This window comes from Streptomyces sp. NPDC090798, assembly GCF_044768965.1.
Taxonomy (GTDB): Bacteria; Actinomycetota; Actinomycetes; order Streptomycetales; family Streptomycetaceae; genus Streptomyces.
In genome coordinates this window covers 1-89,195 of record NZ_JBIVXA010000035.1, presented here as the reverse complement: position 1 = coordinate 89,195, position 89,195 = coordinate 1, and the positions used below count along the sequence as shown (strand labels likewise).

Genomic DNA, 89,195 nt, shown 5'->3' with positions numbered 1-89,195 from the left:
TTCGAGTTCCGCATCAACGGCGAAGACCCGGGACGCAACTTCCTGCCCGCCCCCGGCACGGTGACGTTGTTCGCCCCGCCGTCGGGTCCGGGCGTCCGCCTGGACGCGGGCGTCGAGTCCGGCAGTGTCATCGGCCCGGCCTGGGACTCCCTGCTCGCCAAGCTGATCGTCACCGGCGCCACCCGCGAGCAGGCGCTCCAGCGCGCCGCCCGCGCCCTCGAGGAGTTCGAGATCGGCGGGATGGCCACCGCGCTGCCCTTCCACCGCGCGGTCGTCAAGGACCTGGCCTTCGCCCCCGAACTGACCGGTTCCACCGACCCGTTCACGGTCCACACCCGCTGGATCGAGACCGAGTTCGTCAATGGCATTCCGCCCTTCACCAACCCCGCCGCGGTGGCGGAGGCGGAGGACGAGCCGGGCCGCGAGTCCGTCGTCGTCGAGGTCGGCGGCAGGCGCCTGGAGGTCTCGCTGCCGTCCTCGCTGGGCATGTCCCTGGCCCGCACCGGCCTCGCCGCCGGCGCCAAGCCGAAGCGCCGCGCGGCCAAGAAGTCCGGCCCCGTCGCCTCCGGCGACACGCTCGCCTCGCCCATGCAGGGCACGATCGTCAAGGTCGCGGTCGAGGAGGGCCAGGAGGTCAAGGAGGGCGACCTCGTCGTCGTCCTGGAGGCCATGAAGATGGAACAGCCCCTCAACGCCCACCGCTCCGGCACCATCAAGGGCCTCACCGCCGAAGTGGGCGCGTCCGTCGCCTCGGGCGCCGTCATGTGCGAAATCACCAGCTGAATCACCCGGCACTGCCTGGCATTTCCCGGCATTCTTCAGCGCAATTCTGAACCGGTCTGACAATTCCCTGACACAGGGAATATTGAAACCGCTCGTACCGCCCAAGATACTGAATATGAGCTTTCGTCAACTGTTGTGTGGTGGGCCCCGAGGAGAGGGAAACGTATGTACAGCACGCTGATTGTGGCTCGGATGGATCCCGGGTCGAGCGTCGACGTCGCGAAGGTTTTCGGTGATTTCGACGACACGGAAATGCCGCACCGCATGGGCACACGCCGGCGCCAGCTCTTCCAGTACCGGGGTCTGTACTTCCACCTCCAGGACTTCGACGCGGACAACGGCGGCGAGCTGATCCAGCACGCCCGGCACGACCCCCGCTTCATACGGATCAGCGAGGACCTGAAGCCGTTCATCGAGGCGTACGACCCGGCCACCTGGCGCTCCCCGGCCGACGCGATGGCCACACGCTTCTACAACTGGGAGGCGTCCGCGTGACCGGCCGACGAGTTGTCATCACCGGTATCGAGGTGCTCGCCCCCGGTGGTGTCGGGGCGAAGAACTTCTGGAACCTGCTGAGCGAGGGCCGTACGGCCACCCGCCGCATCACGTTCTTCGACCCCAGCCCGTTCCGTTCCCGGGTCGCCGCCGAGATCGACTTCGATCCGGCGGAGCACGGACTGCGCCCGCAGGAGATACGCCGGATGGACCGCGCCGCGCAGTTCGCGGTGGTCGCGGCCCGTGGCGCGGTCGCCGACAGCGGTATCGACATCGAGGCCTACGACCCCTACCGCGTCGGCGTCACCATCGGCAGCGCGGTCGGCGCGACCATGGGTCTGGACGAGGAGTACAACGTCGTCAGCGACGGCGGCAGGCTCCACCTGGTCGACCACGCCTACACGGCCCCGCACCTGTACAACTACCTGGTCCCCAGCTCCTTCGCGGCCGAGGTCGCGTGGGCCGTGGGCGCGCAGGGCCCCAACACGGTGGTCTCCACGGGCTGTACGTCCGGCATCGACTCGGTCGGGCACGCCGTGGAGCTGCTCCGCGAGGGCTCGGCGGACGTCATGATCACGGGTTCGTCCGACGCCCCGATCTCGCCGATCACGATGGCGTGCTTCGACGCGATCAAGGCGACGACGCCCCGGGACGACGTACCCGAGCGCGCCTCGCGCCCCTTCGACGGGACCCGCAACGGGTTCGTCCTCGGGGAGGGTGCCGCGGTGTTCGTCCTGGAGGAGCTGGAGAGCGCCAAGCGGCGCGGCGCGCACATCTACGCCGAGATCGCGGGCTATGCGACGCGCTCGAACGCGTACCACATGACGGGCCTGCGTCCGGATGGGGCGGAGATGGCCGAGGCCATCACGGTCGCGCTCGACGAGGCCAGGATGAACCCGACCGAGATCGACTACATCAACGCGCACGGCTCGGGCACCAAGCAGAACGACCGCCACGAGACCGAGGCGTTCAAGCGGAGCCTGGGCGACCACGCCTACCGGACCCCGGTCAGCTCGATCAAGTCGATGGTCGGGCACTCGCTCGGCGCGATCGGCTCCATCGAGATCGCCGCGTCCGCGCTGGCGATGGAGAACCACGTCGTGCCGCCCACGGCCAACCTCACCACCCCCGACCCCAAGTGCGACCTCGACTACGTGCCGCTGGTCGCCCGCGAGCAGCTCACCGACGCGGTGCTCACGGTCGGCAGCGGCTTCGGGGGATTCCAGAGCGCCATGGTGCTGGCGCGTCCCGAGAGGAGCGTGGCATGACCACCACGGTGGTAGTGACCGGTCTGGGCATCGCCGCCCCCAACGGACTGGGCACACAGGACTACTGGGCCGCCACCCGGACCGGCAAGAACGGCATCGGGCGGGTCACCCGCTTCGACCCGTCCTCCTACCCGTCGACCCTGGCGGGCGAGGTGCCCGGTTTCGTCGCCGCGGACGTGCTGCCGAGCCGGCTGCTGCCGCAGACCGACCACATGACCCGGATGGCGCTGGTCGCCGCCGAGTGGGCGCTCGCGGACGCGGGCATCGACCCCGAGGAACTGCCCGAGTACGACATGGGCGTCGTCACGGCCAGTTCCTCGGGCGGCTTCGAGTTCGGCCAGGGCGAGCTGGAGAAGCTGTGGAGCCAGGGCAGCCAGTACGTGTCCGCGTACCAGTCCTTCGCCTGGTTCTACGCCGTCAACAGCGGCCAGATATCCATCCGCAACGGGCTCAAGGGCCCCAGCGGCGTCATCGTCAGTGACGAGGCCGGCGGTCTCGACGCGGTGGCGCACGGCCGGCGGCTCATCCGCAAGGGCACCCCGATGATCGTGTCCGGGGGCGTCGACGCGTCGATCTGCCCCTGGGGCTGGGTGGCGCAGATGGCCGGCGACCGGCTGAGCACCAGCGACGAGCCGACCCGTGCCTATCTGCCCTTCGACGCCGACGCGGCCGGTTACGTACCGGGCGAGGGCGGCGCCATCCTGATCATGGAGTCGGCCGAGTCGGCCTGCGAACGCGGCGCCAGGATCTACGGCGAGATCGCGGGCTACGGCTCGACGTTCGACCCGCGGCCCGGCAGCGACCGCGAGCCCGCCCTGCGCAAGGCGATCGAACTCGCCCTCGCCGACGCGGGCACCGCTCCCGAGGACGTCGACGTGGTCTTCGCGGACGCGGCGGGCGTGCCGGAGCTGGACCGTGTCGAGGCCGACGCGATCTCGGCGGTCTTCGGGGTCCGGGGTGTCCCGGTCACCGCGCCCAAGACGATGACGGGCCGGTTGTACTCCGGCGCGGCCCCGCTCGACGTCGCCACCGCGCTGCTGGCCATCGAGGAGGGCCTCATCCCTCCGACGGTCCACATCAACCCCGACGAGGAGTACGGCCTCGACCTCGTCCTCAACCAGTCGCGCACCGCCCAGGTGCGCACCGCCCTGGTCCTGGCCCGCGGTTACGGCGGCTTCAACTCGGCCGTCGTGGTCCGCGCCGTCGACTGACCGGCACCCCCCGCCCCCAACGCCCCCGAGACCCCCAACGCTCCCGAGACCCCCGACTGAACGATCCATTTCGACCTGGGAAGGAACCCACGTGTCCACTTCGGAATTCACCCTGGACGACCTGCGCCGCATCCTCCAGGAGGGCGCCGGTGTCGACGAGGGCGTCGACCTCGACGGCGACATCCTCGACGAGCCGTTCGAGGTCCTCGGCTACGAGTCGCTGGCGCTCCTGGAGACCGGCAGCCGTATCGAGCGCGAGTACGGAATCGTCCTCGACGAGGACCTGCTGACCGACGCCGACACCCCGCGCGCCCTCATCGAGGCCGTGAACCAGCAGTTCGGCGCCGACGAGCCCGCCGCCGCCTGACGCCCGACGGCGTTCCCGGACCGGGCGAAACCTTTCACCTGACCTCGTGACCTCGTCCGGTCCGGCTCCGCCGCAGCCCCGCAGAAGCAAGCGCCATCCCGCAGCACAAGAGGGAGAGGAAGCACATGTCAACGCTGGAAAAGCGGGTTGCTCTCATATCGGGGGCCACCAGCGGCATCGGCCTCGCGTCCGCGCGGGCGCTGGCCGCGGGCGGCCACCGCGTGTTCATCGGCGCCCGCAGCGCGGACAACGTCGCCGAGACCGTCAAGATCCTCCAGGAGGAGGGCATCGACGCCGACGGCACGGTCCTCGACGTCCGCGACCCCGCCTCGGTCGGCGCCTTCGTGCAGGCCGCGGTCGACCGCTTCGGCACCGTCGACGTCCTGGTCAACAACGCCGGCCGGTCCGGTGGCGGCGTCACCGCCGACATCGAGGACGAGCTGTGGACCGATGTCATCGACACCAACCTCAACAGCGTGTTCCGGCTGACGCGGGAGGTGCTCAACACCGGCGGCATGCGCCACAAGAGCCGTGGCCGCATCATCAACATCGCCTCCACGGCCGGCAAGCAGGGCGTGGTCCTGGGCGCCCCCTACTCCGCCTCGAAGCACGGCGTGGTCGGTTTCACCAAGGCCCTCGGCAATGAGCTGGCCCCCACCGGCATCACCGTGAACGCCGTCTGCCCCGGCTATGTCGAGACGCCGATGGCCCAGCGCGTGCGCGCCGGATACGCGGCGGCCTACGACACCTCCGAGGACGCCATCCTCGAGAAGTTCCAGGCCAAGATCCCGCTCGGCCGCTACTCCACCCCCGAGGAGGTCGCCGGCATGGTCGCCTACCTCGCCTCCGACACGGCCGCCTCGGTCACCGCGCAGGCCATCAACGTCTGCGGCGGACTCGGCAACTTCTGAGCACCCCCACCGACCGGCAGCCCGTACCCAGCCATGGAGAAGAAAGCGTCATGACGACCCGTGAGGTAGAGCACGAGATCACGATCGCCGCGCCCGCACCGGCCGTGTACCGGCTGCTGGCGGAGGTCACCAACTGGCCCCGGATCTTCCCGCCCACCATCCACGTGGACCGGGTGGAGCACGACGGCTCCCAGGAGCGGATACGGATCTGGGCCACCGCCAACGGCGAGGCCAAGAACTGGACCTCGCGCCGCGAACTGGACCCCGAGGCCCTGCGCATCACCTTCCGCCAGGAGGTGACCGCCCCGCCGGTCGCCGCGATGGGCGGCACCTGGATCATCGAGCCGCTCGGCGCGAACGAGTCCCGGGTACGGCTGCTGCACGACTACCGCGCCGTCGACGACGACCCGCACGACCTCCTGTGGATCGACCGGGCCGTCGACAAGAACAGCCGCTCCGAGCTGGCCGCGCTGAAGAAGAACGTCGAGTTCGCGCACGCGGCGGAGGAGGTGACGTTCTCGTTCGAGGACACCGTCTACGTCGACGGTTCGGCGAAGGACGTGTACGCCTTCATCAACGAGGCGAACCTGTGGTCGGAGCGTCTGCCGCACGTCGCCACGGTCCGTCTGGAAGAGGACACCGTGGGGCTCCAGACCCTGGAGATGGACACCCGGGCCAAGGACGGCTCCGTCCACACCACCAAGTCCTACCGGGTGACCTTCCCCCACCAGCGCATCGCGTACAAGCAGGTCACCCTGCCCGCCCTGATGACCCTGCACACCGGTCACTGGACGTTCACCGACACCGACCAGGGCGTCGCGGCGACCTCCCAGCACACCGTCACCCTCAACACGGACAACATCGAGAGCATCCTCGGCTGCGGGGCCACCGTCGCCGACGCCCGCGAGTACGTCCACACCGCCCTGTCCACCAACAGCAGGGCCACCCTCACCCACGCCAAGGCCTTCGCAGAGAACAGGCGTTGACGATGACGACGGACCATCAGGACACCGACACGACCATCCTGGACACCGACGTCCTCGTGGTCGGAGCGGGCCCCGCCGGGCTGATGCTTGCCACCGAGCTGAGGCTGGGCGGCGCCGAGGTGGTCGTCGTCGACCAGCGCCCCGGCCCGACCACCGAATCCCGGGCCTCCACCCTGCACGCCCGCACGATGGAGATCCTCGACTCCCGCGGGCTGCTGGACGAGCTCGGTACGCCGCCGTGCGAGCCGCGCGGTCACTTCGGCGGCGTACCGCTCGACCTGACGCTGCCCAGCTCGCACCCCGGGCAGTGGAAGGTCGCGCAGACCCGCACCGAGGAGCTGTTGCAGCGGCGGGCCGCCGAGCTGGGCGCCGATCTGCGGCGCCGGCACCAGCTGCTGTCCCTTACGCCGGAGGACGGGGTGGCGGCCGAGGCCATCGGTCCCTACGGTCCCGTCCGCATCCGGGCCCGCTACCTGGTCGGCTGCGACGGCGAGGACAGCACCGTACGGCGCCTGGTCCGGGCCCCCTTCCCGGGCCGGGACGCCGCACGCGAACTGCTGCGCGCCGACGTCTTCGGCGTCGAGGTCGCCGACCGGCGCTTCCAGCGCCTGGAGCATGGGCTCGCCATCGCCGCCACCCGGGAGGGGGTGACCCGGGTGATGGTCCACGAGTTCGGGCGGCCAGCGGCCGAACGCGGCGGCTCCCAACCGGACTTCGCGGAGGTCACCGACGTCTGGAAGCGCGTCACCGGCGAGGACATCAGCCAGGGCACCCCCCTGTGGGTCAACGCCTTCGGCGACGCCAACCGGCAGCTCGCCCGCTACCGGCACGGTCGCGTCCTGTTCGCCGGGGACGCGGCGCACCGGCAGATGCCGAGCGGCGGACAGGCCCTCAACCTTGGTGTTCAGGACGCCTTCAACCTCGGCTGGAAGCTCGCCGCAGTCGTCCGCGGCAGCGCGGGCGAGGACCTCCTCGACACCTACCACTCCGAGCGCCACACCGTGGGCCGTCAGGTCCTCGCCAACATCCGGGCCCAGGTCGAGCTGCTGCTCGGCGGCCCGGAGGTCGAACCCGCCCGTGCCCTGCTCACCGAACTCGTCGCCCTGGACGGCGTACGGCGGCACCTCGCCGGGATGATCAGCGGTCTCGGCATCCGCTACGACGTCGAGGGTGTCGGCTCCGAGATCCGCTCCGACGAACACCCGCTGCTCGGGCGGCGGCTGCCGGACGCGTGGCTGGAGCCCGCGGAGCGTGGCGCGCGGCGCCGTACGACCGAACTGTTGCGCACCGGTCACGGGTTGCTGCTGTCCCTGGACGGGGACGGCGCCCCGGGGCTGCGCGCGACGGCGGCTCCCTGGTCGGACCGGGTCGCCTTCGTCGCCGACCGCCCCGCGGCCGGGGGCCCGCTGCCGGCCGGACAGGCCCTGCTGGTCCGCCCCGACGGCTACGTGGCCTGGGCCGGTTCCGGTCCGGCCGGCCTGGCGCGGGCGCTGACCCGCTGGTTCGGCACCCCGGCCGCCGACGACTGAGATCCACCGCACATCCCGATCCGCCGGCACGGAGACAGACACACGTACCGGCACACGCACAGCTGAGGCACCGCACGTCACCCACCGATGCGACGCGCGCCCGGGCGCGCGAGGAGAGGACACCCATGGACGCGCAGATGGACGCGGACGTCATCGTCGTCGGCGCCGGCCCGGCCGGGCTGATGCTGGCCGGGGAACTGCGGCTGGGCGGGGTGAGTGTCATCGTCGCCGAGCGGCTGGCGCGGCCCACCGGACAGTCGCGCGGGCTCGGGTTCACCGCCCGCGCCATGGAGTCCTTCGACCAGCGCGGTCTCGTCCCGCGCTTCGGCGGGCTGGAGAAGAGCCCGATGGGCCACTTCGGCGGGGTGCAGTTCGACTACACCGTGCTGGAGGACGCCCACTTCGGGGCCCGCGGCGTCCCCCAGTCCCGGACGGAGGCGGTGCTGGAGGAGTGGGCGGGCGAGCTCGGCGCCGACATCCGGCGGGGCTGGGAGTTCCTGGCGCTGGAGCAGGACGGGACCGGGGTCACCGTCAACGTGGCCGCGCCCGACGGCGAGCACACGCTGCGCGCCGCCTACCTGGTGGGCGCCGACGGCGGGCACAGCCCGGTGCGCAAGGCCGCGGGCTTCGACTTCCCCGGTACGCCCGCCACCCGCGGCATGTACCTCGCGGATGTCGTCGGCTGCGAGATCCCGCCGCGCTTCCTGGGCGAGCGGCTGCCCGGCGGCATGGTGATGGCCGCGCCCCTGAAGGAGGGTGTGGACCGGATCATCGTGTGCGAGCACGGCACCCCGCCGGCCGACCGCAGTGAGACCCCGGAGTTCGCCGAAGTGGCGGCGGCCTGGGAGCGGTTGACGGGTGAGGACATCTCCGGCGGCGGTGCGGACTGGGTCAGCTCCTTCACGGATGCCACCCGCCAGGTCACCGAGTACCGGCGCGGGCGGGTGCTGCTTGTCGGCGACGCCGCGCACATCCATCTGCCGGCCGGCGGCCAGGGACTGAGCACCGGCGTCCAGGACGCGGTCAACCTCGGCTGGAAGCTGGCGGCGACCGTCCAGGGCCGGGCCCCCGAGGGACTGCTCGACACCTACCACGACGAGCGTCACGCGGTCGGCGCGCGGCTGCTGATGAACACCAGGGCACAGGGCACGGTCTTCCTCGGCGGCCCCGAGTCCCAGCCGCTGCGCGATCTGTTCGCCGAGCTCATCGGCCTCGACACGGTCAAGCGGCACCTCGCCGGGGTGGTCAGCCACCTCGACGTCCGCTACGACCTCGGGGACGCCGGGGACTCGCTGGTCGGGCGCCGGTTGCCGCCACGGGTGCTGGAGACCGCCGCCGGCGAGGTCCGTACGCCCGAACTCCTCCACGCCGCCCAGGGCGTGCTGCTCGACCTCGCCGACGACTCCGTACTGCGCGAGGCCGCGGCCGGCTGGAAGGACCGCGTCACCGTCGTCACCGGCACCCCGCAGGACCCGGCCGCGTTCGGCGGCGCCGCCGCGGTGCTGGTCCGCCCCGACGGCTATGTGGCCTGGGCGGACACCGGCTCGGCGGAGCTGTGCGCGACGCTGCACCGCTGGTTCGGCGCGCCCGAAGCCCGCTGAGAACCACCACCGGCATCCGTTCCGCACGAGAGCACGACGACGAGAGCACGACGACGAGAGCACGAAACACGAGAGCACGAACACGAGAGGAAGTACCCCAGTGAGCGTTCCCACGGTCGAGACCATCCCCTCGTCCGTACCCAGTTCGGCCATGCCCCCGATGTCCCCGGGCGTGCGCCCCGTCGCCCTGGCGGCCGGTGACGTCACGCTCTCCGCGCTGATCGCCCAACCGTCCGGGCCACCGCGGGCCACGGTCGTCGCGGTCCACGGGGGAGGAATGAGCGCCGGGTACTTCGACGGGCAGGCCCACCCCGACGTCTCCCTGCTCGCCCTCGGCGCCCGGCTCGGCTACACCATGGTCGCCGTCGACCGGCCCGGCTACGGGCTGTCCGCCGCGGACGCCCCGAGCGGTCAGACCCTGGCCGAGCAGTCCGCCGCGCTGCACGCGGCGCTGCGGCACCTGGCCGGCCGCGCCGAGACGGGCGCCGGGGTGTTCCTGCTCGCGCACTCCTTCGGCGGCAAGCTCGCCCTGACGTACGCCGCCTGCCAGGCCGGCGATCCGGATCCGGCCGTACCGCCGCTGCTCGGGCTCGACATCTCCGGGCTCGGCCGGGACTACGCGGTCGACCACCCGGAGGGCGGCCCCGACCCGCACCAGCACCGGCACTGGAAGCGGAACTGGGGTGCCCTGCGCTTCTACCCGCCGAACACCTTCCGCGAGGCGGAGGCCATGGTCGCCCCGATGCCCCCGCGCGAGCAGGCCGAGGCACTCCAGTGGCCGCGGCGGTTCCCGGTCGCGGCGGCGGCCGTGCAGGTCCCGGTGCGGCTGACGTTCGCCGAGCAGGAACTGTGGTGGCACCACGACGAGGACACCGTCGCCGACCTCGCCGCGCACTTCGCCTCGGCGCCGTCCGCCGCCGTCGACCGCCAGCCCGGCGCCGGGCACAACATCAGCCTCGGCTGGGCCGCCCGGACCTACCACCTGCGGGCGTTCTCGTTCTTCGAGGAATGCCTCGCACGCCGGTCCGCGGGCGCGTCCGTGACGCCTTGATGCCATGACGACCACACGGCCCGACGCCAGGGACACGGCGAAGAGGGCGAGGAGGGGCGGGAGGGGCAGGTGGGCCGCGGGCGGCGGGGGCCGTCGTACGCCCTTCCGGTCCCTGGCCGTGCGCAACTTCCGGCTCTTCGCGGCCGGCCAGGTCGTCTCGGTCGCGGGCACCTGGATGATGGTCACCGCCCAGGACTGGCTGGTGCTCTCCCTGACGGGGGACTCCGGCACGGCCCTGGGCACCGTGACCGCGCTCCAGTTCACCCCACTGCTGCTGTTCACGCTGTACGGCGGCCGGCTCGCCGACCGCCACGACAAGCGGCTGCTGCTCACCCTCGCCAACCTGGTCTCCGGCGTCCTCGCGCTGGCCCTCGCCGTGCTCGTCCTGGCGGGCTCCGCGCAGCTGTGGCAGCTGTATCTGTTCGCCCTGGGCCTCGGCACCGTCAACGCGGTCGAGGTGCCCACCCGGATGGCGTTCGTCGGCGAGATGGTCGGCCCCGAGCTGCTGCCCAACGCCTCCGCGCTCAGCGCCGCCTACTTCAACACCGCCCGCGTGGTGGGCCCCGCCCTCGCCGGACTGCTGATCAGCGCGGTCGGCGCGGGAACGGCCATGCTGCTCAACGCGGCCAGCTATCTCGCCACCGTGACCGGGCTGGGCCTGATGCGCCCGGGAGAACTCCTGCGCACGGCCCCGCCGGAGCGCGGCGTCAAGGTGGTCGACGGGCTGCGGTACGTGCGCGGGCACCCCGACCTGTTCGTGCCGTTGGCACTGGTCGCCGTGGTCGGCCTGTTCGGTTTCAACTTTCAGCTCACCCTGCCGCTGCTCGCCAAGACCGTCTTCCACTCGGGCGCGACCGCGTTCGGGCTGCTGACCACGGCGTTCGCCGCCGGTTCGCTGCTCGCCGCATTCGCCACCACGGCGCGCAGCGCCCGTCCGGCCGCTCTGACCGTCGCCGCCTCCGCACTCGCCTTCGGGCTCATCGAGACGGCGGCAGGCTGGTCGCCCACCTACGCGTGGGCGACCGTGCTGCTGTTTCTCACCGGCTTCGCCACCCTCTACTTCGCCCAGGCCGCCAACCACCGCATCCAGTTGGGCAGCGACGCCGCCTACCGCGGCCGGGTGATGGCGCTCTACACGCTCATCCTGCAAGGACTCACCCCACTCGGCGCCCTCCTCGTGGGCTGGCTCACCGTCCGTCACGGTGCGCGCTCCGGCCTGTACGTGGGAGGGCTCGCCTCGTCAGCGGCGGCGCTCGCGGTGCTGCTCTCGGGGCGGGCACGTCGATTCCTCCCCAGCCACCGGCCGGAACCGGCATTCCTCGGGCCCGGCCCTCTCCCTGAAAGGCAGCCCCATGAGTCCCCTGAGTGACGACACCCCGTGCAGTTGGCTCGACCGGCTCCCGGACCCGGTCCAGCTGCGCGCCATGACCCCCGACGCACGTGCCCGCACCATCGGCCACTGTCTGCGCCTCGAACTGCACGACCTGCTCGCGGTCCCGCCGGGGCACCGGCTCTCGCCCGGTCTGCCGCTGCGCGGTCAGGGCCTGGACACGCTCTACGCCCTGCACCTGGGGCGCCGGATCCGGCGCGCCCTCGACGCCGAGGTGCCCGCCGAGGTGCTGCGGGAGAGCACCGTCGGCGAACTGACCGCGTTGCTCGCCCGCTGACCGAACCGTCTTTCCTCTTGATCCACTTGAATGGGAGATCCGTACATGGAGCCCGCGATACCCATCGAACTGGGCGGCCGGCTGATGGAGCTGGCCGAACGCAAGGACATCGCCCGTGCCGGGCAGGACCCGCAGGCGACCGAACGACAGCACGCCAAGGGCAAGCTGACCGCTCACGAGCGCATCGAACTACTGCTGGACAAGGGCAGCTTCCAGGAGGTCGAACCGCTGCGCCGGCACCGGGCGACCGGCTTCGGCCTGGAGGCGAAGAAGCCCTACGGCGACGGTGTGATCACCGGCTGGGGCACGGTCGAGGGCCGTACGGTCTTCGTCTACGCCCATGACTTCCGTGTCTTCGGCGGTGCCCTGGGCGAGGCCCACGCCTGCAAGATCCACAAAATCATGGACATGGCCATCGCCGCCGGGGCGCCGCTGGTGTCGCTCAACGACGGCGCGGGCGCCCGCATTCAGGAGGGTGTCTCCGCGCTCGCCGGGTACGGCGGCATCTTCCAGCGCAACACCCGGGCCTCCGGTGTCATCCCGCAGATCAGCGTGATGCTCGGCCCGTGCGCGGGCGGCGCGGCGTACTCGCCCGCCCTGACCGACTTCATCTTCGCCGTCCGGGACATCTCGCAGATGTTCATCACCGGGCCCGACGTGGTCCGCGCGGTCACCGGCGAGGAGATCAGCCAGAACGGGCTCGGCGGCGCCGATGTGCACGGCGCTGTCTCCGGAGTGGCGCACTTCGTCCACGACGACGAGGAGAGCTGCCTCGCTGAGGTGCGCTATCTGCTGTCGCTGCTGCCGTCCAACAACCGCGAGCTGCCGCCGCGCCACGTCAGCGGCGACCCGGGCGACCGGTCCGGGGACGTGCTGCTCGACCTGGTGCCGCACGACGGCAACCGCTCGTACGACATGCGCGCGGTCGTCGAGGAACTCGTCGACGACGGTGACTACGTGGAGGTGCACGCGGGCTGGGCGCCGAACATCGTCTGCGCCCTGGCCCGGCTCGACGGTCACACCGTCGGCATCGTCGCCAACCAGCCGGCCGCCATGGCGGGTGTCCTGGACATCAAGGCGAGCGAGAAGGCCGCGCGGTTCGTGCAGTTCTGCGACTCCTTCAACATCCCGCTGGTCACGCTGGTCGACGTGCCCGGCTTCCTGCCGGGCGTGGACCAGGAGCACGAGGGCATCATCCGGCGCGGCGCCAAGCTGCTGTACGCGTACTGCAACGCGACCGTGCCGCGGGTCTCGGTGGTGCTGCGCAAGGCCTACGGCGGCGCGTACATCGTGATGGACTCCCGCTCCATCGGCGCCGACATCGCGCTGGCCTGGCCGACCAACGAGATCGCGGTCATGGGTGCCGAGGGGGCTGCCAACGTGGTCTTCCGGCGGGAGATCGCGGCCGCGGACGACCCCGACGCGATGCGTCAAGAGAAAATCGACCAGTACAAGGAGGAGCTGGTCCACCCTTACTACGCCGCCGAACGCGGGCTGGTCGACGACGTCATCGACCCGCGCGAGACCCGGGCGGTCCTGGCCCGTTCGCTCGCCATGCTCGCGGCCAAGCACGCCGAGCTGCCGCGCCGCAAGCACGGCAACCCGCCTCAGTGAGCAGGGAGGAAACCATGAGCATCCAGCGCCCCGCCCTTGTCCCCGTTCCCGATCCGGCCCCCGACCCCGGCCCCGTCCTCGAACCCGCGGCCGGTCCGCTTTTCCGGATCGAGCGCGGCTGCCCCTCCCCGGAGGAGCTGGCCGCGCTGACCGCGGTACTGATGGCCGTCACCGCGGGCCCCGGTGTCGCACCCGACGACACGGCCCGCAAGCACCAGGTCGTCGCCCTGTGGCGCCGCCCCGAACGCGTCACCGGCTTCGACGGCCCCCGCACCTGGCGAGCGGCGGCCTGACCCCCCGGGGATGGAACAGGGCGAAGGGGCCGGAGAGTTCACAGGAACTCTCCGGCCCCTTGGGCTTGTCGGGTGTCGGGGAATCCGCGGACCGGTTGTGGTTGCTCGCAGTTCCCCGCGCCCCTGGTGGGGCCCGACCTCAGCGTTCGAGATCCCCGTGCTGGGCCGGATCCCGGAGCATGGAACGCAACCCCGGTTCCATCTCCACAAGACGCTCAACCGCATCCGGGGCGTACAGATAGGCGGTGGGCACGGCGCGAAGAGCGACGGGCCGATCTCCGGCCCCGGCCAGCGCCACCGCCGCGATGTGGGTGGAACACAGGGGCAGGTTGCCCACCACCCACCCCGTCGGCCGCTCGGCCAGCCCCGCCTCACCGAGGTAGTCGAGGTCGGCCCCCCGGGTCAGCCCGGTGCCCAGCCCCTTCAGGTACGCCTCCTTCCGTGTCCACAGGCGGCCGAAGGCCATGGTCCGTTCGTGCTCGGGAATCTTCTCGAGCTCCTCACGCTCGGCCGGATGCAGTGCCGGCAGACACGCCTCGGCGGTCTGGGGCGACGGCAGCCGCTGGACGTCGGCGCCCACCCGTGACTCCGCCACCACCACGATCGCCAGGCCGTGGCTGTGCGAGAGCGAGAACTGGGGGGCGCCGCCGGGCACGCCGAGCACCACGGGCCGGCCGTGGCGTTCACCGTTGCCGTTGTACCGCTCGCCGGCGAGGTTGAGCCGGCTCGGTTCGATGCCTGTGTAACCGGCGAGGACCCGGCGCAGTCCCACGTGCGCCGCGGCGTACATCTGGCGGTCGTCGGGCCGCCGATAGGAGTCGGCCCGACCTCTCTCGTAGGCGTCGAGCTCGTCGTACGGGACGTCACGCGGAGAGTCGGGCGGCGGCAGCAGCCACACGTCCAACTCCCCTCGCGCTACGGCGAGCCGGCGCACCGTCGGGGTCAACGGCGGCCCTCCGCGTGAGCCTTGGCATGGTTCAGCGTGGCCAGGCTGTTGGTGGACAGGGCGGTGTGGACGTACTCGCGCGCGTCGGCGACCGTGGCGGAGTCACCGAGGATGCGGGCGATGTTGTCCGTGTTGAGGGTGACGGTGTGCTGGGAGGTCGCCGCGACGCCCTGGTCGGTGTCGGTGAACGTCCAGTGGCCCGTGTGCAGGGTCATCAGGGCGGGCAGGGTGACCTGCTTGTAGGCGATGCGCTGGTGGGGGAAGGTCACCCGGTAGGACTTGGTGGTGTGGACGGAGCCGTCCTTGGCCCGGGTGTCCATCTCCAGGGTCTGGAGCCCCACGGTGTCCTCTTCCAGACGGACCGTGGCGACGTGCGGCAGACGCTCCGACCACAGGTTCGCCTCGTTGATGAAGGCGTACACGTCCTTCGCCGAACCGTCGACGTGGACGGTGTCCTCGAACGAGAACGTCAACTCGGCGTCGGTGTATTCACGTTCCGCGTTCTCCTTCAGCGCCGCGAGTTGCGCGACGGCGCTCCGGTCGATCTCGGCGCCGATTCGGTCCAGGGCCCCGGGGTCGTCGTCGGCGGCCCGGAACTCGTGCAGCAGCCGTACTCGGGACGCGTTCTCCCCGAGCGGTTCGACGAGCCAGGCGCCACCGAGACCGGCGACGGGGGCCGCGGTGACCAGGTGCTGGAAGTTGACCCGCAGCTTGGCGGGTTCGACGATCCGGCGCAGCGGACGGCAGTGCGGTTCGCCCGCCGCGGTCGGTGCGGTCTCCCAGATCGTCAGCCGCTCCTCGCCCTCGGGAGCCTCCTCGTACTCGACGTGGATGATCGAGGGGAAGATCCGCGGCCAGTTCGCCACCTCGGCGATCAGCCGATGGACGGTGTCCGCCGGGACCGCGATGTTGATCTCGTGCGCGACTTGGCGCATGCCCGGGTGTTCCATGCGTGCTGTCTCCTCGTCCTGGTGGGGCGCGCGGGGGCGGGACGGGAACGGGAACGTGACGGACAGAAAAGCCGCTGCCGGGTGGGGGATTCCCGGCAGCGGCCAGCCAGTGGGGATGGGAACGCGCCCGTGCGTCCGCGTCCGTGCGCGATCTGTCATACGTGCTTCTGTTGGGCGTGCCTCGACTGCGGGTGTTTCACGTGAAACAACGTGCGGACCCGGTGGCGGGCCGGCCGCCGCCCGACCGGTCGGCCCGCCACCGGGTGGCTCACTCGCCCGCGGCGCGGGTGTGGACGACCTGGTAGGTGTTCTCGTCCTGCCAGGTCTGGAGCGCGGCGACGCGGGCGTCGACCTTCTGGCGCTCCGGGGTGCGCTCGCCCTGCGGCACGGAGCGGAAGGCGTCGTACGCCTCCTTGCTGTCCCACTGGGAGTAGACGACGACGAACTTGCCCTCGATGCCGCGGGCACGCAGGCCGCGCAGCACCGTGTGGGTGCGGTACCCGGGGACGTCGACCAGCCACGCCTGGGACTCGCCCAGGGCGTCGATCAGGTCCTCCTGGTTCTCCGGCAGCACGCCGAAGAGCTCGATGGCCGTGTAGTCGTCGCGGGACGGAGAGATCTCGGTGACGCCGCCCAGCTCCGGCTTCTGCTGAGTGAAGGCGATCTCGTTCTGGAGCAGACGGATCGAGGTGGTGATCTCACCGAAGAGCGGGAGGGTGCGGTGCTTGAACTCCTCACCGGCGTAACGGCTCTCCAGGTCCTCGGTGCTGCGCCACTGGATGAAGTTGGCCGTTCCCGGCTTGTCCTGCCCGGCGTGGACCGTGCTGGATATCCAGCCCTCGTAGGCCGCCGTGTCGACGATCTGGCGCATCGCGGCGAGCAGCTTGACCTGCTTCTCGGCGGCGTCGGTCGAGAACAGGTTGAGAACGGTCAGGTGCTGACCATCGGCTGCGATCTTCGGCATTCTCTCGTCTCTTCCGTTCGAGGAAATGGGAGTGCGAATGAAGGTGCGGGTGGAGGTGCGAATGGAGCTACGAATGCAGCATGGCAAGAAGATCTGCCCATGTGAAAGGGTCGGCACTTCAGGACTACCGGCTCATTTGTCAATTGTTTGAGTGCGGTGTCAGATCTTTCTCAACTTCGTCAGGGCTGTGAAAAGCGGCCTTGGTTGACGATTGGCGCGGGCGCCATGCTCGGGTAATGCAGCCAGGCCCGGAAGTATTAGAGATATCCACTCTCCTTGACCGGTACCTCATCGGTCTCGACGACGACGAACTCGACGACGCGTGGGCGCGGGGGCTCTTCACGAAGGACGCCCTGGTCGAGTTCCCCATGAGCCGGCACGAGGGCCTCGACGGGCTCGCCGGCTACCACCGTGACGCGCTGGCGGCCTTCGCCGCCACCCAGCACCTCGGTTCGCCCGCGGTCGTCGACCTCGACGACGCCGGGGAACGGGCCGTGCTGCGCGCCAACCTCGTCTCGACGCATGCGCACCACCCCGACGCGGCGGACGAGCCCCTGTTCCAGGTCGGCACCCTCGCGACCGGCGAAGCCCGCCGCGCCGCGGAGGGCTGGCGGCTCTCCTCCCTGACCTTCCGCGTGCTGTGGACCCGCGGCACCCCGCCCCGACCCCGGGAGCCCCAATGACGACGCTGGCGGCGGCCAGTCCCCAGGACATGAAACTCGCGATCATGCTTGCCGACATCGGCGTGGTGCTCGTGGCCGGCGCCGCACTCGGCCGGCTCGCGCAGAAGCTGCGTCAGCCGATGGTGGTCGGCGAGATCACCGCGGGCATCCTGCTCGGCCCGAGCGTCCTCGGCCTGCTGCCGGGGCACCTCACCGAGCGCCTCTTCCCCGCCGACGTAAGGCCGTTGCTGTCCGCGGTCTCCCAGGTCGGTCTGATCCTGTTCATGTTCGTGGTCGGCTGGGAGTTCGAGAAGCGCCTGATCAGGCCGCACGCCCGGCTCGCCGCGGGCGTCTCGCTCTCGTCGATCGCGATGGCCTTCGGCCTGGGTGTGGCGCTGGCCCCGTTCCTGTACGACGAGCACTCCACGGTGGCCGGACACCACATCTCCTTCGTCGCGTTCGCCACCTTCATCGGTACCGCGATGTCGGTGACCGCCTTCCCCGTGCTGGCGCGGATCCTCACCGAGAACAAGCTCCTGGACACCCGGGCCGGTTCGCTCTCGCTGGCCAGCGCCGCCATCGACGACCTGCTCGCCTGGTGTCTGCTGGCCTATGTCTCGGCCCTGGTCACGGCGAACGGGAACTACTCCGACCTCGCCCGCATCGGCCTCTACAGCGTGCTCTACGTGGCCGGGATGCTGCTGGTCGTACGGCCGCTGGTGGCCCGGCTGGTGTGGCGCTGGGCGGCCACCGAGCGCTGGTCGGCGCTGCTCGCGGTGCTGTGCGCGGGCGCCCTGACCTCGGCCTGGCTGACCACCTGGATCGGCATCCACGCCATCTTCGGGGCCTTCCTGTTCGGTTTCGTGATGCCCCGTGAGCCCGCCATGGTCCTCGCGGAGCATCTGCGCAAGCCCATGGACCACGTCAGCGTCGTGCTGCTCCCGGTCTTCTTCATCGTCACCGGGCTCGGCGTGGACCTCGGTTCGCTCACCGCCGGTGACTGCGTCGCGCTGGTCGCGATCATCGTCGTGGCCTGCGCCGGCAAGCTGGTCGGCGCCATCCTTCCGGCGCGGCTGGCCGGGTTCTCCTGGCGTGAGTCGAAGGACCTGGGGCTGCTGATGAACACCCGGGGGCTGACCGAACTCATCATCCTCAACGCGGCCGTCAGCCTGGGGGTGCTCGACACCCGGATGTTCACCATGCTCGTGATCATGGCGCTCGTCACGACGGCGATGGCGGGTCCGCTGCTGTCCAGGCGCCGTCCGGTGCCGGCCGTCGTGCCCGAGCCGTCCGAGCCGTCCGAGGCCCCGGCTTCGCGCGCCGCCTGATCAGGAACGCCCCCGGCACCCCCGTAACTCCGCACCCCCGAACCCGGTACCACCGAACCGCGTGACCGCGTGACCGCGTGACCGCGTGACCGCGTAACTCCGAAACCCCGTATCCGAGAACGAGAGGGCTGTCGTGATCCCCGTTTCGCAAGCCATCCCCGAGCAGCTCGGTCCGGTCGACGGCCGCGCGCTGCGCACCGTGTGCGGACACTTCGCCACCGGTGTCACGGTCATCACCTCGGGCAGCGGCGACAACGCCACGGGCGCCACGGTGAACTCCTTCACCTCGGTCTCCCTGGACCCGGCGCTGGTGCTCATCTGCCTGCACGACGACTCCCGGCTGCTGCCCGTGGTCCAGGAGTCCGGCGGCTTCGTCGTGAACTTCCTGACGCAGCGGCAGGAGCCCGTGGCCTGGGCTTTCGCCGGTCGGCGGACCGCCCGGATCGAGGAGGTGCCGCACCACAGGTCCGTCCTCGACCTGCCGGTGCTCAGCGAGGCGCTCGCGCATCTCGAGTGCCGGCTGGTCACCGAGTACGACGGCGGCGACCACACCATCCTGCTGGGCGAGGTCGTCGGTCTGCGCGCGCCCTCCGAAGCCGAACAGGAGGACCCGCTGATCTTCTTCCAGGGCTCCATGCGGACACCGGCATGGAGCTGAGGGACTCACCAGGTTCAGTGACGGGCCGAGGCCTGCTCCTCCGCCTCGTCGAACGCCTGCCGCGCCTGCTCCACCAGCGGCAGGTGGCCGGTCGACCAGTCGAAGAGAGAGGCGAACAACGGGGCCAGGGTCCGTCCCAGGTCGCTGATCTCGTACTCCACGCGGGGCGGCACCTCCGGGTAGTACGTGCGGATCACCAGCCCGTCCCGCTCCAGCTGGCGCAGTCGCTGCGTCAGCACCTTCGGCGTGATGGTGCCGATGTTGCGGTGCAGTTCCACGAAGCGCTGGGTGCCGAAGGCGTTCAGCGTCCACAGGATCGGCGTGGTCCAGCGGCTGAACACGATGTCGAGGACCGGGGCGATCGGGCACGCCTGCTGGGAGCCGGCGCCGGCCGCGTGCGCGGCTTCGGGGCTGGTCATGACCGGCATGCCGGTCGCGTCGGCGGCGCCGCTCGCGGCCCTGCGGCCCTGCGTGGCTGTGTCCTTCATTCCGACCATCACCTTCCGGAAGTCACTTTCCTCTAGGTACCTACTATACCCAGGATGCTAGCTTCCAAGAAGCCAGCAAAGCCAGTACCTCCCTGTACGTCCCCGTCCGAGAATCCTCATGCTCCTAGGGAGTGACATGTCCATCCAAGAGTCCACCCACAGCCCCGCCCAGGTGGCGGGCGAGTCCGGGCCGGCCCGCCGCCCCGGCCTCATCCTGGCCTTCCTCTGCCTGGCCGGCTTCATGACCTTCCTCGACGTGTCGATCGTGAACGTCGCCCTGCCGACCATCGAGGACGAGCTCAACATCTCCACCACCGCTCTCCAGTACGTGGTCACCACCTACGGCATGCTTCTCGGTGGTTTCCTGCTGCTGACCGGCCGGCTCGCCGACACCCTCGGCCGCCGCCGGATGCTGCAGACCGGCCTGCTCCTGTTCGCCGGTTCCTCGCTGCTCGCCGGGGTCTCGCAGAACGCCGCGATGCTGATCGGCGCCCGCGGTGCCCAGGGCCTGGGGGCCGCGTTCATCGCCACCGCCGCGCTCAGCCTGCTGACCAACAACTTCGAAGAGGGCCCGGCCCGCAACAAGGCGCTCGGTGCCTGGGGCGCGCTCAGCGGTCTCGCCGCCGTCGCCGGTGTCACCCTCGGCGGTCTGCTCACCGACGGGCCCGGCTGGCGCTGGATCTTCTTCATCAACGTCCCGATCGGCGTCATCGGCGCCCTGGTCGCCCCGATGGTCGTCGGCGAGAGCCGCTCCGCCCAGCGCAGCAAGTCCTTCGACGTCGCCGGTGCGGTCACCCTCACCGCCGGCCTGGTCCTGCTGATCTTCACCCTCGGCCAGACCGTCTCCGACTCCAACGTCCCCACCGGCCGGGTCATCGGCGGATTCATCCTCTCCGCGATCCTGCTCGTCTCCTTCGTCGTCATCGAGCGCCGCGCCAAGGAGCCGCTGATGCCGCTCGGCATCTTCCGCCGCCCCTCGCTGCGCGCCGCCAACGGCATCGCCATCCTGCTGCTCGGCACCTGCGTCACCCTGTTCTTCTTCGCCAGCCTCTTCATGCAGCAGGTCCTCGACTACTCCGCCGTAAAGACCGGCTTCGCGTACGTGCCGCTCGCGGTGCTCACCGCCGTCGGCGCCGGCGTCGCCTCCCAGGTCGTCACCAAGGTCGCCGCCAAGCCCGTCCTGCTGGTCGGCCTCGCGCTCGCCGCGACCGGCATGATGCTGCTGTGGCGTGCCCCGTCCGACGCCTCCTACCTGACGGACGTGCTGCCCGCCTTCGTCCTGATGGGCCTCGGCCTCGGAATGTCCTTCGTCCCGCTGCAGGTCTCCGCGTTCGCGGGAATCGAGGAGCGTGAGTCGGGTCTGGCCGCCGGTCTCATCAACACCGCCCAGGAAGTCGGCGGCGCGCTCGGCCTCGCGGTCGCGGCGACCTACGCCTTCCGCCGGGTCGACGAGCTGACGGCCAAGGCCCACGGTGTTCCCGCCCTGGTCCAGGAGGCCCGTACGACCGTCTTCCACGACGCGTTCCTCGTGGGCGCCTGCTTCGCCGCGGCCGCCTTCGTGGTGACCCTGGTGCTGCTGCCGTTCACCAAGTCCTCCGAGCAGTCCGCGGCCGTCCCCGCGCACGCCTGACGGAAGACCAGAGACCGAAGTCGGACGACGGAAGAACGGACCCGGCCATGTCCAAGCCCCTGCCCCTGTCCGCCGCGGCGGAGGAGTTCCTCGCCGAGAACGCCCTATGCACCCTCACCACCCTTCGCCCGGACGGCACGCCGCACGTCGCGCCCGTACGGTTCACCTGGGACGGTGAGGCGGGCCTGGCCCGGGTGATGACCACGGTGCACCGCCGCAAGTCCCGCAACCTGTTAGCCAGGGCCGGCGGCCGGGCCGCCGTGTGCCAGCTGGTCGGCCCCCGCTGGATCACCCTGGAGGGCCCGGCCACCGTCTCCACCGACCCGTCCCGGGTGGTGGAGGGGATGCGCCGCTACGCCAAGCGGTACTGGTCCCAGCCGCCGCAGCCCCCGGGCCTCGCGGTCATCGAGATCGCGGTCGACCGCGTGATGGGCCTGTACTGAACGGCCTGTACCGAACTCCCGGGGCGCATACGGGGCGAGAGGGTGCCGGAAGACACTTCCGGCACCCTCTCGCATGCTCCGCCTGTACCTGCCCAGTACTCGTCACCCCGTACTGCCCAGTAGCTGCAAGGCCTCTGACGAACTTGTCAGAACTTGTCAGAGTTCTGTATCGACGGCCATTCAGCTTCCCGGGAGCCCTCGGAATACTGGAGAAAACGCCAGCGGGAGAGGGAATATGGACGCCTTCAATGCCGATGTGATCGTTGCCGGAGCGGGACCCTCGGGCCTCATGCTCGCGGGAGAACTGCGCCTGTCGGGTCTCTCGGTCATCGTGCTCGACCGGCTGGAACAGCCGATGCAGCAGTCCCGTGCGCTGGGATTCTCCGCCCGTACGATCGAGGAATTCGGCCAGCGCGGACTTCTCGAGGATTTCGGTCCGCTGGAGACCATACCCGGCGGCCATTTCGGTGGACTCCCCATCGACTACCGTATTGTCGAGGGCGGCAATTTCGGTGTCCGCGGTGTTCCGCAGTCGCGCACCGAGGCCATCATCAACAAGTGGGCCGTGGGTCTGGGCGCCGACGTCCGCCGGGGCCACGAGGTCATCGGCCTGACGCAGGACGAGAACGGGGTCCAGGTCGAGGTCGCGGGCCCCGAGGGCGTCGAGACACTGCGCGCCGCGTACGTCGTCGGCTGTGACGGCGCCCGCTCCACCGTCCGCCATCTGGCCGGGATCGACTTCCCCGGCGTCAGCGCCACCATCGAGATGAAGATGGCGGACGTCGCCGGAGTCCAGCTGCGGCTGCGCCCCACCGGTGAGGTCGGCGAGGCCGGCATGGTCGTGGTCCTGCCGCTCGGCCCGGGCGCCACCCGCGTGGTGGTCTTCGAGCGTGGCGCCGGTGTCCGCCCCACCCAGGAGCCGCCCACCTTCGAGGAGGTGGCCGCCGCCTTCCAGCGGGTGACCGGTGAGGACATCAGCGGTGCCAAGCAGCTGTGGACCAGCTACTTCACCGACGCCAGCCGGCACGCCGCCGAGTACCGCAAGGGCCGGGTCTTCCTCGCGGGCGACGCCGCCCACATCCACCTGCCGATCGGCGCCCAGGGCATCAGCGCGGGCGTCGGCGACGTGGTCAACCTCGGCTGGAAGCTCGCCGCCGCGGTCAAGGGGCACGCCCCGGAGGGCCTGCTCGACACCTACCACTCCGAGCGCCACCCGGTCGGCGCCCGCATCGTCTACAACACCCTGGTCCAGCGCACCCTCTACCTCGGCGGTCCCGAAGCCCAGCCGCTGCGCGACCTGTTCGCCGAACTGGTCCGGATCGAGGACGTACGACGTCACCTCGTCGGCCTGGTCACCGGCCTGGACATCACCTACGGCGCCGTCGAGGGCGGTCACCCGCTGCTCGGCCGCCGGCTGCCCGACCAGGATCTGCTGGTCGGCGACGAGAAGACCACCACGTACGACCTGCTGCACCAGGGCCGCCCGGTCCTCCTCGACCTGCACGACAACGCGGCGCTGCGCGAGGCCGCGGCCGCCTGGTCCGACCGTGTCGACGTCGTCACCGCCACCCGACCCGACGCCTCCGCCCCGGCCGCCGACCTCCTCGTACGCCCCGACGGCTACATCGCCTGGGTCGGCGCCGACGGTTCCACGGACGGCCTGACCGACGCGCTCGCCCAGTGGTTCGGCGAGCCCGGCACCGCCGCCTGAATCCCCCGGTCGACCCGACCTGTCGACCCGGCCCGTTGATCCGAATCCCTCCTGTAGGACGCGCGCCACCCATCCGACCCGTCCGTGAAACGAGAAAGAGGAGTGCGGTCTTGCCCACCAAGGCTGAGGAAGCGAAGAAGGCCGACAAGGCCGCCGAGTGGACCGAATGCGACGTAGCCATCCTGGGGTCGGGCCTCGCGGGCTCGATCATGGGAGCGATCCTGGCCCGTCAGGGCGCGAACGTGGTGCTCATCGACGCCGGTCAGCACCCCAGGTTCGCCGTCGGCGAGTCCCAGAACCCGCAGCTCGTCGAATGGCTGCACATTCTGGCCGTGCGCTATGACGTCCCCGAGATCAAGCACATGCTGGACGTGAAGGCGGTGACCGAGCACATCGGTCCGACGCACGGCCGCAAGCAGAGCTTCGGCTTCGTCACGCACCGGCCGAACCGCGAGCCGGACCCGCACGAGGCGACGATGTTCGTCATCCCGAAGATGCTCACCGAGGCGGTACACCTCTTCCGCCAGGACACGGACTCGCACTACCTGAACGTCGCCGCCAAGTACGGCTGCACACTCCGCCAGAACTGGTTCGCCACCGACCTCGACGTCGACGACGACGGTGTCACCATCACCGGCAGGAACGGCGAGGTCTTCCGGGCCAAGTACCTGATCGACGCGAGCGGATTCCGCTCCCCGCTCGCGCAGAAGTTCGACCTGCGCGAGAACCCGCCCCGGCACAAGCACCACGCGCGCTCACTGTTCACGCACTACGTGGGCATCAAGCCGTACGACGACGTGTGCAACTACCCGGAGGCGCTGCGCCCGCCCGCAGAGTCGCCCTTCCACGGCGGCACCCTGCACCACCTCATCGAGCGGGGCTGGTTCTGGATCATCCCGTTCGACAACTACAAGGACTCCAAGAACCCGGCCTGCAGTGTCGGCCTGACCTTCGACGAGCGGCTGTACCCCAAGCCGAAGGACATGACGCCGGACCAGGAGTTCAACCACTACCTCGACCTGTACCCGGCGGTGAAGCGGCAGTTCGAGGGCGCCAAGCGGATCCGCGAGTGGGTCTCCACCGACCGCCTCCAGTACTCCTCCAAGCGCACCATCGGCGCCCGCTGGTGCCTGATGTCGCACGCGGCCGGCTTCATCGACCCGCTGTACTCACGCGGTCTGTCCAACACCTTCGAGGTGGTCGACGCCCTCGCCTACCGGATCCTGGACGCCCTGCGCGAGAACGACTTCACCGAGGAGCGCTTCGAGTACGTGGAGCGCCTGGAGCAGGGGCTCCTGGAGTACAACGACAAGATCGTCAACAGCTCGTACATCGCCTTCAGCCACTTCCGGCTGTGGAACGCCGTGTTCCGGGTGTGGGCCTGCTTCACCACGCCGGCCACCATGCGCCAGATCATGGCGCGCCAGAACTTCCAGCTCGACGGTGACGACCGGCACTTCAAGGAGATGGAGAAGGCGCCCTACACCGGCCTGTGGTGGCCGGACAGCCACGCCTTCAAGGTCCTCTTCGACACCACCGCCGAGACCTGCGAGCGGTACGAGGCGGGCGAGATCGACGGTGACAAGGCCGCGGACATCGTCTTCGAGGCGATCCGCGACTGCGAGTCCGTCAACACGCCCTTCGGCTGGAAGGGCCCCGAGGACCTCCGGTTCTTCCGGGCCACCACCCCCACGATGATGAAGTTCATGTGGTGGGCCAGCACCTCCGGCCCCAAGGAGATGCGCGACCTCGGCCGCTCGATGCTGGCCGGCGTAGTCAAACAGGGGGTGCGCGGCCGCAAGGTGTCCTGACCTCGGCCCCCTCGAAGGCCGCGCCTTTGAGGCCTCATCTCTGAGACCTCATCTCTAAGGCCCCGCCTCTAAGGCCCCGCCTCGAAGGCGGCGCCCCCCGGGCCCGACTCCCGGGCCCGACTTCACAGAGCCACTTCCCCCCCCGGATCCGGCGCCGGGCCCACCTTCCCCCAGTGGGTCCGGCGCCGGCCCCCTTGCTCCTCGCTCCTCTCCTTACGTCTCCCCCCACTGATTTCCACCTACATCCACCGTTTCCTGGAACCTTGGGATATCCGTGATCACTCGTAGAGCACTGATCGGTGCGGGAACCGCCGCCGTCGGCCTGGCCGTCCTGCCCAACACCCCCGTCTCCGCGGGCTCCTCCGCCCCCTGGAGCAGCCTCGCCGGCAAGCTCCAGGGGCAGCTGGTGCTGCCCACCGACTCCGGCTACGGCGTGGCTAAGCAGCTGGAACTCGGCCAGTTCGACTCGGTCAACCCGCAGGCCGTCGCGTACTGCGTCAGCTCCTCCGACGTCTCCGTCGCGCTGCGCTTCGCCCAGGACAACGGACTGCCGTCCGCGGTCCGCAGCGGTGGCCACAGCTTCGGCGGCTACTCGACCACGCCCGGCCTGATCATCGACGTGTCGCGGCTCAACGCGATCACCGTCGGCAGCGGCACCGTCGACATCGGTCCCGGCGCCAAGAACGTCGAGATACTCAACGCGCTCGCCCCGCACAACCTGGTGGTCAGCGAGGGCGGCTGCCCCACCGTGTCGGCCGGCGGCTTCCTCCAGGGCGGCGGCTTCGGCTTCCTGACCCGCCCGACCGGCATGGCCTGCGACGCGATCACCTCGGCCGAGGTGGTCCTCGCCGACGGCTGCGTGGTGACCGCCTCGCCGACCAGCCACCCCGACCTCTTCTGGGCGATCCGCGGCGGCGGTGGCGGCAACTTCGGCGTCGTCACCCGCTTCACGGTCACCCCGCACGAGGGCGACCAGATGGCCATCAGCAACCTGATCTTCCCGTACGACCGCGCGGCCGACGTGCTGCACGGCGTGGGCCAGTGGCTGGTGGACGCCCCCCGCACCATCGGCGGCGGCGCCTACCTCGTCCAGGCCGACGCGGCGCCCGGCACCGTACCGGCGCTCAACGTCTTCCTCGCCTCCCGCGGCACCCCGGCCGAACTGGCCGCGGAGGCGGCGCGGCTGCTGTCGCTGACCGGCGCGGTGACAGCCCGTCAGGACGCGGTCATGACGTACCAGCAGGTCATGATGATGATCTTCGGTTGCAGCACGTTGACCCAGGACCAGTGCCAGCGCGCCGGGAAGTCGCCGAGCGGGGTGCTCGCCCGGCCGGCCTTCGGTCTGGAGCGGACCAGGCTGGGCAGCGCGCCCTACGCGCAGAGCGACTGGGCGAACGTGGTGACGGCCTTCGACGCCGACCGCAAGGCCGGGCAGGCCCGGTACCTCGACTTCCACTTCTTCGGGGGCGCGGCCAACGACCCGGCCCGCACCGACACGGCGTACGTGCACCGTGACTCGCTCTTCTCCGTCAACTACCGGGTCCTGATCAACGACCCGGCCCAGGTCACCGCCGAGGCCAAGGCCGTCGCCACGAGCTGGGTGGACCACGGGTTCGACACCGTCGACCCGCTGTCCAACGGCGAGACGTACCAGAACTGGATGGACGCGGAGCTGCCGAACTGGCGGCAGTCGTACTACGCCGAGAACTACGCGCGGCTGAAGGTCGTGAAGGCGAAGTACGACCCGTACCGCTACTTCAAGTTCGCCCAGGGCATCGGAGCCTGACGCTTCGTGAACCCGGACATTTCATGAACCCGGACATGCGGAAGGGCCGCCGGATCGATGTCCGGCGGCCCGCCCGCTCGATCGTCCGCCGCGTCGCCCCGTCAGGGACGACGTCCGTACCAGCCCACCAGCTTGTCGATGTCGGGAGCGTCCTCGTGCACCTCCACCACCGGGCCGAACGGCACCTGGCCGCCGCGGGGTTCCGCGGGCACGGCCCGGCGCATGTTGGCCAGCGGCGCGGCGAGCATCTCCGGGTCCCACTCGGGGCTCTGACCGGTCGCCTTCGCCAGGTCCCAGGCGTGCAGCACGAACTCGTTGGTGTAGATCACCGAGGCGACCACCCCGGGAACCGGGCCCCAGGGCAGGCCGATCTGGCGGCCCAGTACGGCCGGGTCCGACCACACCGCGTCGAACTCCTTCGTCGCCTCCGCCCAGGCCTTGGCCCAGTCGCCGTCGGCGACGTCCTGGGCGAAGTGCGGAACGCTCATGAAGGAGCCGCCCGCACCCATGACGGCGACCCGGCGCAGCACGGACACCACGTGGTTGGCCATGTCACGGACCGAGTAGTCGGGACACGGGGTGACGGTGTCGTACTGCTCGGGGCGCAGCTCGGCGAGCGTACGTCCGGTGAGCTCGACGGCCTTGAACAGACCTCCACGGGGGTCGGTGGGCGGGTTGGCGGGGGGATTGGTGCTGTCAGCCATGTCTTGAGTCATGTCTTCATCGTCGAGGTCAAACAGGTCATCTTGTGGCCTATTACTGAAGCCTCATCAGATCTTGCTGAAAATAGATGTATTGGCTCAAAGCGTCTCAAAATCTCGAATCACAAAATCTCGAATCTCGACATCGCGGATCTCGGCATGTCAGATCTCGACACCTCGGAGGGGGCCGGTTGCTGTGAAGGCTGACCGTCTGGTGGCGACCCTGCTGCTGCTCCAGGCGCGCGGGCGGGTGACCGTGCGCGAGGTGGCCCAGGAGCTGGAGGTGTCGGAGCGCACCGCGCGCCGTGACCTGGAGGCCCTCACCACCGCCGGTGTCCCCGTCTACTCGCAGCGCGGGCGGGGCGGCGGCTGGAGCCTGGTCGGCGGCGCCCGCACCGATCTGACCGGCTTCACCTCGCGGGAGATCGGGGCGTTGTTCCTGGCCGCGGGCCCGTTGTCGGCCTCGCCCGAACTGCGGGCCGCGTTACGGAAGTTGATGCGTGCGGTGCCCGCGCCCATGCGGCCGCACGCCGAGGCGGCCGCCAAGGCCATCCTCATCGACGGTGTCGACTGGTCGCGTACGGCGGGTGGCAGCGGCCCCCACCAGCACACCCTGGAGCGGGCGGTGCTCGACGGCGAACAGGTCCGGCTCGGCTACGCCCATCCCGACCGGGCTCCCGGCGAGCGCACGGTGCACCCGCTCGGCCTGGTCTCGAAGGCCGGCCGCTGGTACCTCGTCGCCGGGACCGAGGAGGGGCTGCGCACCTTCAGGCTCAGCCGGGTCACCTCCGCGACCCGGACCGGTGAGCCGGTGCGGCGCCCGGAGGGTTTCGACCTGGCCGCCGCCTGGCGGGAGCTGGCCGCCGAGGTGGAACAGCGGCTGACCGCGGCGACCGTGCGGGCGCGGGCCGACCGCGACGCCCTGCCGGTGCTGCGGCAACTGCTGGGCGGGCGGCTGCGGACGGGCGAGGCCCAGATCGACGGCCGGGTCGAGTTCACGGCCGACGGTCCTTCGGTGGAGGTGCTCGCCGCGCGACTGGCCGGTCTCGGCAGCCGCGTCGAGGTGCTCGATCCGCCGGAGGCGCGGGAATCGCTCGTACGGCTGGGCCGCTCGCTCACCGCGGTGTACGGCGGGCGCGAGGAAGAGGCCCGCTTGGATAGCAACTTTCCTGTAGGTACCTACTATGCGGAGGATGCTAGCGTCCCTGTCATGGCCGCCAACCACGGATGACCGGCGGATTTCCCACACCGTCCCCCATACCGCCCCCCACGCCACGCCCCATGCCACGCCCCACGACATGCCCCACACCAATGAAGCCGATGACTGTTGATTACTGGTTCGGATTAACGCACTAGGGAGTTGTTTGTGATGATTGTCGTCACTGGAGCCACCGGAAATGTCGGACGTCCGCTGATCGAGGCGCTCGCCGAGGCGGGGGAGCAGGTCGTGGCGGTCTCGCGCCGCCCGCTGCCCTCCCCGGCGGACGGTGTCCGCCACGCCCAGGCCGACCTCGGCAGCGCCGAGAGCATGCGGCCGGTGCTCGAAGGCGCCGACGCCTTCTTCATCCTGCTCGCCGGCGAACTGCTCGGTTACGGCGAGGCCGCGACCGAGCTGCTGGCCGCCGCCAGGGACGCCGGCGTCAAGCGGGTCGTCCTGCTCTCCTCGCAGATCAACGCCACCCGCCCCGACGCCGCCTCGCACGGCAGGCTGCGCGAGTTCGAGGAGGCCGTACGCGGCTCGGGCCTTGACTTCACGATCCTGCGCGCGGGCGGATTCGCCTCCAACGCCTTCGCCTGGGCCGAGTCGGTCCGCGCCGACCGTACGGTCTTCGCCCCGTTCGGTGACGTGGCCCTGCCGGTCGTCGACCCCGCGGACATCGCCGCGGTCGCCGCGGTCGTCCTGCGCGCGGACGGCCATGCCGGTCGTACGTACGAGGTGACCGGCCCCGAAGCGGTCAGCCCGCGTGCGCAGGCGAAGGTGATCGCCGAGGCCATCGGTGAGGAAGTGACCTTCGTGGAACTGACCCGCGAGGCCGCCCACACCCATATGGCCCAGTTCATGCCCGAGGACGTCATCCCCGGCACTCTGGACATCCTCGGCGCCCCCCTCCCCGCCGAACAGCGGGTCAGCCCCGATGTGGAGAAGGTCCTGGGCCGCCCGGCCACCCCCTTCTCCGGCTGGGTGGGCCGCAGCCTCCCGGCGTTCAAGTAGCCCGCCCGGCTCGCTCGGCCCGCTCGTCCCCCGGTACCGCCGCCGGATGCCCGCTGTGATCCATCCCCCGCGGCAGTGGGCATTCGGCGGCCCATACGGACGGCCCCGCAGGTCACGAACCTGCGGGGCCGTCTCGTCGTGGGGGCGTACCGGGGCAGGGACTCGTTCGGCCCTCCCCCGGAGGGGCTACGCGGCGAAGCGCTCGGCGAACTCCTTGGCCTTCGTGACCGCCTCGTCGACGGCCTTGGCGCGGGAGGCCTCGTACAGGGGGATCAGGTCGGCCATCGCCGGGTTGTGCGGCGCCATCGTGAGCTCCGGGACGATGACGTGGAGGTCCAGGGCGAGGGTGTCGCGCAGGATCGCCTCCAGGTAGTTCTGGACGTACTCGTAACCCTCGCGCGGGGTGCCCGGCGCGTAGGAGCCGCCGCGGCTGGCGACGACCGTGACCGGGGTGCCCTTGACCTTCGAGTCCTCGCTCATGGCGGTACGGCCGATGAGGATCACCTGGTCCAGCCAGGCCTTGAGGGTCGAGGGGATCGTGAAGTTGTACATGGGCGCGCCGATCAGGATCGCGTCCGCCTGCTCCAGTTCCTCTATGAACGTCAGGCGCTCGGCGAAGGCGGCGGCCTGCTCGGGGGTGTGCGCGTCCGCGGGGGCGAAACCGGCGGTGTGGGCGTCGGCCGTGATGTGCGGCACCGGGTTCACGGCGAGGTCGCGGTAGATCACGGTGCCCTGCGGGTGCTGCTCCTCCCAGGCCTTGCGGAACGCGTCCGTGACCGTGCGGGAGGCGGAGGCTGCGCCCGGGAAAACGGACGAGTCGACGTGCAGGAGGGTGGCCATGGGGAATCTCCAGGGGAAGGTGGCGAACTTTTTGTACTGGACTAGAGATAACACAGCTACTTACTTTTTTTCATCCCCCCACGGGAACGCAGTACTCTGGACCCATGCCAGAGCCGGGGACTCACGACGCAGGGCCGTGCCAGAGGGTCGACGACGGCATGGCCCGCGTCTTCCAACTGCTCGGGAAGCGCTGGACCGGCCTGGTCGTGGCCGTGTTGCTGCCGCACCCCGCGCACTTCGCCGACCTGCGCAGAGCGATCCCCGGCATCAGCGAACGGATGCTCTCCGACCGCCTCACGGAACTCGGCGCGGCGGGGCTGGTCGTCCGCGAGGTCGACGAGGGCCCTCCGCTGCGGGTCGTGTACGGCCTGACGGAGGCGGGCGCCGCGCTGCAACCCGCGCTCGTGGAACTCGGAACCTGGGCGGAGAAGCACCTGCCGGAGAGCCCGTCATGCCCGGGTGAACTCCGCAAGTGCCCCTGAACCGAGGCTGATGGTGAGCTGATCGCGAGGGGCCGGGTTTTCCACAGGCCGGGAGTTGTCCACAGGGTCTGACGCGTTTCAGCCACCGGCGGTACGGTCATCACGAGTTGATGTTCGTGCGTGACGGGGGAGGTATTCGGTATGACGGATCTTGGTGCGGCGGATCGGGTGCAGCAGGACCAGCGGAGCGGGCCGGGCGGGCAGGACCATCAGGGCGAACAGGGCCGGCGGGCGTCCAGGATCTCCGGGGTCTTCGGAGTGCGCGGATTCGCGGGCCGGCCCGTGCAGGCCGCGCCCAAGGAAGAGGGCAAGGCGCTGCGCCGACGGGTGCCGCGCGGCGCGCACGCGGAGCTGACCTTCGACACCGGCCGCCCGGACGCGGTGACCGCCGTCGAGGAGTCCAACCTCGGCCGGATCCCGGAGCTCACTCCGATACGGGTCGGCAGGATGGCCGCGACCCCCTTCGCCTTCCTGCGCGGTTCGGCCGGCCTCATGGCCTACGACCTCGCGCGCACCCCCACGACCGGCATCGCCGCCCAGATCTGCGGCGACGCCCACGCGGCCAACTTCGGCCTGTACGGCGACGCGCGCGGCGGCCTGGTCATCGATCTGAACGACTTCGACGAGACGGCACACGGCCCCTGGGAGTGGGACCTCAAGCGCCTCGCCACCTCGCTCGTGCTCGCGGGCCGGGAAGCGGGCGCGGACGAGGACACCTGCCGCAAGGCCGCCCACGACGCGGTCGGTGCCTACCGACGCACGTTGCGGCTGCTCGCCAAGCTCCCGGTACTGGACGCGTGGAACGCCATCGCGGACGAGGAACTCGTCTCCCACGCCGACGCCCACGACCTGCTCGGCACCCTGGAGCGGGTCATGGAGAAGGCGCGGGCCAACACCAGCGGACGGTTCGCGGCCAAGTCGACCCAGCCGGCGGAGGACGGCAGCCGCCGCTTCGTGGACGCGCCTCCGGTGCTGCGCCGTGTACCCGACGCGGAGGCGGCGGCGGTCGCGGCCTCGCTGGAGCACTACCTGACCACCGTCTCCGAGGACCGTCTCCCCCTCCTCGCCCGGTACGCGGTGCACGACGTCGCCTTCCGCGTCGTCGGCACCGGCAGCGTCGGCACCCGCTCCTACGTCGTGCTGCTCCTCGACCACCGCGGCGAACCCCTGGTCCTCCAGGTGAAGGAAGCCCGCGCCTCCGCGCTGCTCCCGCATCTGGCGACGGCCGGGCACGCCATACCGGAGGTGCCGCACGAGGGCCGCCGGGTCGTCCTCGGCCAGAAGCGCATGCAGGTCGTCAGCGACATCCTGCTCGGCTGGACCACCGTCGAAGGCCGCCCCTTCCAGGTACGCCAGTTCCGCAACCGCAAGGGCAGCGTCGACCCCGCCGCCCTCGCCGCCGACCAGGTCGACGACTACGCCCGCATGACCGGCGCCCTTCTCGCCCGCGCCCACACCCACACCGCCGACCCCCGCCTCATCGCCGGGTACTGCGGGAAGAGCGAGGAGCTGGACGAGTCCATCGCCTCGTTCGCCGTGGCCTACGCCGACCGCACGGAGGCGGACCACGCGGAGCTGGTCGCGGCGGTCAGGGAGGGTCGGGTGGCGGCGGAGCTCGGGGTGTGAGCCCCGAGAGGGACACCGCCGCGCCGCCGGGTCGAGAGGAGCGGGGCCGGGGCGAGAGCGGCGGGGCTGGTCAGGGAGCAGCGGGGTCGGGGCGAGAGCGGCGAGGCTGGGGCGTTGCGCACTTCCCCCGGCCGGGGGAAGGCCGCGAGTCATTTGACGACAGGGCCTAGTCTGGTCGGGTGACGACCCCGGAAGCCGAGCACAGTGAGTCCGACCGTACCCAGGCCGAGGATGCCCGGCCCCAGGGCGCCGGGGATGCGGATGTCCACGACGAGTCCGCCCCAAAGACGGCGCCCGAGGCGCAGGCGCGGCCCGAGGAGCGGCTGGAGCGGGCCGTGCGGGCGGCCGAGCAGGCGTTGATCGAGTTCGAGATCGCCGTGGAGACCTTCCGCGTCGAGGTCGAGAACTTCTCGCGCCTGCACCACCAGAAGCTCGGCCCGATGTACTCGCGGCTCGACGAGCTGGACGCGCAGATCGCCGAGGTGGTCGCCGCGCGCACCGGGGACCCGGAGGACATACGCAAGGCGGACGAGGCGCGGGCGCGGGTCATGCCGATGCCCGGGGTCGAGGAGCTCTTCCACGGCTGGATGGACTCCGAGGGACTGTTCCCCGAGGCGGTGGCGATGCTGACGGACCAGCCCGTACGCCCCCCGCAGCGCGTGCGCCCCAGCGACGAGGCCCGTCAGCTCTACCGTGAGCTGGTCCGCAAGGCCCACCCCGACCTGGCCCAGGACGACGACGAGCGCAGGCGGCGCGACGAGTTCATCGCCCGGGTCAACGCCGCGTACAGCCGCGGCGACGAGGCCCTGCTGCGGGAGCTGTCCGAGGAGTGGGCGGCGGGCCCGGTGCCCGAGGAGTGGAAGCCGAGCCGCAGCGAGGAGCTCTACGCCCGCCTCGAGTGGCTCGCCCAGCGCAAGGAACTGCTGACCCTGGTCGCCCGCGAGCTGGAGGAGAGCGCCATCGGCGCCATGCTCAAGCTGGCCCCGGAGGACCCGGACCGGCTCCTGGAAGAGATCGCCGAGCAGCTGCTGGCCCAGGTCGACGAGCGCGAGAAGGAGCTGGCCCGGCTGGTCGGCTAGGTCCTGTCCGGCGGGGCTTCGGGCCGCCTGCCCGGTCGGGTAGCGTCGGGGGCATGAGTTTTGGATCTGGTGTGCCCACGGTCGAGGTCGGGGATCTCGCGGACGGAGACTTCCTGCTGGACGTCCGGGAGGACGACGAGTGGCAGGCGGGCCATGCCGCGGGGGCGCTGCACATCCCCATCAGTGAGTTCGTCGCACGCTACGGCGAGCTGACCGAAGCGGCGCCGCAGGACGGCAGGGTCCATGTGATCTGCCGCTCCGGGGGTCGTTCGGCGCAGGTCACGATGTACCTGGTCCAGCAGGGCATCGACGCCGTGAACGTCGACGGCGGCATGCAGGTCTGGGCCGCCGCCGGCCGCCCGGTCGTGGACGACAAGGGCACCCCCGGCTTCGTGCTGTAGCCAACCGGCGGGGCACCCCCGGCTTCCTGCTGTAGCCGCCGGCCGGGGTTTGCGCCTGCCGTGCCGCCGACAGGGGTTCGCGCCCGCGGTAGCCACTGGCACGGGTTCGCGCCCGCGACTGCCTCCGCTGAGCGGCGATCGCCACCGCTGTCCGGAGCTTGCCCACGCCTGGAGAGGCGCAGACGCACTGCGGGCGTGGGCGTTCAGCCCAGGGGATGGGCCGCGAGCAGATCTCCCAGTGCCTCCTCGTGCGCCGCCGCCGGGCCGAGCGACAGTTCAAGCTGCTTGGCCCATGCGTGGTACCGGTGCAGCGGGTAGTCGACGTCGGCGCCGAACCCCCCGTGCAGATGCTGCGCGGTCTGCACGACCCGCCGTACCCCTTCCGACGCCCAGATCTTGGCGACGGCCACGTCCCCGGACGCCGGAAGCGCACCCCCTGCCCCCGTACTGATCCGCCACGCGGCCTGCCACAGCGTGGCCTCCATCGCCCGCAGGTCGATATAGCGGTCGGCGGCCTGCACGGCGACGGCCTGGAACGTGGCGACCGGGAACCCGAACTGCTCCCGCTTGCCCGTGTACGCGCTCGTCATCGCGAGCACCCGCTCACCGAGTCCGAGCGCCAGCGCGCACGTCCCGGTGGCCAACAGCTCCCGCAGCCACTCCCACGCCCCGTCCGCTTCCATGACATCCCGGGCGGTGATCCGCGCGGACTCCAGACGCAGCTCGCCGAGCCGTTCCCCGCTCGTGGAGATCTGCTCACCGAGGACGACCCCCTCATGGACCCGGGGCACCAGCGCGAGGACGGTCCGGCCGCCGCCCGTGTGCGCGGGTACGACGGTCGCGGGTACGACGGTGAAGTCGGCGTTCTCCGCCCACGGAACCGCCGTCTGCACCCCGTCCAGCACCCACGCGTCACCGTCCCGCCGTGCGGTCACGGCGAGTTCGGCCGGGTCGTGCCCGGTCCGCCCGTTCGCCGCGACGGTCAGCACGACCTCGCCCCGGCCCGCCCGCGCGAGCAGCTCCGCCTTCAACTCCTCGCCGCCGTACGCCTGTACGGCCACCGCCGCCGCGCTGCTCTCCAGCAACGGCACCCGCGCCAGCACCTTCGCCGCCTCGCGCAGCACCAGGCACAGCGCGATCGCGTCCAGGCCCGCCCCGCCGTACTCCGCGGCGAGCAGGAGACTCAACAGATCCGCGTCGGCGAGCCTCGCCCACAGCGCCCGGTCGAAGTCGTCGGCGACGGCGCCCGCGGTGACCGCGGGGCTGGGCACCGCGTCCGGCGCGACCCCGCCGAACACCGCCTTCGCCGCCTCGACCGCCGCCTGCTGCTCCTCGGTGAAGGTGAAGTCCACGGTCCTGTCCTCCCACGCACCGGCCCACCGACCCGGCGGACACCGGATCTGACGGAGCGTCAAGATAGAACAGGTTCTACAAGAAGGGAACGGTTCGACCGTGGAAGGCCCGGCACCCCGACAGACCGATCGTTCGGTCTGCCGAATTCGGTGGTGGGGCGGTCGGCCGTAGGGTGTCCACCGCTGTGGATAACCGCGGGGTCGCTGTTGTGTCGCTGTTGTGCCCGCTGTGCCGAATGGGGCTGTGCCGGGCGGTCCGGCCTGAGTACCGTTCCCGTGCGCACGCCGCGGCCCGGCGGCGGGAATCGGACCGGGATCGGGAATCGGGGCGGAATGGACGCGTACGACGAGGGCTCGAAGGCCCGGCACCTGCCGGACGGCCCTGACGGCTCCCTGCCCGAGGGCCCCGCCTCCGCCGGTTCCACCCCCGACAGCACCCCCTCCACCGACCAGGGATCCGCCGACCAAGGATCCACCGACCAAGGATCCGCCGACCAGGAATCCGCCGACCAGGAATCCGTCCCTCAGCGACCCGCTTCCGGCATAGCCTCCCTCCCCCTCCGCTCCCAGGTGGTCGCCGCCCTCGCCCTCGCGGTCGTCGCGGTGGTCGCCTGTGTGCACCTCGGCATGGTGTTCCTGCACGTCGCGCCCTCGAACACGGTCACCAAGCAGCACGGCCGGGCGATCGACGACTGGATCTACCCGGAGTTCGAGCAGAACTGGAAGCTCTTCGCCCCCAACCCGCTGCAGCAGAACATCGACGTCCAGGTCCGTGCCCAGGTCCGCGGCGCGGACGGTGGCATCACCGAGACCGGCTGGTACGACCTGTCCGCGCTGGACGGCGCGGCGATCGACGGCAATCTGCTGCCGAGCCACACCCAGCAGAACGAACTGCGCCGGGCCTGGGACTTCTACATCGGCACGCACGACAACGACAACCGCCCGGTGGGCCTGCGCGGCGACCTCTCCCAGCGCTATATGCGCCGGGTCGTCGTGCTGCGTCTCGACCGTGAGGGGGCCGGCGGCAAGGGCGGCGTCGTCGAAAGCGTCCAGGTCCGTTCCCGTACCACCAACGTGCCGCCCCCGAAATGGAGCGAGGAGCAGGTGTCCGACACGCCCGTCCTGCGCGAGCTGCCCTGGTGGACCGTTCCCGAGGAGGACGTGACGGACGCGCGGACGGAGGCGAGCGCCCGATGAACCGCATCGCAGTGTCGATCTCGCGCGGTATCGCCCGGGTCACCGACGCCGCCCTCGGCCCGTACCAGACGGCCGTGATCCGCATCGGCTTCGCCGCCACCTGGCTGCTGTTCCTGCTGCGCGAGTTCCCGCACCGCCAGGAGATGTACGGGCCCGACGGACCGTGGAAGTGGGACCTGGCCCAGCGGCTCGTCGCGGACAACCACGCCTTCACGATCATGATGTGGTCCGACAGCCAGGTGTGGTTCGAGATCGTCTACACCCTGGCCGTGCTCTCCGCTCTCCTGCTGCTGCTGGGCTGGCGGACCCGCACGATGTCCGTGCTCTTCATGGTCGGCGTGCTCTCGCTGCAGAACCGCAGCATCTTCATGGGGGACGGCGGCGACAACGTCATCCACCTGATGGCGATCTATCTGGTGTTCACGCGCTGTGGACAGGTGTGGTCGCTGGACGCCCGGCGGGCCCGGCTCGCGCGGGAGGCACGCGCACGTGGGGAGTCCCCGCGGGCCGGGGTCCAGGACCGGGTCGGTCTCGTCCTGTGGGCGGCGCTCGGCCTGCTGCTGGCCGCGGCGACGGGCGCGGGGCGGCTCAGCCCCGGCTGGCTGGTGGTCTTCTGGGGGCTGTGGGTGGTCTTGGCACTGTGGTGGGCCGTCGGCCGCCTGGCGCGTACCGCGGAGCCCCGGATCCTGCTCGACGTCATCGCCAACGCCGTGCACAACGCGGCCCTGCTCGTGATCATGGCCGAGGCGTGTCTGATCTACGCGACCGCCGGCTGGTACAAGATCCAGGGCTCGCGCTGGCAGGACGGCACCGCCGTCTACTACCCGCTCCACCTGGACTACTTCTCCCCCTGGCCGGCCCTGTCCGACCTGCTCGCCGCACACGGCACGATCGTGATGCTGGTGACCTACGGGACGGTCGCCGTGCAGGTCGCCTTCCCCTTCACCCTGATCAACCGGCGCGTCAAGAACGTCCTGCTGGCCGCCATGATGACCGAGCACGCCGTGATCGCCGTGGTCCTCGGACTGCCGTTCTTCTCGCTCGCGATGATCGCCGCCGACGCGGTGTTCCTGCCGACGTCGTTCCTGCGGCGCCTCGGCGGATGGGCGGCACGCGCGCGTGGACGAGTGTTTGCGCCCGGCGCCCGCAAGCTGCCGGGCCAGCGCGCTCAGGAGCCGCGCACCCCGGAGCCGGCCGAGGAACCGCACGTAGGCTTCACCGCATGAAGGACCCCGTGAGCGCCTGGCACCGCCTCGCCGACACCTCCGTCCTGCTCGACGGCTTTCACGCCCTCAAGCACGCCGTGCGTTTCCAGGCCGAGGTCCTGGTGGCGGTCACCGGCGACCGGCAGGCGGTGCTCGCCCTCACCGACGAGCTGGCCCCGGACGTACGGGACACCCTGGACGCTCTCCTGGTGGAGGTCCCGGAGGCCACGTACCGCTCCCTCGTCCCGCGTCCGCACCCGACCGCGGTGGCCGCGTTGGCGGTACGCCCCTCCCGCGAGGCCAACCTGCGGGCGCTGGCCCGCACGCCCCGCACCGCCCCCGTGGTCGTCCTCGACCAACCGCGCAACCTCGGGAACGCCGGCGCCGTGATCCGCCTCGCGGCCGGCTTCGGCGCGACCGGCGTCGTCACCACGGGCACCCTCGACCCCTGGCACCCCACGGTGGTGCGGGGCGGGGCGGGCCTGCACTTCGCGACCGCCGTGGAACGGCTGACGGTGGCCGAGCTGCCGTCCGGGCCGGTGTTCGCCCTCGACCCGGACGGCGAGGACATCCGGGGACTGAAGCTCCCGGACGACGCCGTGCTCGCCTTCGGCTCCGAGCGCAGTGGCCTTTCCACCGACCTGCGCGCGCGTGCCGACCACCTGGTGTCGCTCCCGATGCGTCCCCAGGTCTCCAGCTACAACCTGGCGACGAGCGTGGCCATGGCCCTGTTCCACTGGAGCGCCCCGCAAGGAGGCTAGGTCCTGTCCGGCGGATCAGGTCCTAACGCCGGACCTCCACCACTCGGAACCGGTTGGCCACGAAGCCCCCGTCGCACAGCGCGGCGTTCGCCGCCGGGTTGCCTCCCGAGCCGTGGAAGTCCGAGAACGCCGCCGTCTGGTTGACGTACACCCCGCCCGTCAGATTCAGGGACAGCTGGGCGCACTCCTCCAGACAGGCCTCCTGCACGGCCTCCTCGACGACCTCGTCGGTGGTGTACGCCCCGACGGTCATCGCCCCCTTCTCCCGGACGGTCCGCCGCAGCAGCTCCACCGCGTCCGTCGCCGAGTCGACCGCGACCGCGAAGGACACCGGTCCGAAGCACTCGTTCATGTAGGCGGCCTCGTCGTCGGCACCCTCCCAGTACTTCCGCGAGCCGTCGAGCTTGACGATCACAGGGGTGCGGACGACCGCGTCCGGGAACTCCGGGTTGCCGATCTCCCGCGAGGCGAGGGCGACCTCGCCGAGCCCCGCCGCGGCCTCCAGGCGTGCCTTGACGTCCGGGTTCACGATCGCGCCCAGCAGCCCGTTGGCGCGGGCGTCGTCCCCGAGGAGTCCGTCGACCGACCGGGCGAGGTCGGCGACCACCTCGTCGTACGACTTGGGGCCCTCCTCCGTACGGATGCCGTCGCGGGGGATGAGGAGGTTCTGCGGGGTCGTGCACATCTGGCCGCTGTACAGGGACAAGGAGAAGGCCAGGTTGGACAGCATCCCCTTGTAGTCGTCGGTCGACTCCACGATCACCGTGTTGACGCCGGCCTTCTCCGTGTAGACCTGCGCCTGGCGGGCGTGGGTCTCCAGCCAGTCGCCGAACGCCGTCGACCCGGTGTAGTCGATGATCCGGATCTCGGGGCGCACGGCCAGGGTCTTGGCGATGCCCTCCCCGGGCCGCTCGGCGGCCAGCGCCACCAGGTTCGGGTCGAAGCCCGCCTCGGCGAGCACCTCGCGCGCGACCTGGACGGTGAGCGCGAGCGGCAGCACCGCGCGCGGGTGCGGCTTGACGAGCACGGCGTTACCGGTGGCCAGGGAGGCGAACAGGCCCGGATAGCCGTTCCACGTCGGGAAGGTGTTGCAGCCGATCATCAGCGCGATGCCGCGCGGCACCGGCGTGAACTGCTTGGTCATCGCGAGCGGGTCGCGCTTGCCCTGGGGCTTGGTCCACTCCGCGGTGTCGGGGGTGCGGACCTGCTCCACATACGCGTACGCCACCGCCTCCAGGCCGCGGTCCTGCGCGTGCGGGCCGCCCGCCTGGAACGCCATCATGAAGGCCTGGCCGCTGGTGTGCATGACCGCGTGCGCGAACTCGTGCGTGCGGTCGGCGATCCGCTTGAGGATCTCCAGACAGACCATCGCGCGCATCTCCGCGCCCGCGTCGCGCCAGGCCCGCTGTCCGGCCCGCATGGCGGGCAGCAGCACGTCGACGTCCGCGTGCGGGTAGGTGACGCCGAGCTCGATGCCGTACGGCGAGGTCTCGCCGCCCACCCAGTCGTCGGTGCCGGGCTGGCCGAGGTCGAGGCGGCTGCCGAGGAGGGCGTCGAAGGCGGCCTTGCCCTCGGCCATGCTCAGGCTGCCGTTCTCCCCATAGGCCTTCGGGTGCTCGGGATGCGGGGACCAGTACGCGCGCGTACGGATCGCTTCCAGTGCCTGGTCGAGCGTGGGCCGGTGCTGGGCGGTCAGCTCGTGCGCGGTCAGTTCGGCGGCCATGCGGGACCATCTCCTCGTCTCAAGAACTCTTCGCTGAGCTCATGACCTGGGCAGAAATAGCCGGACAGAGTTAGAGTAACCGAACGATCGGTCGGGACAAGGGGGTCCGCCGCATCTGTGGAAAACCCCGTGCGGGAGGATCGCGCACATGACAGCACTCGACCTCAACAGCCCCGTGGCCGTCGTCGGCACCGGCACCATGGGCCAGGGCATCGCCCAGGTCGCGCTCGTCGCGGGCCACCCCGTGCGGCTCTACGACACGGTTCCCGGGCGTGCCGACGCGGCGGCCGCAGCGATCGGCGCGCGCCTCGACCGGCTCGTCGAGAAGGACCGGCTCGCCGCTGCCGACCGGGACGCGGCCCGCGCCCGGCTGCACCCCGCGCACAGCCTCGCCGAGCTGGCGGACTGCACGCTCGTCGTCGAGGCGGTGCTCGAACAACTCGAGGTGAAACAAGAGCTGTTCCGCGAGCTCGAGGACATCGTCGAGCACGACTGTCTGCTCGCCACCAACACCTCGTCCCTGTCCGTCACGGCCATCGGCGGCGCCCTGCGCAACCCCGGCCGTCTGGTCGGACTGCACTTCTTCAACCCGGCGCCGCTGCTGCCGCTGGTGGAGGTCGTCTCCGGGTACGCGAGCGACTTCTCGTCGGCCACGCGCGCGTACGAGACGGCACGGGCCTGGGGGAAGACGCCGGTCGCCTGCGCCGACACCCCCGGCTTCATCGTCAACCGCATCGCCCGGCCCTTCTACGCCGAGGCCTTCGCGGTGTACGAGGCGCAGGCCGCCGACCCCGCGACGATCGACGCCGTCCTGCGCGAGTGCGGCGGCTTCCGGATGGGGGCCTTCGAGCTGACCGACCTGATCGGCCAGGACGTCAACGAGTCCGTGACGCACTCCGTGTGGCAGTCCTTCTTCCAGGACGTGCGCTTCACACCCTCGCTCGCCCAGCGGCGGCTCGTCGAGTCCGGCCGGCTCGGCCGCAAGACGGGGCACGGCTGGTACGACCACGGGGCCGACGCCGAGCGGCCCGAGCCGCACACCGCGGAGAAGGCGCAGGCGCCCGCGTACGTCGTGGCCGAGGGTGATCTGGGTCCGGCCTCCGAACTGCTCACGTTGATCCGTGAGGCGGGCGTCCAGGTCCGCGAGGACGAGGAGGACCACGGGACCCGCCTGGTGCTGCCCAGCGGCGGCCAGCTGGTCCTCGCCGACGGCCAGACCTCGGTCGAGTTCCGCGACGTCGTCTACTTCGACCTGGCGCTCGACTACCGCCGGGCGACCAGGATCGCTCTTTCGGCCTCCCAGGACACCGCCCCGCAGACCCTCTCCGAGGCCGTCGGCCTCTTCCAGGCGCTGGGCAAGACCGTCAGCGTCATCGGGGACGCTCCCGGCATGATCGTCGCCCGGACCGTGGCGAGGATCGTCGACCTGGCGCACGACGCGGTCGCCAAGGGCGTCGCCACCGAGGAGGACATCGACACCGCGATGCGGCTCGGGGTCAACTACCCCCTGGGCCCCTTCGAATGGAGCCGCAGGCTCGGCCGGAGCTGGGCCTGCTCCCTTCTGGACGACCTGCACCAGCGCGATCCCTCCGGGCGCTACGCGCCCTCTCTCGCGCTCTACCGCCACGCGTACGCCACCGAGAAGCGCGAGGGAACCTCATGACCACCGCCAAGCGCGACACGTACACCCCCGAGAGCCTGCTCTCCGTCGCTGTCCAGGTCTTCAACGACCGCGGCTACGACGGCACCTCCATGGAGCACCTCTCCAAGGCGGCCGGCATCTCCAAGTCGTCGATATACCACCACGTCACGGGCAAGGAGGAGCTGCTGCGCCGCGCCGTCAGCCGGGCCCTGGACGGCCTCTTCGGCATCCTCGACGAGGAGCACGCGCGCGTGGGGCGTGCGGTGGAGCGCCTGGAGTACGTCGTACGGCGCATGGTCGAGGTACTCACCGCGGAGCTCCCGTACGTGACCCTGCTGCTGCGCGTGCGCGGCAACACGGGCACCGAGCGCTGGGCCCTGGAGCGGCGCCGCGAGTTCGACCACCAGGTGGCCGAACTGCTGAAGGCGGCGGCCGCCGACGGGGACGTGCGCGGCGACATCGAGGTCCGCCTCGCGACCCGCCTGGTCTTCGGAATGATCAACTCGCTCGTCGAGTGGTACCGCCCCGACAGCCGGGGCATGGGCGAACGCGAGGTCGCCGACGCGGTGGCGCAGCTGGTCTTCGGAGGGCTCCGGAACGAGGCGTGACGCTTCGGCCGGCCCCGGCACGGAGGTCACCCCTTGGGCTCGGTCACCCCTCGGGCTCGGTCACCCCTCCGGCTCCAGGTCCTCCTCCTCGAAGACCAGGAGTGTTCGGGTGCTGAGGACCTCGGGGATGGCCTGGAGGCGGGTGAGGACCAGTTCGCGGAGGGCTCTGTTGTCGGGGGTGTGCACCAGGAGCAGGACATCGAAGTCGCCGCCCACGAGGGCGATGTGGGAGGCGCCGGGCAGCACCCTGAGCTGCTCACGGACCGTGCGCCAGGAGTTCTGCACGATCTTGAGGGTGATGTACGCGGACGTGCCCTGCCCGGCGCGTTCGTGGTCGACGCGCGCCCCGAAGCCGCGGATCACGCCGTCCTCGATGAGCCGGTTGATCCGCGCGTAGGCGTTGGCGCGCGACACATGGACCCGTTCGGCCACGGAGCGTATCGAGGCGCGGCCGTCCGCCTGGAGCATCTGCAGGATGTCCTGATCGATGGCGTCGAGCGGACGGGCGGGCGGCGGGACGGGGCCGGCCTCCGGCGGCTCGGCCATTTGTTCAGGTGCCATGTCCCCCCGCCTCCCTACCATGGACGTACTGCGTCCATCTCAGGCTGTGCAGAACCGTTTGTCCACAGCCTGGCGGTGCCTGTAGCCAAAATGTGCCGACGACCGAACAATCGGTAGGTGAGGCGCCTCACAGCCGTGCCGCGCCCGAAGCCGCTCCCACGAGGAGGTGCCGTCATGACGGTCATGGAGCAGCGAGGCGCTTACCGGCCCACGCCGCCGCCCGCCTGGCAGCCCCGCACCGACCCCGCGCCGCTGCTGCCCGACGCGCTGCCCCACCGCGTCCTCGGCACCGAAGCCGCCGCGCAGGTCGACCCGGGCCTGCTGCGCCGTCTGTACGCGGAACTGGTGCGCGGCCGTCGCTACAACGCGCAGGCCACCGCCCTCACCAAGCAGGGCCGCCTCGCCGTCTACCCCTCCAGCACCGGCCAGGAGGCCTGCGAGGTCGCCGCCGCGCTCGTCCTCGAGGAGCGCGACTGGCTCTTCCCGAGCTACCGCGACACCCTCGCCGCCGTCGCCCGCGGCCTCGACCCCGTCCAGGCCCTCACCCTCCTGCGCGGCGACTGGCACACCGGTTACGACCCCCACGAGCACCGCATCGCACCCCTGTGCACCCCCCTCGCCACCCAGCTCCCGCACGCCGTGGGCCTCGCGCACGCCGCCCGCCTCAAGGGCGACGACGTGGTCGCGCTCGCCCTGGTCGGCGACGGCGGCACCAGCGAGGGCGACTTCCACGAGGCGCTGAACTTCGCGGCGGTCTGGCAGGCCCCGGTCGTCTTCCTCGTCCAGAACAACGGCTTCGCCATCTCCGTCCCGCTCGCCAAGCAGACCGCCGCCCCCTCCCTGGCCCACAAGGCCGTCGGCTACGGGATGCCCGGCCGGCTGGTCGACGGCAACGACGCGGCGGCCGTGCACGAGGTCCTGAGCGACGCCGTGCGCCACGCGCGCGCGGGAGGCGGTCCGACGCTGGTCGAGGCCGTGACGTACCGCATGGAAGCCCACACGAACGCCGACGACGCCACCCGCTACCGCGGCGACTCCGAGGTCGAGACCTGGCGGGCGCACGACCCGATCGCCCTCCTGGAGCACGAGTTGACCGAGCGCGGCCTGCTCGACGACGACGGCATACGGGAGGCCCGCGAGGCCGCCGAGACCATGGCCGCCGACCTGCGCGCCCGCATGAACCAGGACCCGGTGCTCGACCCCATGGACCTCTTCGCCCACGTGTACGCCGAGCCCACACCACAACTGCGCGAGCAGGAAGCGCAGTTGCGCGCCGAGCTCGCGGCCGAGGCCGAGGCGGAGGGTACGGCCCGATGACGACTGTCGCGCTCAAACCCGCCACCATGGCGCAGGCCCTCACGCGCGGGCTCCGCGACGCCATGGCCGCCGACCCGACCGTCCACGTCATGGGCGAGGACGTCGGCACCCTGGGCGGCGTCTTCCGTGTCACCGACGGGCTCGCCAAGGAGTTCGGCGAGGACCGCTGCATGGACACCCCGCTCGCCGAGGCGGGCATCCTGGGGACGGCCGTCGGCATGGCCATGTACGGGCTCAGGCCGGTCGTGGAGATGCAGTTCGACGCGTTCGCCTACCCGGCGTTCGAGCAGCTGATCTCGCACGTGGCACGGATGCGCAACCGCACCCGCGGCGCCATGCCGCTCCCGATCACCATCCGGGTCCCCTACGGCGGCGGCATCGGCGGCGTCGAGCACCACAGCGACTCCTCCGAGGCGTACTACATGGCGACTCCGGGACTCCATGTCGTCACCCCCGCGACCGTCGCCGACGCCTACGGGCTGCTGCGCGCCGCCATCGCCTCCGACGATCCGGTCGTCTTCCTGGAGCCCAAGCGCCTGTACTGGTCGAAGGACTCCTGGAACCCCGACGAGCCACCGGCCGTTGAACCGATAGGCCGCGCGGTGGTGCGGCGCCCGGGCCGCAGCGCCACGCTCATCACGTACGGGCCGTCCGTGCCCGTCTGCCTGGAGGCGGCCGAGGCGGCGCGGGCCGAGGGCTGGGACCTCGAAGTCGTCGACCTGCGCTCGCTCGTGCCCTTCGACGACGAGACCGTGGCGGCATCGGTGCGGCGGACCGGACGCGCGGTCGTCGTCCACGAGGCCGGCGGTTACGGCGGCCCGGGCGGCGAGATCGCGGCCCGCGTCACCGAGCGCTGCTTCCACCACCTGGAGGCGCCGGTGCTGCGCGTCGCCGGATTCGACATCCCGTACCCGCCGCCGATGCTGGAGCGGCACCACCTGCCCGGCGTCGACCGGATCCTGGACGCCGTGGGGCGCCTGCAATGGGAGGCGGACAGCTGATGGCCCAGGTGCTCGAGTTCAAGCTCCCCGACCTCGGTGAGGGCCTTACCGAGGCGGAGATCGTCCGCTGGCTGGTGGAGGTCGGCGACGTCGTCGCCGTGGACCAGCCCGTCGTCGAGGTCGAGACGGCCAAGGCGATGGTCGAGGTCCCCTGCCCCTACGGAGGCGTGGTCACCGCACGCTTCGGCGAGGAGGGCACGGAACTGCCCGTGGGTTCCCCCCTGTTGACCGTCGCGGTCGGCGCGCCGTCCTCCGGCGAAGAGACCGAGGGCTCCGGCAACGTGCTGGTGGGGTACGGCACAGGGGCGCCACCGGCGCGACGCGGAAGGGTACGCCCGGCCGCCGGTGCGACCACTCCGCCCGGGGCGCACACGCAGTCCCGGCCCGCGCGCCACCCCGCCGCCGACAACCACCCGAGCGCCCCGGCGCGGGAGCCAAGCCCGGCCCGTGACCACATCGCGGCGGCGGTACGCGCCGACGGCCCCGTACCGGTGATCTCCCCGCTCGTCCGCAGGCTCGCCCGGGAAAACGGCCTGGACCTGCGGACCCTGGTGGGCTCCGGCCCCGACGGGCTGATCCTGCGGTCGGACGTGGAGAACGCGTTGCGCTCGGCCGGCGCCCCGGTCCGGGAGCCGCAGACCCCGCTCGCCCCGCGCACCCCCGAACCCGTCCCGGTGGCCCCCGCAGGTGCCACCGCCGGCACCCGCATCCCTCTCCGCGGCATCCGCGGCACGGTCGCCGACAAACTCTCCCGCAGCCGTCGCGAGATCCCCGACGCGACCTGCTGGGTGGACGCCGACGCGACGGAACTCCTGCACGCGCGCAGGGCGATGAACGCCGCCGGCGGCCCCAAGATCTCCCTGTTGGCGCTGCTCGCCCGCATCTGCACCGCGGCACTGGCCCGCTACCCGGAGCTCAACTCCACGGTCGACACGCAAGCCCGTGAGATCGTCCGCCTCGACCACGTCCACCTGGGCTTCGCGGCACAGACCGAGCGCGGTCTCGTCGTCCCCGTCGTCCGGGACGCCCACACGCGCGACGCGGAATCGCTGAGTGCGGAGTTCGCCCGGCTCACCGAGGCCGCACGCACCGGCACGCTGACGCCCGCGGAACTCACGGGCGGCACCTTCACGTTGAACAACTACGGAGTGTTCGGCGTCGACGGCTCCACACCGATCATCAACCACCCCGAGGCCGCCATGCTCGGCGTCGGCCGGATCGTCCCCAAGCCCTGGGTGTACGAGGGCGAGCTGGCCGTGCGCCAGGTCGTCCAGCTCTCGCTCACCTTCGACCACCGGGTGTGCGACGGCGGCACGGCGGGCGGCTTCCTGCGGCATGTGGCGGACTGCGTCGAACAGCCGGCGGTGCTCCTGCGTTCCCTGTGATCGCGGCGGCACGCATACTCGGGGGATGACCGCGTCCGAGCCACCGGGCACCCCCGGCCCCGCCGCCCCGTACGACGCCGTCGTCCTCGCGGGCGGCGCCGCCCGCCGGCTGGGCGGCGCGGACAAGCCCGGTCTGCGCGTGGGCGGGCGCCCGCTGCTCGAGCGGGTGCTCGCCGCCTGCGCCACCGCCACCACCACGGTGGTCGTCGCCGAGCCCAGGGAGACCGGGCGCCCCGTGGAGTGGGCGCGCGAGGACCCGCCCGGCGGCGGACCGCTCGCCGCGCTCGACGCCGGCCTGCGGCACATTTCGGCGGAACACGTCGTGGTGCTCTCCGCCGACCTGCCGTTCCTGGACGAGGCGACGGTACGGCGCCTCCTGGACGCCCTGCGGACGGGCGACGCCCCCAAGGGCCCGGCGCAACCCGACGGTGTGCTGCTCACCGACCCCGACGGCCGCGACCAGCCGCTCGTGGCCGCCTACCGCGCGGACGCCCTGCGCAGGGAGCTGGCCGCGCTCGCCGCCGCCCACGACGGAGTCACCGGGCTGCCACTGCGGCGGCTCACCGCCGCGCTCGACCTCACCCGTATCTCCGACCCCGTCGCGTCCTTCGACTGCGACACCTGGGACGACATCGCCGCCGCTCGGGCCCGCATCAGGGAGCATGGGAACGTGTTGGATGAATGGATTTCCGCAGTCAAGAACGAGCTGGGCATCGACCTGGACGTCGACACCGGCGCCCTGCTCGACGTGGCCCGCGACGCGGCGCACGGAGTGGCCCGGCCCGCGGCGCCGCTGACCACGTTCCTCGTGGGGTACGCGGCCGCACAGGCCGGGGGAGGCCCCGAGGCCGTCGCGGAGGCATCCCGCAAGGCCGCGGCGCTCGCGCTCCGCTGGGCGGCCGAGGACACCCCCGACGCCAAGCCGACCTCGGACGCCAAGCCGACCCCCGACGCCGGATGAACGCGCCCCGCGCCCGGCCCCTCGGCCAGGACGCCGACGACTTCGACGTGGAGGAGGCCCTGGCCTTGGTCAAGGACCCCCGAGGCGCGTCCGACCCCCGGCACGGCCACGGCACCCCCGCGGTCCCCGCGCCCACGTCGCAGGGCGAGAACGGCACCCACGCCCCCGACAGCGCCAAGGGCAAGGGCGACGGGCACAAGGCCACCCCCTGGCCCCAGGCCCGTACGACCGCCGAGCGGGCCGCCCGTTCCGTCCCGCGGCGCGCCCCCGTCTCCGTGTCCCTGGACGCGGCCCTCGGACTGGTCCTCGCCGCCCCGCTCGCCGCACTCACCGACCTCCCCTCCTTCGACACCTCCGCCATGGACGGCTATGCGGTCGCCGGACCCGGCCCCTGGGACCTCCGCGAGGAGCGCGTACTCGCGGGCCACGCGAAGCCGGAGCCGCTCATCGACGGCGAGGCGGTGCGGATCGCCACCGGCGCGCGCATCCCGCAGGACGCCACCGCCGTACTGCGCAGCGAGCACGGGCGCCTCGACGACAAGGGACGGCTGCACGCCACCCGGGAGGCCGTGCACGGGCAGGACATCCGGCCCCGTGGCCAGGAGTGCCGCAGCGGCGACCAGCTCCTGCCGGCCGGCGCCCTGGTCACCCCCGCCGTGCTGGGCCTCGCCGCGGCCGCCGGATACGACACACTCACCGCGGTCCCCCGCCCCCGCGCCGAAGTCCTCGTCCTCGGTGACGAATTGCTCACCGAGGGGCTCCCCCAGGAGGGCCTGATCCGGGACGCGCTCGGTCCGATGCTGCCGCCCTGGCTGCGCGCCCTCGGTGCCGAGGTCCTCGCGGTACGCAGGCTGGGCGACGACGCCAAGGCTCTACACAAGGCGATCACCCGCTCCGACGCCGACCTGATCGTCACGACCGGAGGCACCGCCTCGGGCCCCGTCGACCACGTCCACCCCACCCTGAGCCGCATCGGCGCCCAACTCCTCGTGGACGGTGTCAAGGTCCGCCCGGGTCACCCCATGGTCCTGGCCCGCACCAAGGAGAACCAGCACCTCGTCGGCCTGCCCGGCAACCCCTTGGCGGCCGTCTCCGGCCTGCTGACGCTCGCCGAGCCCCTCCTGCGCATCCTGGCAGGTCGGGAGGCCCTGGAGCCGTACACGCTGCCCCTCGGGGACGCGGTCCACGGGCATCCGTACGACACCCGGCTCATCCCCGTCGTGGTGCGTGCCGACCGGGCCGTGCCGCTGCACTACAACGGTCCGGCCATGCTGCGGGGCATCGCGGCGTCCGACGCCCTCGCGGTCGTACCGCCCGGTGGCGCCCGTCCGGGTCAGGAGCTGGAACTCCTCGATCTACCCTGGGCGTTGGCCGGTATGGGGAATGCCTGAGATGAGTGGGGGCATGAACCGGACGTTGAATGCTCTCCCTCTTGAGCGAGGGGGGTTCCTGGCTCACGCTGCTCGGTCGCTCAGCGAGCGATCGGGTCTTGCGCGATCGGCACCAGCCGGGTTCGGACCAGCCCGGACGAGCGTCACGCGGGCGGAGTCCTTGTCCCTGGGGGATGCGGCTCCGCACGTGGTGCAGGTGTAGGGGTACGGCTGAGGAACTTCGGACGGAAGTCCTCCACGGCGACGACGTCATGGTCCCGCACGACCTTCTTCGCCCACTTGCGGCCGGTGTCCTGCCGCTGCCGGGCGATCTTCTCGTACGTCTTCGCCCGCCACCGCTTCGCGTCCCGGTAGCCCGTCGATGCGGGCCGGCCTTTCTTTCGGTGAGCATCCTGTCCAGCCTCGCGGGGCCGCAGTCTTCCGCGTCACGGTGGGCCTTCTGGGAGCGGGCGACGCACTCGTTCTCTCCCCCCGATGGTCCCCGGCCGGAACACCGTGGCATCCCGAGCCCTCCAATGAGACCGTATGTGCGACTGCCGCACACCCGTACCCGTATCGCGCAGCGACCACCCCAACCAGCGAACACAGGCACGCGCGTTCGCATGACCCCGGCTCCGCCGGGCCGAGGGCCGACAGTTCGCCGAGGACGGCACCAGCGGGCTTCTCACCGTGTGACAGGGGTAGCGTCAGCTTCATGAAGGCAGTGACGATCAACCAGCCCGGCGGCCCCGAAGTGCTCACGTGGACGGATGTGCCGGATCCCGTTCCCGGTGACGGGGAAGTTCTCGTCGAAGTAGTGGCCAGCGCCGTCAACCGCGCCGATCTGATGCAACGGCAGGGCTTCTACAACCCGCCGCCCGGCGCCTCTTCGTACCCCGGACTCGAATGCTCGGGCCGGATCGTCGAGATCGGCCCCGGAGTCTCCGGATGGGCCGTCGGCGACGAGGTCTGCGCGCTGCTCGCGGGCGGCGGATACGGCGAGAAGGTCGCTGTCCCGGCAGGGCAGCTGCTGCCCGTTCCCGAGGGCCTGGACCTCAAGCAGGCGGCCGCGCTGCCCGAGGTGACCTGCACCGTCTGGTCCAACGTCTTCATGATCTCCCACCTGCGCCCGGGCGAGACCCTGCTCGTGCACGGCGGCTCCAGCGGCATCGGCACCATGGCGATCCAGCTGGCGAAGGCCGTCGGTGCGAAGGTCGCCGTCACGGCCGGTACCAAGAAGAAGCTCGACTTCTGCGCCAAGCTCGGTGCGGACGTCCTCATCAACTACCGCGAGCAGGACTTCGTCGAGGAGATCGAGCGGGCCACGGACGGCTCGGGCGCCGACGTCATCCTCGACAACATGGGTGCCAAGTACCTCGACCGGAACGTGCGGGCCCTCGCGGTCAACGGACGGCTCGCGATCATCGGACTGCAGGGCGGTGCCACCGGTGAGCTGAACATCGGCGCGCTCCTCACGAAGCGTGCCGCGATCAGCGCCACCTCGCTGCGCGCCCGCCCGCTCGGCGAGAAGGCGGCGATCGTCGCGGCCGTGCGCGAGCACGTGTGGCCGCTGATCGCCTCCGGCCATGTACGCCCGGTCGTCGACCGCGAGCTGCCGATGAGCGAGGCGGCGACGGCGCACCAGATCCTGGAGGAGAGCGGCCACATCGGCAAGATCCTCCTCGTCGTCCCCGGCAAGGACTAGGAAAATCCGCTCAGCCGCGGCGCAGGCGCAGGGCGAGGAAGGCGAGGCCCAGGCCGAGGCCGATGAGGATCAGCCCGCCGCCGAGGGGCAGGATCCTGAGGACCGGTTCGGGGGTGGTCGCCGGGCCGACCTCGTTGTGCTGGACCGGCACGGCCGAGGGCCGCGACGGATCGGGGGCACCGGTCCCCTCCGGGCGGTCCGACGCGGCGTTCTCCCCGGCGGGGTCGTGGTCCGTGTACGTCGGCACGGTGTCCTCGCGGCTTCCGCTCCCGTCCTCGTCCGGCGCCGAGGGCTCCTCGCGCCCCGGGCGCGTGCGGCCCTCGCCCGCGCTGCTCCCCGCGCGGGAGGCACCGGCGCTCGGAGCGGGATCGGCGGCATAGGACACCACGTGCGGGACGGCGCGCGAGACGGCGTACGAAGGGGATACCGCGCCGGTCGTCACGACGAGCAGCAGTCCGGTCACACGGAGCGCGGTGAGCCGTGGAGTCACGTGGGTGACCCCCTCCCGGTGAGGAGTCCCATGATCAATGGGGCAAGTGATCAATGGGGCAAGCCTCACACGACCCCTCCTTCCCGGCATCTCGACGCTCACCTGGACGGTGGATCACGCTGTATGGGGGGCACCACAGTGATGGGGTGGAGGTGTGCGAGAGAATGGCCGCATGGAGATGCCGAGGAACGAAAGGTCGCCGGAGAACCCCCAGATCCTGGTCGTGGGCCAGGACGGGATGGCTCTCGGTGGCACCGGAGACGAGGACTCCCGCGAGGTCCCGGTGACAGAGATGGTCGAACAGCCCGCCAAGGTCATGCGTATCGGGAGCATGATCAAGCAACTTCTCGAAGAGGTGCGCGCCGCACCTCTGGACGAGGCGAGCCGGGTCCGGCTCAAGGAGATCCACGCCAGCTCCGTGAAGGAGCTGGAGGACGGCCTGGCGCCCGAGCTGGTCGAGGAGCTGGAGCGGCTCTCGCTGCCCTTCACGCACGACGCGACCCCCAGCGACGCCGAGCTGCGTATCGCGCAGGCCCAGCTGGTGGGCTGGCTCGAGGGCCTCTTCCACGGGATCCAGACGACCCTGTTCGCCCAGCAGATGGCGGCCAGGGCCCAGCTGGAGCAGATGCGCCGCGCGCTCCCGCCGGGCGTCGGCGGTCTGGAGGGCGACGAGGACCCGCGCGCGGGCGGCCGCTCCGGCGGACCGTACCTGTAGCCCCGGGCGACCCCTTCTCGCGAAACGGGCCCGGCACGTGAAGTGCCGGGCCTGTCTTATAGGTGCTTATACGCGCTTATAGGTGCCCATGCGCGCTATGAGCACCTGTAAGTGTTCCGAGTGCTTGAGTGGGGCGTTTCAGGACGGGTTGCCCGAAGAGACGCTCAGCTCGATCTCCGGCATGTTCTTGGGATCGACGTCTACGCCCGCGGACGGGAACTGATCCATGATCGTGTCCTGGCCGTAGGTGTTCTCGTCGACGTGCTTGATCTTCATCTGCCAGCCCGCGGCCTGGAAGCAGGACTTCACGGACGCCAGGTTCTTGTACTGGAAGTCCGGGACCTGGATCTTGTTCGGGTCGTCGTACGACTCCTGCGGAGACGTGCACTTCTCCTTGTCGATCGTCTTCGACGTGTCCGGACCCTTGTGCCCCGCCACCACGGACGGCGAGGGGCTGCTGCCGCCGCCTCCCTGGTTGTCGCCGCCGCCGTTGTTGTTCAGCGCGAGGGCGGTGATCAGACCGCCGATCGCGACGAGCGCGACCACGACCGAGCCGACGACGACCGCCTTGTTGCCCTTGCGGCCGCCGGAACCGCCCGAGCCGCCCGGAACGGAGGTCCGGGGCTGGGGCGTGAGGTGGTACGGCGGCGGGGTCGGCATGCCCTGCTGGGGGGCGTACGCGGGGATCCCCGGCGTCGGGTAGCCCCCCTGCTGCGGATACCCGTACGCCTGGGACGGCGAGGGCGGCGGGGTCGGTGCCCCGTAGGGATTGGGCTGGTACGGCGTCTGTACGGGACCCGGGGCCGGCATCGCCTGGTCGACGGGCGGGAAGACGGCCGAGCCGACACCCGCGCCGCTCGACGTCCTGGCCCCCGGCACGATGCTCGGCGCGGCGGCCTGCAGCGACTGGGACACCCGCAGACACTCGTCGCGCATGGTCTCGGCGCTCGGGAAACGCTCGTTCGGGTTCTTCTTCAGCGCGCGGGCGATGAGCGCGTCCACCGCCGGGGGCAGTGAGCGGTTGATCGAGGAGGGCGTGACCGGCTCCTCCTGGACATGCGCGTACGCGATGGCCAGCGGCGAGTCGGCCTCGAACGGCAGCCGCCCGGTGACCAGTTGGAACAGCATGATGCCGACGGAGTAGAGGTCGGACCGGGCGTCCACGCCCCGGCCGAGCGCCTGCTCCGGGGAGAGGTACTGAGGGGTGCCGACGACCATGCCGGTCTGCGTCATCGAGGTGACGCCGGACTGCATGGCGCGGGCGATGCCGAAGTCCATCACCTTGACGACGCCCCGCTTCGTCATCATCACGTTGCCCGGCTTGATGTCCCGGTGGACCAGGCCCATCTCGTGGCTGATCTCCAGGGCCGCCAGCACGTCCGCGGTGATCTTCAGGGCCTTGTCGGCGGGCATGGCGCCGTACTGCGCGATGTCCTGGTCGAGCACGGAGCCGAGCGGGCGGCCCTCGACGTACTCCATGACGATGTACGGCGTCGTCATGCCGCCCAGTTCGTCCTCGCCGGTGTCGAAGACCGAGACGATGTTCGTGTGCGTGAGTTTCGCCACCGCCTGGGCCTCGCGGCGGAAGCGCTCGCGGAAGGCCTGCTCGCGGCCGAGCTCGGTGTGCAGTGTCTTGATCGCGACCTGGCGGTCGAGCACCGAGTCGTAGGCGAGGTGCACCGAGGCCATGCCGCCTTCGCCGAGCAGATCACGCAGCTGGTAGCGGCCGCCGGCGACCGCGCGTCCCGCGTACCGGCCCTGTGCGCCGTCCTGGCTCATGTTCTGCGTCCCCCATTGGCGCGGATTGTTCTGCCTGTGCTGCGAGCTGTCCTGCACGCGCTCCGCGCGGTCAACTGTGCTGTGATCCGCACCGAGTCCGTCCGAGTCCGCGCTGTGACCGATCTGTGTCTCGGTGATCGATTGGCTGATTCCCGGCCAAGTCTGCCGTAGGGCACTGACACGTCAAGCGCGGTGCCCGTTCCGTGACCGTCTGCGAAAGAAGCGTCGCGGAAGCGTTACAGGTGCCGTACGAGCGGTACACAGAATTTGCACGCCGACACCCTGGACAGGTTTCATGGCCGGTCCATCTCACTTCCATCTCGGGCCGGAGCCTTGCGCGAAGCCTGTAGCGTGGCCCGACGGAGACCGTAACAACCACCGCGCAGACCGCGGGCAGAAACGACGGCGAGGACTGATGGCACAGCAGCAGCGCGCTCAGGGCCCGTCCGACCCCGAGGCGACTGGCGGCGGTATGTCAGATGCGCCGGAGATGTGGGGTAATGGCGGACTTGTGGGGGACGGCCGGTACCGGCTGACCCACAGACTAGGCCGGGGCGGCATGGCCGAGGTGTTTGCGGCCGAGGACGTGCGCCTCGGGCGCACCGTCGCGGTCAAGCTGCTCCGCTCCGATCTGGCCGAGGACCCGGTGTCCAAGGCCCGCTTCACGCGTGAGGCGCAGTCGGTGGCCGGACTCAACCACCACGCCGTTGTCGCCGTGTACGACTCGGGCGAGGACGTCGTCGGGCACGCGACCGTGCCGTACATCGTGATGGAGCTCGTCGAGGGCCGCACGATCCGCGACCTGCTGATCAACGCCGAGGCCCCCGGGCCCGAGCAGGCGCTGATCATCGTGTCCGGTGTCCTGGAGGCGCTCGCCTACTCGCACCAGCACGGCATCGTGCACCGCGACATCAAGCCGGCGAACGTGATCATCACGAACACCGGTGCCGTGAAGGTGATGGACTTCGGCATCGCGCGCGCCCTGCACGGCGCGCAGTCGACGATGACCCAGACCGGCATGGTCATGGGCACACCGCAGTACCTCTCCCCGGAGCAGGCCCTCGGCAAGGCCGTCGACCACCGCTCGGACCTGTACGCGACCGGCTGTCTGCTGTACGAACTGCTCGCGCTGCGGCCCCCGTTCACCGGCGAGACGCCGCTGTCGGTGGTCTACCAGCACGTCCAGGACATCCCGGTACCCCCCTCCGAGGTCGCGCAGGGGGCGCCGCCGGAGCTCGACGGGCTCGTCATGCGCTCCCTCGCGAAGGAGCCGGACGACCGGTTCCAGACCGCCGAGGAGATGCGCGGCCTCGTCCAGTACGGGCTGCAGATGCTGTACGACCAGGGCGGGCACACCGGCACCTGGAACACCGGCCCGGTCGCCATGCACGAGGGGTTCCACACCCCGGCGTCCGGCTTCGCGGGTACGACCGCGATGCCGCACCCCGGTGAGTCCGGCACCACACAGATCCCGGCGCCGATGATCCCGCCGTACGGCAGCGGCGGGGACGACGGCGGCTTCGAGGGGCACGGCAACCACGGCAGCGGCCGCGGCAAGCTGTGGATCCTCGCGGTCCTCGCGGTGATCGCGATCGCGGCGGGCGTCGCGCTCGCGCTCCACAACACCGGTGGCACCGGTGGCGGCGGGAGCGGTACGACCCACTCGCCGACCACCACGCCGTCCGCCAAGGACAACCAGCCCAGCGAGAGTCCCAGCGACAGCCCCACGGACACCGCGACGGCCAACTCCACGGACGACAGCACCGGCTCGGGCGGCGGTTCGGACTACACGCCGTCCTACACGCCGTCCCCGAGCTACAGCAGCCAGCCCTCGAACCAGCCGTCGGACCCGGCCACGAACACGACGCCGACGGACACCACGCCTTCGGACCCCGCGACCCAGAGCCAGGATCCGCCGACGCCGGTCAATCCGACGGACGGCGGCGACGCCGGCGGCGGCGGCAGCCAGGGCAGCTCGCAGGGCCCTTGAAGTCCACCGACGGAAACATCCTCCACGCGCGCGTGAAGCCCGAAACGGGCGCCACGCGCGCGTGGTGTTTCCTCCCGCGCGGGATCGGCGATCAGCCCGCGAACGCCTCGCACACCGCGTCGTACTCCCGCGTCCACCACACCGCCAGCGCCGAGGCCGCCGGGAACTGCGGATCGGCGCGGGTGTCGCCGCGCTCGTAGTGCCAGCGCAGCATCCAGAAGTCGTTGAGGCGCTCCCACCACACCCGGTGCACGGCGGCCGCCAGCTCGGCGGGGCCGGCGCCCGCGGTACGCCGGTACGCGCGCGCGTAGGCCCGTACCTTCGCCAGGTCCAGGGCGCCGACGGGACGTACGAAGAAGATCACCGCGGCGCGTACGGCCTCCTCGGCGCGGGGATGGACGCCCAGCCGGTCCCAGTCGACGATCGCGGCCGGTTCGCCGTCGCGGTAGAGCAGGTTGAAGGGGTGGAAGTCGCCGTGCACCCAGCCCACCGAGCCGCCCCGCGGGGGCCGTCGGTCGGCATGCCGCTCCAGGAGGGCGCGCCGCTCCAGGAGCCGGTGCCGGGCCAGCTCGTCGAAGGCGTCGTACGGGCGGTGGCGGCGCACCTGGGCGAGCAGGCGGTCGATGAGCGCGAAGGTGTCGGCGGGGTCGGCTCCCCGGGCCGGATCCACCCCTTCCGCCGCCGCCGAGCCCCCCGCCGCCGCGCTCGCTGAGCCTCCCGCGCCCGCCCTCGCTGAGCCTTCCGCGGCCGCCGAGCCTTCCGTCGCCCCGGTGACGTCGGCCGGTCTCGCCGGGATGCGGCCCTCCGTCGGCATCACCCGCTCCAGGCTCGCGTGGACGACGCCCAGGAGCGCCCCCAGCCGTGCGCACTGCTCCGTGGTGAGCTGGCCGCCGTGCCGGTGCCGGCCGTCGATCCAGGGGTGCAGCGCGTACGCGTGGCCCCCGATCACGGCGACGGTGCGCCCGTCGGTGCCGGTCAGCGGCGGGGCGACGGGGACGCCGAGGTCCGCGAGACGCTGAGTCGCCCGGTGCTGGCGGGCGATCGCGACCGGGTTGGCCGTCTCGGGGTCGAAATGGTGCTTGAGGAAGTAGCGGCCGCGGGTGGTGCGGAGCCGGTAGCCGCGGTTGAGCAGCCCCTGTTCGACGGGGTCGCAGGTCAGCGCGGACCCGGCGGCGTACTGGCGGAGGAGGGCGCCCAGAGGGGGCGCGTGAGACACCGGGGGTGGTGCAGATAGGCGCGGCACGCGCCAGATGCTAGGGCACGAGCCGGGCCTCTGACCTTGGGTTTGTCACAGACAGTCGTCTTCGATCACGGGGCAGTCACAGGGTGCGCCGGAACTGGCGTTCCATGGCATCGTCCGCGGAATGGACGGTGGAGAACTGGGGCTCGATGCTCAGATGGACCGGGTCGAAGGGCTCGCCGTCCATGAACCGCGGCGCGGGCCCGAACAGCTCGCGGTGGGCCTGGGTCGGCTCCACGGCCTCGCACCGGCCCACGATCTGTACGGACCACACGCTCTCGCCGGGCCCTGCCGAAGCCAGGTTGTCGGTGCCGTAGGCGACGACGCTCCCGAGGCAGGCCCGGTGGTATCCGCAGCCCCGGTGCAGGCGCAACAGGACGCGGCCGTCCACCACGACGTGGCGGGCGAGGGCGAGGAAGGGCATGGCGCGCAGGCTGGCGGCCAACCGGCCGTGGTCGGTACGGCGGAGGAGTTCCACGGCGAGCTCTTCGTCGATGGGCATGCCCCCAATTTCCGGCACCCTGATGGCCCCGGAAAAGAGGCACCCGCCCCCTGAAGAGGGGCCAAAGGTCCCGAAAGGCATGTAGGGCGCTATCGGCGGCGCCACGCCCAGTGACCCGAATTCACTGGTGCCGCACTCAGTGGTGCTGCTTCTCCGCCTGGATGCGCGCCACATAGGCGGCGGCCTGGGAGCGCCGTTCCATGCCCAGTTTGGACAGCAGGCTCGACACGTAATTCTTGATCGTCTTTTCGGCGAGATGCAGCCGCTCGCCGATCGTGCGGTTGGTGAGCCCCTCGCCGATCAGGTCGAGGATCCTGCGCTCCTGCTCGGTGAGGTGCCCGAGCTTGTCGTCGTTCTCGCCGCCGCCGCCGCGCCGCAGCCGCTCCAGGACCTGGGCGGTGGCCACGGGGTCGAGCAGCGACTTGCCGGCCGCGACATCGCGTACGGCCGAGAGCAGTTCAGCGCCGCGGATCGCTTTCAGCACATAGCCCGACGCGCCCGCCATGATCGCGTCGAAAAGCGCCTCGTCGTCGGCGAAGGAGGTCAGCATCAGGCACTTGATGTCCTGGTTCCGAGACCGGATCTCGCGGCAGACCTCCACCCCGCTGCCGTCCGGGAGCCGTACGTCCAGCACCGCGACGTCCGGGGCCGTGGCCGGGATCCGCGCCAGCGCGTCGGCCGCCGTACCGGCCTCGCCGACGACCTCGATGTCGTCCTCTCCCGAAAGCAACTCATGGACACCGCGCCGTACCACCTCGTGATCGTCGAGGAGAAATACGGTAATTTTTCGGCTTTCGGGCACAAAGTCAGTGTCACACACCACCCTTGGCCCTGCCCGGGGTGAACTCTTCCCGTGCCCGGGGTGACCGGGATAACGTGCCCGTGTTCCGGCCCCCTGCGAGGCTGTGACCAGTGCTGTGACCAGCGACTGTTCCCGACCTGCGTGCATTACTTGGAAATCCGACTAATAAATAGTGGGAAGTCCAAGCAAAAACGCAGGTCAGGAGGGGTTTCACAGAATTGTGGAGCACTGGGTAACGTGGCCGTTGCAGGGCGCTCGCCGGGGCACCTGTCACGCCTGTTCCCGGCCGAGTGCACCCACCCCGTGCACGGGTACTTGGAACAGGCGAGCCGCACTGGCCACCCGGCAACCCCGGGGGCCGGACCGACGGAGGAGCACACGTGACCGTGGAGAGCACTGCCGCGCGCAAGCCGCGACGCAGCGCCGGTACGACCGCTGCGAAAAGCGGCGCCAGTACGACCGGTACGAAGAGCGCCGCGAGCAAGCGCACCAGCGCGGCCGGCAAGAAGTCACCGGGCGTACCCGGCGCACCTGGCGCATCGGGCCCCGGTCCCGAGCTCGTCCAGCTGCTGACGCCGGAGGGCGAGCGGGTCAACGACGCCACGTACGACCCGTACGTCGCCGACATCACCCCCGAAGAGCTGCGCGGTCTGTACCGGGACATGGTGCTGACCCGCCGCTTCGACGCCGAGGCCACCTCCCTGCAACGCCAGGGCGAGCTGGGCCTGTGGGCCTCGCTGCTCGGCCAGGAGGCCGCCCAGATCGGCTCCGGCCGGGCCACCCGTGAGGACGACTACGTCTTCCCGACCTACCGTGAGCACGGCGTCGCCTGGTGCCGCGGGGTCGACCCGACCAACCTGCTCGGCATGTTCCGGGGTGTGAACAACGGCGGCTGGGACCCGAACAGCAACAACTTCCACCTGTACACGATCGTCATCGGCTCGCAGACGCTGCACGCCACCGGCTACGCCATGGGCATCGCCAAGGACGGCGCGGACTCGGCCGTGATCGCGTACTTCGGGGACGGCGCCTCCAGCCAGGGCGACGTCGCTGAATCGTTCACCTTCTCCGCGGTCTACAACGCCCCGGTCGTGTTCTTCTGCCAGAACAACCAGTGGGCGATCTCCGAGCCGACCGAGAAGCAGACCCGCGTCCCGCTCTACCAGCGCGCGCAGGGCTACGGCTTCCCGGGCGTCCGGGTCGACGGCAACGACGTCCTCGCCTGCCTGGCGGTCACCAAGTGGGCGCTGGAGCGGGCCCGCCGCGGCGAGGGCCCCACCCTCGTGGAGGCGTACACCTACCGCATGGGCGCGCACACCACCTCCGACGACCCGACCAAGTACCGGGCCGACGAGGAGCGCGAGGCGTGGGAGGCGAAGGACCCGATCCTGCGCCTGCGCGCGTACCTGGAGGCTTCAAACCACGCGGACGAGGGATTCTTCGCGGAACTTGAGGCCGAGAGCGAGGCGTTGGGCAAACGAGTACGCGAAGTCGTCCGCGCCATGCCGGACCCGGACCACTTCGCCATCTTCGAGAACGTGTACGCCGACGGGCACGCGCTCGTCGACGAGGAGCGGGCCCAGTTCGCCGCCTACCAGGCGTCGTTCGCGGATGCAGGGGAGGGCAAGTAGCGATGGCTGCGGAAAAGATGGCGCTGGCCAAGGCGATCAACGAGTCGCTGCGCACGGCCCTCGACGCCGACCCCAAGGTCCTGATCATGGGTGAGGACGTCGGCAAGCTCGGCGGTGTCTTCCGGGTCACGGACGGGCTCCAGAAGGACTTCGGCGAGGACCGGGTCATCGACACCCCGCTCGCCGAGTCGGGCATCGTCGGCACGGCGATCGGTCTCGCGCTGCGCGGCTACCGGCCGGTGGTGGAGATCCAGTTCGACGGTTTCGTCTTCCCGGCGTACGACCAGATCGTCACGCAGCTCGCGAAGATGCACGCGCGGGCGCTCGGCAAGATCAAGCTTCCCGTCGTGATCCGGATTCCGTACGGCGGTGGCATCGGCGCGGTCGAGCACCACTCCGAGTCCCCCGAGGCGCTGTTCGCGCACGTGGCGGGCCTGAAGGTGGTCTCTCCGTCGAACGCGTCGGACGCCTACTGGATGATGCAGCAGGCCATCCAGAGCGACGACCCGGTGATCTTCTTCGAGCCGAAGCGGCGCTACTGGGACAAGGGCGAGGTCACCACCGACGCGATTCCCGGACCGCTGCACAAGGCGGTCGTGGCGCGCGCGGGCAGCGATCTGACGCTCGCCGCCTACGGCCCGATGGTGAAGGTCTGCCTGGAGGCGGCCGCGGCCGCCCAGGAGGAGGGCAAGTCGATCGAGGTCCTGGACCTGCGCTCGATGTCCCCGATCGACTTCGACTCCGTCCAGGCCTCGGTGGAGAAGACCCGCCGCCTGGTCGTGGTGCACGAGGCTCCGGTCTTCCTCGGTACGGGCGCGGAGATCGCCGCCCGCATCACGGAGCGGTGCTTCTACCACCTGGAGGCACCCGTCCTGCGGGTGGGCGGCTATCACGCCCCCTATCCGCCGGCGCGCCTGGAAGAGGAGTACCTTCCGGGCCTGGACCGGGTGCTCGACGCCGTCGACCGCTCGCTGGCGTACTGAGGAGAGGGTCGTGACGACGATGACTGAGAACGCGTCGGGGCTCCGCGAGTTCAAGATGCCCGACGTGGGCGAGGGACTGACCGAGGCGGAGATCCTCAAGTGGTACGTCCAGCCCGGTGACACGGTCACCGACGGCCAGGTCGTCTGCGAGGTCGAGACCGCCAAGGCCGCCGTGGAACTGCCCATCCCGTACGACGGCGTGGTGCGCGAACTCCACTTCCCCGAGGGGACGACGGTGGACGTGGGCCAGGTGATCATCGCGGTGGACGTGGCCGGCGGATCGGCGCCGACCGGGCAGGCCCCCGTCGCCGTGGAAGCCCCCGTGGCCGAGGCGCCCGCCGCCCCCGTCCCCCAGGCACCGGTCGCCGAGGAACCCAAGCCCGAGGGCCGCACGCCGGTCCTCGTCGGGTACGGGGTGGCCGAGGCCTCCACGAAGCGCCGCCCCCGCAAGGGCACCGAGGTCCCGGCCCAGCCGCCCGAGACGTTCCTGGCCGCCACCGCGATCCAGGGCGAGCTCAACGGCCATGGCCACGCGTCCGCGCCGGGCACACAGCGCCCCCTCGCCAAGCCCCCGGTCCGCAAGCTGGCCAAGGACCTCGGAGTCGACCTGGCCACGATCACGCCTTCGGGCCCGGACGGCATCATCACGCGCGAGGACGTGCACGCGGCGGTCGCACCGGCTCCGGCCCCGGAGCAGCCGGCGGTGACGGCGCCGCCGGTTCCCGCCCAGGCCCAGGCTCCCGCTCCGGTCGTCATGTACGACACGGCGCGTGAGACCCGTATCCCGGTCAAGGGGGTCCGCAAGGCCACGGCTGCCGCGATGGTCGGCTCGGCGTTCACGGCACCGCACGTCACCGAGTTCGTGACGGTCGACGTGACGCGCACGATGAAGCTCGTCGAGGAGCTCAAGCAGGACAAGGAGATGCAGGGCCTGCGGGTCAACCCGCTCCTGCTCATCGCCAAGGCCCTGCTGGTCGCCATCAAGCGCAACCCGGACGTCAACGCGTCCTGGGACGAGGCGACCCAGGAGATCGTGCTCAAGCACTACGTGAACCTGGGCATCGCCGCCGCCACCCCGCGTGGTCTGATCGTCCCGAACATCAAGGACGCCCACACCAAGACGCTCCCCCAACTCGCCGGATCCCTGGGCGAGCTGGTGGCCACGGCACGCGAGGGCAAGACCTCACCCGCCGCGATGCAGGGTGGCACGGTCACGATCACGAACGTCGGCGTCTTCGGCGTCGACACCGGCACGCCGATCCTCAACCCCGGCGAGTCGGCGATCCTCGCGATCGGCGCGATCAAGCTCCAGCCTTGGGTCCACAAGGGCAAGGTCAAGCCCCGCCAGGTGACGACACTCGCGCTGAGCTTCGACCACCGCCTGGTCGACGGCGAACTGGGCTCCAAGGTCCTGGCCGACGTGGCGGCGATCCTGGAACAGCCGAAGCGGCTGATCACCTGGGCGTGAGCGTCGGCGCGTAGTCGGCGCCCGGCACGACGAAGGGGGCCCGTCGCTATCAGCGACGGGCCCCCTTCGACTGGTGTCCGAGAACTACTTGGCGAAGCCGTAGTTCAGGAGCTTGGTGGCGTCCGTGGCGCGCTGGGTGATCGAGGTCGACGCGAGGACCGTGCCGATGATCGTCTTGCCGTTGCGGGTGGCGGCGAAGACGAGGCAGTACTTGGCCTCGGGGCCGGAGCCGGTCTTCACGCCGATGGTGCCGCTGTAGCTGCTGAGCAGCGTGTTCGTGTTGGTCCACGCCGCCATGGTGCGGGTGCTGCCGGTCTTCGTGACGGTCTTCGCCGTGTACGACTTGGTCTTCACGACCGTCTTGAACGTGGTGCTCTTCATCGCGCTGCTGGCGAGCTTCGTCAGGTCGCGCGGCGTCGAGTAGTTGCTGCCGTTGCCGATGCCGTCGAACGAGTCGAACTTCGTGTTCGTCATGCCGAGGCTCCGCGCCGTGCTGTTCATCTTGCCGATGAACGACTTCACACGGGCGGCACGGGTGGAGCCCGAGCCGAACTTGTCGGCGAGCGCGTAGGCGGCGTCACAGCCGGACGGCAGCATCAGACCGTAGAGGAGCTGGCGGACGGTGACCTTGTCGCCGACGATGAGGTGGGCGGAGGACGCGGTGTTGGCGACGATGTAGTCGCTGTACGCCTTCTGGATCGTGACCGTGGCGTCGAGGTTGAGGTTCGGCTGCGAGAGCACGACCTTGGCGGTCATGATCTTGGTGGTGGAACCGGTGGAACGCTTGGTGTCGGCAGCCTTGGTGTACAAGGTCTTGGCCGTGCCGTTGTTCATCACGTAGCCGCCGGCGGCGGCGATGGTGGGCGTCGTGACGGCCCCTGCGGGGGCGGCCCCGAAGGCTCCGGCCGCCAGTACGGCGCCGGTGGTAACGGTGACAGCGGCGGCTCGGCGGAAACGCGTGCCCTTAATGCCGGTAATCAAAATGAACGCTCCGAATGCGCGAAATGCCCCTGGGAGAACGGCACATGACAGTGCCGTCTTACGTACGGACTCGTGAGGGACCCAAAGGGATGCACGGAAGATGGGGTGGAATTGTGTGACGTGGGTTACGTCAAGGGGCGGGCGTTGACCGGGAGAAGGGTACTGGTCCGCATCCTGGACGGCACGCGACCATGTGTACGTGTTGTATCTATGATGTGCGCATGCCTGCCGCGCCATCCGTGTCCGCTCCGCCCGCCACCAAGCAACCCCCCGCCGCCGACCGCGTGTACGCCCACGTCAAGCGGGGTGTCCTGGAACGCCGTTACGAGGGTGGGACGCTGCTCACCGAGGGCGAGCTCGCCGAGGCCGTGGGGGTGTCGCGCACGCCGGTGCGCGAGGCGTTGCTCCGGCTCGAGGTCGAGGGCCTGATCAAGCTCTACCCGAAGAAGGGCGCGCTCGTCCTGCCCGTCTCCGCGCAGGAGATCGCGGACGTGGTCGAGACACGGCAACTCGTGGAGGAACACTCGGTCCGCAAGGCCGTACCCGCGTCGCCGCATCTCATCGCGCGTCTGGAGGAACTCCTCGCGCAGCAGAAGGAGCAGGCCGCCGCGGGAGACCTGGCCGGCGCCGCCGTCACCGACCGCTGCTTCCACGCCGAGATCGTCCGCAGCGGCGGCAACGAGATCCTCTCCCGGCTCTACGACCAGTTGCGCGACCGGCAGTTGCGGATGGGCGTGGCCGTCATGCACGCGCACCCCGACCGGATCACCAAGACGCTCACCGAGCACGAGGCGATCCTCGAAGCGCTGCGGTCCGGCGACGCGGAGGCGGCGGTGACCATCGTCCACGATCACGTCAGCTGGTTCTCGAACCTGGCGCGGGGAGAGGTCCGATGAGCTCCCACTCGGCCGTCTCGCTCCCCGGAGACCCGCCCGGCGGCCGCCGCGCGATCGGCGTCTGGGGCATCGGCGTCTCCGTCTACTTCGTCGCCGTCATCTTCCGTACGTCGCTGGGAGTGGCCGGGCTCGACGCCGCGGACCGCTTCCATGTGAACGCCTCCGCGCTCTCCACCTTCTCGATCCTCCAACTCCTCGTCTACGCGGGCATGCAGATACCCGTGGGACTGCTGGTCGACGGGCTCGGCACCAAGAAGGTGCTGACCATCGGCGTACTGCTCTTCACCGCGGGCCAGTTGGGCTTCGCGTTCTCCTCCACGTACGGGATGGCGCTGGCCTCGCGCGCGCTGCTGGGCTGCGGGGACGCGATGACGTTCATCAGCGTGCTGCGGCTGGGCACGCGGTGGTTCCCGGCGCGGCGGGGGCCGTTGGTCGCGCAGCTCGCCGGTCTGGTGGGCATGGCGGGCAACCTGGTCTCCACCCTCGTCATCGCGCGGTTGCTGCACGGAGTGGGGTGGACGACGGCGTTCGCGGGCAGCGCGTTCGCCGGGGTCGTCGTCCTCGTACTCCTCCTTCTCTTCCTGAAGGACCACCCCGAGGGGCACGAGCCGGAACCGTTCCCGCACCAGGGCGCCGCGTATGTGCGGGGGCAGATCGCGGCGTCGTGGCGGGAGCCCGGTACGCGACTGGGGATGTGGGTGCACTTCACGACACAGTTCCCGGCGATGGTCTTCCTGCTGCTGTGGGGCATGCCGTTCCTGGTCCAGGCGCAGGGGCTGTCGCGGGCGACGGCCGGTGAACTGCTCACCCTCGTGGTGCTGTCCAACATGTTCGTGGGTCTTGTCTACGGGCAGATCGTCGCCCGGCATCACGCGGCGCGGCTTCCGCTGGCGCTCGGGACGGTGACGGCGACGGCCGTGGTCTGGGCGAGTGCGCTGGCGTATCCCGGTGACCGGGATCCCATGTGGCTGCTGGTCGTGCTGTGCGCGGTGCTCGGGGCGTGTGGGCCGGCTTCCATGATTGGGTTCGACTTCGCGCGGCCCGCGAATCCGCCGGAGCGGCAGGGGACCGCGTCCGGGATCACCAACATGGGTGGTTTCGTCGCCTCCATGACGACGTTGTTCGCGATCGGCGTGCTGCTGGACGCGACCGGGGACAACTATCGCGTCGCCTTCTCGGCCGTGTTCGTTCTTCAGGCGCTGGGGCTGAGCCAGATCTTCCGGTTGCGGAAGCAGGCGGCGCGCAGGGAGCGCGAGCGGTTGGTGGCCAGCCGCGTGGAGACGGTACACGTCCCCGCGTAACGCCCCCGCGGGAGCGCGGACAACTGCGCGACCAGCCCCGGCCCACCCGCAGCCCCCGCCCACCCGCAGCCCTCGTCCACCCGCAGCCCTCGTCCACCCGCAGGCTCCCATTCGCCCGCAGTCGAAGAACCCCGCGCTACGGCGTGATGGCGAAGTTCCTCAGGATGGCTGTGGTCAGCTCCGGGTCGCCCTCCGTCTTGATGCGGTCGGAGACGGCCTCGGCCGTGACACGGCCGCAGGCGAGGCGGAAGTACGTCTCCCAGTCGAGGGTGAGGGTGGCGGCCGGGCCGAGAGAGGGGGCGCCGTCTATCGAGCCGCGTCCGTCCGCATCGACCCGCACCGTCCGCAGGAACTCCAGCGGCCCGTGGATGTCGAAGACGACCGCCGAGTTCGCGGGCGCTCCCGCGTCCTTGGCGACGACCTTCGGCAGCGCCCCGAGGAGCTCGTCACGGACGATGTGCGCGCCGGGAGAGTCGAGGTTGCCGGGCACGCCGAGGGCCACCCGCAGGTCCTGTTCGTGCACCCACACATCGAACGCACGCCTGCGCATCGCCTGTTCGAGGGTGATCTCGGTCCCGAGCGGCCCGCGCACCTTGGCGTCCGGCTGCCGCGACTCGTTCCGCAGCTGACGGTTGCGGCGGATGATCGTGTACTCCAGCTCGGAGGTCATCTCCGGCGCCGTGTGGTGGCGGCGCACGTCGACCTGCATCTCCATGTACCGCTGGTGCTCGTTCGTCACGTGGAACAGGTCGCGGGGGAGCGTGTGGATCGGCCGCGGATCGCCCAGCATCTCGCAGTCGAGCCCGATGACATGCGAGACGAGATCCCGCACCGACCAGCCGGGGCAGGGCGTGCGCCGGTTCCATTCACCTTCCACCAGCGGCGACACCAACTCGGATATCGCATCGACCGAGTGGGTCCAGGCGTCGGCGTAGGACTGAAGGCTGGGATGCAGACTCACGGAACGGGACCCCTCGGGCGGTTGGACGCGGGCAGTGCACAGGCAGCGGGTGTCTTGGGACGCTAAGTTACGCTGCTGTGAGGCACCCCGGCAGTGCTTTCGTGTGACGATCGTAGGCCTGTATGGACGGCTCGAATGCCAGGACGGTGGTAGTGTGCGCGCCTCTCTCCTCCAGATCGACGTAAACGACGGCGAATCGGTTGATTCGCGTCGGCGGCGTGTGGCGGCTCTGGTACGAGAACAAGCCGGAGTCGACCTGGTCGTGCTGCCGGAACTGTGGACCACCGGGGCGTTCGCCTACGACTCGTTCGGCACGGAGGCGGAGTCCCTCGAAGGCCCGACGTTCGAGGTCATGGCGAAGGCGGCGAGCGACGCGGGCACCTGGCTGCACGCCGGGTCGATCCCCGAGCGGGACGCCGACGGCACGCTCTACAACACCTCCCTCGTCTTCACCCCCTCCGGCGACCTGGCCGCCGCCTACCGCAAGATCCACCGCTTCGGCTTCGACAAGGGGGAGGCCGTACTGATGGGCGCGGGCGGCGAACTGGTGACGGTCCGTCTGCCGGAGACCACCCTCGGCATCGCCACCTGCTACGACCTCCGCTTCCCCGAGCTCTTCCGCGGGCTCGTCGACGCCGGCGCCGAGACCCTCGTCCTGTCGGCCGGCTGGCCCGAGCGGCGCCGCGCCCACTGGACGCTGCTCGCCCAGGCCCGCGCGGTCGAGAACCAGGCGTTCGTTCTTGCCTGTGGAACGGCCGGCACGCACGCGGGCGTTCCCCAGGCCGGTCACTCGATCGTGGTCGATCCGTGGGGGGAGGTCCTGGCGGAGGCCGGGGCAGGGGAGCAGGTGCTCACGGTGGACTTCGACCCCGGGAAGGTCGCGACCACGCGGGAGCAGTTCCCGGCGCTGAAGGACCGGATGCTGGGACTGGCGGCACCGCGCCGCTGAGTCAGTCCTCGCCCCGCTCCTTCTCCGCCAGGTGGATCACGCACACGGACACCGCGATCAGCAGCGCGGGGTCCGCGTCCTCGCGGACGACGTCGACGCCGTACGTCTCCCGTACATGCAGCAGGCGGCGCGAGATCACCGCCAGCAGTTCACCCTCGTACTCGACGGCGAACTCGCGGTCGAGGATCTTGCCGCTGACGTCGAGTTCCGTACCGTCCACCAGGGACACCCGGTAGTGGTTGCGGAGCAGGGACAGCCGCTTGCGTCTGATCGTCGCCAGCGGTTCCCCGTCCCGCCCGATCACCATCGTGTCCCGCAGGGCGAACATCTTCTGGTGGATGTCGATGAGGACACGCCCGCGGGTGTCCTTCAGCTCGAAGGTGTCCCGCAGTCGCATCGCCTTGCCGTCGACGAGGAACACCTTGTTGCCGTGGTCGTCCTCGATCCAGTAGTCGTCACCGAAGCCGAGGAGCCGGTCGCGTACGAGGAATCTCATACGGGTACCGGTTCCCGGGAACTGCAAGACCATCACGCGGCGACCGGGTCACACCTGTGTGGTTGGCTTGAGCCATGGCAAAGCGAGCACGCGTCCGGGCCCCCGAACTGACAGGTAAGGGTGGCTGGATCAACACAGTCGGTGGACAGCTCGGCCTCACCGAACTCCGAGGCCGCATCGTAATTGTTGATTTTTGGACATTTTGTTGTGTGAACTGCCTGCATGTACTGGACGAGCTGCGGGAGCTGGAGGAGAAGCACCGGGACACGGTGGTGATCATCGGCGTGCACTCGCCGAAGTTCGTGCACGAGGCCGAGCACCAGGCGGTCGTGGACGCGGTGGAGCGGTACGGGGTCGAGCACCCGGTGCTCGACGATCCCGAACTCGCGACCTGGAAGCAGTACGCCGTGCGCGCCTGGCCGACGCTCGTCGTGATCGACCCCGAGGGGTACGTGGTCGCACAGCACGCCGGTGAGGGGCACGCGCACGCGATCGCCTGCCTGGTGGAGGAGCTGGAGGCCGAGCACGCGGCCAAGGGGACGCTGCGCCGCGGCGATGGGCCGTACGTGGCGCCCGAGCCCGAGCCCACGGCGCTCCGCTTCCCCGGCAAGGCCCTCGCCCTGCCGAGCGGGAACCTCCTGGTCAGCGACACGACCCGGCACCAGCTCGTCGAGCTGGAGGGCGACGGGGAGAGCGTCGTACGGCGGATCGGCTCCGGGGTGCGGGGGTTCGTGGACGGGTCGGCCGAGGAGGCCGGGTTCAGCGAGCCGCAGGGGCTGGCGCTGCTCGACGACGGCTCGGTCGTCGTCGCGGACACCGTGAACCACGCGCTGCGCCGTCTCGACCTCGCGTCCGGCGAGGTCAGCACCCTCGCGGGGACGGGCCGCCAGTGGTGGCAGGGCTCGCCGACGTCCGGCCCGGCGCGCGAGGTGGACCTGTCCTCGCCGTGGGACGTGGCGCTGTTCGGCGGGAAGGTCTGGATCGCCATGGCCGGGGTGCACCAGCTGTGGGCGTACGACCCGGAGGGCGGCACCGTCGGGGTCGCCGCCGGTACGACGAACGAGGGGCTCGTGGACGGGCCGGGGGCCGAGGCCTGGTTCGCGCAGCCGTCCGGGCTCGCCGCCACCGCCGACCGGCTCTGGCTCGCCGACTCCGAGACGAGCGCCCTGCGCTGGGTGGACCTCGACGGGGCCGTGCACACCGCCGTCGGCACCGGTCTGTTCGACTTCGGGCACCGGGACGGGGCCGCTGACCAGGCTCTGTTCCAGCACCCGTTGGGCGTCACGGCCCTCCCCGACGGCTCGGTCGCGGTCAGCGACACGTACAACCACGCACTGCGCCGCTACGACCCCGCGACGGGGGAAGTGACCACGCTGGCGACCGACTTGAGGGAGCCCAGCGACGCGGTTCTCGTCGGGGACGACATCGTGGTCGTGGAGTCGGCGCGGCACCGGCTGACCCGGCTGCGGCTCCCCGAGGAAGCCGTGCGGGTGGAGTCGGTCGCCCACCGCACCCAGCGCGCCGCCACCGAAGTCACGCCGGGCGGGCTCCGCTTGGACGTGATCTTCCAGGCGCCGGCCGGCCAGAAGCTCGACACCCTCCCCCAAGCTCTCGACTCCGCTCGAGCAGGGGGGAGCCCCATCGGCCCGTCCACCAGACTCCTGGTCTCCTCGACCCCGCCCGAGCTGCTGCTCGGCGGCGCGGGCGCGGGCACGGATCTCTCCCGCGCCCTGGAGCTGAACCCGGCCGTCGCGGAGGGCGTCCTGCATGTCTCCGCGATGGCCGCGTCCTGCGACGACGACCCGGCGAACGAGTACCCGGCCTGCCATGTCCACCAGCAGGACTGGGGAGTACCGGTCCGCCTCACCGAGGGCGGCGCGGACCGGCTGCCGCTGGTGCTGGCGGGCATGGCCGACTGACCCGTACATCCACAGCTGTAACCGGGCCTGCGGGCGACGACTGTTTCAGACGTACGCCTACACGCCGTAGCCGCCCCCGTGCCGCTCCTCCTCGATCACCGGGGTGCTGGGCGGCATGACCACCCGGCGCCTCCTGGCGATGCTGCTGAACGTCACCACGCCGATCAGCCCGACGATCATGAAGATGATGCCGACCAGGTCGAGGTTGACCCCCTTCATGTGCCAGTCGGTCGCGAATGTGAGGACCGCCCCCGCTGCGATCAGGATGATGCATCCGCCCAGACTCATGGGTGTCGCCTCCTTGTAACCAACTCGGCTTCTCTCAGGCCCGGTCCGGGTACCCGGCGGCGCGCCGGGCATGCGGAACTATCCCTCCAGGAATGCCACCAGCGCGTTGGCCAGCAGGAACGGGTCATCAGCGCCGCAGAGTTCGCGGGCGCTGTGCATCGAGAGGATGGCCACGCCGATGTCGACGGTCCTGATGCCGTGGCGGGCCGCGGTGATCGGGCCGATGGTGGTGCCGCAGGGCATCGAGTTGTTGGAGACGAAGGACTGGAAGGGCACGCCGGCCTTCGCGCAGGCGGCGGCGAAGACCGCGCGGCCCGAACCGTCCGTGGCGTAGCGGTTGTTGACGTTCACCTTGAGGATGGGGCCGCCGCCCGCGCGCGGGTGGTGCGTCGGGTCGTGCCGCTCCGCGTAGTTGGGGTGGACGGCGTGGCCGGTGTCGGAGGAGAGACAGATCGTGCCCGCGAAGGCGCGCGCCCGGTCCTCGTACGAGCCGCCGCGCGCGAACACCGAGCGTTCCAGCACGCCGCCGAGCAGCGGACCGTCGGCGCCGGTGTCGCTCTGTGAGCCGCTCTCCTCGTGGTCGAAGGCCGCGAGGACGGGGATGTACGAAAGCCCCGAGCCAGAACCCGAAACCGAACCGGAACCTGAACCGGAGGGGGAGCCGGAAGGAGAGCCCTCGCCCGTCGCCGCCGCGATCAGCGCCGCCGTACCGGCGTGCACGGACAGCAGGTTGTCCATGCGCGGTCCGGCCATCAGCTCCTTGTCGCGGCCCAGGTACGAGGGCCGCTCGACGGAGTGGGTCATCAGGTCCCAGCCGGTGACCTCGCCCGCCGGCAGCCCCGACTCCTCCTCCAGGAAGGCGATCAGATCACCCTCGCCGGGGTCACCCAGACCCCAGACGGGCTGCAGATGGCGCTGCTTGTCGAGCTTGAGGCCGTCGGTGGAGACGGAACGGTCGAGGTGCACGGCGAGCTGGGGCACGCGCAGCAGGGGTCGGTCGATGTTCACCAGACGCGAGGAGCCGTCCTTCAGCGTCAGCCGTCCCGCCAGGCCCAGGTCCCGGTCCAGCCAGGAGTTCAGCAGCGGGCCGCCGTAGATCTCCACGGCGACCTGGCGCCAGCCGTGCGCCCCGCTGTCCGGCTGTGGCTTCACCCGCAGATTGGGGGAGTCGGTGTGCGCGCCCACGATCCGGAAAGGGGTGTGCGGCTCGGCACCCTCGGGCACGTACCAGGCGACGATCGCGCCGCCGCGCAGCACGTACTTGCCGCCACTCGTCCCCTCCCAGGCATCGGTCTCGGCGACCTGACGGAATCCGGCCTTCTCCAGCCGCTCGGCGGCGTTCGCCACGGCGTGGTACGGCGTCGGGCTCGCCGCGAGAAAGGTCATGAGGTCGTCGGTGTGGCCGCGGTCGAAGCGGGGGCTTGTGCTCATGGGTTCACCTTAACGACGCCCGAGGGCCCGCTCCCGGTGATGCGGACGGCCCTTCGTAAGAGGGGTGTGAAGGACGGACATCTGACTGGAGGGGCAGGTTCCGGTTGGTCTCCGGGCCCGGTGCGGGCTGCCGCGAGCCTCCTGTGGCCGCATACGACGGCGGCCCGTCCCCGGAGATTCGCTCCGGGAACGGGCCGCCGACGGCGATGCCCTCAGGCCGCGAGGATCAGAACGACGCCTCGTCCAGCTCCATCAGGTCCAGGTCCACGCCCTCGGCGAGCTTGCGGGCGCCGGTGACGCCGGGCAGGACGTTGGCCGCGAAGAACTTCGCCGCGGCGATCTTGCCGGTGTAGAAGGGCCTGTCCTTCGCCGAGGCCGTCTCCAGCTTCTCGGCGGCCACGGCGGCACCGCGCAGCAGCAGGTAGCCGACGACCACGTCGCCGGAGGCCAGCAGCAGGCGGGTGGTGTTGAGGCCGACCTTGTAGATGTTCTTGACGTCCTGCTCGGTGGCCGCCAGGTCCGTGAGCATGAGGCCGACGATGGCCTCCAGCTCGACGGCCGCCTTGGCGAGCTGTTCGCGGGCCGCGGACAGGTCCTCGCCGCCCGTGCCGAGCGCCAGGAACTTCTTGATGTCCTCGGCGAGGGAGTTCAGCGCCGCGCCCTGGTTGCGGACGATCTTCCGGAAGAAGAAGTCCTGGCCCTGGATCGCGGTCGTGCCCTCGTACAGGGTGTCGATCTTGGCGTCGCGGATGTACTGCTCGATCGGGTACTCCTGCAGGAAGCCGGAGCCGCCGAAGGTCTGCAGCGACTGGGCGAGCTGCTCGTAGCCCTTCTCGGAGCCGTAGCCCTTCACGATCGGCAGGAGCAGGTCGTTGAGGGCCTCCAGGGCGGCGGTGTCCTCGCCGGCGGCCTCCTTGACCTGGATCTCGTCCTGGATCGCGGCCGTGTGCAGCACCAGGGCGCGCATGCCCTCGGCGTACGCCTTCTGTGTCATCAGCGAGCGGCGCACATCGGGGTGGTGCGTGATGGTGACCTTGGGCGCGGTCTTGTCCATGAAGTTCGCGAGGTCGGGACCCTGGACGCGCTCCTTGGCGTACTCCAGCGCGTTCAGGTAGCCGGTCGAGAGCGTGGAGATCGCCTTCGTGCCGACCATCATGCGGGCGAACTCGATGATCCGGAACATCTGGCGGATGCCGTCGTGCTTGTCGCCGATCAGCCAGCCCTTGGCGGGGTGGCGGTCGCCGAAGGTCATCTCGCACGTGTTGGACGCCTTGAGGCCCATCTTGTGCTCGACGTTCGTCGCGTACGCGCCGTTGCGCTCGCCCAGCTCGCCGGTCTCGAAGTCGAACTCGTACTTCGGGACGAGGAAGAGGGACAGGCCCTTGGTGCCGGGGCCGGCGCCCTCGGGACGGGCGAGCACGTAGTGGAGGATGTTCTCCGACATGTCGTGCTCACCGGACGTGATGAAGCGCTTCACGCCCTCGATGTGCCAGGAGCCGTCCTCCTGCTGGACCGCCTTGGTGCGGCCCGCGCCCACGTCCGAGCCGGCGTCCGGCTCGGTGAGCACCATGGTGGAGCCCCACTGCTTCTCGACGGCGATCTTCGCTATGTGCTTCTGGACCTCGGTGCCCTCCTCGAAGAGGATGCCCGCGAAGGCGGGGCCGGAGGAGTACATCCAGACCGCCGGGTTGGCGCCGAGCACCAGCTCCGCGTACGCCCAGATCAGGGAGCGGGGCGAGGTGGTGCCGCCGAGCTCCTCGGGCAGGCCCAGGCGCCAGTACTCGGAGTCCATGAAGGCCTCGTACGACTTCTTGAACGATGCCGGTACGGGAGCCGTGTTGGTCTCCGGGTCGAAGACCGGCGGGTTGCGGTCGGCGTCCGCGAAGGACTCCGCCAGCTCGTTCTCCGAGAGACGGGTCAGCTCCTCGAGAACGCTTTTGGCGGTGTCGACGTCCATCTCCGCGAACGGTCCGGTGCCGTACACCTTGTCGCGCCCGAGCACCTCGAAGAGGTTGAACTCGATGTCGCGGAGATTCGACTTGTAGTGCCCCATGGCGACGGCTCCGTAAGGGATTGGGGAGGCGGAGGTACTCGCAGCCTCGTTACACGTACCGGCAAGTAGCTACGATGATGCTACCCGTCGGTAATAAGAATCAACCCCTGGTGGCCCATATGTGGCCGACTACTCTTTGACGCATGTACGGCTACGACCAGAATGCGGGCGCCCAGCAGCAGTACGCCCCGCCGCAGCAGCAGATGCCCGGCGGTTACGGCCAGCAGCCGCCGCTCTACCCCGAGCCGTCCCCGCCCTCGCTGGCGGACGCGGTGCGGGCGTTCACCACGGGATCGATGTCCGCGGAGGACTTCCAGCAGGTCTTCGCGACGTCGAAGGTCTACTGCCCACGCGGCGACAACCCCGGATTCCTGGCGCTGCACAACACCCAGCAGCCGGTCATCCCGATGTTCACCTCGCTCAAGGAACTGCGCCGGTACGCCGGCAAGGAGTCCAAGTACTTCGTGATCACCGGCGCCGAGGTGATCGACCTGCTCCCCACCGGCTACGGCTTCGTCCTCGACATGGAGGGGGAGCACCGTATGGTCTTCGACGCGAAGGCCGTGGAGCAGATGGTGGACTTCGCCATGCGCCGTATGTACGGGTAGCGCTCACCCCCCTACGACAGTCCGGACGCCCGGAGGGAATGCCCTCCGGGCGTCCGTCGTTGTGGGTGGCAGAAAGTTCAACAATCAACTAAACTCGAAGCACAAGGAGGTACCGACATGCCTGCAGTGACCGTCGAGAACCCGCTGACCCTTCCCCGTGTGGTCGCGCCGGCCGGCGCCGTGGACCGTCCCGTGCTCACCGTGACGACCGCGCCCAGCGGCTTCGAGGGCGAGGGCTTCCCGGTCCGCCGCGCGTTCGCCGGGATCAACTACCGCCACCTCGACCCGTTCATCATGATGGACCAGATGGGCGAGGTGGAGTACGCGCCGGGCGAGCCCAAGGGCACCCCCTGGCACCCCCACCGCGGCTTCGAGACCGTGACCTACATCATCGACGGCGTCTTCGACCACCAGGACTCCAACGGTGGTGGCGGCACCATCACCAACGGCGACACCCAGTGGATGACCGCGGGCGCCGGCCTCCTGCACATCGAGGCCCCGCCGGAGTCGCTCGTCATGTCCGGCGGCCTCTTCCACGGCCTCCAGCTGTGGGTGAACCTCCCGGCCAAGGACAAGATGATGGCCCCCCGGTACCAGGACATCCGCGGCGGCTCGGTCCAGCTGCTGAGCACCCCCGACGGCGGCGCGCTGCTGCGTGTCATCGCCGGTGAGCTCGACGGCCACCAGGGCCCCGGCATCACGCACACGCCGATCACCATGGTCCACGCGACCCTGGCGCCCGGCGCCGAGATGACCCTCCCGTGGCGCGAGGACTTCAACGGTCTCGCGTACGTCCTCGCCGGACGCGGCAGCGTCGGTACGGGCCGTCGGCCGGTCCACACCGGCCAGACCGCCGTCTTCGGCGCGGGCGGCTCGCTGACCGTCCGCGCGGACGAGAAGCAGGACGCGAACACGCCGGACCTCGAGGTCGTGCTCCTCGGTGGACAGCCGATCCGCGAGCCCATGGCCCACTACGGCCCCTTCGTGATGAACACCCGCGAGGAGCTGCAGCAGGCCTTCGAGGACTTCCAGAAGGGCCGCCTGGGCACCGTCCCGGCGGTGCACGGAATGTCCGAGGGCGGGATGTAATCCCCTCCCGGGCCGCTTCAGGGCTTCTCGCCCGACCACGGAAGGCCCCGTCCGTACCCCGGACGGGGCCTTCCGCCCGTCGGACGGTGCCTCTCGCGCTGACGCCGTGTCACCCGGCCGGGCCGTCCCGGCGGGACGGCCCGGCCCGCGCGTGGTCGGGTGGAAGCGTGCAGCTACTCCCCGAGGGCGCCCGGCGACTGGCCGCCTGGTGCGCCGTGATCCTGCTCGTCGCCGGTGTGGTGTGGGTGGGGATCCGGCTGTGCGGGGAGTTCCGTACGGCGATCGTGCCCGTGCTGCTCGCACTGCTCGGCACCGCGCTGCTCGGGCCGATGTACCGGCGGCTGGTGGGCGTCGGGGTCAACCGGTCGCTTGCCGCGGGGCTCACCTGTGTCGCGGTGGTCGTGGTCGTCGGCGGCGCCGTCTACATCGTGGTCGCCGCCCTCATCGACACCGGGGACCAGATCATCGCCTCCCTCAAGCTGGCCGCGCGGTCCGTCGCCCAGCACTTCGGCGCGGCGGGCACCTCCCTCGACGACCTCGCCGCCAATGCCAAGGACCTGCTGACCAAGTTCGGCGGGACGGCCGCGTCCAACGTCATCAGTGGCGTGAGCGTGGTGGGCGAGTCCATCGCCATGGCCGTACTGGCCCTGCTGCTCGTCTTCTTCTTCCTCCGCGACTCCCACCGCACCGCAGGGCTGCTGCGCTCGCTGGCGCCCCGCGGCACCGCGGACACGGTGGAGGCCATGGCTCGCCGCGCCTTCGACGCGGTCCAGGGCTTCATGCGCGGGACCACGGTGATCGCCCTCATCGACGCCCTGTGCATCACGATCGGGCTGCTGATCCTGCGTGTCCCGGGCGCGGTCGGGCTCGGTGCGCTGGTCTTCGTGGGGGCGTTCATCCCCTACCTCGGTGCCTTCCTCTCCGGCGCGGTGGCCGTGCTGGTCGCGCTCGCCGACCGGGGGTTCGTGATCGCGCTGTGGGCACTCGGGGTCGTGCTCGCCGTGCAGGTCCTAGAAGGGCATGTGCTGCAGCCGATGATCCAGAGCCGGACCGTGCAGATGCATCCGGCGGTGGTGATGCTGGCGATCACGGCGGGCGCGTCCGTCGCGGGCATCCTGGGCATGCTGCTCGCCGTACCGCTGACGGCCGCCGGCTTCGGGGTCCTCGCGGAGCTGCGGACCCACTACGAGTCGGCCGCCCCGTCCCCACCGGCCTCCGAGCCCCCACCGGACGCCTCGTAGAACTCGAACCAGATGCTCTTGCCCTGACCCCGAGGGTCGACGCCCCAGGAGTCGGCGAGGAATTCCACGAGCATCAGCCCGCGTCCGGAGGAGGCCAGTTCGCCGGGGTGGCGGCGGTGCGGCAGGTCGTCGCTGGCGTCGGTGACCTCGACCCGCATCCGGCGGTCGTCCGTACCGCCGGTCACCTCGGCGACGAGCAGCGCGTCGGCGTCGGTGTGGACGAGGACGTTGGTCAGCATCTCGGAGACGAGCAGGACCGCCGAGTCGCGCTGGTCGTCGGAGGCCCAGTCGTGCAGCATCTCGCGCAGCTGCTGGCGGGCGCCCGCGATCCGCTCGGGCTCGGCCTGCGCCACGGTCAGCGCGGTGCGGCGCACCGAGGGGGAGAGCGGGGCCTCGACCGTGTCGCCGTACCCGTTGCCCTGCCGGCTCAGCAGTACCACCGCTATGTCGTCCTCGCGCCGGTCGGCCAGCGGCCCGGGGGTGTGGTGCGAGGAGGGCCCGTGCACGCCCTGGACCAGCGCGTCGGCGAGCTCCTCCATGTCGCCGTCGTGGGACTCCAGGATGTGGCGGATACGGCGCCACCCGGTGTCGAGGTCGTGCCCGCCGGTCTCGATCAGCCCGTCGGTGCAGATCAGCATCGTCTCGCCGGGCTCCAGGGCGAGCCGGGTCGTGGGGTAGTCGGCGTCCGGGTCGATGCCGAGCGGCAGTCCGCCCGCCGTGGGCCGTATCAGCACCGTCCCGTCCGCCATGCGTATCGCGGGGTCCGGGTGCCCCGCACGGGCGAAGTCCAGGATGCCGGTCGCCGGGTCCACCTCGACGTACAGGCAGGTCGCGAAGCGCGGGTCGGCGGTGTTGCCGCCGCTCTCGCCGGTGGAGCCGTACGTCACCGAGTCCGTGATCCCGCACAGGAACCGCGAGGCCCGGGAGAGGACCGCGTCGGGCCGGTGGCCCTCGGAGGCGTAGGCGCGCAGGGCGATACGGAGCTGGCCCATCAGCCCGGCGGCGCGCACGTCGTGGCCCTGGACGTCACCGATGACCAGGGCGAAGCGGCCGGTCGGCAGCGGGATCACGTCGTACCAGTCGCCGCCGACCTGGAGGCCGCCGCCGGTGGGGACATAGCGTGCGGCGACCCCCATGCCGGGCATCTGCGGGCCGAGGGTGGGCATCATCGAGCGCTGCAGGCCGTCGGTGAGCTCCCGCTCCGTCTCGGCGGCCACGGCCCGGGAGAGGGCCTGCGCGAGCATCCGGGCCACGGTCGTCAGCACCGAGCGCTCGTCGGGCGTGAAGCTGACGGGGTAGGTGAAGGCCGCCATCCACGCACCCATCGTGCGCCCGGCCACGGTCAGCGGCAGAAAGGCCCAGGATTCTCGCCCGAAGTGCTCGGCGAGCGGCCAGGAGACCGGATAGCGCTCCTTGTAGTCCTCCGGGGAGGAGAGATAGACGGCGCGGCCCGTGCGGACGACCTCCGCGGCCGGGTAGTCGGTGGCCAGGGACATATGGGTGAAGGGGCCCTCGTCCCCCGGCTGCTGCCCGTGATGGCCGATGACGGTGAGCCGGTCCCCGTCCACGCCGAACACCGCCAGCCCGTCCGGTGTGAACCCCGGCATCGACAGGCCCGCCGCGACCCGCAGTACCTCGGCCGTGGACCGCGCCTCGGCCAGCGCCCGCCCGGCGTCCAGCAGGAACGCCTCGCGCGAGCGGCGCCAGTCGCCGGTGAGCGGGGTGCGCGCGGCGCTGGCCCCCGAGGACTCGGTGACCTCCTGGAGCGTGCCGAACAGCAGGAACTCCCCGCTCTCGGGGTCGACGGTCGGCTTGGACCGGCTGCGCACGGTACGGATCACCCGCCCGTGCTCGTCCATGATCCGCAGCCGGACCTCGGCGAGCGTGTCCTCGGCGATGGCGAGCTGTACGACGCTGACGACCTCGTTCCAGTCGGCCGGGTGGAACCGGGAGCGCATGGCCGCCTCGGTGACGGTCGCCCTTTCCGCGGGCAACCCGAGGAGCCGGGCGGCCTCGGCGTCGACGGTGACCTGCCCGTGTGCGTTGTCCCAGCGCCACACGCCGGTCGCAAGGGCGGCCAGTACGTCCCCCACGGCGGGCAGGGGCTCACCAGTGCGCATTGACCCACTGTATGAAGAGGTGATCGGAAGGTGCCACCGAGAGTATTCGGGGTGGTGATCTTTGGGCGGCCGGTACCCTTGGGGGATCCGGGCGTCGGCCCGGAAGTTTCACGTGAAACAGACCCAAGCTCATGTGAAACAGACCCCGATCCGCGAAGACTGGATGAACGACGATGCATCGGTACAGGTCCCACACCTGCGGCGAGCTCCGCGCCTCTGACGTCGGCAGCGACGTCCGGCTGAGCGGCTGGCTGCACAATCGCCGAGACCTGGGCGGCATCCTCTTCATCGATCTGCGCGATCACTACGGGATCACGCAGCTCGTCGCCCGCCCCGGCACGCCCGCCTACGAGGCCCTCGACAAGGTCTCCAAGGAGTCGACGGTCCGCATCGACGGCAAGGTCGTCTCGCGTGGCGCGGAGAACGTCAACCCGGACCTGCCCACCGGCGAGATCGAGGTCGAGGTGAGCGAGGTCGAGCTGCTCGGCGCCGCCGCCCCGCTGCCGTTCACGATCAACGCCGAGGACGGCGTCAACGAGGAGCGGCGCCTGGAGTACCGCTTCCTCGACCTGCGCCGCGAGCGCATGCACCGCAACATCCTGCTGCGTACGGCCGTGATCTCCGCGATCCGTCACAAGATGACGGCGCTGGGCTTCAACGAGATGGCGACTCCGATCCTCAGCGCCACCTCCCCCGAGGGCGCGCGCGACTTCGTGGTCCCTTCCCGCCTGAACCCGGGCAAGTTCTACGCCCTGCCGCAGGCCCCGCAGCAGTTCAAGCAGCTGCTGATGATCTCCGGCTTCGACCGCTACTTCCAGATCGCGCCCTGCTTCCGCGACGAGGACGCGCGCGCGGACCGCTCGCCGGGCGAGTTCTACCAGCTCGACGTGGAGATGTCCTTCGTCGAGCAGGAGGACGTCTTCCAGCCCATCGAGAAGCTGATGACGGAGCTGTTCGAGGAGTTCGGCGGTGGCCGTCATGTCACCTCCCCCTTCCCGCGCATCCCGTTCCGCGAGGCGATGCTGAAGTACGGCTCCGACAAGCCGGACCTGCGCGCCCAGCTGGAGCTGGTCGACATCACCGACATCTTCGAGGGCTCGGAGTTCAAGGCCTTCGCCGGCAAGCACGTACGCGCCCTGCCGGTGCCGGACGTCGCCGGTCAGACCCGGAAGTTCTTCGACGGCCTCGGTGACTACGCGGTCGAGCAGGGCGCGAAGGGCCTGGCCTGGGTCCGGGTGGGTGAGGACGGCTCGCTGACGGGCCCGATCGCCAAGTTCCTCACCGAGGACAACGTCGCCGAGCTGACCAAGCGCCTCTCCCTGGCCCCCGGCCACGCCGTGTTCTTCGGCGCGGGCGAGTTCGACGAGGTCTCGAAGATCATGGGCGCGGTGCGGGTCGAGGCCGCGAAGCGCTCGGGCAACTTCGAGGAGAACGTCTTCCGGTTCTGCTGGATCGTCGACTTCCCGATGTACGAGAAGGACGAGGACACCGGGAAGATCGACTTCTCGCACAACCCGTTCTCGATGCCTCAGGGCGGCCTGGAGGCCCTGGAGTCACAGGACCCGCTGGACATCCTGGGCTGGCAGTACGACATCGTCTGCAACGGCGTCGAGCTGTCCTCCGGCGCGATCCGCAACCACGAGCCCGAGATCATGCTCAAGGCCTTCGAGATCGCGGGCTACGACCGTGACACCGTCGAGGAGCAGTTCGCCGGCATGCTGCGCGCCTTCCGCTTCGGCGCCCCGCCGCACGGCGGTATCGCCCCGGGCGTCGACCGCATCGTCATGCTCCTCGCGGACGAGCCGAACATTCGCGAGACGATCGCGTTCCCGCTCAACGGCAACGCGCAGGACCTGATGATGGGCGCGCCGACGGAGCTGGACGAGACGCGGCTGCGTGAGCTGCACCTGTCGGTGCGGAAGCCGCAGCCGAAGTAGGCAGTTCGGCCTCAGTCAGGCCGAAGGGCTCGAAACCGACGCCGGTTTCGAGCCCTTTCGCTTGCGTACCACGTTTCACAGCGCATTCCAATATTCTCCCAGGCTTCTCACCTCTACCGTCCCGGGTCATGACGGATGCTCAAGTACCCGAAAACAAAGGTAAGTTGGCCCGCCGCACGGTCCTGATGGCGAGTGGCGTGGCAGTGACCGCGGTGGGGGTCGGCGGCGCGCTGTCGGTGAACGCCTCGGCGCAGGAGACCGCTCCGCGGACGCCCGCTTCGGCGGAAGCGTGCTACGCGCTCACCTCGGAGCTGGTCGAGGGCCCGTACTACATCGACGCCGACAAGATCCGCCGGGACATCACCGAGGACCAGGAGGGCATCCCGCTCACCCTCGAACTCAAGGTGATCGACGCGGATACCTGCAAGCCGCTCAGAAACGCGGCCGTGGACATCTGGCACTGCAGCGCGACGGGCGTCTACTCGGGCTACGAGTCGAGCGGCAACGGCGGTGGCGGCCCGGCCCCGACGGGCCCGCCGCCCTCCGGCACCCCGACCGGTGAGCCGCCGACCGGCGGCCCGGGCGGTGGTGGCGGGGGCCACCAGGAGCCGACCGACGACGACCGCTTCCTGCGCGGCACCTGGCGCACGGACCGGCACGGACATGTCACCTTCAAGACGATCTTCCCGGGCTGGTACCGGGGCCGCGCCGTGCATATCCACACGAAGGTCCACGTGGACGGCACCTGGACCGACGCGGGCTACGAGGGCGGGCACACCTGCCACACGGGCCAGTTCTTCTTCGACGAGAAGTCGGTGCTGGCGTCGGCGGAGGTCGCCCCGTACTCCACCAACACCACCACGCGCACCACGCTCACCGAGGACACGATCTACCCCCAGAACGGCCACACGGGCGGCCTCCTGTACCTCAAGTACCACAAGAGGAACATCGCGAAGGGAGTCCGCGCCCACCTGACGATGGGCGTGGCCCCGGACGAGACGCACGACAGCTCGGACACACAGCCGAGCCCGTCGGCGTCGCCCTCGGCGAGCTGATCCACCGGCTCGCTCGACCAGGGCCCGGGACTCCACCGGTCCCGGGCCCTTCGGGCCGTTGGCGCGTGATGAGAGGGTCAGCCGAGCTTGAGCAGCAGGTCGGCGAGCTCGACCGGCATGGTGACCATGCAGTCGTGGCCGGTCGCCAGTTCCCACACCTGTGCTGGGGTGCCGTTCGGCTGTATCGCGGGGACGGGTCGCCTCTCGAAGCCTTCCGGCTTGCCCACCGTGCAGTGGATGTGCGTCCGCGGGATCGTCTCCACGGCCGGGTTGTCCAGCCGGACCGGTTGTTGGAGGCAGCGCACCGGCTGATCGGACAGCATCGTGCGCAGCCAGGCGACGTCCGCCGGGTCGGTGACCCCGAACAGACCCGAGGGCGGCGGCATTTCGGGCAGCGGCGGAACCCGCCAGCCACTGTCGGATTTCACGGCGAGGTCGATCAGGGCCTGGGTCACGGGGAGGACGTCGGCGGCGCTCTCGCCGTCCTCGGGGACCATCGCGTCGAGGTAGACCAACCGCGCGATCCGGTCCGGGACCTGGTTGGCCGCGGACGAGATGACCAGCCCGGCGTAGCTGTGTCCCACGAGGATCACCTCGGTGAGGTCTTCCTCGACGATCTGCCCGACGACGTCGCCGACGTGCGTGTCGAGCCCTACCTCGGGGGTGAGCAGATGCGACTTGTCGCCGTAGCCGGTCAGCGACGGCGTGACCACCCGATGTCCGGCCGACGCCAGCGACGGGACCACCCGCTCCCAGCACTCTCCGCTGTGCCAGGCGCCGTGTACCAGCAGATACGTTGGCATGGTTTCGCTCCTTGCGCGTCGCCGATACCGGCGGTGAGTCCGGCGCCGGTGTGGCCGGCGGCGGTCTGGCCGGGCTGGATCGTGTTGAAGGCTGCCGCCCAGGCTCCGACCGAGCCAGGGCCCCCGCGATCCTGGGGGTGACAGGACCAGGCACGCGCGCAACGGCGCGAATTACTGTGGGGAGATGACCGGCGAACCGAACCTGCTGGGCGATTACGTGCGCGCCCGCCGTGAGCTCGTCACTCCCGAACAGGTCGGTATCCCCGTTTCGGGGGTACGGCGCGTGCCGGGTCTGCGCAGGGAAGAGGTCGCGATGCTCGCCGGCATCAGTGCCGACTACTACCTGCGCCTGGAACAGGGCCGCGACCGCAACCCCTCCGTGCAGGTCCTGGAGTCCCTCGCCCGTGTGCTGCGGCTCGACGACGACGCGACGGCGTACCTGCTGCGCCTCGGCGCCGACAGACCCCGACGGCACCGACGCCGGAAGGAGACCGTTCCTCCGGGCATCGCCAAGCTCCTCGCCACGCTCCCGCTGCCCGCACTGGTCGAGGGCCGATACTTCGACGTCCTCGCCGCCAACGCCCTGGCGACCGCTCTGTCACCGCGCCTCGTGGCGGGAGCCAACCGCCTGCGGACCCTGTTCCTCGACCCCGCTGAGCAGGCGCTCCACCCGGACTGGGAGAGCGCGGCCGGGGGTATGGTCGCCGGCTTCCGCGAGTCCGTCGGCACCGACACCGACGATCCCCGATTCATCGAGCTCGTCGGCGAACTCTGCCTGGCCAGCCCCCGCTTCAGCCGGCTCTGGGCCCGCCACGACGTGGAGGCGTGCGAAGGCGCACCCAAGCGCATCGACCACCCCCAGGTCGGCGGCCTGCGGCTGAACCGGGAGAGGCTGGGCATCGACGGAACGGCAGGCCAGACGCTCGTCGTCTACCACCCGGACCCCGGCACCGACAGCGCCGACAAACTGTTGCTCCTCGCCTCCGCCATACAGACACCGGCTGTCTCCTGAACGACGTCCGGGGCGGTTCACCGTGGACGCACGGGGGTGCCCCGATGGGCGGCCCTGGAGCATTCGGCGGGTTCGGAGGCCTGGGGGACTTCGGCGGGCGCTTCTGATGGTCGGCCGGAGGTCCAGTTCTGGTTGCCTTCAGCCTGACCGTCTTCGTTTTCGGCGAACCAGATGTACTTGCCGGTGCCGATGATGTTCCGGGGGCCCGTTCGATGAGTTGAAAAGGCCGGCAACCTTTCCGGACTCCGCGGTCACTGATGGGTCAGAAGCACCGTTCAGCGGGGCTTCGCGCACCACCACACGTGCTCCACATCCACGTAAGGACTCATCCGTGGCATCCCCCTCGCACCGCAGGTCCCTCCGTAAGCGTCGTGCCGTCATCGTCTCCGCCGCCGCCGTCACGGCCGCGGGCCTCGGCGGCGTCGCGTTCGTGATGAACGCGAACGCGGGTACGGTCGACCTCGCGCACCAGGTGCTGCCCGCCAAGGACGGCTGGGCGGCATCCGGGTCCGGGACGACCGGCGGCTCGCAGGCCGACTCCTCGCACGTCTACACCGTCAGCACCCGCGCCCAGCTCGTGAAGGCGCTGGGCAGCAGTTCCAACTCCACGCCCAAGATCATCCAGGTCAAGGGTGTCATCGACGCCAACACCGACGACTCGGGCAAGAAGCTGACCTGCGCCGACTACTCCGCCGGTACGGGGTACTCGTCGGCCGCCTACCTGAAGGCCTACGACCCGGCCACGTACGGCACCTCCAAGCTGCCCTCCGGCACGCAGGAGAAGGCCCGCGACGCCGCGCAGCAGAAGCAGGCGAAGAACATCGTCTTCAAGGTGCCCGCCAACACCACCATCGTGGGTGTGCCGGGCACCAAGGCCGAGATCACCGGTGGCAGTCTGCAGGTGCAGGGCGTCGACAACGTCATCATCCGCAACCTGACCTTCAGCGCCACCGAGGACTGCTTCCCGCAGTGGGACCCGACCGACGGCGACAGCGGCAACTGGAACTCCGCGTACGACGCCGTCACCCTGCGCGGGGCGACGCACGTGTGGGCCGACCACAACACCTTCACCGACGCGTCGCACTTCGACAGCGCCAACCCGAAGTACTACGGCCGCGAGTACCAGATCCACGACGGTGACCTCGACATCACCAAGGGCTCGGACCTGGTGACCGTCGAGCGCAACCAGTTCACCAACCACGACAAGACCATGCTGATCGGCAGCAGCGACACCGACAGCGTCGGCAAGCTGCGCGTCTCCATCCACCACAACGTGTGGAAGGGGATCGTGCAGCGGGCTCCCCTGACCCGGATCGGGCAGGTGCACATCTACAACAACTACTTCGACACGACGACCGTCAACGGGTACGCGCCCCTCTACAGCATCAACTCCCGCGCCAAGGCCCAGGTCGTCGCCGAGGACAACTACTGGAAGGTCCCGACGGGCGGGAAGATCTCCAAGCTGCTCAGCGGCGACGGCACCGGCTCGGTCGCCGGCGGCGGCAACCTCGTCAACGGCACCTCGACCGACCTCGTCGCCGCGTACAACGCCGCGAACTCGAAGAAGCTGAAGACGACGGTGAACTGGACGCCGGCCCTGACCGCCGGTCTCCAGACCTCCGCGAAGAACCTGCCGACGGAGCTGGCCACCACCACCGGTGCGGTCCTGACCTCGTAGAGGACGCCAAAGGCGCCCGGGGCCGGAAAGCCCCGGGTCGCCAGGTCCTCGGATGCCGCCGCGCGGCTCAGGTGTCGTACTGGCCGTTCCACGGCTCGGCGAACGCGAGGCGGTCCGGGTAGAGCTCGGCCCAGAGCTCCTCCTCGTCCTCCCTGATCACCAGGCCGAACAGCACGCCGTCCACGGTGCGTTGGAAGGGACGGATCGCGATGTCCGTGTAGGAGCGGCGGGGCAGGCTCCGCAGGAGTTTCGCCAGATGGGCCCTGGCCCGGGAGAGCACCGAGTCCGGTCCGTCCGGCGCCAGTTGCTGTTCGGCCCAGGTGCCCGCGCACCAGATCTCCGAGTCGCGGTAGCGGCCCTCGGCGTCGAAGGTGTGCAGCACCGTGTAGAGGCGTTTGTGCTGTTCCCAGCCATCGTCGGGACGGTAGCCCTCGGGGAAGGCGTAGGTGATCGACGCCAGGAACTGGCCGTCCGCGTAGCGACCGATGCTCTCGGTGCGGGACTTCGGCTCGTAGGCGATCGGGATGACCGGAGGGACTGCCATGGCGAAACCATACGGGTGGTCAAGAACATGTCACCAGCGGGGTCGGTTTCCGGCCGAGGAGTGAGACGGAGGGGGGAGACAAAGAGGGCTGAGGGCGGGGAAAGGGAGGGGAAGAGGCGGGGAAAAGGGTGGGGCCCGGCACCTCTTCGGTGCCGGGCCCCGCTCTACGCCGTCACTACTCCGGTGCGCCGCCGAAGCGCTCCTTGTACGACTCCAGGTCCTCGTCCGTGATCTTGGCGAAGAGGACCGGGGGAACCGTGAAGGGGGTGCCCGCGGGGACGGCCGACAGGGACCTCGCCTCGTCCGCCGAGACCCACGCCGCCGTGTCGTCCGTCAGCGCGAACGCCGAGCGCATCGCGCGGGAGGACGCGGGGATGAAGGGCTCCGAGACCACCGAGTAGAGGTGGATCAGGTTCATCGCCGTGCGCAGGGTCAGGGCCGCGCCCTCGGGGTCGGTCTTGATCTCCAGCCAGGGGGCCTTCTCCTCCAGGTAGGAGTTGCCCGCCGACCACAGGGCGCGCAGCGCCGCCGCGGCCTTGCGGAACTGGAGGGCCTCCATCTGGGTCTCGTACTCGGCCAGCAGGCCCGCGATCTCCTCGCCGAGCTTCGCCTCCGCCTCGCCCGCCCCGGTGCCCGCCGGGACCTCCTCGCCGAAGCGCTTCTTGGAGAAGGACAGGACGCGGTTGACGAAGTTGCCGAGGGTGTCGGCCAGGTCCTTGTTCACCGTGGCGGTGAAGTGCTCCCAGGTGAAGGACGAGTCGTCCGACTCGGGGGCGTTGGCGATCAGGAAGTAGCGCCAGTAGTCCGCGGGCAGGATGTCCAGCGCGTGGTCGGTGAAGACACCGCGCTTCTGGGACGTGGAGAACTTCCCGCCGTAGTACGTCAGCCAGTTGAAGGCCTTGACGTAGTCGACCTTCTTCCACGGCTCGCGTACGCCCAGCTCGGTGGCCGGGAACATGACGGTGTGGAAGGGGACGTTGTCCTTCGCCATGAACTCCGTGTAGCGGACCGGGTTCTCGCCGGAGTCCGCCTCGTACCACCAGGACTTCCAGTCGCGGTTCTCCGGGTCCTGGTCCGACCACTCCTTCGTCGCACCGATGTACTCGATCGGCGCGTCGAACCAGACGTAGAAGACCTTGCCCTCCGCCGCCAGCTCCGGCCAGGTGTCGGCCGGGACCGGGACGCCCCAGTCCAGGTCACGGGTGATCGCGCGGTCGTGCAGGCCCTCCGTCAGCCACTTGCGGGCGATGGAGGAGGCGAGCTGCGGCCACTCGTGCTCGTGGCGCGCCACCCACTCCGAGACCTCGCTCTGGAGCTTCGACTGGAGGAGGAAGAGGTGCTTGGTCTCGCGGACCTCCAGGTCCGTCGAGCCGGAGATCGCGCTGCGCGGGTTGATCAGGTCGGTCGGGTCCAGGACGCGGGTGCAGTTCTCGCACTGGTCGCCGCGGGCCTTGTCGTAGCCGCAGTGGGGGCAGGTGCCCTCCACGTAGCGGTCCGGGAGGAAACGGCCGTCCGCCGGGGAGTACACCTGGCGGATCGCGCGCTCCTCGATGAAGCCGTTCTCGTTCAGGCGGCGCGCGAAGTGCTGGGTGATCTCACGGTTCTGCGGGCTGGAGCTGCGGCCGAAGTAGTCGAAGGCCAGCTCGAAGCCGTCGTACACCGCCTTCTGCGCGTCGTGCGCCTGTGCGCAGAACTCGTCGACCGGGAGGCCCTGCTCCTTGGCCGCCAGCTCGGCCGGGGTGCCGTGCTCGTCCGTCGCGCAGATGTAGAGGACGTCGTGGCCGCGCTGGCGGAGGTAGCGGGAGTACACGTCCGCCGGGAGCATGGACCCCACCATGTTGCCCAGGTGCTTGATCCCGTTGATGTACGGAAGGGCGCTGGTGATGAGGTGTCGAGCCATCGCGGCTGCTCCCAAGTCGTTACGTGTCGTTACGTGGGGTGACGATCGTCGGTGCTGGTCGTACCGTCGGTCGTCTTGCGAACCTTGAAATCGTAGCCGACATGGGTGGGCCGCCCGTTTCCCTTTTCAAAGGGTGGGAAACGGGCGGCCTCCGGTTGTTCTTGTCCGGCCTGCGGGGTGCTACGGGCGCCAGTTCTCCAGCACGCCCTCGTAGACCTCCGCGTCGGTCAGCTCGCGCGGGGTCGGGCCCGCGTGGAAGAAGGCCGTGTTGTCGGTCTTCAGCTTGCGGAGGTAGTCGAAGGCCTTGTTGTCGTGCTCGCCGAACGCGACGAACGAGAAGAACACCGTGGGGTGGTCCTTCGCCGCGTCCGTGAGGGACTGGGTGGCGGGGGTCTTGGCGTCCGGGGCGCCGTCCGTCTGGAAGATCACCAGGGCCGGGTCCGTGGTGCCGGACTTCTGGTGGTGCGTGACGACTTCTTCCACCGCGATGTGGTAGCTCGTACGGCCCATGCGGCCGAGGCCGGCGTGGAGGTCGTCGATCTTGTTCTCGTGCTCGGGGAGGGTGAGCTCGCCGGTGCCGTCCAGTTCTGTGGAGAAGAAGACGACCTGGACCTTGGCCTCGGGGTCGAGGTGGGCGGCGAGGGCGAGGGCCTGTTCGCCGAGGGCCTGGGCGGAGCCGTCCTTGTAGTACGCGCGCATGGACGCGGAGCGGTCGAGGACGAGGTAGACCTTGGCGCGGGTGCCGGTGAGGTCCCTCTTTCCGAGGGCCGTTCCTGCTTCCTGGTAGGCGGTGGCGAGGTCGGGGGCGTGGGTCTTGACGTGGGTGAGGGGGGTGGCGGGGGTGAGGGGGGTGCCGGTCGTGGGGGGGGGGGGGGGGGGGGGGGGGCCGGCGGGGGCGGCCGCGCCCCCCCCCCCCCCCCCCCCCCCCCCCACACCCCCCCCCCCCCCGCCCGCCGCCCCCCCCCCCCCCCCCCCCCCCCCCCCCCCCCCCCCACCAGCCCGCGGGCGTAGTAGTCCTTCTCGTCCCGGACTCCAGGAAGTGCGAAGAAGT

At 70.6% G+C, this 89,195-nt stretch carries 80 protein-coding genes and 1 pseudogene; 55 read left to right on the top strand and 26 right to left on the bottom strand.

Annotated elements, in window-relative coordinates:
* The 14 genes from ACIQTP_RS44205 to ACIQTP_RS44140 all read left to right on the top strand — a co-directional run.
* Positions 1 to 783: biotin/lipoyl-containing protein (locus tag ACIQTP_RS44205; RefSeq protein WP_403411198.1), on the top strand; the 783-nt coding region annotated here is incomplete at its 5' end.
* A 165-nt stretch (positions 784 to 948) separates the two neighbouring features.
* Positions 949 to 1,278: a TcmI family type II polyketide cyclase gene (locus tag ACIQTP_RS44200; RefSeq protein WP_402038970.1), complete on the top strand. Its 330-nt coding sequence runs from the start codon at positions 949 to 951 to the stop codon at positions 1,276 to 1,278.
* Complete coding sequence (locus ACIQTP_RS44195) at positions 1,275 to 2,546, top strand: beta-ketoacyl-[acyl-carrier-protein] synthase family protein (protein WP_403411195.1); 1,272 nt, start codon at positions 1,275 to 1,277, stop codon at positions 2,544 to 2,546. The genes ACIQTP_RS44200 and ACIQTP_RS44195 overlap by 4 nt, the downstream gene beginning before the upstream one ends.
* Positions 2,543 to 3,757 (top strand): ketosynthase chain-length factor, encoded by a 1,215-nt coding sequence (locus ACIQTP_RS44190; RefSeq protein WP_402038971.1) that lies wholly within the window; start codon positions 2,543 to 2,545, stop codon positions 3,755 to 3,757. The genes ACIQTP_RS44195 and ACIQTP_RS44190 overlap by 4 nt, the downstream gene beginning before the upstream one ends.
* A gap of 91 nt (positions 3,758 to 3,848) precedes the next feature.
* Positions 3,849 to 4,124, top strand: coding sequence for an acyl carrier protein (locus ACIQTP_RS44185; protein WP_054237212.1), 276 nt, complete (start codon positions 3,849 to 3,851; stop codon positions 4,122 to 4,124).
* A gap of 125 nt (positions 4,125 to 4,249) precedes the next feature.
* A complete protein-coding gene (gene fabG / locus ACIQTP_RS44180; RefSeq protein ID WP_067384741.1) occupies positions 4,250 to 5,035 on the top strand; it encodes a 3-oxoacyl-ACP reductase FabG in 786 nt (261 codons plus the stop codon).
* A gap of 50 nt (positions 5,036 to 5,085) precedes the next feature.
* A complete protein-coding gene (locus ACIQTP_RS44175) occupies positions 5,086 to 6,021 on the top strand; it encodes an aromatase/cyclase (protein ID WP_403411191.1) in 936 nt (311 codons plus the stop codon).
* A 2-nt stretch (positions 6,022 to 6,023) separates the two neighbouring features.
* Complete coding sequence (locus ACIQTP_RS44170; protein WP_403411188.1) at positions 6,024 to 7,550, top strand: FAD-dependent monooxygenase; 1,527 nt, start codon at positions 6,024 to 6,026, stop codon at positions 7,548 to 7,550.
* Between the two features lie 125 nt (positions 7,551 to 7,675).
* Complete coding sequence (locus tag ACIQTP_RS44165) at positions 7,676 to 9,151, top strand: FAD-dependent monooxygenase (RefSeq protein WP_403411185.1); 1,476 nt, start codon at positions 7,676 to 7,678, stop codon at positions 9,149 to 9,151.
* Between the two features lie 100 nt (positions 9,152 to 9,251).
* Entirely contained in the window at positions 9,252 to 10,202 is a 951-nt protein-coding gene (locus ACIQTP_RS44160) for an alpha/beta hydrolase (RefSeq protein ID WP_403411182.1), read from the top strand.
* 4 nt (positions 10,203 to 10,206) lie between these two features.
* Positions 10,207 to 11,571, top strand: coding sequence for an MFS transporter (locus tag ACIQTP_RS44155; protein WP_403411179.1), 1,365 nt, complete (start codon positions 10,207 to 10,209; stop codon positions 11,569 to 11,571).
* Complete coding sequence (locus ACIQTP_RS44150) at positions 11,555 to 11,869, top strand: acyl carrier protein (protein ID WP_402038976.1); 315 nt, start codon at positions 11,555 to 11,557, stop codon at positions 11,867 to 11,869. Before ACIQTP_RS44155 ends, ACIQTP_RS44150 begins: the two co-directional genes overlap by 17 nt.
* Positions 11,870 to 11,914: 45 nt before the next feature.
* A complete protein-coding gene (locus ACIQTP_RS44145) occupies positions 11,915 to 13,483 on the top strand; it encodes an acyl-CoA carboxylase subunit beta (RefSeq protein ID WP_403411176.1) in 1,569 nt (522 codons plus the stop codon).
* 14 nt (positions 13,484 to 13,497) lie between these two features.
* Positions 13,498 to 13,776 (top strand): acyl-CoA carboxylase subunit epsilon, encoded by a 279-nt coding sequence (locus ACIQTP_RS44140; RefSeq protein WP_403411173.1) that lies wholly within the window; start codon positions 13,498 to 13,500, stop codon positions 13,774 to 13,776.
* Between the two features lie 139 nt (positions 13,777 to 13,915).
* On the opposite strand, the gene ACIQTP_RS44135 is transcribed toward ACIQTP_RS44140, so the two are convergent.
* From ACIQTP_RS44135 to ACIQTP_RS44125, 3 genes are all read right to left on the bottom strand, one after another.
* Positions 13,916 to 14,722 carry a 4'-phosphopantetheinyl transferase superfamily protein gene (locus tag ACIQTP_RS44135; protein WP_129592043.1) on the bottom strand — a complete coding sequence of 269 codons (807 nt, stop codon included), beginning with the start codon at positions 14,720 to 14,722 and terminating at the stop codon, positions 13,916 to 13,918.
* The gene (locus ACIQTP_RS44130) at positions 14,719 to 15,672 is read right to left on the bottom strand and encodes an aromatase/cyclase (protein ID WP_403411171.1); all 954 of its coding nucleotides are present in this window, start codon (positions 15,670 to 15,672) and stop codon (positions 14,719 to 14,721) included. The genes ACIQTP_RS44135 and ACIQTP_RS44130 overlap by 4 nt, the downstream gene beginning before the upstream one ends.
* 268 nt (positions 15,673 to 15,940) lie before the next feature.
* Complete coding sequence (locus ACIQTP_RS44125) at positions 15,941 to 16,636, bottom strand: antibiotic biosynthesis monooxygenase family protein (protein ID WP_403411168.1); 696 nt, start codon at positions 16,634 to 16,636, stop codon at positions 15,941 to 15,943.
* Between the two features lie 236 nt (positions 16,637 to 16,872).
* Here ACIQTP_RS44125 and ACIQTP_RS44120 point away from each other — a divergent pair, with 236 nt between their 5' ends.
* The 3 genes from ACIQTP_RS44120 (at position 16,873) to ACIQTP_RS44110 (ending at position 19,284) form a co-directional block, all read left to right on the top strand.
* Positions 16,873 to 17,319 (top strand): nuclear transport factor 2 family protein, encoded by a 447-nt coding sequence (locus ACIQTP_RS44120; RefSeq protein ID WP_403411165.1) that lies wholly within the window; start codon positions 16,873 to 16,875, stop codon positions 17,317 to 17,319.
* Positions 17,316 to 18,626, top strand: a complete 1,311-nt coding sequence (locus ACIQTP_RS44115) for a cation:proton antiporter (RefSeq protein ID WP_403411162.1) — start codon at positions 17,316 to 17,318, stop codon at positions 18,624 to 18,626. The genes ACIQTP_RS44120 and ACIQTP_RS44115 overlap by 4 nt, the downstream gene beginning before the upstream one ends.
* Before the next feature lie 133 nt (positions 18,627 to 18,759).
* Entirely contained in the window at positions 18,760 to 19,284 is a 525-nt protein-coding gene (locus ACIQTP_RS44110; RefSeq protein ID WP_235613982.1) for a flavin reductase family protein, read from the top strand.
* A gap of 14 nt (positions 19,285 to 19,298) precedes the next feature.
* Here ACIQTP_RS44110 and ACIQTP_RS44105 read toward each other — a convergent pair whose 3' ends face one another.
* On the bottom strand, positions 19,299 to 19,703 hold the full coding sequence (locus ACIQTP_RS44105; protein ID WP_402039390.1) for a winged helix-turn-helix transcriptional regulator: 405 nt from the start codon (positions 19,701 to 19,703) through the stop codon (positions 19,299 to 19,301).
* A 205-nt stretch (positions 19,704 to 19,908) separates the two neighbouring features.
* On the opposite strand from ACIQTP_RS44105, the gene ACIQTP_RS44100 reads away from it, so the two are divergent.
* From ACIQTP_RS44100 to ACIQTP_RS44080, 5 genes are all read left to right on the top strand, one after another.
* Entirely contained in the window at positions 19,909 to 21,402 is a 1,494-nt protein-coding gene (locus ACIQTP_RS44100) for an MFS transporter (RefSeq protein WP_403411159.1), read from the top strand.
* Positions 21,403 to 21,449: 47 nt separating this feature from the next.
* Entirely contained in the window at positions 21,450 to 21,845 is a 396-nt protein-coding gene (locus ACIQTP_RS44095) for a pyridoxamine 5'-phosphate oxidase family protein (protein WP_402038983.1), read from the top strand.
* 235 nt (positions 21,846 to 22,080) lie between these two features.
* On the top strand, positions 22,081 to 23,556 hold the full coding sequence (locus ACIQTP_RS44090; RefSeq protein WP_403411156.1) for an FAD-dependent monooxygenase: 1,476 nt from the start codon (positions 22,081 to 22,083) through the stop codon (positions 23,554 to 23,556).
* 110 nt (positions 23,557 to 23,666) lie between these two features.
* On the top strand, positions 23,667 to 25,367 hold the full coding sequence (locus ACIQTP_RS44085) for an NAD(P)/FAD-dependent oxidoreductase (RefSeq protein WP_402038985.1): 1,701 nt from the start codon (positions 23,667 to 23,669) through the stop codon (positions 25,365 to 25,367).
* 274 nt (positions 25,368 to 25,641) lie between these two features.
* Positions 25,642 to 27,153 (top strand): FAD-dependent oxidoreductase, encoded by a 1,512-nt coding sequence (locus tag ACIQTP_RS44080; RefSeq protein WP_403411153.1) that lies wholly within the window; start codon positions 25,642 to 25,644, stop codon positions 27,151 to 27,153.
* Between the two features lie 101 nt (positions 27,154 to 27,254).
* Here ACIQTP_RS44080 and ACIQTP_RS44075 read toward each other — a convergent pair whose 3' ends face one another.
* Positions 27,255 to 27,857, bottom strand: a complete 603-nt coding sequence (locus ACIQTP_RS44075; RefSeq protein ID WP_402038987.1) for a TIGR03086 family metal-binding protein — start codon at positions 27,855 to 27,857, stop codon at positions 27,255 to 27,257.
* A gap of 193 nt (positions 27,858 to 28,050) precedes the next feature.
* Here ACIQTP_RS44075 and ACIQTP_RS44070 point away from each other — a divergent pair, with 193 nt between their 5' ends.
* On the top strand, positions 28,051 to 29,085 hold the full coding sequence (locus tag ACIQTP_RS44070; RefSeq protein WP_403411150.1) for a helix-turn-helix transcriptional regulator: 1,035 nt from the start codon (positions 28,051 to 28,053) through the stop codon (positions 29,083 to 29,085).
* A 138-nt stretch (positions 29,086 to 29,223) separates the two neighbouring features.
* Positions 29,224 to 30,066, top strand: coding sequence for an NAD(P)H-binding protein (locus ACIQTP_RS44065; RefSeq protein WP_403411147.1), 843 nt, complete (start codon positions 29,224 to 29,226; stop codon positions 30,064 to 30,066).
* A gap of 186 nt (positions 30,067 to 30,252) precedes the next feature.
* Here the strand turns inward: ACIQTP_RS44065 and ACIQTP_RS44060 are convergent, their stop codons facing one another.
* Positions 30,253 to 30,906 carry an FMN-dependent NADH-azoreductase gene (locus tag ACIQTP_RS44060; protein WP_402038990.1) on the bottom strand — a complete coding sequence of 218 codons (654 nt, stop codon included), beginning with the start codon at positions 30,904 to 30,906 and terminating at the stop codon, positions 30,253 to 30,255.
* 104 nt (positions 30,907 to 31,010) lie between these two features.
* On the opposite strand from ACIQTP_RS44060, the gene ACIQTP_RS44055 reads away from it, so the two are divergent.
* The 4 genes from ACIQTP_RS44055 (at position 31,011) to ACIQTP_RS44040 (ending at position 34,494) form a co-directional block, all read left to right on the top strand.
* Entirely contained in the window at positions 31,011 to 31,388 is a 378-nt protein-coding gene (locus ACIQTP_RS44055; RefSeq protein ID WP_403411145.1) for a winged helix-turn-helix transcriptional regulator, read from the top strand.
* Between the two features lie 141 nt (positions 31,389 to 31,529).
* Positions 31,530 to 33,014, top strand: a complete 1,485-nt coding sequence (locus ACIQTP_RS44050; RefSeq protein ID WP_403411142.1) for a DUF2252 domain-containing protein — start codon at positions 31,530 to 31,532, stop codon at positions 33,012 to 33,014.
* 179 nt (positions 33,015 to 33,193) lie between these two features.
* On the top strand, positions 33,194 to 34,093 hold the full coding sequence (locus ACIQTP_RS44045; protein WP_403411139.1) for a hypothetical protein: 900 nt from the start codon (positions 33,194 to 33,196) through the stop codon (positions 34,091 to 34,093).
* A gap of 71 nt (positions 34,094 to 34,164) precedes the next feature.
* A complete protein-coding gene (locus ACIQTP_RS44040) occupies positions 34,165 to 34,494 on the top strand; it encodes a rhodanese-like domain-containing protein (protein ID WP_054237233.1) in 330 nt (109 codons plus the stop codon).
* A 203-nt stretch (positions 34,495 to 34,697) separates the two neighbouring features.
* Here the strand turns inward: ACIQTP_RS44040 and ACIQTP_RS44035 are convergent, their stop codons facing one another.
* Positions 34,698 to 35,846, bottom strand: a complete 1,149-nt coding sequence (locus ACIQTP_RS44035) for an acyl-CoA dehydrogenase family protein (RefSeq protein WP_403411136.1) — start codon at positions 35,844 to 35,846, stop codon at positions 34,698 to 34,700.
* Between the two features lie 333 nt (positions 35,847 to 36,179).
* Here ACIQTP_RS44035 and ACIQTP_RS44030 point away from each other — a divergent pair, with 333 nt between their 5' ends.
* Genes ACIQTP_RS44030 through ACIQTP_RS44020 form a run of 3 tightly spaced genes read left to right on the top strand, consistent with a single transcriptional unit; the run spans position 36,180 to position 39,009 of the window.
* Positions 36,180 to 37,043 carry a DUF5819 family protein gene (locus ACIQTP_RS44030; protein WP_403411133.1) on the top strand — a complete coding sequence of 288 codons (864 nt, stop codon included), beginning with the start codon at positions 36,180 to 36,182 and terminating at the stop codon, positions 37,041 to 37,043.
* Positions 37,040 to 38,269 (top strand): HTTM domain-containing protein, encoded by a 1,230-nt coding sequence (locus ACIQTP_RS44025; protein ID WP_403411130.1) that lies wholly within the window; start codon positions 37,040 to 37,042, stop codon positions 38,267 to 38,269. Before ACIQTP_RS44030 ends, ACIQTP_RS44025 begins: the two co-directional genes overlap by 4 nt.
* The gene (locus tag ACIQTP_RS44020; protein ID WP_403411128.1) at positions 38,266 to 39,009 is read left to right on the top strand and encodes a TrmH family RNA methyltransferase; all 744 of its coding nucleotides are present in this window, start codon (positions 38,266 to 38,268) and stop codon (positions 39,007 to 39,009) included. The genes ACIQTP_RS44025 and ACIQTP_RS44020 overlap by 4 nt, the downstream gene beginning before the upstream one ends.
* A 22-nt stretch (positions 39,010 to 39,031) precedes the next feature.
* On the opposite strand, the gene paaN is transcribed toward ACIQTP_RS44020, so the two are convergent.
* On the bottom strand, positions 39,032 to 40,732 hold the full coding sequence (gene paaN / locus ACIQTP_RS44015; protein WP_403411125.1) for a phenylacetic acid degradation protein PaaN: 1,701 nt from the start codon (positions 40,730 to 40,732) through the stop codon (positions 39,032 to 39,034).
* Positions 40,733 to 40,880: 148 nt separating this feature from the next.
* On the opposite strand from paaN, the gene ACIQTP_RS44010 reads away from it, so the two are divergent.
* Together ACIQTP_RS44010 and ACIQTP_RS44005 are read left to right on the top strand one after the other, a co-directional pair.
* On the top strand, positions 40,881 to 42,395 hold the full coding sequence (locus ACIQTP_RS44010; protein ID WP_403411122.1) for a 3-hydroxyacyl-CoA dehydrogenase: 1,515 nt from the start codon (positions 40,881 to 40,883) through the stop codon (positions 42,393 to 42,395).
* The gene (locus tag ACIQTP_RS44005) at positions 42,392 to 42,982 is read left to right on the top strand and encodes a TetR/AcrR family transcriptional regulator (protein ID WP_403411119.1); all 591 of its coding nucleotides are present in this window, start codon (positions 42,392 to 42,394) and stop codon (positions 42,980 to 42,982) included. Before ACIQTP_RS44010 ends, ACIQTP_RS44005 begins: the two co-directional genes overlap by 4 nt.
* Positions 42,983 to 43,042: 60 nt before the next feature.
* Here the strand turns inward: ACIQTP_RS44005 and ACIQTP_RS44000 are convergent, their stop codons facing one another.
* Positions 43,043 to 43,543 carry an Lrp/AsnC family transcriptional regulator gene (locus tag ACIQTP_RS44000; RefSeq protein WP_373558965.1) on the bottom strand — a complete coding sequence of 167 codons (501 nt, stop codon included), beginning with the start codon at positions 43,541 to 43,543 and terminating at the stop codon, positions 43,043 to 43,045.
* Positions 43,544 to 43,717: 174 nt separating this feature from the next.
* On the opposite strand from ACIQTP_RS44000, the gene pdhA (ACIQTP_RS43995) reads away from it, so the two are divergent.
* Genes pdhA (ACIQTP_RS43995) through ACIQTP_RS43975 form a run of 5 tightly spaced genes read left to right on the top strand, consistent with a single transcriptional unit; the run spans position 43,718 to position 49,598 of the window.
* Complete coding sequence (gene pdhA / locus ACIQTP_RS43995) at positions 43,718 to 44,860, top strand: pyruvate dehydrogenase (acetyl-transferring) E1 component subunit alpha (RefSeq protein ID WP_403411116.1); 1,143 nt, start codon at positions 43,718 to 43,720, stop codon at positions 44,858 to 44,860.
* Positions 44,857 to 45,861 carry an alpha-ketoacid dehydrogenase subunit beta gene (locus ACIQTP_RS43990; protein ID WP_402039002.1) on the top strand — a complete coding sequence of 335 codons (1,005 nt, stop codon included), beginning with the start codon at positions 44,857 to 44,859 and terminating at the stop codon, positions 45,859 to 45,861. Before pdhA (ACIQTP_RS43995) ends, ACIQTP_RS43990 begins: the two co-directional genes overlap by 4 nt.
* The gene (locus ACIQTP_RS43985; protein ID WP_403411113.1) at positions 45,861 to 47,246 is read left to right on the top strand and encodes a dihydrolipoamide acetyltransferase family protein; all 1,386 of its coding nucleotides are present in this window, start codon (positions 45,861 to 45,863) and stop codon (positions 47,244 to 47,246) included. Before ACIQTP_RS43990 ends, ACIQTP_RS43985 begins: the two co-directional genes overlap by 1 nt.
* A gap of 25 nt (positions 47,247 to 47,271) precedes the next feature.
* The gene (locus tag ACIQTP_RS43980; RefSeq protein ID WP_403411110.1) at positions 47,272 to 48,207 is read left to right on the top strand and encodes an NTP transferase domain-containing protein; all 936 of its coding nucleotides are present in this window, start codon (positions 47,272 to 47,274) and stop codon (positions 48,205 to 48,207) included.
* The gene (locus ACIQTP_RS43975) at positions 48,204 to 49,598 is read left to right on the top strand and encodes a molybdopterin molybdotransferase MoeA (protein ID WP_403411107.1); all 1,395 of its coding nucleotides are present in this window, start codon (positions 48,204 to 48,206) and stop codon (positions 49,596 to 49,598) included. The genes ACIQTP_RS43980 and ACIQTP_RS43975 overlap by 4 nt, the downstream gene beginning before the upstream one ends.
* A 63-nt stretch (positions 49,599 to 49,661) precedes the next feature.
* Here ACIQTP_RS43975 and ACIQTP_RS43970 read toward each other — a convergent pair.
* Positions 49,662 to 49,978, bottom strand: a pseudogene (locus tag ACIQTP_RS43970) (RNA-guided endonuclease TnpB family protein); the annotation flags it as partial.
* A 314-nt stretch (positions 49,979 to 50,292) separates the two neighbouring features.
* On the opposite strand from ACIQTP_RS43970, the gene ACIQTP_RS43965 reads away from it, so the two are divergent.
* Entirely contained in the window at positions 50,293 to 51,282 is a 990-nt protein-coding gene (locus ACIQTP_RS43965) for an NAD(P)H-quinone oxidoreductase (protein WP_403411104.1), read from the top strand.
* Positions 51,283 to 51,292: 10 nt separating this feature from the next.
* Here ACIQTP_RS43965 and ACIQTP_RS43960 read toward each other — a convergent pair whose 3' ends face one another.
* On the bottom strand, positions 51,293 to 51,772 hold the full coding sequence (locus ACIQTP_RS43960) for a hypothetical protein (RefSeq protein ID WP_403411101.1): 480 nt from the start codon (positions 51,770 to 51,772) through the stop codon (positions 51,293 to 51,295).
* Positions 51,773 to 51,944: 172 nt separating this feature from the next.
* On the opposite strand from ACIQTP_RS43960, the gene ACIQTP_RS43955 reads away from it, so the two are divergent.
* Complete coding sequence (locus ACIQTP_RS43955; RefSeq protein WP_402039009.1) at positions 51,945 to 52,487, top strand: bacterial proteasome activator family protein; 543 nt, start codon at positions 51,945 to 51,947, stop codon at positions 52,485 to 52,487.
* 138 nt (positions 52,488 to 52,625) lie between these two features.
* Here the strand turns inward: ACIQTP_RS43955 and ACIQTP_RS43950 are convergent, their stop codons facing one another.
* Positions 52,626 to 54,266: a protein kinase gene (locus ACIQTP_RS43950; protein WP_403411098.1), complete on the bottom strand. Its 1,641-nt coding sequence runs from the start codon at positions 54,264 to 54,266 to the stop codon at positions 52,626 to 52,628.
* 415 nt (positions 54,267 to 54,681) lie between these two features.
* On the opposite strand from ACIQTP_RS43950, the gene ACIQTP_RS43945 reads away from it, so the two are divergent.
* Complete coding sequence (locus ACIQTP_RS43945) at positions 54,682 to 56,256, top strand: protein kinase (protein ID WP_403411095.1); 1,575 nt, start codon at positions 54,682 to 54,684, stop codon at positions 56,254 to 56,256.
* Between the two features lie 91 nt (positions 56,257 to 56,347).
* Here the strand turns inward: ACIQTP_RS43945 and ACIQTP_RS43940 are convergent, their stop codons facing one another.
* The 3 genes from ACIQTP_RS43940 to ACIQTP_RS43930 form a co-directional block, all read right to left on the bottom strand.
* A complete protein-coding gene (locus ACIQTP_RS43940) occupies positions 56,348 to 57,472 on the bottom strand; it encodes a phosphotransferase (RefSeq protein WP_403411093.1) in 1,125 nt (374 codons plus the stop codon).
* Positions 57,473 to 57,575: 103 nt separating this feature from the next.
* A complete protein-coding gene (locus tag ACIQTP_RS43935; protein WP_403411091.1) occupies positions 57,576 to 57,998 on the bottom strand; it encodes a pyridoxamine 5'-phosphate oxidase family protein in 423 nt (140 codons plus the stop codon).
* A gap of 136 nt (positions 57,999 to 58,134) precedes the next feature.
* A complete protein-coding gene (locus ACIQTP_RS43930) occupies positions 58,135 to 58,800 on the bottom strand; it encodes a response regulator (RefSeq protein WP_403411088.1) in 666 nt (221 codons plus the stop codon).
* A 380-nt stretch (positions 58,801 to 59,180) separates the two neighbouring features.
* On the opposite strand from ACIQTP_RS43930, the gene pdhA (ACIQTP_RS43925) reads away from it, so the two are divergent.
* From pdhA (ACIQTP_RS43925) to ACIQTP_RS43915, 3 genes are read left to right on the top strand one after another with little or no spacing between them, the layout of a single operon-like run.
* Positions 59,181 to 60,431 carry a pyruvate dehydrogenase (acetyl-transferring) E1 component subunit alpha gene (pdhA, locus tag ACIQTP_RS43925; RefSeq protein WP_403411085.1) on the top strand — a complete coding sequence of 417 codons (1,251 nt, stop codon included), beginning with the start codon at positions 59,181 to 59,183 and terminating at the stop codon, positions 60,429 to 60,431.
* Positions 60,432 to 60,433: 2 nt separating this feature from the next.
* A complete protein-coding gene (locus tag ACIQTP_RS43920; RefSeq protein ID WP_099921650.1) occupies positions 60,434 to 61,414 on the top strand; it encodes an alpha-ketoacid dehydrogenase subunit beta in 981 nt (326 codons plus the stop codon).
* Between the two features lie 10 nt (positions 61,415 to 61,424).
* A complete protein-coding gene (locus tag ACIQTP_RS43915) occupies positions 61,425 to 62,882 on the top strand; it encodes a dihydrolipoamide acetyltransferase family protein (protein ID WP_403411082.1) in 1,458 nt (485 codons plus the stop codon).
* Between the two features lie 84 nt (positions 62,883 to 62,966).
* Here ACIQTP_RS43915 and ACIQTP_RS43910 read toward each other — a convergent pair whose 3' ends face one another.
* Positions 62,967 to 63,863, bottom strand: coding sequence for a D-alanyl-D-alanine carboxypeptidase family protein (locus ACIQTP_RS43910; RefSeq protein WP_403411079.1), 897 nt, complete (start codon positions 63,861 to 63,863; stop codon positions 62,967 to 62,969).
* Between the two features lie 221 nt (positions 63,864 to 64,084).
* Between ACIQTP_RS43910 and ACIQTP_RS43905 the strand changes: the two genes are divergently transcribed.
* The gene (locus ACIQTP_RS43905; RefSeq protein ID WP_403411076.1) at positions 64,085 to 64,759 is read left to right on the top strand and encodes a GntR family transcriptional regulator; all 675 of its coding nucleotides are present in this window, start codon (positions 64,085 to 64,087) and stop codon (positions 64,757 to 64,759) included.
* A complete protein-coding gene (locus tag ACIQTP_RS43900) occupies positions 64,756 to 66,060 on the top strand; it encodes a nitrate/nitrite transporter (RefSeq protein ID WP_403411073.1) in 1,305 nt (434 codons plus the stop codon). The genes ACIQTP_RS43905 and ACIQTP_RS43900 overlap by 4 nt, the downstream gene beginning before the upstream one ends.
* A gap of 136 nt (positions 66,061 to 66,196) precedes the next feature.
* Here ACIQTP_RS43900 and ACIQTP_RS43895 read toward each other — a convergent pair whose 3' ends face one another.
* Positions 66,197 to 67,021: a maleylpyruvate isomerase family mycothiol-dependent enzyme gene (locus ACIQTP_RS43895; RefSeq protein ID WP_403411070.1), complete on the bottom strand. Its 825-nt coding sequence runs from the start codon at positions 67,019 to 67,021 to the stop codon at positions 66,197 to 66,199.
* A gap of 154 nt (positions 67,022 to 67,175) precedes the next feature.
* Between ACIQTP_RS43895 and ACIQTP_RS43890 the strand changes: the two genes are divergently transcribed.
* Positions 67,176 to 67,970, top strand: a complete 795-nt coding sequence (locus tag ACIQTP_RS43890; RefSeq protein ID WP_403411067.1) for a carbon-nitrogen family hydrolase — start codon at positions 67,176 to 67,178, stop codon at positions 67,968 to 67,970.
* 1 nt (position 67,971) lies between these two features.
* Here ACIQTP_RS43890 and ACIQTP_RS43885 read toward each other — a convergent pair whose 3' ends face one another.
* Positions 67,972 to 68,466: an LURP-one-related/scramblase family protein gene (locus tag ACIQTP_RS43885; RefSeq protein ID WP_403411064.1), complete on the bottom strand. Its 495-nt coding sequence runs from the start codon at positions 68,464 to 68,466 to the stop codon at positions 67,972 to 67,974.
* A gap of 74 nt (positions 68,467 to 68,540) precedes the next feature.
* Here ACIQTP_RS43885 and ACIQTP_RS43880 point away from each other — a divergent pair, with 74 nt between their 5' ends.
* Positions 68,541 to 70,385, top strand: a complete 1,845-nt coding sequence (locus tag ACIQTP_RS43880; protein ID WP_403411061.1) for an NHL domain-containing thioredoxin family protein — start codon at positions 68,541 to 68,543, stop codon at positions 70,383 to 70,385.
* A 57-nt stretch (positions 70,386 to 70,442) separates the two neighbouring features.
* Here the strand turns inward: ACIQTP_RS43880 and ACIQTP_RS43875 are convergent, their stop codons facing one another.
* From ACIQTP_RS43875 to ACIQTP_RS43865, 3 genes are all read right to left on the bottom strand, one after another.
* Positions 70,443 to 70,673: a hypothetical protein gene (locus tag ACIQTP_RS43875; RefSeq protein ID WP_403411058.1), complete on the bottom strand. Its 231-nt coding sequence runs from the start codon at positions 70,671 to 70,673 to the stop codon at positions 70,443 to 70,445.
* A gap of 78 nt (positions 70,674 to 70,751) precedes the next feature.
* Positions 70,752 to 72,104: a M18 family aminopeptidase gene (locus tag ACIQTP_RS43870; protein WP_403411055.1), complete on the bottom strand. Its 1,353-nt coding sequence runs from the start codon at positions 72,102 to 72,104 to the stop codon at positions 70,752 to 70,754.
* A gap of 226 nt (positions 72,105 to 72,330) precedes the next feature.
* Positions 72,331 to 74,157 carry an acyl-CoA dehydrogenase gene (locus tag ACIQTP_RS43865; RefSeq protein WP_403411052.1) on the bottom strand — a complete coding sequence of 609 codons (1,827 nt, stop codon included), beginning with the start codon at positions 74,155 to 74,157 and terminating at the stop codon, positions 72,331 to 72,333.
* A gap of 143 nt (positions 74,158 to 74,300) precedes the next feature.
* Here ACIQTP_RS43865 and ACIQTP_RS43860 point away from each other — a divergent pair, with 143 nt between their 5' ends.
* The 3 genes from ACIQTP_RS43860 to ACIQTP_RS43850 all read left to right on the top strand — a co-directional run bounded on the left by ACIQTP_RS43860 (position 74,301) and on the right by ACIQTP_RS43850 (position 77,095).
* The gene (locus tag ACIQTP_RS43860) at positions 74,301 to 74,765 is read left to right on the top strand and encodes an SseB family protein (RefSeq protein ID WP_054234175.1); all 465 of its coding nucleotides are present in this window, start codon (positions 74,301 to 74,303) and stop codon (positions 74,763 to 74,765) included.
* A 117-nt stretch (positions 74,766 to 74,882) separates the two neighbouring features.
* Complete coding sequence (locus ACIQTP_RS43855; protein ID WP_403411050.1) at positions 74,883 to 75,854, top strand: pirin family protein; 972 nt, start codon at positions 74,883 to 74,885, stop codon at positions 75,852 to 75,854.
* A 167-nt stretch (positions 75,855 to 76,021) separates the two neighbouring features.
* The gene (locus ACIQTP_RS43850; protein WP_403411047.1) at positions 76,022 to 77,095 is read left to right on the top strand and encodes an AI-2E family transporter; all 1,074 of its coding nucleotides are present in this window, start codon (positions 76,022 to 76,024) and stop codon (positions 77,093 to 77,095) included.
* On the opposite strand, the gene ACIQTP_RS43845 is transcribed toward ACIQTP_RS43850, so the two are convergent.
* Complete coding sequence (locus ACIQTP_RS43845; RefSeq protein WP_403411044.1) at positions 77,038 to 79,215, bottom strand: SpoIIE family protein phosphatase; 2,178 nt, start codon at positions 79,213 to 79,215, stop codon at positions 77,038 to 77,040. The two genes, ACIQTP_RS43850 and ACIQTP_RS43845, sit on opposite strands and share 58 nt — an antisense overlap.
* Before the next feature lie 173 nt (positions 79,216 to 79,388).
* Between ACIQTP_RS43845 and aspS the strand changes: the two genes are divergently transcribed.
* Together aspS and ACIQTP_RS43835 are read left to right on the top strand one after the other, a co-directional pair.
* Positions 79,389 to 81,152, top strand: a complete 1,764-nt coding sequence (aspS, locus tag ACIQTP_RS43840) for an aspartate--tRNA ligase (protein WP_402039028.1) — start codon at positions 79,389 to 79,391, stop codon at positions 81,150 to 81,152.
* 128 nt (positions 81,153 to 81,280) lie between these two features.
* Positions 81,281 to 82,207, top strand: coding sequence for an intradiol ring-cleavage dioxygenase (locus ACIQTP_RS43835; RefSeq protein ID WP_403411041.1), 927 nt, complete (start codon positions 81,281 to 81,283; stop codon positions 82,205 to 82,207).
* A 77-nt stretch (positions 82,208 to 82,284) separates the two neighbouring features.
* Here the strand turns inward: ACIQTP_RS43835 and ACIQTP_RS43830 are convergent, their stop codons facing one another.
* Positions 82,285 to 83,010 carry an alpha/beta fold hydrolase gene (locus ACIQTP_RS43830; RefSeq protein WP_403411038.1) on the bottom strand — a complete coding sequence of 242 codons (726 nt, stop codon included), beginning with the start codon at positions 83,008 to 83,010 and terminating at the stop codon, positions 82,285 to 82,287.
* A gap of 184 nt (positions 83,011 to 83,194) precedes the next feature.
* On the opposite strand from ACIQTP_RS43830, the gene ACIQTP_RS43825 reads away from it, so the two are divergent.
* Both ACIQTP_RS43825 and ACIQTP_RS43820 read left to right on the top strand, forming a co-directional pair.
* The gene (locus ACIQTP_RS43825) at positions 83,195 to 84,022 is read left to right on the top strand and encodes a helix-turn-helix domain-containing protein (protein WP_403411035.1); all 828 of its coding nucleotides are present in this window, start codon (positions 83,195 to 83,197) and stop codon (positions 84,020 to 84,022) included.
* 331 nt (positions 84,023 to 84,353) lie between these two features.
* Entirely contained in the window at positions 84,354 to 85,700 is a 1,347-nt protein-coding gene (locus ACIQTP_RS43820; RefSeq protein ID WP_403411032.1) for a polysaccharide lyase family 1 protein, read from the top strand.
* 67 nt (positions 85,701 to 85,767) lie between these two features.
* Here ACIQTP_RS43820 and ACIQTP_RS43815 read toward each other — a convergent pair whose 3' ends face one another.
* The 3 genes from ACIQTP_RS43815 to ACIQTP_RS43805 form a co-directional block, all read right to left on the bottom strand.
* Complete coding sequence (locus ACIQTP_RS43815) at positions 85,768 to 86,244, bottom strand: hypothetical protein (protein WP_403411029.1); 477 nt, start codon at positions 86,242 to 86,244, stop codon at positions 85,768 to 85,770.
* 175 nt (positions 86,245 to 86,419) lie between these two features.
* Positions 86,420 to 88,144, bottom strand: a complete 1,725-nt coding sequence (metG, locus tag ACIQTP_RS43810; protein ID WP_403411027.1) for a methionine--tRNA ligase — start codon at positions 88,142 to 88,144, stop codon at positions 86,420 to 86,422.
* Positions 88,145 to 88,324: 180 nt separating this feature from the next.
* On the bottom strand, positions 88,325 to 89,195 hold an 871-nt coding region (locus tag ACIQTP_RS43805), incomplete at its 5' end, for a VWA domain-containing protein (protein WP_403411024.1).

Coding starts and splice junctions, on each gene's coding strand:
- ACIQTP_RS44200 (WP_402038970.1), top strand. CDS start 949: ATGTACAGCACGCTGATTGTGGCTCGGATGGATCCCGGGTCGAGCGTC.
- ACIQTP_RS44190 (WP_402038971.1), top strand. CDS start 2,543: ATGACCACCACGGTGGTAGTGACCGGTCTGGGCATCGCCGCCCCCAAC.
- fabG (WP_067384741.1), top strand. CDS start 4,250: ATGTCAACGCTGGAAAAGCGGGTTGCTCTCATATCGGGGGCCACCAGC.
- ACIQTP_RS44175 (WP_403411191.1), top strand. CDS start 5,086: ATGACGACCCGTGAGGTAGAGCACGAGATCACGATCGCCGCGCCCGCA.
- ACIQTP_RS44170 (WP_403411188.1), top strand. CDS start 6,024: ATGACGACGGACCATCAGGACACCGACACGACCATCCTGGACACCGAC.
- ACIQTP_RS44165 (WP_403411185.1), top strand. CDS start 7,676: ATGGACGCGCAGATGGACGCGGACGTCATCGTCGTCGGCGCCGGCCCG.
- ACIQTP_RS44155 (WP_403411179.1), top strand. CDS start 10,207: ATGACGACCACACGGCCCGACGCCAGGGACACGGCGAAGAGGGCGAGG.
- ACIQTP_RS44150 (WP_402038976.1), top strand. CDS start 11,555: ATGAGTCCCCTGAGTGACGACACCCCGTGCAGTTGGCTCGACCGGCTC.
- ACIQTP_RS44145 (WP_403411176.1), top strand. CDS start 11,915: ATGGAGCCCGCGATACCCATCGAACTGGGCGGCCGGCTGATGGAGCTG.
- ACIQTP_RS44140 (WP_403411173.1), top strand. CDS start 13,498: ATGAGCATCCAGCGCCCCGCCCTTGTCCCCGTTCCCGATCCGGCCCCC.
- ACIQTP_RS44130 (WP_403411171.1), bottom strand. CDS start 15,672: ATGGAACACCCGGGCATGCGCCAAGTCGCGCACGAGATCAACATCGCG.
- ACIQTP_RS44125 (WP_403411168.1), bottom strand. CDS start 16,636: ATGCCGAAGATCGCAGCCGATGGTCAGCACCTGACCGTTCTCAACCTG.
- ACIQTP_RS44120 (WP_403411165.1), top strand. CDS start 16,873: ATGCAGCCAGGCCCGGAAGTATTAGAGATATCCACTCTCCTTGACCGG.
- ACIQTP_RS44115 (WP_403411162.1), top strand. CDS start 17,316: ATGACGACGCTGGCGGCGGCCAGTCCCCAGGACATGAAACTCGCGATC.
- ACIQTP_RS44105 (WP_402039390.1), bottom strand. CDS start 19,703: ATGACCAGCCCCGAAGCCGCGCACGCGGCCGGCGCCGGCTCCCAGCAG.
- ACIQTP_RS44100 (WP_403411159.1), top strand. CDS start 19,909: ATGTCCATCCAAGAGTCCACCCACAGCCCCGCCCAGGTGGCGGGCGAG.
- ACIQTP_RS44095 (WP_402038983.1), top strand. CDS start 21,450: ATGTCCAAGCCCCTGCCCCTGTCCGCCGCGGCGGAGGAGTTCCTCGCC.
- ACIQTP_RS44090 (WP_403411156.1), top strand. CDS start 22,081: ATGGACGCCTTCAATGCCGATGTGATCGTTGCCGGAGCGGGACCCTCG.
- ACIQTP_RS44075 (WP_402038987.1), bottom strand. CDS start 27,857: ATGGCTGACAGCACCAATCCCCCCGCCAACCCGCCCACCGACCCCCGT.
- ACIQTP_RS44065 (WP_403411147.1), top strand. CDS start 29,224: ATGATTGTCGTCACTGGAGCCACCGGAAATGTCGGACGTCCGCTGATC.
- ACIQTP_RS44060 (WP_402038990.1), bottom strand. CDS start 30,906: ATGGCCACCCTCCTGCACGTCGACTCGTCCGTTTTCCCGGGCGCAGCC.
- ACIQTP_RS44055 (WP_403411145.1), top strand. CDS start 31,011: ATGCCAGAGCCGGGGACTCACGACGCAGGGCCGTGCCAGAGGGTCGAC.
- ACIQTP_RS44050 (WP_403411142.1), top strand. CDS start 31,530: ATGACGGATCTTGGTGCGGCGGATCGGGTGCAGCAGGACCAGCGGAGC.
- ACIQTP_RS44030 (WP_403411133.1), top strand. CDS start 36,180: ATGGACGCGTACGACGAGGGCTCGAAGGCCCGGCACCTGCCGGACGGC.
- ACIQTP_RS44025 (WP_403411130.1), top strand. CDS start 37,040: ATGAACCGCATCGCAGTGTCGATCTCGCGCGGTATCGCCCGGGTCACC.
- ACIQTP_RS44020 (WP_403411128.1), top strand. CDS start 38,266: ATGAAGGACCCCGTGAGCGCCTGGCACCGCCTCGCCGACACCTCCGTC.
- paaN (WP_403411125.1), bottom strand. CDS start 40,732: ATGGCCGCCGAACTGACCGCGCACGAGCTGACCGCCCAGCACCGGCCC.
- ACIQTP_RS44010 (WP_403411122.1), top strand. CDS start 40,881: ATGACAGCACTCGACCTCAACAGCCCCGTGGCCGTCGTCGGCACCGGC.
- ACIQTP_RS44005 (WP_403411119.1), top strand. CDS start 42,392: ATGACCACCGCCAAGCGCGACACGTACACCCCCGAGAGCCTGCTCTCC.
- ACIQTP_RS44000 (WP_373558965.1), bottom strand. CDS start 43,543: ATGGCACCTGAACAAATGGCCGAGCCGCCGGAGGCCGGCCCCGTCCCG.
- pdhA (WP_403411116.1), top strand. CDS start 43,718: ATGACGGTCATGGAGCAGCGAGGCGCTTACCGGCCCACGCCGCCGCCC.
- ACIQTP_RS43990 (WP_402039002.1), top strand. CDS start 44,857: ATGACGACTGTCGCGCTCAAACCCGCCACCATGGCGCAGGCCCTCACG.
- ACIQTP_RS43985 (WP_403411113.1), top strand. CDS start 45,861: ATGGCCCAGGTGCTCGAGTTCAAGCTCCCCGACCTCGGTGAGGGCCTT.
- ACIQTP_RS43980 (WP_403411110.1), top strand. CDS start 47,272: ATGACCGCGTCCGAGCCACCGGGCACCCCCGGCCCCGCCGCCCCGTAC.
- ACIQTP_RS43975 (WP_403411107.1), top strand. CDS start 48,204: ATGAACGCGCCCCGCGCCCGGCCCCTCGGCCAGGACGCCGACGACTTC.
- ACIQTP_RS43965 (WP_403411104.1), top strand. CDS start 50,293: ATGAAGGCAGTGACGATCAACCAGCCCGGCGGCCCCGAAGTGCTCACG.
- ACIQTP_RS43955 (WP_402039009.1), top strand. CDS start 51,945: ATGGAGATGCCGAGGAACGAAAGGTCGCCGGAGAACCCCCAGATCCTG.
- ACIQTP_RS43950 (WP_403411098.1), bottom strand. CDS start 54,266: ATGAGCCAGGACGGCGCACAGGGCCGGTACGCGGGACGCGCGGTCGCC.
- ACIQTP_RS43945 (WP_403411095.1), top strand. CDS start 54,682: ATGGCACAGCAGCAGCGCGCTCAGGGCCCGTCCGACCCCGAGGCGACT.
- ACIQTP_RS43935 (WP_403411091.1), bottom strand. CDS start 57,998: ATGCCCATCGACGAAGAGCTCGCCGTGGAACTCCTCCGCCGTACCGAC.
- ACIQTP_RS43920 (WP_099921650.1), top strand. CDS start 60,434: ATGGCTGCGGAAAAGATGGCGCTGGCCAAGGCGATCAACGAGTCGCTG.
- ACIQTP_RS43905 (WP_403411076.1), top strand. CDS start 64,085: ATGCCTGCCGCGCCATCCGTGTCCGCTCCGCCCGCCACCAAGCAACCC.
- ACIQTP_RS43900 (WP_403411073.1), top strand. CDS start 64,756: ATGAGCTCCCACTCGGCCGTCTCGCTCCCCGGAGACCCGCCCGGCGGC.
- ACIQTP_RS43885 (WP_403411064.1), bottom strand. CDS start 68,466: ATGAGATTCCTCGTACGCGACCGGCTCCTCGGCTTCGGTGACGACTAC.
- ACIQTP_RS43880 (WP_403411061.1), top strand. CDS start 68,541: ATGGCAAAGCGAGCACGCGTCCGGGCCCCCGAACTGACAGGTAAGGGT.
- ACIQTP_RS43875 (WP_403411058.1), bottom strand. CDS start 70,673: ATGAGTCTGGGCGGATGCATCATCCTGATCGCAGCGGGGGCGGTCCTC.
- ACIQTP_RS43870 (WP_403411055.1), bottom strand. CDS start 72,104: ATGAGCACAAGCCCCCGCTTCGACCGCGGCCACACCGACGACCTCATG.
- ACIQTP_RS43865 (WP_403411052.1), bottom strand. CDS start 74,157: ATGGGGCACTACAAGTCGAATCTCCGCGACATCGAGTTCAACCTCTTC.
- ACIQTP_RS43860 (WP_054234175.1), top strand. CDS start 74,301: ATGTACGGCTACGACCAGAATGCGGGCGCCCAGCAGCAGTACGCCCCG.
- ACIQTP_RS43855 (WP_403411050.1), top strand. CDS start 74,883: ATGCCTGCAGTGACCGTCGAGAACCCGCTGACCCTTCCCCGTGTGGTC.
- ACIQTP_RS43845 (WP_403411044.1), bottom strand. CDS start 79,215: ATGCGCACTGGTGAGCCCCTGCCCGCCGTGGGGGACGTACTGGCCGCC.
- aspS (WP_402039028.1), top strand. CDS start 79,389: ATGCATCGGTACAGGTCCCACACCTGCGGCGAGCTCCGCGCCTCTGAC.
- ACIQTP_RS43835 (WP_403411041.1), top strand. CDS start 81,281: ATGACGGATGCTCAAGTACCCGAAAACAAAGGTAAGTTGGCCCGCCGC.
- ACIQTP_RS43830 (WP_403411038.1), bottom strand. CDS start 83,010: ATGCCAACGTATCTGCTGGTACACGGCGCCTGGCACAGCGGAGAGTGC.
- ACIQTP_RS43825 (WP_403411035.1), top strand. CDS start 83,195: ATGACCGGCGAACCGAACCTGCTGGGCGATTACGTGCGCGCCCGCCGT.
- ACIQTP_RS43815 (WP_403411029.1), bottom strand. CDS start 86,244: ATGGCAGTCCCTCCGGTCATCCCGATCGCCTACGAGCCGAAGTCCCGC.
- metG (WP_403411027.1), bottom strand. CDS start 88,144: ATGGCTCGACACCTCATCACCAGCGCCCTTCCGTACATCAACGGGATC.